Source organism: Paenibacillus chungangensis (assembly GCF_042675905.1).
In the GTDB taxonomy this organism is placed as follows: domain Bacteria; phylum Bacillota; class Bacilli; order Paenibacillales; family Paenibacillaceae; genus Pristimantibacillus; species Pristimantibacillus chungangensis.
In genome coordinates this window covers 1-98,225 of the sequence record NZ_JBHTJZ010000072.1, presented here as the reverse complement: position 1 = coordinate 98,225, position 98,225 = coordinate 1, and the positions used below count along the sequence as shown (strand labels likewise).

The window sequence follows — 98,225 nt, the reverse complement described above, 5'->3', positions numbered from 1 at the left end:
GGTGATGTTATTGTGCGAATCCCGTCACAAATGGAAGGTGATGCTGATGTGCGTATCGCTGTTGCTCAGAAGCGAATCGGTGTTGTCCTAACAGCGAAATAATCACCTCATTGCTTGTCTGATCAAACCAACGGACTTGGAACGAAGGAGCCCATGTTGCGGAAACGCAACGACTTCATGGGAGATTGTGCCTGAGAACGTCTCCAGCGCCCGCATCGTCGCTTCCAGGTTTTTCAGCCCAATGACAGGATCGACGTTGCAGTGCGTTCGAATATGCGTTGAACCGAAGCCGATCAGCAGGTCGAGCATCATTTCAGCTCTTTCTTGGGCGGTAGGCAGCAGCTTTGGCAGCAATTCTTGCTCTTCTGCGATACGTCCCAGCACGCCCGGTACTTCCCGCACAGCTTTCCAGGGACCGCCGTAATATGTTTTATCGATATGAATGTGCATTTCTTTGAACGATGGCAACATAAGAAGCCCGCGGACATCCTGGACTTGGACATCATCTGTCTGCGGTGGAGCGCCGGTCACCATTTTTGCGAATTTGCCATCCTCGATCAGGATATGGCATCGTTCCGTTTCCGTGCCTGTCACGATGTTGTTTTCGCGGCGAAATCCGCTTTCTGTGCATACATTAGTCAGCCAACAGGATAAGCTCATTTTGCACCTTCCTTTCTTCTTCTTGGGTTCCAAGTATAAAGCGGTGACTAATGTTCCATTTCTGAGGTCAAGCTTCCCGCGACTAGCTTGCCCTTATACATCACCGCTGGACGCTTCGCTCTTCTGGCGACCACTTCGGCCGAGCAGCTCGCTTCGGCGAAGACGATGCTGGCGTCGTCTCCCACTTTCGGCCACATACGCTGACCGTTCCGATCGAGTGGCGTCACGCCGCCTGTGATGAAACCAAGAGTCTGTGCCAATGAAGCTTCATCAAACCAGCGATACTTTCCCGCAAGCCGCCATGCTTTTTCCAAAACATCGCCGGACCCGAACGGAGCCCAGCAATCATAAAACCCATCGCAGCCAAGCGCAACCTGAACGCCCTTCTCTTGAAGCAGCGGAATGGGAGGGCTCCCGTTCGGAACGGTGGACATAATGGAAATTCCCAGCTCAACAAAGCGATCGGCTAATTCTTCGTTGCGCGTGTGCGGCAAATCGTACATGGCAAAAGCATGACTGACCGAAACCCTTCCTTGCCAGCCCGCCACCGATGTCATGTCGGCCAATTTCATCATCGTGTACCAACCAAGATGGCCGCCGTCATGCAGATGCATATCGACGTCCGCATCCGTTTCTACGGCAATGTTCATCATTTCCTGCAGCGAAGCTTCGATCCGCTTGTCGATGCCTCCGGGATCAAGCCCGCCGACCATCGTAGCCCCTTCGCGCATCGCCTGTCTCATTAACCCGGGTACTTGCTCGCGTAGCAAGCCGTGCTGGGGAAAAGCGACAATATCGTATGTAAGCTTATCTTGAAACGCTTCTAGCGCATGGCGCACGGCCTCCAGATTTTTAAGCCCGATATAGGGATCGACGTTGACATGCGTTCGGACATGATTTACTCCCGAATCGACGAACAGATCAAGCAGCAATTTAGCCCGTTTTTCCCTCTCCGGAAGCAGTGACGTCAGTTCTTGAGCTTCGATCTCCAGTCTTTCGGTCAATTTGTTGACGGGCACTGCCGATTTCCATGGGCCTCCCAGATAGGTCTTGTCCAAATGGTTGTGCATCTCACGGAATGGAGGAAGCGCCAGCAATCCATGTGCATCAAGCCTGGGTAGAGTATGGTCAACCGTTGTTGAGGCAGGTTCGATCCGGACGATACGGCCATCTTCTATAAGAAGGTGGCAGGTTTCACAATCGGTACCCACTACGAATCCGTTTTCATAACGATACGAGCTTTCCAGACGGACGTTCGTCAACCAACACGTACGGGATATCATATAGGGCAAACCTCCTTATTATCATACTGTCGTTGCCTATGAAGAAACATGCAGACAAGCTTGACTGCACCTTTATTCTATGACCGTATTATCGTTGTTGTCAAAGATCTTAAGCAGGGTTGACTTACGGGATGATTTTAGCTATATTATCAATATACTTTATACGGGTATGGGTATTGAAAGGGTGTGGGTGGTGAATGCGAACGATGAAGGAAGTATGCTATCCTTTTTTTTTGCCCTCCTAAATACCCCATAGGGTATTTAGTTTATGGTGAATAGGAGCAAAATAACGAGTGTTAAAAAATCCATTGAAAGGAGCCTGCTATGGATATTGCATGGATTTTAACTTTATTCGGAATTGGGTTTGTTGGTTCGTTGATCTCAGGAATGGTGGGGATAGGGGGCTCCATCATCAAGTATCCAATGCTCCTGTATATTCCTCCAGCGCTTGGATTCATCGCTTTTTCTGCCCAAGAAGTTTCAGCAATCAGCGCTGTGCAAGTTTTCTTCGCTACATTAGCCGGAATGTTCGCTTTTCGTAAAGGTGGGTACATTAATAAAGCTCTGGTTGTCTCGATGGGTATCGCGATTGTCATCGGTAGTTTTATTGGTGGCTACGGTTCAAAATATTTGCCGAACGATGCGATCAATTTGACTTATGCGATACTCGCTCTCATTGCAGAAGTGATGATGTTTCTACCCAAAAAAGGAGACGAGGCTGCTGATTTTACAAAGCTTCAATTTAATAAACCGCTCGCGGCAATCGTGGCTACGATTATCGGTGTTCTATCAGGGATTGTAGGTGCCGCTGGTGCGTTTATTACGGTTCCCGTGATGTTGGTTATTTTAAAAATTCCAACACGTGTTGCGATTGCATCATCATTAGCAATTACGTTCATCTCATCAATTGGCTCAACGGCAGGGAAACTCATGGGTGGACATATGTTGCTAATCCCATCGATTGTCATGGTTGTTGCCAGTACAATTGCTTCTCCAATCGGAGCCAAGATCAGTAAGAAATTAAACACAAAAGTTCTTCAATGGATTTTAGCTGCATTGATTATCGGTACTGTTATTAAAATATGGATGGATATCCTAATTTAAAGGAGGAATTATGAAATGACAACTATGCAAGTGGATCGAACTTTGGAATGCGAAGGCTTGGCTTGTCCTTTGCCGGTAGTTCGCACCAAAAAAGCAATCGAGGAGCTAAATACTGGTGAAGTATTAGAAGTGCGAGCGACGGATAAAGGTTCTGTTGCTGACCTGCAAAGTTGGGCGAAGCGCACAGGACATCAATATATTGGCATGAATGAACAGGAGGGAGTGTTCCGCCATTACATCCGGAAATCGAATCCATTAGAGACCAGGGAAGAAACCAAACATCCGCATACGATTACCAACGAAGATATTCAAAGAAAACTTTCCGCTGGGGAAAAGTTAAACATTATTGATGTACGGGAACCGGCTGAATATGCATTTGGACGAATTCCGGGGGCCAGGTCTATACCATTAAATGAGCTTGAAAACCATGTTCCTGATCTCGATCCGAACGAGATGTATACATTGGTTTGCCGTACAGGACACCGCAGCGATACAGCTTGCCAGACTTTAACAGAGAAGGGCTTTAAAAACGTGAAGAACGCTGTCCAAGGCATGAGCGAATGGACAGGTGAAGTGGAAAAAGACTAATTAATAAAAAATTGGAGGATTGAAAAATGGGATATAAACTCGCGATTATTGCAAGCAACGGTGGATTATTCGACGCATATAAAGTGTTTAACATTGCAACGGCAGCTGCCGCAACGGATGCAGAAGTATCGATCTTCTTCACGTTTGAGGGTCTGAATCTGATTCATAAGCAAATGTATCAGCAGCTTTCCATGCCTGCAGGTAAAGAACACTTCGCAGAAGGCTTTAAAGCGGCAAATGTTCCTTCGATTCCCGAACTTGTTGCTATGGCGCAAGAAATGGGTGTGAAAATCATTGCTTGTCAGATGACGATGGATGTCATGAGTTTAAAGAAGGAAGATTTCATCGATGGTATTGATGTTGGCGGTGCAGTAACTTTCCTTGACTTTGCGCAAGATGCAAATGTGACATTAACCTTTTAATATGATGAATGGAGAGGATTAAACAATGACGACTGCAACTATTCAAAAAATGACAGCAAAAGAAGTGACCAATAAGATTCTGAATAATGAGGATTTGTTCATACTTGATGTGCGCAACGAATCTGATTTTAACGATTGGAAAATCGAAGGTCAAAGTGTACATGTCATTAATATTCCCTACTTTGATTTATTGGATGACGTGAACCCGGCATTGGAGCAAATTCCGGAAGACACAGCAGTGTTGGTCGTCTGTGCAAAAGAAGGCTCATCAAAAATGGTCGCTGAACAACTCGCTGAATCAGGAAAAAGTAATGTATATTACCTTGAAAATGGCATGAAATCTTGGAGTGAGTATTTGGAGCCTGTGAAGGTGGCTAATCTGTCAAGCGGCGGCGAGTTGTACCAATTTGTACGTATTGGAAAAGGTTGCCTGTCCTATATGGTGCTATCCAATGGAGAAGCTGCCATTATAGATTCCAATCGGATGATCGATCAATATGAAGCTTTTATGAAGGAAAAAGGTGTAAAACTTACTCATACCATCGATACACATCTACATGCGGATCATATCTCCGGAGGGAGAGCGTTAGCTCAAAAATACGGAGCGAAGTACCATCTTCCGCCGAAAGATGCAACTGAAGTGACATTTGAATACGAAAAATTGGAAGAAGGCAAAGATATACTTGTAGGCAATGAAGCAATTGTTGTACATCCCATTTATTCACCGGGACATACGATTGGTTCGACATCGTTCCTCATTGATAATAAGTACCTGTTAACGGGAGATATTCTCTTTGTGGAATCGATTGGTCGACCGGATTTGGCCGGTCTTGCTGAAGATTGGGTTAGTGATCTTCGTGAAACGCTCTACAGCCGTTATAAAAACCTATCGGAGAATTTAATTGTACTTCCGGCCCACTTTGGCAAGATTACTGAACTAGGCAAGGGAGGACTTGTATCCGGTCGTCTAGGCGATCTGTACAGGGAAAATCCCGGACTCAACATTCATAGTGAAGATGAATTCCGTAAAACCGTTACAGAAAATTTGCCTCCGCAACCAAATGCGTACCAAGAAATTCGTCAAACCAATATGGGTAAAATGAATCCCAATGAAGAAGAGCAGCGAGAGATGGAAATTGGTCCGAACCGCTGTGCTGTTCATGATAAATAAGTTCCGGATTAAAAAAGCATAAGCAAACGAGAAGGAGTATGACAAAGATCATATGTCATTCTCCTTCTAAAATTAAGACATTTATGGAGACACCTCATTCAGTTTAAGGTATGTAGCTCAATCGACCACGTTGTGACCAGCTCTTCACCCGGATTCATGAACCGGATAGAATGATTGGCAACCGCGCCGGCAATTCCGTCATGGCCATTGGCCGTGCATGGAATCAGGGCGCTCACATATGGCGTTCCGGTCTCGTCGTGATCATGCCACACCCATACATAGTTCAGAAGCTCTTTGTCGAAACGTATACGAATACTTCTTGGAAGCCCGGAATTTCGCACTTCGATCATCCCCTCTTCCTCTACAGAATAGAATTCCAGTTTCTTCATCCTCTGTTGACGAGCGGGAAGCACCGCCACTGTTTTTCCCCCGATTATACAGCGCGTATTCTCATCCAGCAAAGGAGAAGAGTGATAGGGGTGGATGCCGTAAATATAAGGAATGGCGCCGGCAGCTTGATTCTGATGATCATAATAGAGCCGGTCGGTGAACGTAAGGCGAGTTCCTTCTTCCGCCAGATGAACCGTCCGTTCAATGCCGAGCGGCACATGCCTGGAGCTGGCCTTTAGCTCCAGCGTGCAGCCGTCAATTTCATAGTCCCAGGCAGCTTTGCGCAGGTCGCCATGATAGTCGTAATAGCGATTTTCATAGGTCTGATCGATGCCGGCGTTCGGGAACATCGTATAGCAGCCGCCGAAGAAATAATCGCCGAGCGGGGCAGCAACGCCTTGCTCTGCATCTTGGATGTATCGTTCGATCTCTTTCTGATACACATGCAGATAATCTAAAGCCCCTCGCTTGTCGCGGTACCGTATGATCTCGCTCCCTTTGCCCGGCAGCATGACAACCTCGATCTCTTCATTTTCCAGGACAACCGCTTTCAGCTTTCCCCAAATTTCTATTTCGCGAATCATATGGATGCCTCCTGCGCTTTTCACCGACTGTACCACTGCATTTCTTCCAGCGTCAATCCTCTATCATCGGCTTTAAGTCCGAATCTAAAAATATTAATACAAGATCATTAAATATTAAAAATATGGACTCAACATGGCGCTTATGATTAGCAGTATCTTCAGAAATTTGTCGGAAGGGAGCTGAGCTGCTTTCATGCTGCTGAAGGGAAGAAAAGCGGTCATTACTGGGGCAGCCGGACGGATAGGCTCGGCTATCGCCAGGCGATTCGCGGAAGAAGGCTGCTCGATGATGTTGCTGGATCTCAATCGGCAAGGGCTTGAAGCTTTAGCCCAACATCTCAAGGAGTATGGAGACTCGATTGCGTTCATGCCATTGGACGTATCGAATGAAGCGGAAGTAAAGCTTGCTTTTGCCGGAATGGATCGCATGGACATATTGGTGAACAACGCGGGCTATACGCGATTGGATTCCATCGAGCTGGGCTCGCTGGAACGATGGAATGAGGTGATGAGCCTGAACTTGACGTCGGTCTTCCTCTGCTGCAAATACGCAATGCCGCTGCTCAGACATTCCAAGACGCCCGCTATCGTGAATATGTCATCTGTCAACGCGTTCCGTGTGAATCCCGGATTGCCTGCCTATTCGGCAGCCAAGAGCGGCATCATCGCCTTAACGCAACAGCTGGCTATAGAGGGTGCGGCCAATCGCATTCGCGCGAACTGTATTTCTCCCGGAGGAACGATAAGCGCATCGGATCAGAACGAACGCGCGGAGGAGCCGGACTTCGCAATCGAAGTTGACTGCTATCCGCTAGGCCGTCTCGGGTATCCGGAGGATGTAGCCAATGCGGCCTTGTTTCTTTCCTCCGATTTATCCTCTTTCGTGAACGGCATCAACCTGATCGTCGACGGCGGAATGTCGTTGCAAGCGCCAAGCGCTTTGGTTCGTGCGGATTTGCGGCAACGCTGGAAGCAAGGGAAATATATGTTGGAGAGCAGGTGCGATCATGATCATTAACCGTGTCGAAGTGTACATTGTCAAGATCCCGCCAGAACAACCGGTTGACGCAAGCAGCAGGCGTTTTATCACCAAGGATTATTTCGTGAATGAAGGCGTGCGCTCCTGTGTCTATTCCACTCATTCGGAGACGGTATTCGTCAAGCTTACAACGGATGATGGCCTGATCGGATGGGGGGAGATATTGGCGCCTACTCATCCGGAAGTGGCCGCAACGATTATCAGATCCCTTCTTGCACCGCTGGTGCTTGGCGAGAATCCGCTGCAGAACCAATATTTGTGGGACAAAATGCTGGATACATGCCGCGAAAGGGGCTATAACGGAGGCTACCTGGTTGATGCGATGGCCGGGCTTGATATTGCGTTCTGGGATTTGAAAGGGAAGGCTCTCATGCAGCCGGTATATATGCTGTTAGGCGGTAAATATCGGGATAAGCTGCGCTGCTATTGCTCCAGTGTGCCGGGAAAAGATGTGCAAGAGCGAATGGAAAGCGTAGCCCGCATAAAAGAAGCGGGATTTGACGCTGTCAAAATTCATACGCTCGGCGGCAAAGGGAGCAGCAAGGAGCTGAAGCTGCTTGAAGCGATTCGGGCGGCTTATGACGCCGATCAATTGGATGTGATGTGCGACGCGCACGGGAAGCTGACTCATCAGGAAGCGTACATGCTGGGCAGAAGGTTAGGCGAGATGGACGCACTGTTCTTCGAAGCGCCTCTCATGTTCGAGGATATCGACGGTCACCGGAAGCTTGCCGAAGCGATTGATACGCCGATTGCTCTAGGCGAGCCGCTTCGTACGATGTATACCTTCAAAGAATGGATAGCTCGCGGCGCGGCAGAGGTAGTTCAACCTGATGTCGGGAGGAACGGCATTACGGAAATGATGAGAATCGCTCACTTGGCTGAAGCTTCGCATATTTCGCTGGCTCCGCATCTGAGCACGCATCAGGCTGTCGGGCATGCGGCTTCCATACATGTATCCGCGGCGCTTTCGAATTTTCTCATCTATGAATACCAGCCTGTAGCGCTAGGAGCAAGCGCTTCGTATTCGCACGCATCCTTTAAGCTGGAGAGAGGGCGTCTGCATGTGCCCAATGAGCCGGGGCTGGGCATAGAGATCGATGAGCAAGCGCTGCGCAAGCATGTGACGGAGTATTTCACAGTCAAGGGAGATGATTAAGGGATGACTAGTTCTGCACTGAAAGGGGTATATCCCATTCTCGCAACGCCGTTTACTTCGACTGGAGAGGTGGATGAACAAAGCTTGCGGGAACTGGTCCGCTTCCAATTGCAAGCAAAAGTGAACGGGATAGCGCTGTTCGGCAACGCCAGTGAAATGTATACGCTGCTGGATAAGGAACGGGAGCTGATTGCAGATATTGTGAAGGACGAGGTCAAGGGTGCGGTTCCTCTTGTATTTGGCAGCGGGCATACCGGCCTTGAAGGCGCGGTGCATCTAAGCCGGTGGGCTCAGAGCGCGGGAGCGGACGCATTGATGGTGCTTCCACCGTATATGGTGAAGCCGGACAGTGAGCGAATGGAAGAGTACTTTGGTGCCATCGCGAAGGCCGTGGACATTCCGATTATGCTGCAAGACGCTCCGATTGCAAGCGGGATAAGCATTCCTGTATCTATGATGATCAAGCTGTCCAAGAGCTATGACAATATTACGCATGTCAAAGTAGAGGCGCCTCCAACGACGGTCAAGATTACGCAGGTCATGGAGCAGTCGGAGGGGCGATTAAGCGTTTTTGGCGGGCTAAACGGCATTTATTATTACGAGGAACTGTGCAGAGGAGCGACGGGCACAATGCCGGCATGCGAATTCCCGGATATTTGTGTACGCATTTATGAATTATTTTGCGAGGGCAGACGAGACGAAGCAAGGGAACTATTCTACAGCTATCTGCCCTTTATCCGAATCGGGACGATTGCCGGTTATGCGACGGCCGTTCACAAAGAAGTGCTGCTTGCGGGCGGCGTCATCAAATCCGCTTATGTCAGAAATCCCAATGCCCCGGTTGATGCCATCTTGCGCAAGGAAATCTTCGATTCGTTGAGGGGGCTGAGTCCGTTAGTATTGAACAGGAAGGCGGGCAGCCATGAGAATTGACGCGCATATCCACCTGTATGATCCTTCAGCAGGGAATTTCGAGTGGCCGACTCCGGATACGCCGCTATACCGCAAAGTAACGCCCGCCGATTTTGTACAGACAGCAGCTTCAGCAGGCATTACGCAGGCGGTTGTCGTTGCCTGTACGACCCAGCCGGAGCAGACGAAGCTTATTCTGCAGACGATGCATGAAGATCCTGCCGTTGCGGCGGTTATCGGGTTCATCGATGCCGATTCACCGGATTTCAAGGCGTGTTACGATGAATTCTGCCGCTATGCCAAGTTCCGCGGATTTCGTTTTTTATGCGATAAGGAGCCGACTGCACAGACGAAGAGCAATGCGGCTTATGTTGCCGGGAAGCCTGCCAATGTGCTGGAATTTCTCGGAGAGTTCACCGGGATGGCCAAGTTTCGGGGACTCATTGAGGACAATCCGGATGTAACATTCATCATCGAGCATTTCGCCAGAATGCAGACGGATGCTCGAACTTTAACGCGCGAGTACAGGCAGTTTATCGATGATATGGCGGCTCACGGGAATGTATATATGAAGCTGTCGGCGTTGATCCCTCTAGCGGGAGCTGATCCGGCGCCAACGGATGCAGCATGCTACGAGACGCTGCTGGAGACGGTGTTCCATGCGTTCGGCGAGGATCGCTGCCTGTTCGGCTCGGATTGGCCACTGCTGGAGTTGAAGGGCGATTACGAGGATGCGGTTGAAATCACCGAGACATTCCTAAGGGCCCAATCCAATGCCGCATTGGAGAAAGTTATGTATCTCAATGCTCTGAATGTTTATCGTGTGCAGAGGAGGGGAGCAAATGAATAAAGGTTCGATGAATGCCTATGTGCTGCCGGGGACGGAGTTGACGGTATCCGGTATTGCCATTGGGGCTTCCTCTTTCGGAAGCGAAGTGGATATGGAGGGTTCATTCAGGCAACTGGACGAATATGTGGCGTATGGCGGCAATTTTCTGGACACGGCGCGCACCTATGGGCAACACTCGATCTCGGAGCGAACAATTGGCGACTGGATGTCTGTACGAGGCAACCGGAATGAGATTGTGTTGGCTACCAAGGGCGGTCAGGAGCTGGGACCGCCTTATGTCCGAACATTGCGTTATAAGCAATTGTCCCGGCAGATCGACGAAAGCTTGAACCACTTGCGAACCGATTATATCGATTTATATTACTTGCATGTGGATGATCGCAGCGTACCAGTCGAGGAGATCATAGACTTGCTGAATGACAAGGTGAAGGAAGGGAAGATTCGGTATGCGGGCTGCTCCAATTGGGGGGCTGACCGAACGGCTGAAGCGAATGCCTATGCTGCCCGCACAGGACAAGCGGGATTCGTCGTCAGCGAGATTGAATATAGTCTAGCCGCCGTCAATCATCCCAATGATCCCGGCACGAACAACATTTGGATGGACGGAGCCATGCGCGAGTTTCATCGTCGTACCGGGCTTTCCGTCTGCGCATATTCCTCCCAGGCGCGAGGTTTTTTCACTCAGCTTGCCGAGCTTGGTGAAGCGGGCATCATTAATTCTATGCATAAACAGTACTATTCGGCGCGCAATTTGATCATGCTGGAACGGCTGCAGAAGCTTTCTGCTGAATCGGGGTACTCTGTCCCCATGCTCGCCATTGCTTACATTTGTCATCAGAAGCGCGATTTCGTCACGATTCCAGTCATTAGCTGCCTGAATACAGAGCAACTGCAGGAGTGCTTGATGGCCGACTCCGTTGAACTGGATGCCGGTATGCTTGCTTACTTGGAGGAGGGGCGATATGAATAAGTCCATACGCGCCGATATACCGAAGATAAGCATGATGGAACCGGCAGCGACGATGCCGGAGTGGGCGATGCTGCAGCGGAGCCTGATGGCATTAATGAACGAATCTGTGCAACTGTTGCTGGACAATTACTTGACGCCGGAAGGCGAATACTTCTGGCCCGATATCGAGGACTTCCAGACGTATGCTTACAGCAATGTGGACAACGCATTCGAGAGCTTCCACAGCTGGCCGCTATTCTACTTGCTTGGCGGCAGCAGCCGGTTTCTGAGCCTGGCGCACAGACAGCATGATGTGCTCCTCAAGCAGTTCTCCAGATTGAAGAAGAAGGATTTGGGCATCGATGAGGCATACGCCGCCCGTACCGGGCGCGATACGCTGATCGTCAACGAATATTTGCCCGACATTGACTGGATGCATCAGGGCGAAGCGGCCCAGCTCTTCTATCTCCTCAACCTTGCCGATCCGGATCACGAATCGAACCGGGCCCGCTCTCTGAAGTTCGCGGCATTTTGCACGAATGAGGATGACAGCCTGCCGGAACCGAACTATGATCTCGTTAACCGCGTGTTTCGATCCAGTCTGATCGGGAGCAATGGCCCCGCTTTTTGTAAATTTGACAGGCCTTATGCTTACAGCAGCTGGATGGAGCCTTACGGGCTTGCGTTTCATGATGTGCCCGGTGTAGAGACGCCGCACGATTTGAAAGACCCGGATAAGGCGGCGCGATACGGAGAGGTGTACGGGCGACGCATGCGGAACGCGGATACGGTGACCAATCTGATGGCTACTTCCATGGTGTTGAATGCCTATCTGCACACGAGAGAGGAGAAATATCGGCGCTGGGTGCTGGACTATATTGAAGGCTGGCGCGAGCGATACGCCGTCTCAGGAGGTATCATGCCGGATAATGCGGGTCCCTCCGGCCTTGTAGGAGAGACGATGGACGGCAAATGGTATGGCGGGCATTACGGCTGGACCTTCCCGCACGGCTTTCCGTTTATCGGTGACGCTCTGAGCATTGCCGGAGAGAACGAGCGGATGCTGACAGGGAGCGAGGGGCGGCTCAATTGGGTGCGCGAACAGCTCAACATGCTGATCAGCCACGCTGTGAGGGATGCGGAGGGCCGCTTGTTGCTGCCGCAAAAGTACGGCGACTTCGGCTGGTTCGAGTTCAGAACGCAAAATCCGTCTCATGCCGCGCGCGTATACATGGATACGTTCTCTGACGCGGACAAGGAGCTGCTCTTCAAGCTGAGAGACGTCACAAACAACACATGGGAACGGATATCCGCGCAATTTGTCAACGGGAAGACGATGGGAGGGCAATATCATGCCTATATCCATTATTTGAATGGAGGTTATCCCGACTATCCGGCGTCTGCATTGCGCCACAGCATCAATCAGGTGTACAGCCAGCTGCGGAAGCTTCGCGAAGAGCTGCAAGGCGATGAACGTGAATGGGGGTACCCTCCGGACAATGAGGAGCAGTATGAGGAGCTTCGGGAAGTAACGGGGCAAATTAACCGGAAGTATAACAAGCAATTCAGCGAATCGACCGTTCACTCCTACTTCCAAACATTCCTGCTGTATCGCAGTACGGTCACGACCGAAGCGCTCGTCCATCTGACGATGGGAGGTCTGCCGCCGGTGTATAACGGCGGTCTGCTTCAAGTGTCAGTACGTTATTATGATGCGGATCGCGGACGCCCCGGGCTTCCCGACAGCGTCTCTGCGCTGGTCAGTTCCGTACAGCGGGAGGAGATAACGCTGACGTTGTGCAATCTCCATCCTTATGAATCACGCCGCCTGATCGCTCAGGCGGGCGCATTCGGCGAGCATCAATTCAAGAGCGTTCAATGGTTGCCAGAAGAGGAAGAACAACCAATGATGATAAACGGCCGCTGGTTCGAGGTGGAGCTTGGACCGGGCTGCACGGGCGAATTGCGTATCATGATGAACAGATGGACGAACCAGCCTTCCTACGCAACGCCTTTCCAATAAAACAACACATTTATAAAAATATTGAAAAATATTCGATAAAACAAAAAAATCAAAACGATGCCTTTCCGCTATGATGAAGGTAATCAACAAGAGAGGAGGGGAGCGGGTGGCACCGACTGCTGACAGGAAAGTAACATCAATAATCAAGCCGGGATTAGCGGCAAGGCTCATTCGAAACGTGCGCCGCTATAAGGTTTTGTATGTATTGCTGATGCCGGGGTTGCTATACTTTACTATTTTCAAGTATGTCCCCATGTTCGGATTGATTCTGGCTTTCAAAAAGTATAATGTCGTGCTTGGTTTTTGGGACAGCCCGTGGATTGGCTTCAACAACTTCAAGCATTTTGTGCAAGGTGTTTACTTCCGGGATATCATTGAAAATACGGTTCTTATTTCTTTATACAAGCTGTTGTTTGGCTTTTCTGCTCCGATTGTGCTGGCGTTGATGCTGAACGAGGTTGCCGCGCAATGGTTCAAGCGCACCATTCAGACAATTACGTATTTGCCTCACTTTCTGTCCTGGGTAATCGTGTACGGCTTGATGACGGCCTTGCTGGCGCCGGGAGAAGGTCTTGTCAATGTCATGATCAAGTCCTTCGGTTTCGAGAGCATTTCATTTCTAACCTCGCCAGAATGGGCGAGATTCCTGGTTGTGGCATCGGACATATGGAAGGGAGTCGGCTGGGGGGCCATCCTGTATTTAGCGGCATTGTCGGGGATTGACCCCAGTCTGTACGAAGCGGCCAGAATAGACGGCGCCTCGAAATGGAGGCAAATATGGCATGTGACGCTGCCGGGAATACGTGTTGTCATCATCGTCCTGCTGATCATTAATCTGAGTCACATTCTTGATGCGGGGTTTGACCAAATATTTATGATGGCCAATGTGTTCAACGCGGAGAAAATCGATATTATCGATACATGGGTATATCGGGAAGGCTTGCAGCGTTTGCAGATGGGAATCGCGACAGCCGTCGGATTTTTCAAGTCGGTTATCGGGCTTGTCCTTGTTCTGGGCGCCAATCGCTTGGCTAAGAGGTTCGACAGTCAAATCTGGTAAGTAGACGAAGCCGCATCAAGTATTCGCAGATTCCGACGATGGATCACAGGAGGTAAGGATGGAACATCTTACAGCAGGAGAAAGGGTCGCCAAGCACGTCAATATTTTGTTTCTGATCGTCATTGCTCTACTGTGTTTGTTTCCGTTTTATTATGTGGTTGTCATCTCTATATCTCCCGAATCGGAGGTCATTCGCAAAGGCATTATCTGGTTCCCAGAGAAGGTGGCATGGACGGCTTATGCGGAAATGATCAACGGCAAGCACGGGTTATTGCAGGCCTATCAAGTTACGCTTTTTCGAACCGTCATCGGCACGCTGCTCAACTTGCTGCTGACCTTTATGACGGCGTACCCGCTGTCCAAGCAAACATTGCCCGGCCGTTCGGGCTTCATTCTCTATATCGTATTCACCATGCTCTTTAACGGAGGCCTGATTCCGACTTATCTCGTCGTGCAAAGCATGGGGCTGCTGGATACGGTGTGGGCATTAATTATCCCTGGTCTGATCGGGACATTCTATGTCATTATTATGAAAAGCTTCTTCGAACAGCTTCCGACGGAAATTGGAGAATCCGCGATGATCGATGGCGCAGGAGAATGGCAGACGATGATCCGCATTGTTCTCCCGTTAACGATGCCGGTTATGGCGACTGTCGGCCTGTTCTATGCCGTGTATCACTGGAACAGCTATTTCGATGCTGTCATGTACTTGAATGACGTTAGCCTACATCCGCTTCAGGTGGTGTTGCGAAATATTTTGCTTAATGTACAAATGCAGAACACGGAAATATCGCAATTCAGCGATGGCAACAAAGTCAGCATGCATTCCGTGAAGATGGCGGCCGTCGTATTGACGACCGTACCTATACTGGTCGTGTATCCGTTTATCCAAAAGTATTTCACGAAGGGCGTCATGTTGGGATCGGTCAAAGGTTAAAGATGACATGGAAAAAGGAGCGGTCAAATATGAAAAAAACGAAGCTGAATAAAAATATGCTCATGATACTAATAAGCGTATTATTATTGCTTAGCGCATGCAGCAGCAACAACGTCAACCAATCGGACAGCAACAAAGAGACGCAATCGCCGGGAGCATCCGCTAACACAGGCTCCGACAAGCCGTCTGCGAGCGCAGACACGGACCCGTTCGCGGAGAAAATGACGCTTAACGTGTACCATGCCGGCAGCTGGGCGCCAGGAACGGCATTTCCTCCCAAGGAGGACGATGTCCAGAGGCAATTGCTTGAGAAGGCTGTCAACATCGATTTGCAGATGACGGTGCCGCAGCAAGGGGAAGACATGACGAAGCTGAATTCGTTGCTTGCGGCGGGCAATATACCCGATCTCATCTTCTTCAACGATCGTACGCAAGCTGTGAAGTATTATCAGGACGGCGTCATTGCAGAGCTGGATGGCTATATAGAGAAATTCGGGGCGTTGAAAAGCAGATTCACCGAGGACCAATGGAATGCGTTAACCTTTCAAGACAAGCTTATCGGCACACCGGGCTATGAAGCGGTGAGCGGCATTGTAGGCTGGTGGATACGGAAGGATTGGCTGGCAACGCTGGGCCTCGACATTCCGTCAACGACAGAAGAGCTATTCGACGTCATGAAAGCCTTTACATTCGACGATCCGGATCGCAACGGCAAGAATGATACTTACGGTATGGTTGTCGGTGTTCCCAAGGACGGCAACATATCGAGTCCGGCCGGCGCGGGTCTCGGTCTTAATGCGCTGATGTGGCTGTTCGGTGTAAATCCGCATAAAGTAGATATTTCGAAAGGTCAAATTATGAACCACAACACGGATCCAAAAATGAAGGAAGCCGTCACTTATATTAATCGAATGGTAACAGAGCAGGTGATTGATCCGGACTGGGTTACGATTTCCGAAGGCGCCAAAATCGTCGAAAAAATTCAAAAGGGCAGGCAGGGTATCGCTTTTGCGGATTGGAGAATGATGGACAACCCGACGCAGCTTTATGAGCTGAGCGGAGAAGAGGTGGAGTGGGTATCCATACCGCCGGTGAAGGGGCCGGACGGCAAGCAAATATTGGGCGAGAGCGCGTTCCAGGGCAATCTATGGGCCATATCGGCCCACGCGGCTGCCGACCCGGAGAAAGTGAAGCGAATTCTGGCATTGCTTGAATATTGGTACGCCGATGAAGAGGCTTACCCGTACTTCAGTTACGGTGACAAGGATGTATTCTGGAAGCTGGAGGGAGATACAGTCGTTCGGCTTATGCCTGAGCAGGCAACTGCCGATGACTATCGTTACAATAATCATTATAAGATGCCAAGACGCGCGGACGATCCGAAATATTATAATTTTAAAAATCCGGAAGTAACGGGCGCGGCGCATCAAACGAACATCTCCCACAGTATCTCGCCGAAGCCTAGCGTATATCTGGTTCCGGATGAATCGGATTCGCTCTATCAGGACCGCATGAAATATGTAAATGAAATGCTGCTTCGGTTCATCTACGGACGTGAACCGATTGCCAATTGGGATAGTTATATTCAAACATTGGAAGACACGTACAAGCTTGAAAGCTATGAGGAAAATATCGTGCAACAATTCAAAGAACAAGGTTTGATGCAATAAAGCAGACCGGCGGCAAGAATCCCTTCTTGCCGTCTTTTTCGCCGTTTGTTACCATAGCGTTAAAGTTGTCCATACCGCTGAACAGGGGAGTCGTCCTATGAAGAGACGTGCCGGCAGCATGACGTTCAAGTTGTTCCTAACCTGCCTTGTTTTCGTACTTTTATGCGTTGCTATTATCAGCCACTTGTCATCGCAATTCGTGCGGAACCACGTCGAGGAGCGGGATCAGGAATTTATCAATCAGATCTTGTTGAAGGTGAATGAATACTTGGCCTTGAATTTCGTGTCGATGCAATCCCTCTTATTTTCGGTAGATTCCTATTTGGATACAACGGATTTCGACGAAGATAAGCTGGGACAGTATCTCGATCAGCTTTACGGCGTGAATATTCAATATATTTCAAATATATATGTGATCAAAGAGGATTACAGCATCATTGGCGGACGCACGATTACACGGGTTATGAACGAGCCGCTTGCAGAGCTGGAGCCAGTCTATCGAATAGCAAGGCAGAGCGCCTTCAGAAGCACAATCAGCATGCCATACGATAATCGCTTCACAGGGAGAACCGTTACCTTGGCGCGGAAGTCCAAATATAATGACTCGCTAGTTGTCGCGGTAGACATTAATATTCGCGAATTGGAGACAAAGCTGTTGCAAATTCATGAAGAGGAGCAAATTCAACTGTATATTGCCGATTACGGCGGCAACATCGTGGCGAGCTCCAAGGATGACAGCGTTGCTGCCGGCATGGATCGCATTGGCGGCATGTCTATCGCGCAGCTCATAGAAGCCGACAAAACGGTCATGCGGTCTGAGAGCGGCAGTCGGACCGAGAGCCTGTTCGTAAAGCTTCATTCGCCTGTGTACAATTGGATGCTCGTTGCCGTAAGCGACGGTTCCAGGCTGTCTCGCATCTTGAACGACATTAATGGACATTTCATCAGGCTGATTCTGTTCGGGCTGTTATTGAGCTTGATAACGGCTATGACGATTACCCGGTATATCCGCAAGCCGGTATTCGAATTGGTTCATAAGATGAAGCAAGTGGAGCGGGGAAAACTAGAAGTTCGTTCAGGAAAAATCAGAAACGATGAATTCGGTTATTTGTCCCGTACATTCGATCGTATGCTGCGTCAAATCAATGATCTGTTTCAGAATGCGAAAGAACAAAAGGAGCTTCAGGCAAAGCTGGAAATGCAGGTGCTGCAAGCCCAGATCAATCCTCATTTCCTCTATAATACGTTAGGCGCGATCAGTCATGTGGTGCGATTAGGCAAATTGGACAAAGTGGATCCCGTCATTGCCTCCTTGATTTCCATACTGGAATACGGCATTAAGGATCCCTCTTACAAGATTTCATTGCAGGAAGAATTGAACAATGTAAGAGACTATATCACGATTCAGAATATCCGATATGATCGCGACTTTAAGTTGGTTGAAGCGATCGATCCCGAGCTTCAGGCGTTCAAGGTGTTTCGAATGTTTCTCCAGCCCATCGTGGAAAATAGCATTTTTCATGGCTACAGGGGCGGACGGGAAGAGGGGGCCATTCATATTGAGGTGTACAGAGGGGACAATAGGGTCGTCGTCGATGTGATCGATCATGGCATTGGCATTGACGAGGAGAAAATAGATCAATTGTTAATGCCCGGGCCGGAGGAGCGGGAGCGTGATTCGGAAGGAAGAGAGAGGATCGGTCTTGCCAATATACATGGCCGAATTAAGCTTCATTACGGCTTGAATTACGGACTTCGCATATTGCGTGCGCCAGGGAAGGGGACCTGCGTCAGAGCGGAGTTTCCCATTCCCGATGAGGAGGGCGATAAGGGTGACGAACATCAGATGTCTGATTGTGGACGATGAAGCGGTCATGATTCAGCGTTTGACGCTTTTTTTCGATGGTTTAAGCGGGCGTAATGAGTGCCGCTTCGAGCTGATAGGCAGCGCTTACTCCGGCGATGAAGGGCTCCAGGAGGCAGCGAGACTGCGACCGGATATTGTCATTACGGATATCAAAATGCCGGGCATGGACGGCATCACCATGATTGAGCGCATGAAGGAAAGCATGCCCGATACCGAGTTTATTATTTTAACGGCCTATCAGGATTTCAATTATGCCAAGCGGGCGATTCATATTCACGTTGCTGATTTTATTGTGAAGGTTCCATTGAATGAGGAAGTATTGCTGCAGGCGATGAATCATGCGACCGAGCGAATAATGACGTCCAAACGCGAGAAAGAGCGCTTGTTCAAGCTGAATATGTCAGTTATGAACAACAGGCATCGCGTGTTTAAACAGTTTTTTCTTGAACTGCTACGTGGAGAAATAAAGGTGGAACAAGCGGCGGACATCTCTCTCAGCTATGATTTGCGATTATTTCAGCACCATTATTGCTGTATGGTCATCGAACTGAACGGGTATTTCAGCTTTGTGAATCAATATCCGATATCGGATCAAAAAATATTGAAATACGGCATTTTGAATGTTATTGAAGAAACACTTCTGTCTTATGGCCCCGGCTTCGCTTGCGAGATGGAGCAAAACCGCTTTATCGCATTTGCCAGCTGGCCGCACTCGCCAAGCAAGAAGGAGAGTGAAGAGCAAAGCATGGAGCTTGCCCGGGCAATCATTCATCATATTCGAACGTATATGAAGCAATCGGCATCCCTTGGCATTAGCGGCCCGTTCAAGGGCTGGGATGGAATTATTGCTGCTTACAAGCAAGCGCTGGATGCCTGTGCCGAACATTACTACAACGGCGTGGAGACCATCGTTACGCCGATGAGAAGATTGCCGGCAGCGGGAGGCGATCCGCATGCTGTCCGTCAGCACATGCAGGAAAGCTTGCAGATGCTGTATCGGAATATGGAGAGCGCGGACGAAATCAAAGCGTCCTTGCTGCAGTTGAAGAAGATCACCGAAAGGGAAATGCTGCAGCGGGAAGCGATGACAAGTCTGCTGAAAGAGTTCATGCTGGCTGCAAGACACCGAATCTCTCAATGGAAGATTCAGCAGACGGAGGATGTCGCGGAGGGGGAGCTGCTTGGCTGCATGACATTATCCGAGCAGCTTGAATACGTCATCGGTTATATCGAGCAGCATCTCATATTGAGAGATAGCCCTGGAAGTCCGGCCATCTCGAAGGCATTGGAATATATCGACCGCAACTTAACGGAACGATTGACGCTTCAGATGATTGCCGCGCAGGCGAATCTGGCTCCGGCTTATTTCAGCAGCCTATTCAAGAAAGAGATGAAAGAAAGTCTGGTGGATTATATTAACCGCAAAAAAATAGAAAAAGCCGTCGAACTGCTGAAATGTGAAAACTATTCAAATTATGAGCTTTGCGAAGCGGTAGGGATTATGAACGAGTCTTATTTCTGCACGCTGTTCAAGCAAAAAACAGGCAGTACTCCCGGGAAGTTTCGCAAACAAACGACATAACCGATGCGACAATGTTGCAATATTAGAAACAATACGAAAAATTTTGAAAGAAATGATGAAATTTCCTCTTTATAATTAGCCATGAAAGCGAATTCATGGGAGGGGATTTCATGGACAAGAAAATGAGAACAAGCATCTCGATCGTACTCGCATTTCTGCTTATCGCACAGGCCATTTCGCTGAAAGCCCATGCGGAGCAAGGGATTGCGGAAGCGGCGACGATCATTATCGATTACGGAGCTTCGGCATACTCCGAAACAGGCGTATGGGCAGATTCGGGATTGCCTGGTCATGACGGGGCGCCGTCCCGTTATGCCTATACGGCAGGAGACACGGCGCGATGGACACCCGACTTGACAGAGGGGGTATACCGGGTGTCGGTCTATAAAATCGTAGACGCGGCAAGCGGCGATCCCGCCGCAGCAATCGAAGTGATTCATGCGGGAGGTACGGATTCGGTTACGATCGATCATACGATCGGCACTCCCGGCTGGCAGGAGCTAGGCACGTATTCATTCCTGGGAGGAACAGGCGGATATGTGGCGTATACACTCATAACGGACGGGCTGTATGGCCGGACGGATGCGGTGAAATTCGAAAGAATAAACATACCGATCATTGTCGATAACGGTGATCCCGGATACACGGAATTCGGCACATGGTCCGACAGCTCTCTGCCGGGCTATAACAACTCCGGCACGAGATATTCCGGAAGCCCGGACGCCTACGCGCAGTGGACACCGACTCTTGCGAATGCAGGAACGTACCGGGTAAGCATCTACAAGCCAGTTCACGCGAATAGCGACCCTGCGGCGCAAGTTGATGTCGTGGGCGCGTTCGGCACGACGACGTTCAACCTTGACTATACAAGCGAGCCTTCAGGTTGGGTTTCCCTTGGCGAACATTATTTTGCCGGCGGCAGTTCGGGATATGTGCGCAATACGTTGGCAAGCGCGGGAACAGCGGTGCGAGCGGACGCAGTCAAGTTCGAGCGGGTAGAAGCAGCGCCAACCGCGATGCTTGACGATTCGCTCAATCCGGACGAAGCGGCCGTGAATGCCCCCATTACAGTGAGCTTTTCTACCTATATGGACACCGGCACGTTAACCGCTCAGCATTTCGAGCTGAAGCGAGTTGACGACGAGAGCGCGGTCGAGCTTGCAGCCGAGGTGAAGGACGCCGGAAGGAAGGTTATGCTGCACCCTTACACTTCCTTGTCTTATGATACAGCCTACACGCTGACCATCGGTCCGGAAGTGAAGGATCTGGCGGGGACAAGCTTGACAGGCGTTACGGAATGGACGCTTCATACCGAGCAGCAGGATGTAACGCCGCCGTCAGTCTCGATCTCTGTTCCGTTAATGAATGTGCTGGAGACCGTCAGCTCGCCGTTGATTGTGTCGTTCAACGAACCGATGAATCTGGAGACATTGACTAGCGACAATATGATGCTGCAGGAGACAGCTACCGGCAATGCCGTCCCTTATGAAGGATCGGTCGGCAGCGACCATATGTCGTACAGGCTTCAACCTTCGGCTCATCTGAATTATGATACCGCATACAAGCTGACCATGAAGGCAGGCTTGACAGACAGAGCCGGCAATCCGCTGCCGGAGGCCATCTTCCATTTCACCACTGCTCCGGCAAGCAATGCCGTGAATGAGTTATATGTCTCGCCGAGTGGCGATGATGCGAATCCGGGAACATTGGCGGCTCCATTCGCCACGATCGACAGGGCCCGGCAAGAAGTGCGCCAATTGAACGGGAATATGCAGGACGATATAACCGTGCATATAGCGGACGGGACTTATCCCATCAGTGAGACATTGCAATTCGGAACGCCCGATTCGGGGTCGAATGGCTACGTTGTGACGTATAAGGCGGAAGAAGGAGCGGCGCCCGTCATTACCGGCGGCGTACCATTGACAGGATGGCAGCAGGCAGGCGCCGGACCGCTCTGGAAGGCGGATGCGGGCGACATGTCCTTCCGACAGCTCTATGTGAACGGCGAACGGGCGCAGCGCGCCGCATCTGCGGAGACCTATGACGCGATTCGCATGAATGACGAGGAGAACGGCTTCATCATCGACGATTCTGTTATCGGGCAGTGGGGGAACGCGGATTCCATTGAGTTCGTCTGGAATAAATCCTGGCGGCATCATCGCCTGATCGTTGACACCATTTCCGCTGGATCACAGCAAGGCGAATGGAATGTGATTTTCAAACAGCCTTACTTTGATTGGGCCAGAACGTCCGGCTTCCTTACATTCGGTCCTGACGCAACGGATTTCTACATCGAGAATGCACTCGAGCTTCTGGATACGCCGGGCGAATGGTATCTGGATGAGTCCAGCGGAGAAGTGTATTATTATCCCCTGCCGGATGAAGATATGTCAGCCGCGGAGGCGATAGCGCCGCAGCTTGAGACCTTGCTGGAATTTCGCGGGACGCTTGGTCAGCCTGTTCATCACCTTGCCTTTCACGGCTTGACATTCCGGCATGGCAGTTGGATGCGGCCGAGCGAACAAGGACTTTCTGCGATCCAGGGAGATATTATTGCCAGCGGAGTCAATCAGACCGGAGGCAGCCATCAGGGAGAAAAAGTGATCGGCAATGTCCTTGTTCACGCCGGGGAGAACATTACATTGGAACGCAATCGGTGGGAGCATATGGGGGCTGCAGGGCTTGTGCTCGAGAATGGCGCCACCGACAATCAGATTATCGGCAACATCTTCACGGATATCTCTGCTTCAGGGATCATTATCGGCGATATGAAAGATGCATATCCAGAAGATCCGAGACAAGTGAATAGCGGAAATAAAGTGGAAAATAACGTGATTTACGATATTGGTACGGAATACTGGAACAGTATCGGCATCTTCGCCCTGTACGTTGATCATACCGAAATTCTCCACAATGAGATGTACGACTTCCCTTACAGCGGAATCTCTCTCGGCTGGGGATGGGGGGCTCATCAGGAATCGGGAATTTTAAAAAACAACCGAGTAGAAGGGAATCATATTCATCATGGCATGTACGGGTTGAACGACGGAGGTGCGGTGTATTTACTCGGCAAACAGCCTGGAACGACCATCGCCCGCAATCTCGTTCACGATAATCACAACCTCTACGGCGGAATCTATTTGGATACCGGGTCTGAACAATTGACGGTGACCGAAAATATGACCTACAGCGTGCCGCTTGGCATCATCAGCCCGTATCTGCTTCATCACGACAGCGATCCGAATTTGGATCCTAACAATGCCTTTTCGAACAATTATTTTGGCGTGAGACCCGATGAAGCGGAATATCCTGCAGAGATTGCTGCCGAGGCGGGGCTTGAGCCGGCATATCACGACTTGCTGGTTGGATTGCCGGCACCTGAAGTGCCGTCTGTCACCATTCCAGACGATGATGAAATGTCGGTTATTGTTGCGATTGGCCAGTCCGGCTACACGGAGGAAGGCGAATGGGCAACGAGCGGTATTCTCGGCTATGACGAGCAAAGCTTGACGCGCTACTCGGTTTCACTGGACGCGAGTGTTACGTTCCGCCCGGAATTGCAGTCGGGAGTTTACCGTGTCTACTTGTATAAGCTGGTGCATCCAAGCAGCGATCCCAATGCGAAGGTTGAGGTGGTGAGCGCCGGCGGCACAACCGAATCGGCAGTCGATCAGACGACGGGAGAGGCAGGTTGGGTGGATCTCGGAGAGCATACCTTCAACGCAGGCACGGCCGGATATGTCAAGTTATCCCGAATGACTTCGCCTGAGGATAACAGCTTCGGATATTTGCGAGCAAGCGCGGTGAAATTTGAGAAAATATCGGATATCTCCCCTCCGACGGAGCCGGAACAGCCGACAAATCCGGAGCAGCCAACGGAGCCGGAACAACCGACATCGGAACAACCGACATCGGAACAGCCGGAGGCATCGGAGACAGAAGAGGACACCGATAACGGATCAGGGTTCGAAGCCGATTCCGAATCCGAGAGCTCTGGCGAGGATCATGCCATATGCGCCAGCCAAGCGGACGCTTGCGGCGGATGGGCGGAGCAGCATGTTGTCAAGCTGATGAAAGCCGGCTGGATGAAGGGGTTTCCCGACGGGACCGTCAAACCGGATAAGCGGATGACGCGAGCCGAAATGGCAACCTTACTGGTTAGAGCGCTTAACCTTTCACCGATGGAGGAGAGCCGATTCAGCGATGTGAATGATCATTGGGCGAAGGAGAGCATTGAAGCCGCAGCCGCTCATGACATCATGCATGGCGTTGCCGAGGACCAATTTCATCCGGATGAGATGCTGACCCGCGAGCAACTGGCTGTACTTGTCGTGCGCGCGTTCAAGTTGGTGAAGTACGCCGATGCACTCGACACGGCCACGGTCAGCTTCTTGGATAGCGATAACGTGTCCCCATGGGCAAGCGATGCCATTGCTTTGCTGTACAGGCTCGACATTGTGTCCGGTTATCCCGACGGCACCTTCAAGCCGAAGCGCGGAGCGTCGCGCGCAGAGGTTGCCTATCTATTGTCGAAGATCATAGAGCTGATACCTGGCGAGGAGAAGGGGACGTAGTGAATGGAGGATATTCGATTTGGCGTTCATACAAGAGAACGGCTGAAAGCTCTCGCGCAAGATGGTTTTGCGGTCGTTGTGCCATTGGCGGCTACGGAACAACACGGCCCGCATCTTCCCGTAAGAACGGATACGGTGATTTGCGAACATATATGTGAAGAAGCCATCCGAATCGTCGGCAACCGCGCGAAGCTGTTGATGGCGCCGGTCATCGGCATCGGATGCTCGGAGCATCATTTGGCGTTCGGAGGCACCATTTCCTTCTCGGCGGCAGTCTATTTGCAGATGCTCCTGGATATTGGACGAAGCTTGCACGAGAGCGGATTTCAACGGATTATATTCCTTAACGGCCATGGCGGCAATGAATGGCAGATGCAGCAAGCGACAGCCGATATCGCGTTGCAATATCCGGTGTGGACGGCCGCCGCCTCCTACTGGAACATCGCTCGGCAGGCTCTCCTGCGAGCTGGTGCGGAGGAGTGCGGTCCTGTGCCCGGCCATGCCGGCGTCTTCGAGACGTCGATGATTATGGCAATAGCGCCGGATGAAGTGAAGGAAGAGAAACGGATTGCGGGCCACAAAACGTTAACATCCCCATCGCAAGGCATGGCTAACGTCTCTATTGGACGAAGAGGGCTGCTGACAGGTTATGACGGCGTTACGGATGCATCCATAATGGCTGCGAGAGAGAGCGGTGAGCAGTATGTCCGCGTGATCTCCGAAGCTGTTGCGCAGTGGTTGATTGCGATGGCAACACATATGGATTCGAAGGAGGGATGATTCAATGACGAATAAAACAAGTCTGCCATTCTCCTTGTCCTCCCGGCTCGGCTCCGCCGTATACGTTTCCGGGCAAGTCGGATTGGATCCGGTGTCGGGAGCTGTCGTCGGACCCACGCTTGAAGAACAGACTGTCCAGACGATGCGCAATATCCAATCGATTTTAAAGGGAGAGGGTCTGGATTTCAGTGATGTGAAGAAAGTGAGTGTATATTTGATAAAACGGGAGTTTTTTGACGAATTTAATGAAATATATGTCCGCTATTTCGAGGAACCGTATCCGGCACGAACAACGATATATTGTGATCTCAACTATGATTTGCTCGTGGAGATTGATGTTGTGGCGGAATCCAATGAGCATGCTCAGCGCTGCTCCGCTTCCGGATAGTCGTAGGCCGGCGTTTTCATCGTCAGCTCGAACAGAATGAAATAGAAGAAGAGCCTTGACTCCATAGCTGGAGCAGGGCTCTTCTTCTGTGCGCAGATATCCGTTATTTGAACTCTGACATCCAGTTCGTCAGATTGATGATATCTTCTTCGCTGAGTTTGTCTTCGAACGCAGGCATTCCGCCTCCGCCGCCGGAAATTTTCTTGAAGATCTGCTCCTTGCTGGAGGTAGCTCCGACCTGATTCAACGCAGGACCCATTGCGCCCTGGTATTCGTCGCCATGACAGCCCAAACAATTGCTCTTGTAGATAGATTCCGCTGCAGCCGCATCGACCGCAGTGTCCGGCACCGTGAATCCGGTATCTTGGTTCTCCCCAGTTTCTTCTTTAGCTGGCATTTCGAATAACAACAGATAAGCTGCCATTACACCTGCCACACCAAGAAGGACCGCCATTATCCACTTATGCATACCAACCCTCCTTTTCTCTATGTCCTATTATAATGATAAATTGCCCGGTTTGTACACCATATACTCTCATTGCGTCAATAGGAATATGCGAAACGTCACAGCCATGTCATAAAAAAGACAAATTTAATTATTTCCATGTAACCATAAGAGATTCTCACCGTGCTAATAGACTATAACACAACCCCATTGCTGCAAAGCTAAACGGTTCCTCCTTTTCAGACGATGAATGGGCTCAGATTGTTGTTCAATAAGGTCGTCAACGCATGCTACAATATGAGGTAAATGATACATATTTCATGAAGGATGGAGAGGTTGAAGTTGAAGGGGAGCAATGGGTACAAATGGCTTATCATGATTTCGATTATCAGCTTATTGTCCGCATGTATGGCCAGTCCGGACGCCAGCGTCAGAGAACGGGGGGATGAACTGATCGTAGCCATCGGCTCCGAGCCGGATGCCGGATTCGATCCTACCCGAGGGTGGGGGCGTTACGGCTCTCCGCTATTCCAAAGCACACTGCTGAAGCGGGACGATCAGCTTCGTATTGTCCATGACCTTGCTACAGGATACAGCGTTAGCGAGGATGGGCTTCAGTGGGAGATAGAACTGCGGGAAGATGTACAATTCTCCGATGGACAGCCGTTGACGGCGATGGATGTGGTCTATACGTTCCAGACAGCGGCCGCAAGCGGCTCCAGCATTGATCTGACAAATATGGAAAATGTCGAGGAACGGGATGGTGCGGTAGTGTTTACGCTCAAGCAGCCGCAATCGACGTTCCTGTATCAGCTTGTGGCGACAGGAATCGTGCCGAAGCATGCGCATTCCGATAAGTATGCCAGCGAACCGATCGGTTCGGGCCCCTTCCTGCTTCGCCAATGGGATCGTGGACAGCAGCTGATCGTGGAAGCGAATCCGCTCTATTATGGGGAGCGGCCCATATTCAACAAGCTGACCTTCCTGTTCCTGAATGAGGATGCGGCATTCGCGGCAGCGAAAGCGGGTGAAGTGGACATGGCCTACATCCCATCCACATTCAGCAAGCAGCCGGTGGAAGGCATGCATCTGATAGCGCTGCAGACCGTGGACAATCGAGGCATCGCATTCCCGTATGTGCAATCGGGTGAGGTGACGGAAGAAGGCATCGCCGTCGGCAACGATGTGACAGCGGATTCATCCATTCGCAAGGCAATGAATGTCGTCATTGATCGCCATGCGCTCGTCGACGGCATATTGGAGGGGCACGGAACGCCCGCTTATTCCTCCGTCGATGGCTTGCCTTGGTGGAATCCCGATACTGTTATACAGGACGGAGATGCGGAGGAAGCCAAGCGCATACTGGTCGCAGGGGGATGGAGCGACAGCGACGGAGACGGCATCATGGAGAAGGATGGCCTAAAGGCGGAATTCTCGCTGCTCTATCCCGCCGGAGATGCTACAAGACAATCGCTTGCGCTTGCAGCGGCGGACATGGCGCTTCAGGCAGGCATCGAAATTCATGTCGACGGCAAAAGCTGGGACGAGCTGGAGTCAGCCATGCACGCCAATGCGGTGCTGTTCGGTTGGGGAAGTCACGACCCGTTGGAGCTGTACGCGCTTCATGCGAGCGAGAACAGCGGCGTGGCGTATTACAATACCGGTTATTACGGCAACCCCGCCGTTGACGACTGGATGACGAAAGCGCTGGAGGCAACGACGGAAGAGGAAGCGATGAGCTACTGGAAGAAGGCGCAATGGGATGGCGAGACCGGATTCAGCGCGCTTGGCGACGCGCCGTGGGCGTGGCTTGTGAACATCGAGCACCTCTATCTGGTGCGTGACGATCTAGATATCGGCAGCCCGCACATTCAGCCTCACGGTCACGGTTGGCCCGTCACCGACAACATTGTCCAGTGGAAGTGGACGGATTGACGTGATGGGAAGCATACTGTGGCTTTACCTTCGTTTTTTCGGCACCGGCGCATTGCGTTTTGTTCTGCTCCTTTTTGCGGTCAGCACCATCAGCTTCGCACTTGTGAGCATGTCCCCGATCGATCCCGTTCAGGCTTATATCGGTGCTGATGTCCTGTCGGTAGGTCCGGAGCAGCGAGCGCAGATTGAAGCGTACTGGGGGCTTGACCAGCCGTTCGTGCAGCGTTATCTGAACTGGGCGACGTCTCTTGTGAACGGTGAACTAGGCGTGTCTATGATCTATCGGGAGCCGGTAGCCGATGTCATAAGCGGGCGGTTCATGAACTCGTTCTGGCTGATGGCTGTCTCGTGGCTGCTCTCGGGAGTCGTTGGCTTCCTTGCGGGCGTAGCTGCAGCGCTGCGCAGAGAATCCTGGCTGGACAAGTTCATCCGCAATTATTGCTATACGCTTGCTTCGACGCCATCCTTCTGGCTCGCCTTGCTGTTAATGATCGTCTTCGCGGTGTGGCTTCGCTGGCTCCCCGTCGGCCTTGGCGTGCCCGCAGGCCAGCTTGCGGAGGAGGTCACGCTGCTTGACCATATACGCCACCTGCTGCTTCCCGCGCTGACGCTAAGCATGGCAGGCATCGCCCCGATCGCTCTCCATACGAGGGAGAAATTGATTGCTGTGCTGGATAGCGATTACGTATTGTTCGCCAGAGCTCGCGGAGTGAGGGGGCTGGAGCTGATACGCAGACACGGCTTGCGCAACATCGCATTGCCCGCTCTGACGCTGCAGTTCGCTTCCTTCGGAGAGCTGTTCGGAGGAGCGGTGCTGGCAGAAGCGGTATTCTCCTATCCGGGCCTGGGGCAAGCGACAGTGGAAGCCGGCTTAAGAGGAGATGTTCCGCTGTTGATGGGCATTGTACTGTTCACAACTATATTTGTATTCGCAGGCAACGCCATAGCGGATCTGCTCTATCGGCTGGTCGATCCCAGATTGCGAATGAGCAGGAAGGAGGCGCTATGAGACATACGGCAATAGGGTTGGAGAGACATCGGAATGAGCGGACGCGCGCGATATGCATAGCGGCAACTGCAGCTGCGCTGCTGATCGCCACCTTGCTTGTAGCCGGCTTGACCGGCAGATCGGGGATTGGCGTACAATTGGAGCTTCGCAATCTTCCACCATCCCTGCACCATCCCTTCGGCACGGATTGGCTGGGAAGAGATATGCTAGTCCGTACGTTCAAGGGCTTGGCGCTAAGTATCGGTATCGGAATGGCAGGAGCGCTGTTCAGCGTGATCATGGCTACGGCTGCGGGGCTTGCCGCGGCGACGCTGGGCAGAGTGGCTGACCGAATCATAACTTGGTTAATTGACATATTCATGAGCGTGCCGCATCTGGTGCTGCTCATTCTGATTGCATTTCTATGCGGCGGCGGCATGAAGGGCATCGCCATCGGCATTATGGCGACACACTGGCCCGCTCTGGCACGAGTCATCCGCGCCGAGGCGATGTCGCTTAACCATTCGCATTATGTGGCGGTCTCACGCAAGCTGGGAAGATCGCGGTACTGGATCATGTCCCGGCATCTGCTGCCCGGCGTGCTGCCTCAAGTGATGACGGGGCTGCTGCTATTGTTTCCGCATGCGGTGCTGCATGAATCGGCCATAACGTTTTTAGGACTCGGCTTGCCGCCCAGCCAGCCGGCTATCGGCATCATTTTGTCGGAATCGATGAGGTACCTGACTTCCGGCATGTGGTGGCTAGCTTTATTCCCCGGCTTGTGTCTGCTGGCGACTGTCCGCACTTTCGATGCGCTGGGCCAATCGTTGCGGCGTCTCATTGCTCCCGGTAGCGCGCAGCTGTAACGCATGGGGATAGATCAAGGGAGGGAGAAGCTGAATATGGTTGTGCTAGAGATTGAACATTTATCCATTTCGTTCCGTCGCTATACAGCCGGATTACGACAGGGATGGACGAAGGCGGTCGACGATATCTCTCTGCAAGTAAAGCAAGGTGAAGCGGTCGCGATCATCGGAGCGAGCGGGTCTGGCAAGAGCCTGCTGGCCCATGCCGTCATGGGACTGCTGCCGCGTAATGCCACCACGTCGGGGACGATTCGATACAACGGCAAGCCGCTGGACGAGGGGGCTCTGAGACAGCTGCGGGGACGTGACCTCCTGTTCGTGCCGCAGTCTGTCACCTTCCTGGATCCGCTCCTTACCGTCGGCTCCCAATTGTCCACCCGCAGCTCCGGTCAGGAAGCGCATGCGAAGCGGAGAGGCCTGCTAAGACGGCTAGGCCTCGGGGAGAAGGCGGAGTCATTATATCCATTCCAGCTGTCGGGCGGCATGGCGCGGAAGGTGCTTCTGGCGACGGCTTCCTCAGCCGAAGCGAAGCTTATCATCGCCGACGAGCCGACGCCGGGAATGGGCGCCGACGATGCCCGCGAGTCGCTGCAGCACTTAAGGGAATTAGCCGACGCAGGGGCGGCCGTCCTGTTCATTACGCATGACATTGAAGCGGCGCTCCAGGCTGCGGATCGTGTCGTGATGCTTTATGAAGGGATGGCTGTTGAGACGGCTCAGGCGAGCGATTTTCGAGGTGACGGAGAGTTGCTGCGCCATCCTTACAGCCGTGCGCTGTGGCGCGCGCTGCCGCAGAACGGCTTCCATCCGTTGCCCGAGAGACGAACAGCCGCTTCCGAGTACGGCTGCTTCTTCGCATCATGGTGTCATGAAGCAAGTGCCCGCTGTGTCAGCGGTATGCCGTCTCCTCGCATTGTGCGTGGAGGAATTGCGAGGTGTCATCATGCCACTTGAAGGCAAGGGGCTCGGTTGGCGGTACGGGAGCGGGGATTGGCTGTTCCAATCGCTTAACATCACCGTATTGCCCGGGGAAGTAGTAGGGTTATTCGGTCCCAGCGGCAGCGGCAAATCGACGCTCGGCCGTCTTCTCGCGGGATATATGCCGCCGATGCAAGGCGAGGTGCTTGTGGGCGGGAAGCGAAGGAGCGGACATGAGCATGATGCGGTCCAGCTTATCCATCAGCATCCGCAGCTGGCTGTGAATCCCGGCTGGCGCATGAAGCGGGTGCTGTGCGAAGGCTGGAGGCCGGACGATAGCACGCTCGCAGCGATGGGCGTTATTCCCGGCTGGTCCGATCGGTTCCCCGGCGAGCTGTCCGGGGGACAATTGCAGCGCTGCTGCATTGTACGTGCGCTTGGCCCGGATACGCGTTACTTGATCGCCGATGAGATAACCGCCATGCTCGACGCTGTATCGGCCGTCCAGATCTGGCACGGATTGCTTCGCATCGCGGAAGAGCGTCGCATAGGCTTGCTTGTCATCAGTCACGATCAGGCTTTGTTGGAGCGTATATGTGATAGAATAGTAGCAGAATTTCATTGACGGGATGGTAGACATGGCGAAGCGGAGCAAAGTAACGATACAACAAATTGCAGATGCGGCCGGGGTGTCGAAGTTCGCCGCATCCAGAGCACTGTCGGGCAAATCAGGCGTCAGTGACGAGACAAGGGAGATGATCGTCAAGACGGCGCTCCAGCTCGGATATTACAACAACACTCTTAGGCGAAAGATGCCGATTGCCGTGGAAGGGCGGGACGCTCCGGAGGAAGGCACAATCATTGTCCTCTTTCCCGATGTCCGTTATCAGAATGAGGAATCCGCTTATTGGGGGCCAATCTTCGAGGGGATAGCCGCCGGCATTGCCGAGCGCGGCCTCCACATGATTACGGTAACGGAGCCGACAGGCGAGGGGTTGTTCCATGTGCTGAATCCGGAAGCGATTATAGGCGTCATTACGATCGGGGAGGTGTCCGGCGGCGCCTTGCTGGAGATGAATCGCTTGGGCATGCCTGTCGTCATGGTCGACCATGTCGACCCTGTACACAGGACGGATCTCATCAGCGCGGATAATTACGGAAGCATGCACGATCTGATGACTCAATTGATTGGCAAAGGGTACAGGACGTTTCAATTTGTCGGTCATATAGCTTATGCGCACAGCTTCCGAGAGCGGTGGACAGCTTACGAGCAAGCGCTGCTTGGATTCGGGCTGCAGGCGCAGCAGGACAGCCGACTTATCGGGGAGGAAGCGGAGCGATTGGAGCAGTGGCTGCCTGCAGCGCTGGGGGAGATGCAGCTGCCGGACGTATTCGTCTGCGCCAACGATCACTTGGCCGTGCAGCTATTGGAGGCGTGCCAGGCGCTAGGCATTCGCGTGCCGGAGCAATGCGCCGTAACGGGCTTCGACGACACGTTCCCCCAAGCTTGTCCTGCGCTTACGACCGTGCGCGTGCATACGGAGTGGATGGGGCGCCGCGCGACGGACAAGCTAATGTGGCGGATTGCCAACCGATCGGCTCTGCCGGAGAAGGTTATGATCTACGGCGAGCCTCTGCTGCGGGCTTCGACCCGGTAATCGCAGCTCCCAAGCTGTTATATTCACAGTGGACTATAACGGATGACAAGTCATATCGTCTCTTTCCTCTTTGGGGAAATTAGCCTATGATAATAAGGAATGAAGCCTGAAGAAGGAGTTCCTGCAATGGAACGGACGATAGGAGTGTGTTGATCATGTTAAGAGGTCTTACCGGCGCAGGAATGGGCGCCCTCTCGGGAGGAGAGGAACTGATCCGGCTTGCGGGGAAATACGGTTTTCAGTCTGTCGATGTGGATGCGCTTCCGTTAATCGAGAAGCTGGGAGAGGAAGGAGCGGCCGGACTGCTGGACGAGCACGGCGTATCCATCGGCTCAATCGGTTTATCCGTGCAGTGGAGAGCCGGGGAAGCGGAATTTCTGGAGGGACTGCAGCGGCTGCCCGACCAAGCCGCCGCGGCCAGGTCGCTCGGCTGCACGCGCTGCTGCACCTACATATTGCCGTCGATCGATAGCGCGCCTGCGCACTTCATGGCCATCGCGACGAGACGCCTTCGCCAGTGCGCGACGGTGCTTGGCGCTTACGGCATATCGCTGGGGCTGGAATTTGTGGGTCCGCATCATCTGCGCACGCATTGGCGCCATCCGTTCATATGGACGATGGAAGAGACGCTGGACTGGGTCGCTGCAATCGGCGAGAGCAATGTCGGGCTGCTCCTTGACGCGTATCATTGGTATACGACCGGACTTGGGACTGACGCCATCCGGTCGCTCCGGGCGGAGCGGATTGTGCATGTCCATATTAACGATGCGCCGGATGTGCCGGTAGAGCAAGCGCTGGACAACGGAAGACTTTATCCGGGAGAAGGAATCATCGATCTGTCAGGCTTTCTGAATGCGTTACATGATATCGGCTACCGCGGTCCCGTCGCGCAAGAGATTTTGACGGCCGAGCAGCCGGCAGAATCGCCAGATCAGTTGGCGCAGCGTTCCAAGGCGGGTTTTGACAACGTATTTGCGCTTGCCGGACTGCCCTACTAGACTCGAACGACGGAGATGTGTGCGGATAAGAAAGGCGACAATGACAAATAATGAACGGGAAGGAAGGTCGATCATTTGCATGAAGGAGGAAGTCAACTTTGGCATCCAATGGATCAACCCCGAACCGTTACAAAAAAATGACGATGTCGCCGAAGGAGTATCAATCCTTTGCCAAATCAAAGGAGCCGCCGCGCTCCATATTGGGCAACTGCCTGAAGGCTTTCCTGATCGGCGGCAGCATCTGCTGTGTGGGACAAGCCATTAACGAGCTGTTCGTTCATCTGATGGATATGACGCCTGAGGAAGCGAGCAATCCCACAGTCGCCGTCCTTATCCTGCTGTCCGTTATTCTGACCAGCCTTGGGGTGTACGACAAGCTGGCCCAGTTCGCAGGCGCAGGCTCGGCCGTTCCGGTTACCGGCTTTGCCAATTCCATGTGCTCGGCGGCGCTGGAGCATCGCAGCGAGGGTCTGGTGCTCGGCGTAGGCGGCAATATGTTCAAGCTGGCGGGAGCCGTAATCGTCTTCGGTACGGTGGCCGCCTTCTTCGTAGGCATCGTCCATCTCATATTGGGCACCGGAGGACAATGATATGCTGCGCGGCAAACAAACGTGGTGGTTTCACAATCGTCCCGTCATCATCGGGGCGGCAACCGTTGTCGGTCCAGACGAAGGCGACGGGCCGCTAGCAGACGAATTTGATTTTGTTCATCCGGAGCTGGACATGCAGCAGAAGAGCTGGGAGAAAGCGGAGCGGCTGCTGCTGGAGCAAGCTTCGGAATTTGCCATTCAGAAGGCGGGTCTCGTACGCACCCAGGTGCAATTTTTTGTCGGCGGCGATCTGATGAATCAGATTATAAGCAACAGCTTCACCGCCAGGGCCCTCGGCATCCCGTATATCGGCGTGTTCGGCGCCTGCTCCACTTCCATGGAGACGCTGGCGCTTGCCTCCTTGCTGGTGGAGAGCGGAGCAGCGGAATACGCGCTGGCAGGCACCTGCAGCCATAATTGCACGGCGGAGAAGCAATTCCGCTATCCGACGGAGTACGGCTCGCAGAAGCCGCCGACGGCGCAATATACCGTTACCGGGGCAGGTGCGGCGGTCATTGCCAAGTCAGGGGCAGGTCCGGTCGTGGAATGCGCGACGGTGGGCAAGATTGTCGATCTGGGCGTGAAGGACCCCTTCAATATGGGAGCTGCGATGGCGCCTGCTGCCGTAGATACGATTCAGACGCATCTGGAGGATACAGGCCGCACGCCTGGCGATTACGATCTGATCGTCACGGGCGATCTGGCTGGCGTCGGCCATCCCATCGCACGCGAGCTCCTGTTGAAGGACGGCGTGCAGATCGACCATACCACATTCCAGGACTGCGGTCTGATGGTGTACGACGTCCAGAAGCAGAAGGTGCAGGCGGGCGGCAGCGGCTGTGCGTGCTCGGCCGTCGTCACATACGGTCATCTGCTTAAGAAGCTGCAGGAGGGCAAGTTGAAACGGATACTAGTCGTCGCGACGGGCGCACTGCTATCCCCGCTATCCTTTCAACAGGGGGAGAGCATCCCTTGTATTGCCCATGCGGTGGCGATTTCGTCGGAAGGGAGCGTGCAGCGATGATCTTCTTATGGGCGTTTGTTATAGGAGGAGCAATCTGCGTGCTAGGTCAGCTGATGTTCGATGTGCTCAAGCTGACGCCGGCGCATACGATGGCTACACTCGTTGTGCTCGGAGCGATTGCCGACGGTCTGAACTTGTACGAGCCGCTGATCAAGTTCGCGGGCGCCGGAGCGACTGTTCCCATTACCAGCTTCGGCAATGCGCTCGTTCACGGCGCGCTGACGGAGCTTCACAATTCAGGCTGGATCGGGGTAATCGCGGGTATATTCAAGGTGACGAGCGCCGGCATATCCGCAGCGATTATTTTCTCCTTTCTCGCCGCTCTCGTCATTCGGCCCAAGGGCTGATTGCCAGAGGAAGACAGCTGGATGATTGAAGAGATGGGGAGTCCTGTGGGATTCTCCAATTTTTTTTGTAGCGACCAGCATTTGTGTACCCCTGCGAAAATACTGTAAAATGATAATATTCACTTAATTTTATGGCATATTATCATTTTCATTTTTCCGGGAGGTAGTGAAATGGCAATTATCCAATCATCTGACATGGCGTTATGCTCCAGAATCGTTGAAAATTTGGAAGCTTGTATCCTGGGAAAACGAATGGAAATCGAGAGGCTGCTAATCGCTGTCATGGCCGGTGGACATGTGCTTCTTGAAGATGTGCCCGGCACGGGAAAGACGCAGCTTGTACGAGCATTGGCCAAAGCGATCGGCGGTCAGTTCAGACGCATTCAATGCAATCCCGACCTGCTGCCTACCGATATAACAGGCGTATCGATTTATCATCCGAAGCAAGAGAAGTTTTTGTTCCGACCAGGTCCTGTTATGACCAATATATTGCTGGCCGACGAGATTAACCGGGCGACGACGAAGACGCAATCGGCCTTGCTGGAAGCTATGGAGGAAGGGCATGTGACGGTGGACGGCGAATCCTACGAGCTGCCTGACCCCTTTATCTTGCTCGCCACTCAGAATCCGATCGAATTCGAGGGCACCTACACGTTGCCGGAAGCGCAGCTTGACCGATTCATGATGAAGCTGTCGCTGGGCTACCCCTCCGAAGAGCACGAGCATGAAATGGTGACGACGGGGATCAGGCATCCTTCGGAGTCGGTGCAGCCCGTCATCGAAGTGTCTGACATGGTCGGCATTCAGCAGCAGGTGCTGGCCGTCCATCTGGATGAAGCGGTAGGCGATTATCTGATCAAACTGGTGAGGTCCACGCGCGAGCATGCGCACGTGCTGCTGGGAGCGAGTCCGCGTGCAGCCATATCGCTTTCCCGGGCCGCTCGTGCAAGCGCATACCTGCAGCAGCGCGATTATGTGACGCCGGACGATGTGAAGGAGCTGGCGCCATACGTATTGTCGCACAGGCTGCTGTTGGCGACGGAAGCAAGAATGAACGGACAGCGGGCTGAGGATATCGTAGCGGAAGTTATCCAGGCTGCGAAAGTGCCGGTCCGGCTAGAGCGATAATATGCGTGCGCACAAGGAGAAGCAGCGCCGCACGTTACTGATCGCATCGCTCTATTTGTGCAGTCTGTTTTATTTTTTGTTCCAAGGCGGCAAGACTGCACTGATGTTGTTCGTCATATTGAATTTGTTGCTTATTTATCTATTCCTTGGTCGCTGGAGCGGCATTACGAGGGTATCGGGCAGCAGAACGTTCCTGAACCGCGGTTCCCACGTTCATGAAGGCTCAATTACGGCGGGCAGCTCACTTGAGATCGGATTGCAGGTGAAGGTGCCGGGCATCTACCCGCTGCCTTATATAATCGTAAAGGATACACTTGTCCGGCATGATGGAGGGAGCAGCGTATTCGAGACTTCCTTCATTCCAGGCTGGAAGCGCATCGGTTCCGTGCGTTATACGACACCGCCTCTGCGAAGAGGGGAGTACCGATTCCGCGAGACGGAATGCGAGGCGTCGGATATATTCGGCCTGCTGAAGCATACGGGCAGCTTTCAGTCGGAGTCCGTATTCAGCGTGCTGCCTCAGACGGTGCACCTGCGGAATTGGAGCGGTTTCCAGCGCGGCATCCGCGGACCTTATTCCCATGCGGCGGCGTCTCGCGCGGCGAAGGAGACGACGCAGCTGGACGGCATCCGCGAATATTTGCATGGCGATAAGCTGTCGCGTATCCACTGGAATGCGACAGCGAGGACGGGGCATTGGAAGTCCAAAGCATTCGAGAGGGAATCACTGCCTCGCACGATACTGATACTGGACCGTTGCCAGGCTTCATACGGGAAAGAGGCAAGCAATACATTCGAGCTGGCCGTATCGGTTGCAGCCTCGCTGCTGGAGCATGGCTTGAAGCGTGATACGGCGATGGGCTTGCTGTCGATAGGCGATCGCTTGACCAGCATGCCGCCCCGCTCCGGTCTGGAACAACGCAACGCTATGATGAAGCATTTGACCTTCGTCCATGCAGATGCGCAGCAGGCGTTGTCCCTTGCTTTGCCGCTTGCGGAGTCTTCCCTGTTGCCCGGCTGCTTCGCGCTTGTCGTGTCGGGGGAGACGGGGGGCGGGATGCTTCAGACGATGGAATGGATCTCGCGCAGAGGCATAACGCCTTGTCTGCTTCATGTCGGAGACGATGCAGAGCAAGATACGGCGTGGAAAGCGATGATCAGGAGCCGCGGTTGGCTGCTGTATGATATTCGTCACTTGCATGAACTTCCTGAAGTGTTGGAAGGGAGCGGGATCGCATGAGCGGAACTGTAAAGAAGCGCAAGTTGAAGTTCAATTATTGGTACGAAAGGCTGACGGGATTGTTTGTCGCCGCGATCATGGCAAGCTCGTTAGCGGTGTTCGAAGGCTACTGGTGGCCGGAGTCCTTCAATATCGCCTATTTCAGTCTAATTTGCGGAGCGATCATTCATCTGTTCATACCTGTCGGGCGCTCAACGATCAAGCTGGCGCTGGCCTTTATGTCGGCATTGCTGATAACAATTAGATTCGCCAGATTCGACAGTTCGATCGCATTGTCCGATAACAATCCCACGGAGGAATGGCTGCTCCGTCTGCTGGACTTCGCTGTGCAGCTCCATCCTTTCATATGGATTGGCATGGCTCTCCTGTTCGGTCAGCTTGTATTCAGCGCTTGGGCGGTTACACGCCCGAGAGTGTTCGGGCTTATCGGGATGGCGTTGATTATGTTGACGGTTACGGACTCATTCACGCCGATCTGGCTCTGGGACAACGTCGCTCTCGTCGTATGCTTCGCTCTGCTCTGGCTTGTGGCGGATCACTTATCGCAGCTGCAGCGGAGGCATCCCGACAGCTGGAGTCATCTGATGGAGTATCCGTTTCAATTAATCGCTCCCACTGTCATCGTGCTGTCCGCGCTAATGATTGCAGGCATGAATATGCCTTCGCTTGCGCCGATGCTGCAGGACCCGTACACTCTGTGGAAGAATGCCCGCGGCGAAAGTGTAGAAGTGTTCTTAGGCGAGAAGGCGGTGTTCAACGATCCCGCGCCGTCACCTAGCGGCAATGCAAGCTCGGGATACAGTCGCGACGATAGTGTGCTCGGCGGCGGATTCGACTTCGATCACTCGACGATGATGACAGTGACGACGACGCACAGAAGCTACTGGCGAGGCGAGACGAAAGGCCTGTATACCGGTCAGGGCTGGGACTACTATGAGGAGAAGTACATTAACAGCATCTCTGCCGAGGAAGTAGCGTACGGAGGAGAGCTTGAGGAGAATGTCGACCGCTCCCTAGCCGAGACGATTATGGTGGATCAGATGGTGACGATGGTGCGCGAGGACCGTTACCCGGTATTGTTCAGTGCAGCGCCTGTCTCTATCGTTCATCAGGTCGGAACGGAGGAACAGCAATTTCCGTCGAGATTGCTGGATTGGCTGCCCGACACATGGGAAGTGAGGCTGCCGCTGGGCGATGACCGGGCGTACCCTCAGACCTATTCCGTCACATCGGAGGTAACAGTTTTGGATGAGGAAGGGTTGCGGCAGACCAATGCGAAGGTGGCTGGGGGCTCGCTTCACGAGCAATATGTGCAGCTACCGGAGTCGCTGCCTCAGCGGGTTCGCGATCTGGCCGCCGAGATTACGGCGGAGGCCGCTACCGATTATGACAAGGCGAAGCTGCTGGAATCTCACCTGCGGTTGAACTATTCCTACAATAATAAGCCGGATTTGTCCAAGCTGCCTGAGGACAGCGGGGATTTCGTCGATGGCTTTCTGTTCGAGCTGCAAGAGGGGTATTGCGATTACTTCTCTACCGCTATGGCTGTCATGGCGCGAAGTGTAGGATTGCCCACGCGCTGGGTGAAGGGATTCACACCTGGTGTGCTGCCGATGGATGCTTATTTGCCTGAGCTGAGTCAAGGTCTTCCGGAAGATGAAGTGATGAACCCCGACGGCGCAGGCACGTACACGGTTCGTAACTCCGATGCGCATTCCTGGGTGGAAATCTACTTTGAAGGCTACGGCTGGATACCGTTCGAGGCGACTGCGGGCTTCTCCTTTCCTTACTCCACTCCGGAAGGAGCTGCTCCTCTGGAGCCGTCCGTACCTGATCAGACGGAGGAGAACGGACAGACAACGGCTGAAGAAGAGACACAGACGTCGTCTACAGGTTCCCTGATCGGGACGATCGCCGGCTTCGCCGTTCTTCTGTTGGCACTGGCTGTATGGGCATATATGAAGCGAGAGAAGCTGCGAATGTACTTGAAGCGGTTGGAACGCCGTACGCATTCGGCGAATGAACGCGTCGTACTGGACATGAACCGGCTGCTCCGCAAGTGCGTCAAGCACGGGATGGCTCGCGAGGAACATGAGACGTTGCGTGAAGCAATCTTCCGATGGTCCGGCAGCTACAAATGGCTCAAGGATGATCTATCCGCAGCGCTGCTTGACTTCGAACGCGCGAAGTATAGCGGTTCTCAGCTGACGCATGACGAGGCCGACCAATTCTCGACCCGCATCAGACAGATTATGCTGCAATTAAAGTAAGCGCAGAGTACCGTTCGCCACCAGTCGGCGGGCGGTATTATTTTGCAACAAATTGAATTTATATGGTATAGTTTCGTAAGATAGCAGAGAGGTAGAAGGAAGAGGGATTGCAGGTATGCTTGAGAAGTTACTGCCGAATATGCGCGTCAATTCGGTATACGATATCGATCTGGAGGAACTGGCGGCGCGCGGCGTGAAGGGCATTATTACCGATCTGGACAATACGCTGGTCGGTGCCAAGGAACCGCTCGCTACGCCGGAACTGGTGAAGTGGCTGGACAAGTTGAAGGCAGCCGGCTTCCGCGTCGTTATTCTCTCCAACAATAACAGTTTGCGGGTAAGCAGCTTCGCTGCACCGCTGCAGGTACCGTTCCTGCACAAGGCGAGGAAGCCGATCGCGAAGTCGTTCCGCAGAGCGCTGAACATGCTCGGACTGAAGCCGGAGGAGACGGTGATGATCGGCGACCAGATGCTGACAGATGTGCTGGGCGGCAACCGGATGGGACTCTACACGATACTTGTGACCCCCATCGCTCCGCTGGATGAAGGATTCACGACTTTAATTAATCGAAGAATTGAACGAATAGCGCTGTCGAGACTTCGCAAGCGCGGTTTATGGTATGAGGAGGAGACACACAGATGAAAGAAGAACAATCCAATTCCTCCCTATCCTGCGGAGGTTGCGGCGTAAGCTTGCAGACAGAAAGCCCGGAATTGCCGGGGTATGTGCCCCAAGCGGCGCTGGAGCGGGAGCCGATTATTTGCCAGCGCTGCTTCCGGATCAAGCATTATAATGAAGCGGCGTCTGTTGCCGTCGATCAGGATGATTTCCTTCGATTGCTGGGAGCGATCGGCGGAACAAGCAGTCTCGTCGTCCATATCGTCGATCTGTACGACTTCGAGGGCAGCTTAATCTCGGGCTTGAGCCGCTTCGTCGGCAATAATCCCGTCCTGCTCGTCGTGAACAAGATCGATCTGCTTCCGAAATCGTTGAATACGAACAGGGTTCGCAATTGGGTGCAGCAGCAAGCGAAGGCGCTGGGACTGCGGCCGGTCGATGTCGTCTTGTGCAGCGCGAAGCGCAATATAGGCTTCGAACGGGTCATCGAGGCGCTGGACTATCATCGCAAGGGACGTGACGTATACGTTGTAGGTGCGACCAACGTAGGCAAATCGACGCTGATTAACCGTCTTATCTCGGATTACAGCGATATGGAGCAGGAGCTCACGACTTCCCGCTATCCTGGAACGACGCTGGATGCAATCCGCATCCCGCTTGACGACGGAAAGGCGATTATCGATACGCCGGGCATTGTATACACGAGCAGGCTGACAGAGGTCGTTCCGCGCAGCTTTCTTGGCGCCTTGCTGCCGGACAAGCCGATCAAGCCGCTCGTCTATCAGCTGAATGACGGCCAGACGCTGTTCATCGGCAGCATCGTTCGCTTCGACTTCGTGAAGGGAAAACGTCAGTCGTTCACGCTCTATCTCTCCAACGCGCTCAATATCCATCGGACGAAGCTGGAACGCGCCGACGAGCTTTACCAGGAGCATAAGGGGGAGCTGCTCGGTGCGCCGAGCGAGGAAGAACTTGCTTCCGTTCCGGAATGGACGAGACACAGTCTGCAGGTAGCCAAGGGGAGCAAGCAAGATGTGTTCGTGTCCGGACTTGGCTGGATAAGCGTCAATAGCACGCAAGGGGCGCAACTGGACGTATATGCGCCGAAAGGCGTCAAGGTCATGCTGCGTCCTTCATTGGTATAACGCTGCAACGTCTATAAGGGCTTGACGACGGGGCAAGCTGGACACAATGGGAGTAAGGGGGAGAGATGCTGTGACGTTAGGAGCATCTGGTTTGTCGATTGACAGCCATACGATTTTATACGGGGTTATCGGAGACCCCGTACGCCATTCCCGATCGCCGCTTATGCTGAATCGGGCGTTTCAAGAGAAGGACATTAACGGCATCTATGCCGCATTCCATGTAACGGCGGAAGGTCTGGGCGATTTCGTCAGGGGTGTCAGGGCGATGGGCGTAGGCGGCGTCAATGTCACGATTCCGCACAAGCTGGGCGTTATGGAATGGCTGGACGAGATTGATCCGGCAGCACGAGCAATTGGTGCGGTGAATACGATTGTGAACAGGGGCGGCCGGCTTGTCGGTTACAATACGGACGGCATCGGCTATGTCCGCTCGCTGAAGGAGGAAGCCGAGCCGGAGCTGTCGGGCAAGCGAATCGTCGTCATCGGAGCCGGCGGAGCCGCAAGAGGAATTGTATATGCGCTGATCGGCGAGGGTCCGGCAAGCATCGCAATCGTCAATCGGACCGCTGATCGCGCGCACAGTCTCGCGGATGACTTCCGGGAGAAATTCCCTGCGCTGCAAGCCGACAGCTACGATGCGCTGCCCGGTCTGTGCAGCGAAGCGGATATTGTCATCAATACGACTTCCGTGGGCATGTATCCGAATACGGAGCAGTCGCCTGTCGATGCGGCATGGCTGAAGTCGGGAGCCGTAGCCAGCGATCTGATCTACAACCCGATGAAGACGTTGTTCCTAACAGAAGCGGAAGCGCGCGGCTGTCGAATCCATGGCGGACTGGGCATGTTTATTTATCAAGGGGCATATGCGTTCGAATATTGGACGGGCGAGGACGCTCCCGTAGCTGCCATGCGGGAGACGGTGCTGACATCGTTGCAGTCTTAAGTTGTGACAAAGAAGGAGCTTATACAATGCTAACAGGTAAACAAAAACGATTCCTGCGCTCAGAGGCGCATCATCTTCAGCCTATATTCCAAGTGGGCAAAGGAGGCACGAACGATCACCTCGTTCGTCACATTGAAGAAGCGCTGGAGGTACGGGAACTGATTAAAGTATCCGTCTTGAATAATTGTCTGGACGATCCCAAGGAGATCGGTGCAGAGGTGGCGGAGGCTGCTGGGGCCGAGCTGGTGCAGGTCATCGGCAAAACGATCGTTCTATACAAGGAGTCCAAGGATCACAAGACGATCGAATTGCCATAGCAAGGATAGCGAGGGGGCGACGCGAAATGCGGCATATCGGCATTATGGGAGGAGCTTTCGATCCCATTCATACCGGACATCTGCTGGCGGCGGAAGCGGCAAGGGATGCCGCCGGATTAGACGAGGTGTGGTTCATCCCCTCCGCAGTATCCCCGTTAAAGTCGAATGAGCCGGGTGTAAGCGGGGAGCAGCGCTACGAGATGGTCTGTAAGGCGATCGAAGGAAATGAAACGTTCCGTGCGCTCGATCTGGAGCTGCATCGGGGAGGCGTCAGCTATTCCATCGATACGATAATCGAGCTGCAGTCGCGCTATCCCGATTGCAGCTTCGCTTACATTATCGGCTCGGATCGGATACACGATCTTCATCAATGGCACAGAATCAACGAGCTTGCGGAGCGAATTGCGTTCATCGGTCTGGAACGACCTTCAGAAGCGCTTCGCATCGAAGCGCTTCCGAATTGGCTGAAGCAGCGGCTGACAATGGTGGACATGCCCGCAATCGGCATCTCTTCCACCGCGATTCGCCGACGGCTTGCAGAGGGGCGTTCCGTTCGCTATGCTGTGCCGGAGCCGGTGTATCAATATATAAGGAGACGCGGATTATATGAAGCGAGACCAATTGATTGAGCGCGTGAAAGCGGAGATGCCGGAGCGCCGGTGGCTTCATACTGAAGGCGTGATGGCTGCTGCGGTGGTGCTAGCCGAGCGGTTCGGCGAGGATGCGGAGCGGGCGGAATTGGCCGCTATCCTGCACGATGTCGCCAAGTATTGGCCGGTAGACCGAATGGAGCTCATCATATCCGAGCAGCATCTTCCGGGCGATCTTCTGGCTTATGACAAAGAGCTGTGGCATGCGCCTGTCGGGGCGTGGGTTGCGCAGCATGAATTCGGCGTGACGGACAACGAAGTGCTTGATGCGATACGTTATCATACGTCGGGACGAAGCGGAATGTCGAAGCTGGAGAAGATTGTATGGCTTGCGGACTATATAGAGCCCGGAAGGGATTTCCCGGGCGTGGATAGGATTCGGGAACTAAGCGCGAAGAATTTGGAAGAGAGCATGCTTGCAGCTTTCGACAATACCATTGCCTTTCTCATTGCGAAGGGCAAGCGAATCTATCCGCTAACGATTGATGCGCGCAATGATTTGATCCAACACATTAAGGGAGGATAAGGCATGGCCATACATTCAGACGAGCTGTTGAAGTTGGCGGTAGCCGCAGCGGAAGAGAAGAAAGCGGTAGATATCGTTGCTTTAAATTTAAAAGAAGTGTCTCTCGTTGCCGATTACTTCTTAATCTGCAGCGGGAACTCCGATACGCAAGTGCAAGCGATCACGACAGAGATCAAAAAACAGGCGGACAAACGCGGCGCTAGAGTTCGCGGCATTGAAGGAGCGGATTCCGCGCGATGGGTGCTGATCGATCTGGGCGACGTTATCGTGCACGTATTCCATCGCGAGGAACGGGAGTACTACAATATTGAACGCTTGTGGTCCGATGCGAAGGTTGTGGAGTTCGCATGAGCCTGAACGCAGGCACGACTAGCGTGTTCAACGTAGCCAGGGAAGTGTCGCCATACGGCTTCTTCTTGGCCAATGATGAAGGAGAAGTGCTGCTGCCCTATACTGAGCTGACGGGGTCCAAGCCCAAGGTCGGCCAGCAAATCGAGGCGTTCCTCTTCTATGATTCGGAGGACCGTATTGCTGCGACGATGAAGCGTCCGTTTCTGCAGCTGGATGAGCTAGCTCGGCTGAAGGTCGCCGACGTTCACCCGAGGCTCGGCTGCTTCCTGGAGATGGGACTCGGCCGCCAGCTGCTGCTGCCGCTGTCCGAGCTTCCGGAACATATCGCCTATCGTCCACTGCCGGACGATGAGGTGTTCGTGATTATGAAGCAAGACAAGATGGGACGACCGATCGCCAAGCTCGCTTTGGAAGAGGACTTGGCACCGCTCGTATTCGCCGCTCCGCAGAGCTGGAATAACACCTGGGTGGAGGGATGGGTGACCAAGTCGTTGCAGATGGGCTCCTTCGTACTTATCGACGGGGGCGTCGTCGGGTTCGGCGCATACGGTCTCATTCCTGCCGCTGAGAGAATCAAGCCGCTTCGGCTGGGCGAGCGCGTTCGCGTTCGCGTCACTTATGTACGCGAGGACGGGCGCGTTAATCTGTCCATGGCTCAGCGCAAGGAAGTCGGCAGGCTGGAGGATGCGGATCGTCTGCTGGCTTTCCTGAAGGAACGTCCGGGCGGTGGTATGCCTTATTCCGATGAGACGGAAGCGGAGCTGATTAAGCAGCGCTTCGGCATTAGCAAGGGGGCGTTCAAGCGGGCGCTCGGCAAGCTGATGCGCGACGGTCTGGTTGAACAGAAGGGAAGCTGGACGTACTTGAAGGAGCTTAAGGACGGGGGAGGGACGGATCGGTAATGGCTCAATCCTATGGACGATTCGCCCTCGTATACGATCAGCTCATGGAGGACATGCCTTATGCGGATTGGCTCGGCTTCGCCCGTGCGGCATGGGGGCGTTACGGCATGCCGGCCTCTGTGGCGGATCTGGGCTGCGGTACCGGCAGTCTTGCGATTCCGCTTGCCCGTTCCGGCTTTCAAGTATACGGTATCGATTACTCCTCGGACATGCTGGCGGTAGCTCGCAGCAAGTGGGAGGAAGCGCCCCAGCAGGCGCTCAGGACGCGTACAGGCTCTGTGAGATGGCTTCAGCAGGATATGCGTGCCTGGCAGCTCCATGAGCCTGTGGACGCCGTAATATCGTTCTGCGATTGTCTCAATTACTTGACGGAGGAAGAGGATGTGGAGGCGGCGTTCCGTTCTACATGCCAAGGTTTGGCTAACGATGGCGTTTTCTTGTTCGACGTGCATCCGCCGAAGCAGTTCCGGCGTTACGCCGAGGAGCAGCCGTTCGTGCTTGACGAACGGGATATTGCTTACATATGGCTGTGCGAGCTCGACGAAGAACGTTGTCAGATCGAGCATCAACTCACGATATTCAAGCAAGAAGCGGACAACCGCTTCTCCCGCTTTCAGGAGACGCATATGCAGCGGGCGTATGATCCCGATTGGCTACAGGCAGCTTTGCTGCGAGCCGGCTTCAGCGAGGTCCACCGCTATGCGGATTTCGAGCTCAAGCCGCCCCATGCAGGCTCGGAGCGGTTGTTTTTCGCCGCGATCAAGTAACGAACAACAGGCCTATGTGCAATGCGCATAGGCCTGTTGTTCGCTGCGCGGATGAGCACATAGGAGGCGGGAAGGGCAGGATCATGTGATCCATCGCCCCAAATGCTCACATCCGTCTCCGCTATTCACGCAGCGCATCCTTCAAGCGGCTGTTCATGGCATCCCCCGCAGCCCGACGTATCGATGTAGTGTGCTTGAGTTGACGTACTTCTTCACGAAGTCGATTGCGCTCGAATTCAAGCGAATCTACGTAGTCCAATAGATCTTGAGACTTTCGTCCCGATTCGGCGAACAGTCTATGAAGCTCCCGAACCGCTTCTTCCCGGGTTATGATTTCTTTCATGTCAACCTCCACGGCTAGCTATAAAATGTCACTATCCCATCATAGCTATATCTGATAGAATAGTCGAGTACGCTTTAAAACGGAGAAAAAAGAAAAACCATATTTTTGATTGACGGAACCTATATATTGATGTAGAATCAAAATCATCAACTACATATTGATGTATGTAGTGTTTTAAAAGGATAGCCATTAAGCGAATCGTTACCTAGCGCATCTGCCACATTCAGGGACAGAAGCGCATTTTTATTGCTATCATTCGGTAGAGGAGCGGGCGTTGATGCTAGTTGTCTATGACTCAAAAACAGGCAATGTGAAGCGTTTCGTCAACAAGCTAGACATGCGAACAATGTCGATTGACGAGTGTCGCGACATTGACGAGCCTTATGTATTAATTACATACACGACAGGCTTCGGACAAGTTCCGGAGAAGGTTGCAAGCTTTCTGGAGGCGAAGCATGGACTGCTGCGCGGCGTCGCCGCCAGCGGCAACCGGAATTGGGGAGCGGGCTTCGCCAAGAGTGCGGATACCATTTCCCAGAAGTATGACGTCCCCGTCATTGCGAAGTTTGAGTTGTCAGGTACGACACAGGATAGGTTACATTTTGTTGAGAGGGTGCAAACCATTGAAGCATATTGAATTGAACAACGAATTGATGCAGCGCGGCGAGGACGGTTTCTATCAGCTGGAGAAGGACAAGGAAGCCGTGCTGGCATTCATGGCGGAAGTAGACGAGAAGAGCATGAAGTTCGACTCGCTGCGGGAGAAATTGGATTACCTTATCGATAACGACTATTACGATAATGTATATGACAAATATACATACGAACAAATAGAGGCCGTGTACAATCTGACGGCAAGCAGCAACTTTCAGTTCCAGTCCTATATGGCGGCATCCAAGTTCTATAAAGACTATGCCCTGAAATCCAACGACAAAAAGATGTATCTGGAGCAATATGCAGATCGGGTAGCCATCGTAGCTCTGCATCTTGGGGAAGGAAATATCGATAAGGCGCTCAGCATTGCAGAGGCTATGATCCAGCAGCGCTTGCAGCCTGCGACTCCGACATTCCTGAATGCGGGCAAGAGCCGCCGCGGCGAGATGGTATCATGCTTCCTGCTGGAAATGGACGACTCCTTGAACTCCATCAACTATGTGCTGGGCACGTGCATGCAGCTGTCGAAGATCGGCGGCGGCGTTGCGGTCAACCTGTCCAAGCTGAGAGGAAGAGGCGAGCCGATCAAAGGCGTGGCGGGAGCGGCCAAAGGCATTATGCCGGTGCTGAAGCTGATGGAGGATGCGTTCTCCTATGCGGATCAGATGGGTCAGCGCAAGGGATCGGGAGCGGGTTATTATAATATTTTCGGCTGGGACGTTCTGGAGTTCCTGGATTGCAAAAAAATTAATGCGGACGAGAAATCGCGCATCAAGACGCTGTCTATCGGCTTGATTATTCCGAATAAATTCTATGAGCTGGCCGCGGAGAACAAGCCGCTGGTCGTCTTCGGTCCTCATTCCGTTCACAAGGCATATGGCGTGCATCTGGACGACATGGATATGGACACAATGTACGAGGAGCTGTTGGCTAACGAGGCCGTCACGAAGAAGACGGTAATGAATGCGCGCGAGATGCTGACGAAGATTGCCTCTATCCAGCTGGAATCCGGTTATCCTTACATCATGAACAAGTCCAATGCGAACGAAGTGCATGCGCTCAAAGACATCGGCAATGTGAAAATGTCCAATCTGTGCACGGAGATCTTCCAGCTGCAAGAGACGACGGAAATTAATGATTACGGCTATGATGACATCATTCGCCGCGACATCAGCTGCAACCTGGCATCGCTCAACATCGTGAACGTCATGGAACTTGGCAAGGTGAAGGATTCCGTCCATGTCGGCATTGACGCTCTTACAACGGTAACTGATCTGTCGAAGATCGACAACGCTCCTGGCGTTCGCAAGGCGAACGAGGAGCTGCACTCCGTCGGTCTCGGCGCGATGAATCTGAACGGCTATCTGGCGAAGAATCGAATCGCCTATGAGAGCGAGGAGGCCAGAGATTTCGCCAGCGTCTTCTTCATGATGATGAACTTCTACTCATTGGAGAAGAGCATGGAGATTGCTAAGGAACGCGGCGTCACATTCAAGGACTTCGAGCGTTCGGAGTATGCCAAGGGTACTTACTTTACGCGTTATATGGAGACGGATTTCCGTCCGAAGACGGATCGCGTCAAGGAATTGTTCCAGGGGATGGACGTTCCTTCACCGGAGGATTGGACTCAATTAAAGGCGAAGGTGCAGAAGCATGGTCTGTACCATGCGTATCGGCTGGCGATCGCACCGACGCAGAGCATTTCTTATATCCAGAATGCGACGTCCAGCGTTATGCCGATCGTAGAGCATATCGAGACGCGCACTTACGCGAATTCGACCACTTATTATCCGATGCCTTACTTGTCGCAGGAGAACTTCTTCTATTACAAGTCGGCTTACAATATCGATCAGTTCAAGCTGATTGATCTCGTCGCCGAGATTAGTCAGCATGTAGACCAAGGTATTTCGACCGTTCTTCATGTGAACAGCAACGTCACGACGAGAGAGTTGGCCAGATTCTACATTTATGCCGCGAAGAAGGGACTCAAGTCACTATATTATACGAGAACGAAGCGCCTGTCCGTAGAGGAATGCACGAGCTGCGCTGTCTAACGGATCAGTCAATTCACGAATGAACAAGTAGCGATGAAGGAGTATGCCTATTATGAAAGCAGTTAACTGGAACCGCCCGGACGACGATTTCACGCACACGTTCTGGCAGCAGAATGTGATGCAGTTTTGGACGGATGAAGAGATTCCTCTCTCGGACGACAAGATGGATTGGATGAACATGACGGAAGAAGAGAAGACGCTGTATAAAAATGTGCTCGGCGGTCTGACCTTGCTGGATACGATACAAGGTGGCATCGGCATGCCGAAAATTCTGGAGCATGTAGACGGATTGCAACGGAAAGCTGTTCTTGGCTTTATGGCAATGATGGAGCAGATTCATGCCAAATCCTACAGCAGTATCTTCACGACGCTAGCATCCAATGAAGAGATCGATGCGATCTTCAAATGGGTGGAGGAGAACGAGCAACTGCAGCGTAAAGCGGAGCTAATCTCTGCTTGGTACAAAAATATTACAGGTGAGAAGGAACTGTATAAAGCAATGGCCGCCTCCGTCTTCCTGGAGAGCTACCTGTTCTATAGTGGCTTCTTCTATCCGCTCTACTTGGCAGGTCAAGGCAAAATGACGAGTAGCGGCGAGATCATCGACCTGATATTGCGAGACGAGAGCATTCATGGCTTGTACGTAGGCGTGCTGGCGCAAGAACTGTTCGAGACGTTCAGCGCAGAAGAGCAAGAAGCGCTGCGCGGTGAAGTATTCGATTTGCTGCTGACCTTGTATGACAATGAAGTGAAATATACGGACGATCTGTATACGTCGGTTGGCTTGCAGGAGGAAGTGAAAACTTACGTCCGCTACAATGCCAATAAAGCGCTGATGAACCTTGGATTGGAGCCGCACTTCCCGGAGGAGCCGGTCAACCCGATCGTATTTAATGGGATCAGCACCCATACGAAGCAGCATGACTTCTTCTCCAAGAAAGGCAACGGTTATGTACGTACGTTGAATGTCGAGCCTTTGAAGGACGAAGACTTCGTTTTCAATTTTTAACCGCAACCACTTACTAATCCAATAGACGCACCAGCTATTAATCGTCCTCCATTTACCGCTCCGGCTGTACTGGAGGGCGATTTTTTTAACATGCTAGAATTGAGAAGTTCCGGGGTCACTGCAAAGTACCCCCGTAAGCTTCAAAGTGGAGCCTCACTTTGTGGGGGATGATAGCAGGACGGAGAGGAAGGAGTTCCATGAAATCGATACAGGTAAAAGAACTGCAGGCGAGATTCGCATTGGAAGTGCTTGCAGGAGCGGACAGGCTGGACCGGAGAATTGAGAAGGCGAGAGCATATCGGCCGGGACTGGAATTCACAGGTTACTTCGACTTCTTTCCGCAAGAGCATGTGCAGGTGCTGGGCAAAAAAGAAATTACCTACTTGCATAGGCTAACGGATGAGGAGCGCAATCATCATATCGGCAATATAGTGAAATATCATCCGCCGTGCTTCGTCGTCACCTCAGGCCAGAGCGGTCTGAAGTATTTGACGAAGTATTGTGAGCAGGAAGGCATTCCACTGCTTCGAACGAAGGAGCCGACGTCTGCATTCCTCAGCATGCTGGATGCATTTTTGCTGAAAGCGCTAGCTCAGGAAATCGCCATTCATGGTGTCTGCATGAACGTGTCAGGGATCGGCGTGCTGCTTCGCGGCAAGTCGGGCGTCGGGAAGAGCGAGACGGCACATACGCTCATCCGCAAAGGGCACAGGCTGGTAGCCGATGATATCGTCGTTCTGAAGAAGCTGAGCGCACAGACGCTGCTGGGCAGCCACAATGAGAAGACGAAGGAATTTTTGGCGCTTCGCAGCGTTGGTCTCGTTAATGTCGTCAGACTATACGGTAGAGGGGCGTTCCAGGATGAGACGAGAATTACGCTGGATATCGAGCTGACGAAGTGGCGGGATAATGAGCTGAACAACGAACTGGAGCTGGAGGAGAAGACGGTCGAATATATGGGCGTTCGTATTCCGCATATTGAGATTCAGCTGCAGCCGGGGCGGGACGTTGCAGGATTAATTGAAGCGGCAGCCAACAGCTGGTATTTGAAGCAGCAGGGCTATAGCGCAGCGGAAGAATTTATGAAGCGCCTGGAGCAATAAAAACTACCATTTTAATGGCAATTTGTGTTACACTAGCAAGGGAGAAAGCTCATCCTACAGGTTCTGTCCATCAAAAGGAGGAAGCTAGCGTGGAAAACTGCTCGATCGTATCAAGACCGTCTCTGCATCTAGTCGGCATCAGTTATTGCGGTCCTTACGCATCCTTCCCGGATGAAGCCATTCGATTGCAAACAGAGTTTATGGCGAGGAAGCATGAATTGAACGAAGCGGCGAAGTCAACTGTGCTTTACTGCCCCTATCATGGGAACGAATCTTTCGCCACGTTCTGGTCCTGCTTCAAGGTGGACTATAAGATGGAGGAAACACCGCCGGGAATGGTTCAGATCAGTATTCCCCCGCATCGATACGCGATGGCCGCATGTTCCAATAAGCGAATCGGAGAAGGCTACGAACAGCTTCATGCTTGGATGAACGAGCAAGGTCTTGTGAAGCGGGAGAATGCGGTATCGCTTGAGCTATTCTATATGGATGAACAGCATTTCGAAGAAGAGCCGGTAGAGCTTCTTATTCCCATCATAGATTAATGTAACCATTATACAAGAAGGGACTTCAGCGCGATGCGCGAAGTCCCTTGCTGCTGTAAGGAGAGATTGGTATCATGTCGTAGCCGCTTTGGCGGATGCCGGCATGGAGCGATAGGCGGTTACCCGATTTTTTCCATTGGTCTTGGAGTAATACATTGCCGCATCAGATTGCTTGATCAGCTCGTGTAACTCCTTGCTGTCCTTGGATGTACTATAACCGACGCTCACTGTGACAATCGTCTCTTCTTCGATCCGGCGGCGTATCGATTCCGCTACGATGTCGGGCTTGACGCGATCGGTGCTTATGCAGGCCAGTAGCTCCTCGCCCCCGTAGCGGCCTGCATGTCCGATGCCGCTCGATTCCTCCCGTATAATCTCAGCCACTTGCTTCAATACACCGTCGGCCTTGTGATGTCCTTGTGTATCATTCAGTCGCTTGAAGTTGTCGATATCGCAGAAGATGACTGCCACGGGCTTCCTCGCCTTCAATTGCTCCGACTTGGCACTGAAGTGGCGCCGGTTGTATAAGCCGGTCAGCCCGTCCATGATAGAGGTCTGATAGGTGGAGATGAGCCGCTCAATGACCCACTCGAACAGCAGCATGAACAGAATACCCGTATACACGATTGGCAGCAGCAATACTAACAGCAGCAGCCACGCCTGGGAGCTGTGGAACACATAATGATCTGCGGCTCTGGCAAGCTCCAGACAGAAGTAGACGAGCAGGCTCGCATAATACTTCGGGCTCATGTAGGCGCTTCGCGTACTGAGCATTATCATCACCGTAATGACAATGCTGTAGAAGTCCAGTAGGGGGAAGACGTAATGTCCGGCATCGGTCGGCTTCATATCGGACAGCGGCGTGATGGCTTGCTGTACGACTGTCAGCACCAGCGCGGCTGTTACCATCAGGATGAACGGTGTCGTCTTCAACTGCAGGGAACGAATCGTATATAGCTTCATGAACACGAAGTTGATGACGATGAATATAAGGATAGCCATTAATGTAGACGCGATATGCACCCATGGAAGCAGCGACCAACCGGGGAACGCAAGCAGCAGCAGAAGCGCTTGTCTTGCCATCATAAGCAGAATGCCGGCAATCAGCAAGCGGTATGTACCTTTGCTGCGGTAGCTTACATATAATTTAATAGACATGAAGAGCATGAGCGCGAGCACGACGATTACCGATGAAGAAGAAAACAGCTGGGCGTGAGGCCCGGTCAACCATTGCATGAAAGTCATTATTCAACCACCATCAAGTCAGATTTGGAGATGTGTCTTTACAGAAACATACGTTCTATTATATTATAACGGAGTAGAAGAGAAAGGGAAAGCACTTTACTATTCTTTCATCGGCTTAATGCGTGCATATTTTTAAGAGCAACAGTATGTAATTATGTACAGTTGCCTGGATTAAGGTTTTTCATGAACAGGAGTTGGAATAGATGAACGTATTGCAAGCCATGTTTTTTCCTCCGGAGCAGCCGGGCGGCGTCTCGTCTATGGTGCCCTATATACAGGAACGATTCATGAAGCTGGGCTGGGAGATGGAGCTGTTCTCGTTGCCGAAGCGTGTGCGCGGCAAGGGCCAAGGCGAGGTTATGTTCCACACTTTCGATCATACAAAGTTTGCGGGCAACCGCATCGTGGACAAATATATGCAGACTTATCGGGATTATGCCTGGTGGACGGCGCTTCGGATAAAGAAGAAGTACGATATTATTCATGCGCACCACCCCATTGCAGCGCTGGTGATGAAGCAGCTGTTCCCGGAGACGCCGCTTATTGTCACCATTCATTCCAGCTACGAGCGGGAGCTTGTGCTGAATGGGAAAATAATGGAGGGCGGACCGGAACACCGGTTCTTGGCGGCGATTTACCGCGAGCTGGAACAGAGGGCCGACCGATTGCTGACCGTGTCGGAATCCTTTCGTTCCTACCTGGGTCAATATGTGGAGCGACCGCAGGATATCGGCGTCATTCCCAACGGATTCGACGAGAAGCGCTTTAAGCCAATCGCTCATGACAACGCTGTGCCACAGCTGATTACCGTATGCCGGCTTGTTCCGGCTAAGGGACTGGACATTTTGCTGCACGCCTGCGCGGATCTGAAGAGGCGGGGCCATGCCTTCGTACTTCATATTATCGGAGACGGTCCTATACGGGAAGAACTGGAGACACTCGCCAAGGAGCTAGGCTTGTACGATGACATCATATTTTACGGCTATATGCTTCATCCGGAGGAATTCATGCCGTTTTTCGATATTTTTGTGCTGCCATCTCGCGCGGAGGCGTTCGGCTCAGTATTTGCGGAAGCGGCTTTATGCTGGCTTGCGCTTGTCGGCAGCAATGTAGGCGGCATAGCAGAGCAGATTGATGACGGCGTCAATGGACTGCTCGTGCCGCCGGAGGATCCTGTCGAGCTGGCGACGGCGCTGGAGAAGGTCGTGAGCGATCCGCAATATCGCTATAATCTGGCACGTGACGCCTGGAACAAGGCGAAGAAGGATTATTCGCTTCGTCGCGTCATTACGCAGCTGAAGAAGGAATATTGCGCGTACAAGCCTGTAGAATCGGAGGAGCCGACAACGTGAACGTTCCGTTCCGATTTCTACACGCCGCAGATATTCACCTGGACAGTCCCTTCCGAGGATTGTCCAAGGCTCCTGCTGCCGTTCGCGAGGCGCTTCAGGAATCCACCTTCGCAGCGCTTCGGGCATTGACGGAGCTAGCTATTCGGGAAGAGGTCGATTTCGTGGTCGTGGCGGGCGACCTGTACGACGAGGCCGACAGCTCACTTAGGGCGCAGCTTGCGCTGGCGAGGGAATGGAGTAAGCTGCATGAACATGGCATTGCCGTATATGCCATCCATGGCAATCATGATCATATGAGCGGTCAGCGAGCGAAGCTGAAGTTGCCGGAATCGGTACACATATTTGGCCCTGAAGCTATGAGCAGCAAGCCGGCTTACCGCCGAAGCGGTGAGCTGGCTGCTTACATATATGGACAATCTTACGGAAAGCGGACGGTTACGGACAATATCGCTTCTTCCTATCGACCTTCTGCGGAGGCGCCGTTCCACATTGCGTTGCTCCATGCGAATGTGGGCGGCGATCCGTCTCATGACGCCTACGCGCCATGCACGCTGCGGGAATTGACAGCGGCCGGCTTCCATTATTGGGCACTGGGCCATATTCATACGCGGGCCATTCTGCATCAATATCCGCATGTCGTATACCCCGGCAATGTGCAAGGACGTCATCCCCGTGAGACAGGTGCGAGAGGCTGTTATATTGTAGATGTATGCCGAACGGACGACGTACAGTTAAGTTTCCGCCCACTGGATGCAGTCCGTTGGATCCAGGGGACGGTATCGATTGCAGGTATTCCCAGTGAGAGCGAGCTGCTGGAGAAGCTGCTCGAAGTATCGTACGAGCTGGCTTCACGGGAAGAAGGTCGACCCGTGATGATGAGATTGAAGCTGACGGGAGAAGGACCGCTCCACAGCAAGCTTGCTGATGTCGCCGTCGTCGCCGACATGCTTGAAGCACTGCAAGCGGAGCTTGCGACGGAAGATATGACTTCTTGGATCTTCGTGTATGAGCTGGAGCAGCATACCTGCGAGTCCCTGGATTGGCCGGCGTTAGAAGAAGAAGAGAGCTTCGTGGGGGAGTTGCTTCGCTTAGCCGGAAGACTACAGAGTGACGAAGCCGCATGGCAGTCGTTCACAAGCCAAGCACTGGGCGGAATCGCCGCACATCCCAAGCTTGGTCATCTGCAGCGCGGCAAGTGGAACAATCCTTCCAGGGAATGGCTGGAGCAGGCAATCAGACTTGCGGTGGGACATATCGTGCGCAATACGGGAGCCGGGCGTGAATGAAGCGGAATCCGAAGAAGAGAGGTTGCAGCTGCGGATGAGACGGGAGGATACGGATGAGGATAGTGTCAGTTGATGTAGACGGGTTCGGATCGATTAACGGACAATCGTTGGCTATGGATGGCGCTGTCGTCGTTGTGTACGGGCCTAATGAAGCCGGGAAGAGCACGTTATACCACTTTATTCAGACGATGCTGTACGGATTCCCGCGTCGCTCGCGCCCGGACTGGCATGAGCCGCTGCTTGGCGGACGACACGGCGGCAGGCTGCGGTTCCGTGATGCGGACGGAGCCGAATTCGTCGTGGAGCGGTATAGTGACAAGAGAAGCGGATTGCCATACGTCCGATGCGTCAGCAGTCCGAAGGAGGGAGTAGCAGCTACTCAAAGAAACTGGACAGGCAACCAGCAGGAATGGGAACGAATGTATCTTGGCGGTGTGAATGAGCGGCTCTACCGACACTTATTCGCAATTACGCTGACTGAGCTGCAAAATGTGCATGCATTGTCCGGTAAGGAGCTTGGCCAATACCTGTATCAAGCCGGTTGGGGCGGCGGCAACGAGATCGAAGCGGGGCTAAAACGACTGCAAGGGGAACGTGAGCAGCTGTTCAAGCCCCGCGGTACGACGCAGCGAATGACTGCCGAGGTGCGTCAGCTGGAGCAGCTTCGCGCAGAGATACGTACCGGCGGCAACGCCATAGACCGTTATAACGAGCTGACAAGCGAGAGGCTGCGTGTGCTTACGAGACTGGAGGAGCTCAAAACCGCAATACCATCTGCCGAACGCGAGCATAAGCTGACTGTCAGCGCATGCGGCGGCCATTCGTTATGGCTGGCATGTCGGCGGCTGGAGGAGGAGCGGGAACGGTTGGCAGAGGCTGAACGATTGCCCGAGGGCGCGGCAGGCAGCTGGAAGGAGCTGCAGAATGCGTGGAATGATCTCAGTGAAGCGGCATTCCGTCTGGAGCGCGAAGCGGAGTGGCTGCAGCATAAGCGCAGCGGCTTAACCATTGACGAGAGGCTGATTGCGGTTGAAGAAGAAGCTGCTGCTCTGCTGTTGGGCGCGGAACGAATGTCGATGCTGCGCATCCACAGGGCGGAATGGCAGGCGGAGTTGCAGGGGCTGGACGAGACGATTGGATCGCTCATGCTGGGCATCTCGCCAGAGTGGACGGAACGCCAGCTTCGCGAGCTGCACGTATCCATCGGCGATCGGGATAACGTGCGTACGCATAGAGAGTGGCAGCACAGCATGCAGTTGGAGGAAGAACGACTTGGCGCTGAAGCAAGGTCGCTTAGCGGACAAGCTATTGAAGCAGAACAAGGGCTGGAGCAGGCAACCCGTCTATTGAACCGAGCGAAGGAGCGATGCGAAGCGACGATTGAAGGCGAGGCACATCTGCTGCCGTTGAACGAAGAGCAGCTTCGCCGCGCTTGGCAGAGGTTGGAAGAGGCACTGCGGGAATACGAACTGGATGAAGTAAGGAGCGGGAGTCTGAAGAGCGATGCTGGGGAGCATGGACAAGGTGTTCCCGGGAAGCTGTCGCTGCCGATGTGGACAGCGACTACAGCGTCTGCAGCGGCGGTCGGGGCGGCGGTGTCATCCGCAGCCGGCTTGGGAGGGCAATGGATGACGCTCGCCGCAATCATTGCCGGCGTGATTGCCCTGGTCTTGTTGGTGCGACAAGTTCGACCGTCGGGACGCGGAAGAAGACGTTCTTCTGCCCCTTCCGTCTCCTCCGGCCGGGAGGGGAGTCGCAGCGGAAGACGATCCGCTGCGCGAGACAGACTTGATCTCGCGCTAGAGGCTATCGTTCGTGACTCCGAGACTTTATCCGCCGGGCTGGAGTGGTCGTCTGGTCGTCTCGACGCGATCTCTCGCATGCGGACTGTGCTGCAGAACGCGGTTCAGGTGCGCCTGGAGGCGCTTCAGGAGCATCAATTGCAGCAAGGGCGCTGTGAAGAACTGGAAGCGCGCCTGACACGCATCCGAAGAGCGCTGTCCGGACGTCAGGAGGAGCTCCAGGCGCTGCAGACGAAGAGAGAGAGGGTCGGCACGGAGTGGCAGCGCTGGCTCGCCGATCACAGCCTGCCGACGTCACTTACCCCGTCAGCTGCGCTGGAAGCTTTCGAACTGGCAGAACGTGCCATGCAGCAGCTGCGTCAATATGACCGATTGGAAGCGAAGCTGGCCCAGGCTGACGAGGAAATGAGCGTATTCAGGGAAGAGGCGGAACGGTTATGCTCGATGTCGAGGGAAGCTATGAAGCTGCTCGATACGGATTGGATTGTGGCGCTTCGCATGTTGGAGAGCGAGATTGGAGCGCATAGAGAGGCCTGGAAGCAAGCGGAAGTCTGGCAAGGGGAGGAGCAACGGTTGCGTATGGAGTTGTTGGCTCTGGATGCGCGCAAAGACGAACTTCGTGCCGCGAAGGAAGTGATATTGACTCGTTCGGCTGTAGACAGCGAAGAGGCTTATGCCGTTCTTCTGGAGCAGCAGCAGCGCTTGCGGCAGCTTGATGAGGAGTATCGCGCTCTTAAGCTGGAGCTGACTGCCGGCATGTCCGAGCAGCGCTACGAGGAGCTTCACCAGCTATGGCTTCAGCATGATGAGGAATCGTTAGCGGAGCTGCGAGAGGCTGCGCGCCTAAGATTGGTAGCACTCCAGATGGAGGAGAAGGCGCAGCATGAAGCAAGCGGGCGGTTGCAGCAAGAGATTCATGGGCTCGGATTGGCAGATCGCAGAGAACTGCAGGCTCGCCTTAGCATGTCGCAAGCGAGGTTGGACGCGGATGCGGAACGATACGCCGTATTGTCGCTCGGCATTGCTCTCATTGAAGGAACCAAGTCTATCTACGAGCAAGAGCGGCAGCCGTCCGTTCTCAGGCGCGCCTCCCGCTATATAGCAGAGCTGACGGAAGGAAGATATGACACGGTTGCGCTTCCTCCGGATGGCAGCGGGTTAATACTCGTCGGCGAAGACCTGAGAGAGACGCCGAGCGATGCACTCAGCAGAGGAACGGCTGAGCAGCTCTATCTGGCGATGAGGCTGGCGCTGCTTCAGGAGAGTGCGAAGCATGGTCCCTTGCCGCTGCTGCTGGACGATCCCTTCGTCAACTTCGATCGTGACAGGTTAAGGGCGGCGGCGAAGCTTCTGGGCGGCATGTCGGCGGACAGGCAGATTATATTGTTCACATGCCATGAGCATGTGCGGGAGGAGTGGCTGAGCGTGTGTAAGGGAGCGCGGTTAGTGGAGCGGCAGGCGATCAGGAGCGGAGATGCGTTATTCGCTTGCGAATGATAAGGATAAGCCATCCCATACTGATAAGACCGAACAAGGGATACAAGGTGGACAGCAGCGGCCCGAATCCGATCTGGCTGGCGCAGTAGCAGATAACGAGAATGCTGAATGTAATCCATTGCCGTGACAGCTTCAATCTCTCCTGCAGCTGCAGCGTTAAGCCGTATATATCGGCAAGCAGCGTCGTGAAGATTTCCGAGAAGATCAGGAAGACATAGATGAACTGAATAGAGTAGCCCAATTGCTTTGCAATGCCGCCCATCGGAATAGAATATTGCTGAATGCCGGGCATATGGAGAGATAACGCAATATGACCGGCCAGCAGCATGAATCCGATCCCTATTCCTCCGACCCAGGAACCTAGCGCAATCGTTTTACGATCTTTTATTTTCGCCCCTAGCGGTACCAATACCGCCTGTGCCAGCGATAAGTTGAAGGCAGTATAAAGGAATGGCGACGCCCATGCGGCCCACGGGGAATGGTCTGTGGCCAATGTAAGAAATCTGCCCGAGCCTGGTCGCTGGTAGGTGTCAATCATGACGATGACGGTGAACAGGAGCATCACGGGAACGACAATTGCATTGACGGCAAGAATTGCCTTCATTCCTTTTCGCAGCAGCAGGAAGCTGGCCGCAATGGTAAGCAATAACCCGATCTGGTAAGGGATATCCCAATGCTCATAAAATATTGTGCCGGCTCCGGCCAGCATGACCGCCGTGACGCCAAGCAGGATGACAAGCATGAAATAGCTGATGATCGTACCGTAACGGACGCCGAACAGGGCAATGTTCAAATCTTCATAGGATTTTGCCCTTATTTCGCTGGCAATGATCATCATTTTGCTGCCTAGCCATATGAATAGGAAGGTGGACAGCGTGATTGTCAAGGAGGCCCAATAACCGAATCGCGTGAAAAACTGTAAAATTTCTTGTCCCGTTGCAAAGCCTGCGCCAACGATCGTCCCCATATACGTCGAGGCTATCTGCAATACTTTCCATGTCCGCTTCTCCATAGCTTGCTTCCTCCGTTCGAACTGGGCTTCTATATAGAAGGTATGTACAAGCATATGGAGGCATGACTAAAAAACACAAATCGAAGCTAACAATTCCGACATAAGAGTACTTTCAAAACAAGAAAAAGACAGTCTGCAGAGAAAAAATTCTCGACAGACTGCCTGGCAGCCAGTAAAATATGGCATGGATTAATTAGCTTATCCTGAACAGTTTCATGGATACGACTTCATTGTTTTTGGGGTCAATGTCCAGCTTAAGCATGGCACCCCTACCCTCATAAGCAAGCTGATAGTCGGTATGCTTGTCTGGTTGGCCTAGCTGTTCCAGCACCTTCTCCGATTTATCCCCCACCTTCACGTCCATAAGTCCCGGTTGGATGCTGCTGTCGTATACTTCTACGAATTGCACGAACTGTTTATCGTCGAAGCCGACAGAGAAGCCATCGTATTCCAGTATATGAAGGCTCCCTGATTTCTCCTCCAGCTTATAGCTGTCCTTCTCCTGTCCGTACTGATCGACGATCGTTTCACTACTGTCTCCGATGGAGATGCCATGCAGCCTGGGCAGCTCCGAGCTCCAACTGTCTTGCTTTTCATCCTCTCTGGATTCCTCCAGACTGGCACTGCCGTTCTTGGCGGAAGAGGCTTCCAGGGCACTCTTCGGTTCAATGGCTTGCTCCTTATTATTTCCCGCATTCGCGACGAAGGTGGAATCATTCAAATATGTATTTTGGGGGCCATTTTTTGTTGTGTCCCGCTGCTCGTCCTTGACATTGGCATTATTATTATGATTGTTAATGTTCGCTTGTTCCGTCATTTGACAGCCCGACAACAGTATGGCCAGAGTGGACGCGGCAACCCATTGCGTCATGCGGGTGCTTCTGTTTCCCTTTATTCTCTTCATCCTATTGCCTCCATTATGATGTTCTATACAATTAAACGCAACAAGAGCGGATAAGGTTGCTTTTTTTCAGAAAGAGATGTTGAAATATATGATGGTTTTCATTAATATGTAACGAAAAGGCATTTTGGCGGAGGTCATGTAGGATGGAAAAATTAAAGCAGCGTATAATGGAACAATCGTCCGTGCTTTCAAATGATGTATTGCGTATGGATGCGATTATTAACCAACAGGTTGATCCAGCGCTTACGATGGAAATGGGTCATGAGTTCGCCAATAGATATGCGGAAGACGGAATTACCAAAGTTGTCACCGTAGAATCGTCGGGCATACCGGCAGCGTTCACGACTGCATACGTGCTGGGAGTGCCACTCGTATTCGCCAGACGCAAAAAAACACTCATCGCGGATCCTGATGTTTATTGTGAAAGGGTTCCTTCTTTCACGAAGGGTATAGTAACCGATATTATGATATCCAAGCCGTTTTTATCAAAAGAAGATCGTATTCTGTTCATAGACGATATTATCGCCAATGGCGACGCTGCGCGCGGATTAATTCGAATTATCGAGCGTTCAGGCGCAACGCTGGCGGGAATAGGTATCGTCGTGGAGAAGGCGTTCCAGGCAGGGGGCAAGCTATTGCGCGAACAGGGCATAAGAGTGGAGTCTCTTGTGCAAATCGCTTCTCTGGATAATGGGGAAATTACGTTCAAGTAAGAAGTACCAGAGTAACTTCCCTTTCCCGAAGGAGCAATATCGCATATAATGGTAATGAAGTGATTGAGGGGAGGCAGGAACAATGGGAACGATGTCTGCGGATTTTTTGATTGGAAAACTTGCCGATGCCAAAACTCATTTCGAGCGAGCGCTGGACTGCAAGCATACGGAATTTGATGATTTGTATCCCTATATGGTGGAGCATCCTCAGTTTTTTTGGTACAAAAGATACGTAGCTTGGTCTGAGCTGCTTACCATTGTGAAGCTTTGCGATGAGCTATCCGTTGAATGGAAGAAGCAGTTCACCGACAAGCAAAGCCATTATATTGCAAAGCGTGTCATGTCTTCGCGTGTATTGGACGAGTGGTTCGAGAAGAATGATTCCAGAGAACATGTCGGCTAACATGCGCCAATGAGCAATACAAGGGGTCTCAATGAACAGCATATTCTTCATTGAGACCCCTCTTCATAAAGGTTGTACATATTGGAGGTAGGGAAGATGGCAGTATCCGAGCAGCAACTGGATGCTTACCGACAGAGCGGCGAGAAAATTAGAGTCGTACGAGACGATATAGAGGCTAACGATGTCTTCGGTATTGTCGTAGCATGGGACAATGCCACAGTTATACTACGCAAACCGAGCCGCAGAGTCGTCAAGCTGAGCCGTTCTTATTATTATATGTCTGCAGCACAGGATAGAGTGCTTCCTGACGGATTGTTCCCGTCGTCATGATGCATCAATATGAAGGAGTGAGTAGGAATGAAGTGTCCGGTATGTAACGATGTGCGGATGAGAGAAGTGGAGAAGGATAACGTGCTGATTGATGTATGTCCCGATTGCAAGGGCGTGTGGCTGGATCGCGGCGAGCTGGAGAAGCTGCTGCAAGGTGTTCATGAAGTGCGGCAGGAATATGAACGTATGGAGCAGCAAATGCATGAAGGCCCAACTGGCGGTATGGGCGACCAGTCTTCTCGACCGGCACCGCCTGCCGGTGCGCCGCAACCGCCGGCAGCTGGCCATTATCCGTCTTCCGGCGGATATGGCGGACAGTACAATCAGCAGCCGCAGGGCGGCTTCGGAGGAGCTGCGGGAGCGCCTGGTTATCAGAATTCTCCTCCGTCTCAAAGCGGTTACCCGAGCTCGGGACAATATGGCCAACAACAAGGCTACGGATATGGACATGGACATAGCAAGTATGGTTACGATAAATATGGCCGTCCGTATAAGAAGAAGAAAACGGTGCTCGACGTTTTTGGCGATTTGTTCGACTAGAAGAAAAAAACGTTCTCATGAGATGACATTTCTCCTGAGAACGTTTTTTCTGTTTTCTGTTGAAATCATATAATATCGCTCGTCTCGTTCCGTTCTTGCCGAGATCGACAAATAAAAAAACCTTCATTCTGAAGGGTTAATTGAAAAGTATGGTGCGGTCGAGAGGACTCGAACCTCCACGTCATTGCTGACACTAGAACCTGAATCTAGCGCGTCTGCCAATTCCGCCACGACCGCATGTTAATTTATCGTACGAGAAATAATATACCACATTATTATTAAGGGAGTCAAGCTTATTGTTATGATTACCAAGCAATTGGTCGATTGCCGTATTGGAACCATTATTGATATACTAGACACTGGAAGCAAATAATGGGAGAGAAGGTGACCGTATTGTTTAAAAAAATCGCATCCGATGCGCTTGGCTTGAGCGACATTGGCAAAGTAATCGACCGAAAGGATTTCGACAAAGTCGATTCAGACGATTATGTGCTGCACGAGGAAGGCGAACGCATTTACTTCATTATTAAATCCAAAAAAGACGAATATTGCTTCACGAATCTGGCTCTCATTCATCTTGACGGCGAGAGCGCAGTCAGCAGCAAGCGTGTGCTGAAGCGTTATAGCTACGGTAGGAACGATATCTCCAACGTCTACTTGGAGACGGCAGGACGCGTCGATCTGGATGTGGAAATCAAATTCGTTATTGGCAGTACAAGCTTCTCAATCGACGTAGACAAAAATCAGATAGAGCAAGTGAAGGATCTGTACAAGGCGCTTCTGAAAATATCGGATATCAAATCACATAACGCAGAGATGCATCACTTCTCCAAAGTAAGTCTGGAGATGGCAAAAGGGATTGTAGAAAATCAATCATCCGTCGGCGGAAGCGTAAATCTCGCCGAGCAGTTCAATATAATCAATGCCTCCAGCTATGAATGGATGAAATCGAAGTATGCGGAATATCATGTGAAGGATTTCGGCGACGTGTTCGAGAAGTTTATTAATCAATAGGTATTCTGCCCTTTATAGAAATGAACGAAGCCACTTCCGAGGGAAGTGGCTTCTCTATGCATGAAAAAAGCTCCAGAGCTGCCTTAAGGCAAATCTGGAGCCGATCGTTCTGTAAGTTGGTGCGGTCGAGAGGACTCGAACCTCCACGTCATTGCTGACACTAGAACCTGAATCTAGCGCGTCTGCCAATTCCGCCACGACCGCATATTGAAGTGACGAATTTTATATTAGCACGGCCCATAGGATAGCGTCAATCACTTCTTTAAAGTTTAAATTTTCCGCCAATTTGACGAAGATAGAGCCAAAATGAAATCAACTTCATAAATAGGTAAGCGGCGGGAATGATAAACGATGTGGCACGATTCTGGATGTGTTGCTAGAAATAATGAATGGCGGGATGTGATGATCATATTATGAATATGTGGATAGGAAAGAAGAAGAGGTACATCATAGTCGTATTGGCGCTACAGATGGTAATCGCATGTCTGTTCGCAGGAACAACGAATGCTGGCCCTATGCTGGCGGAGAAGGATGAGCGTCCTCGAACAGTCGCCGTTGTCATTGACGACTTCGGGAATGGCATGAACGGAACAGAGGAGATGCTGAAGCTGCCTGTCCATATCACCGTAGCAGTTATGCCTTTCATGCCTACGACGAAGCAGGATGCCGAAGAGGCGCACAGGCTGGGACACGATGTCATCGTACATATGCCTATGGAGCCCAATAAGGGGAAGAAGAGCTGGCTCGGTCCCGGAGCATTGACGACAGATCTGAGCGACGAAGAAGTCCGCAAGCGGGTGGAGGAGGCAATAGCGAATGTGCCTCATGCCACCGGGATGAATAATCATATGGGTTCCAAAGTAACGGCGGACGAGCGGATGATGCGGATCATATTGACGGTATGCAAAGAGCGAGGCTTATTCTTCCTGGATAGCAGAACGACTTCCAAGACAGTCGTGCCGAAAATAGCGGAGGAGCTCGGTGTGCCTCTGCTGTCCAATGACCTCTTCCTGGACGATGTCTACACGGAGCAGCATATCGCGAAGCAAGTATCGCAATTGAGTAAGCTTCTGCATACGAAGCCCAATTGCATATCCATCGGACATGTAGGGCCACCCGGGAAAAAAACGGCAGTCGTGCTGAAACAGTCGATTCCCCGCTTCGATGCGCAATTCGTCAAGCTTTCCGATATGGTGCAGACGTTATTGGGCAACCCATTGATACTGTCTGATTCCTGAGACGATCGCCTTGGCTATCTGGAGTTGACCGGCGGAACTTGTGAGCATATTGACGTCGACAGGATTGCTTATGAAGCCCATCTCAACAATGACGGCGGGTTGCTCGACCTTATTCAACAAGTAGAATGTACCTCCTGTTATAGGAAGCTTGTTCGCATTCTGCTGCCTGTTGAGCGCATTCTGCAGACAGAAGGCTAGCAGCGCGCTCTCTCCCGTAGGCTGATGAAGTACGACGGGACCGCGAACAGAGCGGTTCCGTCCCCAGTTGACATGCAAGCTGATGAACAGTCGGCTGTCCATCTCCTCCGACAGCTGCCGCCGTTGCGTTAAGTCTTTAAAATGTCTTGAACGGCTATGATGCCAACGATTGTCATCGCTTAGAGCATAGTCTCCGGTTCGATTCATGGCGGCCGGAATGCCTTCGCTGCGCAGGAGGACATACAGCTTTCGTGCGATTGCAAGATTAATGTCCTTCTCCCGTATATCGCCTTGCGAAGTGCCGCCATCTATTCCGCCGTGACCGACGTCGATCAGGATGACCGGATGAGGCAGCGTCCATTGCTGCTCTGCGGCTACCTTCGGTTCCTCTTTCACCGCGACCGTACCGGAATATGTGCTAGCCGATGCCGTGTACATGTTCATGATGAGTAAACCGGCTGTCGTGAAACCGATCAACAGTCTGTTTATGAATTGAATTGACATTATAGATGCCTCCGAACGTTGAATTAAATTGGAGAAGCTGTAATCTTTAGCGTGGCTTATTTGACAGCTGCTCATACATGATTAATTGACGTCCGAAGAGGGAATGATAGTGGTAAAGCGTCGAAGGCGAAGGAGGAGGAGCGCGATGGGAGACCTGGTGAAATATTTGACGGAACAATTCGTGCAATTCATAGAGACTCCCCATGAACAGCGCAAGCAAGCCAAAGCGTCAGCCAAGGCGACGAAAGAGCCTTGGCTGACGAGATGGTTCGGCTGGGGACCGGTCGGTATGCTGTTATGGTGGAAGAGCAAAAATCATGATGAAGAATAAAATTGCCCGATTTTAGAAAGGGAATAGAAGGGTATAATTCTGACCAATTCCACTTCCTGATCGGAGTAAAGCTTGATATAGAGCACTTGATCTTCCCATAAATCATATCCGATAACAGACCAAACGTATTGAACCGATTCACTATACAGTTCGGCTGTGTATCTGACTTCCAGTTTTTTGTTTTGCAAGGCTTGAAGGAGAGAGCTGCCATCGGATTCCAATGGAATAGGCGCTTCGGTCAGCCATGGCATCCGATCATAAGGCTGGAAAGAAGGCAAATCCAACTGAGATGCCAATGAGGCATGAGGGTTTGTTACCCCATGTCTTATTGGCATGTCTAATTCCAGCTCGGTTGCCTTCTTTACATCTTTCTTCGTTATGGGCAGAAGACCGCCATGCACAGGATCGGCATACAATGGTTCCTTGTCTAGCTTCCATTGCCATAAGGCAAGGAACGGATGAATGTATAAGGGTTGGACTATGTCGTTGGGCAGAGACTGCCCTGTATATTGCTCTATAAGCAGCAAGGAAGCGGCATGGAAGGGATGATAGGGGCCATACCCGTACTCGCCCAGTTCATATCCTCCTTCCGGAACGGCATGAATGATCATGTAGCCGACAGTTTCTTCATCCTTCGTAAGCACGACAAGCCAGCTATGCGTTCCAGGGCCAAGCGGCGTTATTTGCATTGAAGACTCACGCCAATTCTCATATGCTGTGCCGCTATCCGCAAGCCTATCCACCCATGTCCTCGCGCGCTCTTCCAGAGAAGTAACATCTTGTCCGCTTCTCGAGCCGAATGTGGATGCAGGCTGCTGGAAGGCCAATAACAGCATAGCAGCCAGCATCCCTGCCGCTGTCAATCTTATCCATGGCTTGGCCATTTCAATCACCTCCCCATTAGTGTAATGCAGCACGCGGAAGAAGGTTGTTGCAACGTGTCGCGGAAATGCCGACAAAGAGCGGCCTTTTTTTGGCGCAATCCGTCTAATGGGCTTAATGAATGCCCGGCAGATGAAATATGCCGCAGTTAATGGCAGATGCCGTCACCCGGGGCTCGAATTGCCATCTGATCTCTGCCTCTCTTTGTCGGTATTGATTGCGAATAGCTTCTTTATTCTCCTCTGTCGCATGCTCTACTAACGGTTCATAATAATCGCTGATGCGCTGCAGCTCGTCTTTCAGTCGGGTAGTGGCATCTTCCGCCCAGCTGTAATCATAGGAGCGAAGCTTCCGTTCCAGCGTCTGCTCTACAATCGCCAATGCCCGATTATACGAAATACCGTTTTTGGCAATATGAATGTTGGATGGCAGCTTCATCGTTAGCTTACACGCTTGCAGGCGGTCATGGAAGCCTTCGACGCAATGTCCCGTCACAAGAGATACGCCGAAGCTGTGTATCTCCTCGCGCTTCCGGTCGCAAGCGAACTCTACCCGTATATTGACCCCTAGCCATGCTGTGTAGGGTGTGGACTGGAGGGGATGTCCGCTTCGCTTGTCGGGTTCCTGGAATAAGTAAACGTAGCTGCCTCCGGAGCGTGCTGCCTGGAACAACTGCTCCAGCCTCCTCGATCCGAAGTAGAGATCCTCCCTCGGCATTCTTGCCTGCCCTGCAATACTGGTATTGAGAAAGCCAAAGGAACGTCCCAATGCGGCATCCGCGGCCGCCGTCCGTGCATCGGGCGGAGGTTCCCCGCCCGCTTCGGCTCCCTTCTCCTGTGCGTCGAACTTGCTTCTGTCAGTGACGAACAGATAGGACATTGTCTCCGGCTCTGCTCCTACTCGATCGACGAAGCTCCAGTAATAAGGCCTGTTCGTCAGTTCCCGATCGGCATCAGGAGACAGCTTGACCGCAATGTGATGAGGCGACTTCTCCAGAATAGAGCAGCCGGTCGCCTCCAGATAACGTTGAACGTATTTATGCACCTGCTTCTCATTCATGTTTTCACCTCCACCGATACACCAAGCTTGTCCATCTTGATCATTGGATCAGGGCTTGGTGCATAGGGATTGCGCCGCGTGCTCACATCGTTGCGGATTTGACTGAGGGAGCTGCCGATCTGATTCAGTTCCCGGTTCAGCTCCTTATCAGTCTGTGCTTGAAGCAAGGCTTTCGCCAGCCGTTGTTCCACAGTTGCTTCTCCGCTCTCGAATCTCTCCAATATATGGTCCAACTCGCCGATCACCAGCTCGAACAGATTGATTTTCTCATGGAGCAGGTTGACGATATGCTCTTCGATCGTGCCCAGCGTGCACAAATTATAGATGCGCACGTCTTCGGTCTGTCCCAGCCGGTGCACTCGCCCGATACGCTGCTCTACCCGCATCGGATTCCACGGCAGATCGAAATTGATCATATGGTGACAGAATTGCAGATTGATGCCCTCGCCGCCGGCTTCCGTCGCAATGAGTACTTGAGCCCGCCCGCGGAACAGATCCATCATCCAATCCTTCTTTCCCCGGTTCATGCCGCCCCGGTAAGGCACGGCGATCATATCATGTGAACGGAAAAATTGTAGTAAATATTCCTGCGTAGCACGATACTCTGTGAAAACAATGACCTTTTCATTCATTTCCTTTACAAGCTGGAGCGCTTTCTCGGCTTTCGTATTGGCAGTTATACTTCGAATTTTCTCCACCAGTTCCCATATTTTGGGGCGAATCGGAGAATCTTCAGCAGATTTCTTGAACAGATTAACAAGCGTCAGGAAGACCGCATCCCGGCTGCTGCATACTTCTCTCTGCAGCGTTACGAGCGACAGCATGCTGCTGAGATCTCCACTGCTCTCGTCATAGCGTTCCTTGACGAAGCCGGTGACGGCATCGTACAGCGCTTTCTCTTCATGGGACAATACTAGCGGGATGTTCTTCACATACCGTTTTGTGAAGTGAATGCCTCCATCGCCTCGCCGATTGCGGATCATGACGCCTGAGAGTGCCTCCTGCAGCTGATCCTCGTTTTTGGGCAGCCGCTTGTCCACGACGAAGTTGGCAGCGAAGTCGCTCTGTCCGCCAAGCTGTCCCGGCTTCAGCAGCGTAATGAGATTGAATAACTCGTCGAGATCGTTCTGTATCGGCGTTGCTGTCAGCAGCAAGCAGTATTTCTTTCTGAGCAGATTGGCGAATTGGTAGTTGGTCGTCTTCTTGTTCTTCAGCTTATGCGCTTCATCGATAATGATCAAATCGTAGTCCGTGCCGAGCACCAGCTCCCGATGAGGCTCCCGCTTCGCGGTGTCTATCGAAGCGACGACGATGTCGTAACCCCAGGTATGCGACTTTTTTTGAGCGACAGCCGAAATGCCGAACTTGCTGTTCAGCTCGCGCACCCACTGTAGCACCAGCGAAGCCGGAACGAGAATGAGGGCGCGCTTGACGAGACCGCGCACCATATATTCCTTGAGCACGAGGCCCGCTTCTATCGTTTTGCCTAGCCCCACCTCATCTGCGAGAATGGCTCTACCTCCCATTTCATGCAGCACCTTGCTCGCGGTGCTGATCTGATGGGGCATCGGTTCGAATTCAGGCAGGGTGCGTAAGCATTGCAGCTCTTCGAAGTTTTCAACCCGCTTCGCTTCCTCGGCCTCCATCGCAAGTTGATAGAGCGTCCAATCATCCCATGGCCCGTTGCGGGATATCCGGTTCTGCAGCTCCTGGAACCATGTCTGGTCGCATTGAAGCTCGACTAACGGGTGGAGCTTGCGCACGGCTTTGGAAGAGGCGCTTCCCGTTGACTCCTGCCCCGTCGATTGATTGATCGTCATATGTGAACGCTCCTTTGTGGACAATAGAGAATTAATTAGTCATTAGTATGGCCTTCGTTGTAAATAATAATAAGAGAGCAATGAAAAAAGAGGGTAACAGAACAAAAATGATAACGTCGAAATACAGCCACGAAGGTTTCTGAATTTTGCCGCAATTCATTGATCTAATCAATATATAGTGTGGTATACTCTTAAGTATCTCTACATATTGTTGTTAATTTGTCGATCTTGTTGTATCCACTCCAGTACAATCATTAATTGAGGAGCGTGTGGTCATGGGAGCGCTTGAGGGATTAAGTGAAAAAATATTTTTGGATCGCTATGCAAGAAAAGCCATTGATGCCGCAAACGTAAAGCCTGGCGATACAGTGCTAGCATTAGTGAAGGACGATCCCAAATTTCCTGTTAAGGAAGTGGGAGAGGTGTTAGCACGAGAAGGCGAAAGCTTGACTCTGCGGCTGAGAAGCGGAGAAGAAGTGAAATCGTCATTGGACCGCGTGACATTGCCTCTCGAGAATACACCCGCCGAGATGTGGGACCGACTCGCCGCGTCGCTGGCATCCTGCGAAGGAGAGCGTAAGGAACAAGAGCTATGGAGAGAACGATTCCGTTACTTGCTGGATGACTGGAAGCTGGTGCCCGGCGGTCGAATTGCAGCAGGAGCCGGCGCGAACGGCGAATTGACGCTCTTCAACTGCTATGTGCTTCCTTCGCCGGTCGACAGCCGTGGCGGCATTATGAAGACGTTGACCGATATGACCGAGATTATGGCGCGAGGCGGCGGAGTTGGCATCAATCTGTCTTCGTTGAGGCCGGCCAGAGCGCCTGTCGCGGGTGTGAATGGTTCCTCCAGCGGCTCGGTGTCCTGGGGTGGCTTGTTCAGTTATACGACAGGACTGATCGAGCAGGGGGGAAGCCGTCGAGGAGCACTTATGCTTATGATGCACGATTGGCATCCCGATGTACTAAGCTTTATCGCAGTGAAAGAGACGATGGGGTTGATTACGAATGCGAATTTGTCCGTATGTCTGAGCAATGCTTTTATGAATGCGGTGAAGCATGACTTGGAATGGGAGCTTATCTTTCCCGACACGAAGGAAGAGGGATACGATGAGCTGTGGAGCGGCGATATCAGTGCGTGGCGCAAGCTGGGGAAGCGTGTCGTCACTTATCGGAAACTGCGTGCCCGTGAGATTTGGGACCGGATCATTGCCTCCGCCTGGAAGTCGGCAGAGCCCGGCGTCGTGTTCATGGATCGCTACAATGATATGTCCAACAGCTGGTATTTCAATCCCATTGTAAGTACAAATCCTTGCGGCGAACAGGGCTTGCCGGGCTGGGGCGTCTGCAATTTGTCCGCAATCAATTTGTCAAAGTTCTACGACGCCGAGCGGCACGATGTCGATTGGGAGGAGCTGGCGAAGGTTACCCGCTGGTCGGTGCGCTTTCTGGATAATGTCATTGACTGTACGCCGTATCACTTTCCGGAGAATGAGGCGAACCAGAAGCGGGAGAGGAGGATCGGACTGGGTACGATGGGGCTGGCTGAGCTCATGATCAAGCTTCGGATTCGCTACGGCAGTCCGGAATCGCTCGCGTTCCTAGATCGGCTGTACGGCTTCATGACGAAGGAAGCGTATTTGGGGTCCGCTGAGCTTGCTGAGGAGAAGGGGGCGTTCCCGGCCTTCCAAGTGGAGGAATACTTGCAGAGCGGCTTCATGAAGGAGCTGGTCGCCGCCTATCCGGAAGTCGGCGAGGCGATCAGGAGGAGAGGGATGCGCAACGTAACGGTCATTACGCAAGCCCCCACAGGCAGCACCGGCACGATGGTTGGCACGTCAACCGGTATCGAGCCGTACTTCGCCTTCCAATATTACAGACAGAGCCGACTGGGATACGACAGACAATACGTTCCGATCGCAGCAGAGTGGAAGGAGGCGCACCCCGGAGAGAAGCTTCCGGATTACTTCGTGACGGCGATGGGGCTGTCGGCGGAGGATCATATTCGGACGCAAGCGGCCATTCAGCGATGGGTAGACAGCTCCATCTCCAAGACCGCCAATTGTCCGTCTGACTTCACAATTGAAGAGACGAAGCGGCTGTATGAGCTCGCTTTCGAGCTGGGCTGCAAGGGAGTGACCATCTATCGCGACGGGAGCAGGGATGTGCAAGTGCTGTCGACTGGCGAAGAGAAGGGCGGAGCTGCGGAGTCTGCTGCGCAGCCACGAGCGCCTGAGGCTGAACTTCCACAATTGGACAGGATGGAAGAAGAGCGGATTGCGATTCTGCCTTCGCTCGTCCGGGGAGAAGAAGAGACGGTCGTTGACGATAAGCCATACAAGAAGAGGCCACAGGTGATGCGAGGGGCCACATACAAGCTCAATACGCCGTTCGGCAAGGCATATATTACGATCAACGATTTAGATGGTACGCCTGCCGAAATATTTCTTAATGTAGGTAAAGCGGGCTCCGATGTGTTCGCCATGGCGGAAGCGCTGGGTCGCGTATGCTCGTTGTTCCTCCGCTATGGCGATCATGGTCATAAAGTGGAGTTGCTTATCAAGCATTTGAAGGGAATCGGCGGTACGGGCGCCATCGGCTTCGGAGCCAATCGGGTAGAGTCGATCGCGGACGCCGTCGCCAAGGCGTTGGAGCAGCATATGGAGCAGCTGTCAGAAGCGCCGGCATTCGAGGGAATGGCTGCTCCTCAGGTCGAAGGTGCGTCATGGCGGTACGGCTCCTCCGAACTTGCGACAGCCAGCGAAGCGGAAGGACGCGATCTCTGTCCTTCATGCGGATCGGCGGCGCTTCTTAATACTGAGGGCTGCAAGCATTGCGCCAGCTGCGGGTACAGCAGGTGCTAGACTTGCCAGAAGCATAATTAGCACATCGCATAGGTATGACGGAATAGTGTCTTCAGCTCGAGATGCTGCAGCTGCTCCAGCATCTCTCTCGTCTCCGGAAGCCCGCCGCCGGATTCCTGCAGCTTCACGATATCGGTGAAGGCTTCGCTCGTCCAGCCCGATTCATCCCGGAAGCGAATCAGTTCCTTGGTCACTTTGTTCGCGGGCAGCGCATCAAGGCCAACTATACCAGTCAAGTAGTCCGCCGCCGCCTGCTGTACCAGCGCTTTGACAGGATGGTTGCCGGCGCGCATGAACCAGTAGTTCCCATTGCCGTAATCCCGCTCCATCCGGTGCATTAATCCGTGCCAATAGCCGCCGGTGGGATCAACTTCGATCTGTTGGGCATACGAGTGCGACACGTCCAGGCTGTCATTCCATAGATGCAGAGCGGCCTTCAAGGCGATGGCCGCTTTCGAGCCGCCAAGGGCGGACGTATCCAGTGCGGCGATCTCTTCATCCAGCTTGGCGTCCCACACGCTTTTTGGCGTCAGAGCGGGCAGGGGAGATCGGTTTTTCAGCTGCTCCACAATGCTTTCAATACGTTGTTTCATTTCGAGAGCCTCCTTCAATCCAGTTGTATCCATATGGTTCATTGTAGCATAGAAGAAGCAAGAGGTGCGATGTGTTGCCGTTCGCAGGCGTGGCGAGAAGCGCAATGATAACATGCGGCTGGAGCAGCTGTTGGATATTGTGAAAGAGGATATAGACGCGAAGCGGTAAGACAAATCATGGCAAAAGCGACGGCAGAGCGGAAGGAAGGAAGAACCGCCCACCGCCCTGTCATCGCAGTCATGCGTTTAGAATATGCGTCGTTCCCAGCCGTTCAGCTTGGCGAACGCTTCTGCGAAGTAGTAGTCGCCATATATGAGCGACACGTTAATGTGGGAGTTCGCGGGCTTATGTGCCGTCGCTTCCAGCAGAATGCCTTGATGGTCAGGCTTATCCCACGTGGCATAGTTCTCGCTCAGCGAGTAGAGAATTCGTTCCGCGGCTGCCATATACATGCGCTGCTCATCCGCAGGCACGCCTTGCGCCAGTTCGATCAGACCGGAGGCGGCGCATGCCGCCGCGGAGCTGTCGCGCGGCTCGCCATCCAGTGACGGCAAGCGGAAGTCCCAATACGGCACATGGTCATCCGGCAATGCGGCTATGAAATAATGGGCGATGCGCTTGGCGGCATCCAGATAACGCTGCTCGCCTGTATAGCGGTAAGCAACGGCCAGTCCGTGCAGCGCCCAGGAATTGCCGCGGCTCCAAGCGGAGGTGCCGGAATAACCTTGCCCGCCGATCTGCTCCACGAACTCGCCTGTATCCGGATTGAAGGCCAGAATGTGGCAGACAGAGCCATCGTCGCGAATGGCATATTCAAGTACGGAATCTGTATGCTTCATAGCGATATGCTTGTAGCGGGGATCGCCTGTGACGTCGCTGGCCCAGTAGAGGAGAGGCGTGTTCATGAGACAATCGATAATCGCCCAGCCAGAGTTGTCTTTCTCGCCCCACTGATTCCAGGCGCGAATGAAGTTGCCGACAGGGTTGAAGCGTCCGGCCAGGAAGTTCGCCGCTTCAAGTCCGATACGCAGCCCATCCTCATCGCCAGTAATGGCATGCTTGATAACTGACGTTGGAAGGAATTGGAATCCGACATCGTGATGCATCGGATTCGGATATTGGCTAAAGCCGACAGCCAGCTTCTTGTCCCAGTCCCACGCGGCATCCTTGAAGCTGTCCTTGCCCGTCACATCATGCATAAGCCATAACAGTCCCGGCCAGAAGCCGGACGTCCACCAGCTGTGCGGCATATTATCATATTTGCCGTCCTTGCCTGCGGCATGTGGCGAGTTATCTCCGATTTGCGCCATCATGCGCTCTACTTTCTCGTCAAGGCGATTCATGATTTCTTGTTTATAGGCTTTATTCATCATTACTGCAATCCTCCTTGGAATGAATTAATTTCATTATAAAGCCCCTAAGGAGATAAAAGTTGCTGTACAATGATTAAAAATGTTGTTCTGTTGACTTATGTAGGAGGACAGTCGATGAATTTGTACTATGAGCAGTTGAACTATCATAACTCTCCTTTTCAATGGGTATATCGCAATCGGACGACCGAACCGTTTCAAGGCTACTATCATTTGCACCAGGGTTACGAACTGTTGGTCATTCATCAAGGACGGGGCAATGTGGTCGTTAACCAGCAAACCTATCCGATAAGCGGCGGCAAAGTGTTTTTCTTCAAGCCCCTTCAGTTGCATCGTGTTCATGTCGATATCGATGACGATCATCCTTATGAGCGAAGCGTATTCCATTTTAACGCTGTCCATATGGAGAGTTATCTAGCTGTCTTTCCAAGTGTAAGAGATTTTTTTATGCGGCTTAGCAAAGGGCTTGTTAAGGAGCAAACGTTCGATATGAGTGATCGGATCGTAGCGTTGGAACAAGCGTGCCAGGAATTTTCAGCGCAAATTGCGGGAGCATCCGCAGTCGCGAAGGGGGATCAATCGGCGATATATTTACTACGGCTGTTGTCGCTTATTCAAGGCAAAATCGGACCTAAAGTCGACGACGAAGAGAGAGGCGGGGAGAAACTGCGTTATTCAGAGCGGGTGATGGAGTGGTTGGAGGAAAACTACAGTACAGCTTTCAAGCTCGAAGTGCTGGCGGACGAGCTGCATATGTCGAAAAGCTACCTGTCGCGCATGTTCCGCAAAGAGACGGGTAGCAGTATGACGGAATATTTGAGCGCTCGGCGTATCCAGGAAGCTTGTAGCCTGTTGCAGTCCAGCGACTACTCCATCGAGCGTATAGGTGAGATGGTTGGGTTGTCCAATGCGTCCTATTTCATTCAGCTGTTCAAGAAAATGATGGGCATATCGCCACATCAATACAGATTAAAGCTGTAGAGCAAGCAAATGCGTGAAATCAGATTGGAATTAACGTTTTAGTTTAAAATGTACGGCAGCGCTGAAATGCATTTTTTCCGTTCGGTGATGGAACGCGGTTTGATACTGAACTGCATGAACATCCAGCATAAGGGCTTTGTTGTTGTCGATCGCATATCGGATTTTGTCTTCCAGCGTTTTCAGTGTTTCCGCTTCATAGAATTCAATTTTGGTGTCCAGTAAGTCCAGATGGAGTTCCATAATCGTGTCACCTCTTCAATGTAGTGGTCAATTGTCTCAATTTGTTTATAAATACACAGCATGCATACCTGCTTATTCATGTAGAATAATACGTAAAGGAAAGGAGGGGCGACTATGGGCAATGTTCCTGTATCTGTATGGATTTTCTCAGTATTGATTATTGTGATCGTTACGTGGATGACACTGTGGGTTACGAAGAAGGCATATTCTAAAAAATGGGATCAACATGAGGATTAGTTCCTATCGTTCCTTCAAACGAAGTCCTGACATGCGATTTGAACGCAATTATGTTCGTTGTTCATGCATGGAAGGACTTATTTTTCTATCGATATGTAAAGTGCCATGCCTCCGCGCAAAAAAACTCCCGCTGAAAGTCAACATCAGCAGAGAGCAGTCTGTTCCTCAAATATGAAGGTGGTGCCGGCGAGAGGACTTGAACCCCCAACCTACTGATTACAAGTCAGTTGCTCTACCAATTGAGCTACACCGGCGCGTTTTCATGTATTCCTGAAGACAAGAGTTATTATGCCACAGCTTATTCACCTTGGCAAGCATTTTAGTGAAGTTTAAATTTTCTAAAAACAATAGGTGAAAAAGAAGCCTTCAGCGCTGCGGACAAGCAGTCTGAAAGCTTCTTATGTCGTTATGCTGCCGGTTGATTAAGCGGTCTCGCCTTCAAGCTCAGGCTGCAAAATTTGCATTTCAATTTTTCGGATGCGGTTTTTGCTCGTTTCCCGAATAATGAACTTCAAGTGCTGGAATTGAAACTCCCTGCCTTTCTTCGGTTCAAGCAGCTTGCTATACAGCCAACCGCCAACTGTGTCCACATCCTCCTCTTGAATGGAGATGCTGGTCAACTCGCTCAACTCGTCGAGTGACACCTTTCCGTCAAGCAGGTAGCAATTGTGATCCAATTGTTCGATTTCCTTGCGTTCGTCGGTATCGAATTCGTCCCGAATCTCGCCGACGATCTCCTCCAGAATGTCCTCGATCGTAATCAGGCCGGAGGTGCCGCCGTATTCATCCACAAGTATCGCGATGTGAACGCGTTCTTGCTGCATACGCTTGAGTAATGTCTTGACAGGAGTAACCTCCGAGACGCTAAGAACAGGGTGAATCAGGTTCTTGAAATCGAAGGGCTTGCCAGCTTCATATTCCAGGAACAATTGCTTCGTATTGATCATACCGACAATATTATCCTTGCCATCAGAAGCAACTGGAAATCGGGTATACTGCTCCTCGCGAATAATCGCCAGATTTTCTTGCACTGAATTATTTGTATATAAACAAATCATGTCTGTTCGTGGAACCATGATTTCTTTGGCCAACATTTCGTCGAATGCGAAGATACGACTCACATAACCGTATTCTGTATTGTTGATTTTGCCGCTTTGGTAGCTTTCGTTCAAGATGATTTGAATTTCTTCCTCAGAATGCGCATCCTCATGCTCTTGGACCGGTTTCAGGCCGAACATCCGTACCAGACCGTTCGCGGAACCGTTAAGCAGCCAGATGAACGGGTACAACAGGGCGTGGAAGAAAATAATCGGCTTGGCCGTCAAGAAGGAAATGTATTCCGCTTTCTGTATGGCCCATGTTTTGGGAGCCAGCTCTCCGATGACGACGTGCAAAAATGTAATGACGATGAATGCAATACCGATGGAAAGAGCATGACTAACCGTGCTGCTCAGTCCAAATTCATCAAAAACGGGAGACAGCAGCACTTCTACTGTCGGTTCTCCGAGAAAACCAAGGCCGAGCGCCGTGATGGTTATTCCCAACTGACAAGCCGACAAGTATGCATCCAGATTGCTAGTAACCTTCTGAACGGCGAGCGCGTTCTTGCGACCTTCCAACACCAATTGGTCAATACGACTCGCACGAAGCCGAACGATCGCAAATTCCGTTGCGACGAAGAAAGCTGTTAACAGAATAAGCAGAGCAATCATGAATAGCTTTAAAAATATGGGACCAATGTCCATTTCTGTTTCTCACTACCCCTTGTAATAAAGATTTAGTTTTATTTTAATCTACTATATCTGACGTTGACAGCATATGACAACCGCGATTAGGGACGGTTAATGTTTATGCGGCACCTTCAGCAGCCTTTACAAAGGCAAAAGAAGATATTCTCGCTCGATTCCTTCCCTTTACACCTTATTCAGATCCATTAGCACCCTAGCTGCTATCATGATGCCGATAAAGAAGAGACTGGTCTGCAAGGAAAAAAAGATGTACAATGAATAGCGGAAAAAGCTGATGAAGGATCACGGCTCGCTCGAAGAAGTGATGCGAGGGCGCACCGTTGATCTTTTTCTATTCATAATAAAAATATTAGGAAAGGAGGCGTCGTGGGGAAAATGTATTATTTCGATCACTGCGCATCATCTCCGCCTCGCGAGGAAGTTATCGAGACAATGGCGGATGTGATGCGAAAGGCTTATGCCAATCCCTCCTCGCTGCATGCTGCCGGGGTAGAGGCATCTAAGCTTATTGAACGATCGCGAGCGCTCGTCGCCGCTCAGACGGGCACAAAAAATGGCAATTGGCTATTCACATCCGGGGGAACGGAATCCAATAATTTGGCACTAAAAGGCGCCGCAAGAAGTTACCGCAGCAGAGGGAATCATATTATTACAACGAGTATTGAGCATCCATCCGTCATTGAGCCGCTCAAGCAGCTTGAAAGCGAAGGCTTCCAAATTACTTACTTACCGGTGAACCAGACCGGTCATGTATGCTCGGATGCCGTGAAGCAAGCCATCACAGATCAGACGATTCTAGTCAGTGTCATGCATGTGAACAATGAAATTGGCACAGTACAGCCTGTTCATGAGATCGCAAAGCTGTTGAAGCCATATCCCAAAATACTGCTTCATGTCGATGCCGTACAGAGTCTAGGCAAGATGGCTCTTCCGCTGGAGGAGTGGGGAGTGGATCTTCTGAGCGGATCTGCACACAAGCTGCGTGGCCCTCGCGGTGTCGGCTACTTGTATGTGCGCAAAGGCGTGGCGCTTCAGCCGCAAATATCGGGCGGTACTCACGAGCTTGGAATGAGGGCAGGTACGGAGAATGTGCCTGGTATCGTTGCCTCTGCCAAGGCGCTAAGGCTGGCCTGCGAAGGCATGCCAAAACGATCAGCCGAATTCAGCCGATTGTCTGCAAAGCTCAGAGAGGAGATCGCTTCTATTCCGGAGCTGAAGCTTACCGGCGGTGCGCCATATGCTCCGCATATCGTTCATTTCACTTATCCTGGCATGAAGCCGGAGGTCGTCGTCCATATGCTGGAGCAGAGGAGCATCATCGCCTCAACGCGATCTGCATGTTCCTCCAAGTCGGACAAGCCGAGTCGGGTGCTTGAGGCGATCGGCGCTTCGCACGCGGAAGCGTCGGGCGGCATTCGCATCAGCTTCGGAGAAGAGCATGGAGAAGAGGACATCGATATGTTGGCGAGAGCGCTGCGCAGCATTGTGACCCAATTGAAACCGCTGGAGAGGAGCAGACAACATTGATATATGATCAGGTCGTATTGCGGTATGGCGATTTGACGATGAAAGGCCGGAATCGCAATCAATTCGAAAATAAGATGGTGAAAGCGGTCAAGCAAGCGCTTATTCCATTTCCAAATACTAGTTATTGGAAAACATACGGACGGATGTACGTGAAACTAAACGGCCATCCGCACGGGCCGGTCATCGAACGACTCAAGGAATTGTTCGGTATCGTGTCCGTCAGTCCGGTGGTCAGCACGGAGCCTGAGCTGGAAGCTATTCGCAACACGGCGATGAAGCTGATGCAAAGTCTGGACCATGTGCCGAAGACGTTCAAAATGAATGTGCGCAGAGCCTGGAAAAAGTTCGCCTATAATTCCCAGGAGATGAATCATCTGGTCGCACAGCATGTGCTGCCCGCCTTCCCCGAAATGTCCGTTGACGTAAGACATCCTGAACTGGAGCTGCGCGTCGACATTCAAGAAGAAGCGGCTTATATTTATTGGGAAGTCGTACCGGCTGCTGGAGGATTCCCTTTCGGTTCCAACGGCAAAGGGCTGTTGCTTCTGTCTGGCGGAATCGATTCTCCTGTTGCAGGGTGGATGGCCATGCGGAAAGGATTGGAGCTGGAAGCCATTCACTTCCATAGCTATCCCTTCACGAGTGAGCAAGCAAAGGACAAAGTAGTCTCGCTGGCCAAACGACTTACCTTCTTCAGCGCTACGCGCATGAGGCTGCATATTATATCGTTCACGGACATTCAGACGACGATAGCAGGATGCAATCAAGAGCATCTGACCATTACGCTTATGCGCCGTGCCATGCTTCGCATTGCGCAAGGCGTTGCCGAAGACATCAATGCGGGAGGATTGGTTACGGGCGAAAGCTTGGGGCAGGTGGCCAGCCAGACGTTAGCCAGCATGAACGTCATTGGACGAGCGACGGAGCTTCCGCTGCTCAAGCCTCTTATTATGATGGATAAGAACGAGATTATCCGCTTAGCAGAACGGATCGGCACTTACGAGACGTCGATTCTTCCTTATGAGGATTGCTGCACGTTGTTCCTGCCGAAGTCGCCCAGCACTAATCCAAACTTGAAAGTGGTGGAGAGGGTTGAAGGGAACCTGGCCAGCATGGAGGAAATGATCATGATCGCCATCAGGGATAGAGAAGTGATTCATGTATATCCAACTGAATCGCCGAATGAGGTGCAGGCGGGAGAAGAAGATTGGTTCTGATCATGTAGAAAGCAAAAAGCGCCGGTCCCTTACTGGGAGCCGACGCTTTGTTGGGTTGCCCGTTGCTTCGAACGGTTGACCAAGTAGCCCGCCAATACCGTTAATACCGTGATCACGATGACGAAGCTCCAATAGTACAGCTTGTTGGTTATAAAGAAGCTTTCGTATGCCTTCTCATGCGTGAGCATCTTGGCAGCCGTAAAAGCAAGCACGGCTGAACCGATATAGATGATCCACTTGTATCTATTGATCAGCTTAATGAACAAAGTGCTTCCCCATACGACTACAGGAACGCTGATGATAAGACCCAGTACAACGAGCAGCATATCACCGTGTGCAGCCCCGGCAACGGCGATGACATTATCTATGCCCATTGCGGCGTCAGCGATAATAATCGTCCGGATGGATTGTCCGAGCGTATTGCCTGCCTTGATATCGCCATGATCCTTGTCTTCAACAAGCAGCTTAAATGCGATCCATAGAAGCAACAAACCTCCTGCGAGATGCAGCCATGGTACATTCAGCAGTTGTACCACGAGCAGCGTCGCAACGACGCGAATCGCGACGGCTCCCACGGTGCCCCAGATGACGGCTTGTTTCTGCTGTTGCTTCGGCAGGTTGCGGGCGGCCAGTGCAATTACAATTGCGTTATCCCCGGCCAATACCAAATCGATCACGACAATTGTAGCGAGTGCTGTAAAAAACTCGACCGAGAAAAAATCCATCTGCTGTTTCCTCCTTTCCAAAGTCTGCTTATTGATGTCTGCATGAAATAGTGGCTTTCGTGGAGATAGGGCTATATTTTTGGACATATATCCCTTGGAATAGACATACCTCTGATACAGGGGGGATTGTCCATGGACAGTACACTTATTTTCTTCGAAATCGTCTTAATTAATGTATTGCTAAGCGGCGATAATGCGATCGTGATCGCCATGGCCAGTAGCCGGCTGCCTTCCCGCCAGCGACAGAAGGCTATATGGTGGGGAGCGTTCGTCGCGATCGCTTTAAGATGCGCATTGACGGTCGTAGCCTTACAGCTGCTCCAAATTCCATATTTGCAGGCGGCGGGTTCGATCCTGTTGCTCATCATCGCCTATAAGCTGCTTTCAGAAGCAGGCGGAAGGGGAGAGGAGCATTCCATTAAAAGCGGCTCCACGATCAGAAGCGCCATCTGGACGATTGTTACGGCGGATTTCATTATGAGCCTGGACAATGTGCTCGCCATAGCGGCCGTTGCAGAAGGAGATCTTGTGCTGATCCTGATGGGTATTGCGCTAAGCATACCTATGATCGTATGGGGGAGTCAGCTGCTAGGTGCGCTGCTGCTCCGCTTCCCCGCATTGTCCTATGCGGGATCTGCTCTGCTTGCCTACGCTGCCGGCGAAATGCTGGTTGCTGACCCCGGAATGAATCAGCTTTTTTTTCAGCAATCGCAGGATTTGTCAGAGCTGATTCCACTTCTATGCATTCCGTTCATTATTGCGCTTGCCATCGCATCGCAAAAACGAAAATGAAAATTAAACGACGTACTGGTATTTTTGCCGCAGTTCCTATAAACTAAAAAGGATAAAAATTGTCGTCTTTCGTCATTCAGCGCGGAGGATGGGTAAGGAGCGGAATTATGCCAAATAATAAATATTCCGCCGGGATTATTTTGCTACTGGCCGGGATTATTATCCTGCTCGGCAAGTTAGGACTGTTCAGCTTTCTAGGCAGCATCTTCTGGCCGCTGCTCGTGCTGATACCCGGCGTGCTATTGCATGTGCTGTATTTCGGCAGGGTTGTGCCGGCTGTTGCACTGGTTCCAGGCGGTATGTTGGTTGTATATGCTTTGTTGTTTATTTCTTTCAACATTTTCGGCTGGGATGTCTTGCAGGTACTATGGCCATTATTCCTGTTCGGCATAGCCGTAGGACTTTACGAGTATTATATTTTCGGCTCTTCCAAGCAGAAAGCTATTCTGCTGATAGCTATTGCGCTTAGCGTATTCACGCTGTTATTCCTTATCCTGGCACTGATGTGGGGCTGGGGTATCTATGTGATTGCGTTGCTCCTTATCGCTGCAGGGGCATGGCTAATGTACGGCCCAAGGAATCGCTGGTTCTTCAGGTTCCGCAAATAAGCGAGTGATATAAAAATTTAATAGTGGAGTGGATTATTTCAAATGCAAGCAAGAGAAAACTTACGCAACATCGCTATCATCGCGCACGTCGATCACGGCAAGACGACCCTGGTGGACAAACTGCTTCAACAATCAGGCACATATCGCGACAATGAAGCGATTCAGGAGCGTGTGATGGACTCCAATGACCTGGAGAGAGAACGCGGCATCACAATACTGGCCAAAAATACGGCCATTAACTACAAAGATTATCTGATCAACATTGTAGATACGCCTGGACATGCCGACTTCGGCGGCGAAGTGGAACGGATCATGAAAATGGTGGATGGCGTCCTGCTAGTGGTGGACGCCTTCGAAGGGTGTATGCCGCAGACAAAATTCGTCCTTCGAAAAGCGCTTGACTATCAACTGACCCCGATCGTCGTCGTGAATAAAATCGACCGGCCGAACGCTAGGCCCGTTGAAGTAATCGATGAAGTGCTTGACTTGTTCATCGAGCTTGGCGCGAATGACGATCAATTGGACTTCCCGGTTATCTATGCCTCCGCTCTAATGGGCACCTCAAGCCAAGACCCCGATAAGCAGGATGAGAATATGCAGGCGCTCTATGACACAATCGTTGAGCATATACCTTCCCCGACCGAGAAGATCGACGAGCCGCTGCAATTCCTGGTTACATTGCTTGACTACAACGAATACCTGGGACGGATCGCAATCGGTCGCGTGAACAGAGGAGTGATCAAGCAAGGTCAGCCTGTCGCCGTCATTAATCGTGAAGGAGTCAAGAAGTCGGCGAGAATCGAGAAGCTGTTCGGCTTCCAAGGATTGAAACGGATCGAGGTGGCCGAGGCCGGAGCGGGCGACATTGTTGCCATTGCTGGTATCAGGGAGATCAATATTGGCGAGACGCTAGCTGACCCTGCGCACCCAGAAGCTCTGCCAGTGCTCAAAATCGACGAGCCAACGCTGCAAATGACGTTTCTTGTCAACAACAGTCCGTTCGCGGGACGCGAAGGAAAGTGGGTGACGTCGCGCAAGCTGCGTGAGCGTCTGTTCAAGGAGCTGGAGACAGACGTCGCTCTGCGGGTTGAAGACACAGACAGCCCCGATGCATTCATCGTATCCGGACGAGGCGAGCTCCACTTGGGCATTCTTATCGAGAATATGCGGCGTGAAGGCTACGAGCTACAAGTGTCCAAGCCGGAAGTAATCGTGAAGGAAGTCGACGGTATGAAGCAGGAGCCGTATGAGCGCTTGCTAATCGATGTCCCAGAGGAAAGCATGGGTGCGGTAATGGAAAGCCTTGGCACACGTAAAGCCGAGATGGTCAACATGATCAACAACGGCAATGGGCAAGTTCGTCTGGAATTCATTATTCCAGCTCGCGGCTTGATCGGTTACAGCACCTCGTTCCTGACGTTAACCCGCGGTTACGGCATTATGAACCACGCCTTCGACAAGTACGGACCGCTCGCGGGATCCTCTGTCGGCGGCCGCCATCAGGGCGTGCTGGTAAGCAGCGAGAACGGGACATCCACATTCTACGGCATGCTTGGCGTTGAAGATCGCGGTATTCTGTTCATGGAGCCGGGGACAGAAGTGTATGAAGGCATGATTGTCGGTGAACACAACCGAGACAACGACATTATCGTGAATATTTGCAAGGAGAAGCAGTTGACTAACGTACGTTCCGCCGGCAAGGACGACACGGTCAAGCTGAAGACTCCACGATTGTTCTCCCTTGAGCAGGCGCTGGAATATTTGAACGATGATGAATACTGCGAGATTACGCCGAAGACGATACGTCTGCGCAAGAAGCTATTGAACAAGGGCGATCGCGAGCGTGCGGAGAAGCAACGTAAAATGGCGCAAGCAGGCGTGTAGCTTAGCGACATGACAGGAGGAATCAATCATGCAGGAATGGCTGAGCGAGCATAAGCTTGTATCTTACTTGCTTATATTGGCGTTCACCATCTATATTTTCAACAGTGTATTCCGTCCACAGGCCAAGCTGCCTCTGCTGAAGGAAATACTTGTCTACATGATCATGGCAATCGGAAGCTTCGTGCTTATGATCCTTCAAATAGACAAGCTGCCTATCATTCAATGCATGGGTATTGCTGTATTGATGATGCTGATGCTGCGTGGACGTCAACTTTATGACAAGTATCGGAAGAAGAGCGGTTAGCGGCATTTACAATCGCAGATTCGGAGGTGCGGCTCGTGAGAGAGGAAGACGCATTGTTCAACTGGTTGCAAATGAGGGTAGTTGCAGATGCGCGCCCGCAGGACGAAGCAGCCCGCAAGACGCTAGAGTTTTTCCTGGACGTACTAGGCGAAGATCATGCCATCACTTCCCCTCAGATCTCGCATACCGATGATACGATGATTCATGTGAAGTACGAGAAGAACGGCAAGTCCAAGACGCAGCTTATTCCCCGCGAAGCGGGGGAGCAGCTGCTCGCGGACATAATCGCCAATCCGAAATTCAACTAAAGGGGCTTCCAGGTTTATGAGTCAAGGTCAATCTTCGGTTATGCCATCTCGTTCGACGCTAAGGGGTTCGAAGCCGCCCAAGCGTCCAAAGTCAAAAAAACGAAAAAGCAAGCTAAAGGTGTTTTTTATAACGCTTTTTTTTCTATTGCTGGGACTATTGCTGGCGATCGCAGGCTGGCTCAGTTATTTGCTGTTACAGACGGATGAAGCCTTCGATACCATCTCTATCGTAGATGAAACGGTTGCCACACCGGTGCCGGTGAAGGAATCCGTCAAGAAGAAGCCCGTATCTATGGTTATCATGGGCATCGACTCCCGCTCCGGAGGCGGGGGGTTGAATACTGACGTGTTGATGGTGGCGTCCTTCGATCCGGAATCCAAATCGGCTTCCATCGTCTCCATTCCGCGGGATACGCTGATCCAAGTGGAGGGCTATCGCGGCAGGAAAGCGAACCGGTTCTATGCGGACTTCTTCATGGCGGCCCGCAATGAAGGAAGGAGCAAGGAAGAAGCGGCAATTGAGGCGAAGGAAGAATTCCGCAGTGTGCTGGGCAAGCTGTTCGGCATCGATATCAAATACGCGACAGTGGTCAACTTCAAGGGCTTCGAGGATACGGTAGATCTGCTTGGGGGCATTGACGTGTATGTCGATATGCGTATGAAATATACGGATTCCCATGACGGCACCAATATCGACTTGCAAAAAGGTCAACAGCAGTTGAACGGCAAGCAGACGCTTGATTTCGTACGATACCGTCAATCCAACGACGGGACCAACATGTCAAGCGATTTCGATCGGAACCGCCGGCAGAGCGAGGTTGTCGGAGCACTTGTCGATAAGCTAATGACCATAGGCGGAGTCTCCAAGATCGGCAGTATCATCGAGAAGATGAGCGAGAATGTGCAGACTGATATGCCCGAGAAAGAGATTAGCCGGATGATTAATACATACCTGGGAATCAAGAGCAGCAATCTGACATTCATGCCGCTGGAAGGCAGCTGGAAGAGTCCATATGTCTATATTAATGAAGAAAGTCTTCAGAAGACGAGGAATGAGCTGCAGGCAAAAATGGGAATGCCCGTAGACGCTGCAGAATAAAATAGCTATAATAAAGCTAGAACAGCTCTACCTAATCCATTCTGGGGAGGTCCTCGTATATGATGGATATGAACATGACTGGCTGGCGCAGCGACAAGGATCGTGAAATGAAGCTGTTTCAACTCTTCCCGTGCAAATCGAATCGAGCATGCCAAGAGGACAAGTTACGTCCTTTGCGTGTCATATGGAAAGCCTAGTGATTATTCACTAGGCTTTCTTGTGTCTCTAGGTGAGGTTCATCGTATCGTATAATAATCGGAATGATTATTGCAACTATCATCGATGCCGGGAGGTTTCTTATATGAAAAAAACATTCGTGCTCGATACTAATGTGCTGCTTCATGATCCACAGGCCATATTCGCCTTCGAAGACAATGAAGTGATCATTCCCGCTATCGTACTGGAGGAAATCGACTCCAAGAAAAGATTAGCTGACGAGCTTGGGCGAAACGCCCGAACCGTATCCCGCTTGCTCGACGGAATGCGCCGTCAGGGGCATCTTCATGAAGGCATTCCCCTTCAGAACGGCGGGCTGCTTAAAGTAGAATTAAATCATCGCAGCTTTATGCGCGTCCAAGAAATGTTCGGCGACATGTCGAATGATAATCGAATTCTGGCCGTCGCCTTGAACTATCAGTTGGAACAAGCAGACGCTGCCGCGAATGCTGATAAACCGGAAATTGTGCTTGTCAGCAAGGATGTGCTCGTGCGAATTAAGGCGGACGTGCTGAGTTTGAAAGCCCAGGACTATCTGTCGGATCAAATTGCGCCGGCATCGGATGCCTATACGGGCTATGTAACCTTGTTCGTCCATCCTGCCGTTATTGATGAATTTTATACGTTCCGATTTCTAAATGTCGATCAGTTGCAAATAAAGGCAAAGCCAAGGCCGAATGAATTCGTTATTCTGCGAGACGAGATGGGAACGAACAAGTCGGCGCTCCTGAAGATTAGTGCCGACGGAGCGAGGCTGGAGCCGTTATACTTGAGCAATGATCCCGTATGGGGGATTACGGCCCGCAATGCTCAGCAGCGCATGGCGCTTGAACTGCTCCTTAGCGACGATATACCGCTCGTCACCCTGTCGGGAAAGGCCGGTACGGGCAAAACCCTCCTTGCGCTCGCGGCAGGCCTGATGAAGGTGGAGGATGAACATAAATATAAAAAGCTATTGATTGCAAGACCGGTTGTGCCGATGGGCAAGGATATAGGCTATCTGCCAGGGGAGAAGGAAGAGAAGCTGAGGCCATGGATGCAGCCGATCTACGATAATTTGGAGTTTCTGTTCGATACAAAGAAGTCTGGCGACATTGAAAAAATATTGATGGGCATGGGCAGCATTCAGGTTGAAGCGCTGACGTATATTCGCGGCCGCTCTATACCCGGGCAGTTCATCATAATTGACGAAGCCCAAAACCTGACGAGACATGAAGTGAAGACGATCGTCTCCCGTGTCGGGGAAGGCAGTAAAATTGTGCTGATGGGCGACCCGGAGCAGATCGATCATCCCTACCTGGATTCCGTCAGCAACGGATTGTCCCATATTATCGAGAGATTCAAGCTTGAGGGGATTAGTGGTCATGTCACGCTGGAGAAAGGGGAACGCTCCAAGCTGGCGCAGTTGGCGGCGGATCTGTTGTAAATAGGAACAGCAAGACGGCTGCGTACCGGCAGCCGTCTTTTCTGCCGATAATGCCTTGCCATATGTTGATAAATATTGGTATTCTATAGCCAGATTATTGAGCAGGTAAAGGAAAGGAGGAGCCGTGTGTCTCCTCGAAAGTATGTGCCTCTTATCGTCGTGGTCCTGTTATTGTCTTCATTGTTGCTCATTCCCTATTCACGATCCATACAGAGCAGTCTGCCCAATCCACCGGAAGGATATGCCACGTTGTCGGGAATCGACGGTCCTTCGCCGGACATGCCGATAGTAGAACTTCATGCAAGCGTTTCCGTGACTGCTGAGCAATTCCGTGAGCTCCAGGGGTGGAATCAGGTCTTCATGACTGATCACCCTCATATTGTTGTTCATCTTACGAATGAGTCCGATACCTCTCTCGCACACGACAATTGGGAGCGTAGCAGCAGCGTAGGCGACGGAACTGATATTATGCTGCTGCACAACGATTGGGTGATGCCATTCGCGGTACGGGGATACTTGAAGCCCGTAGACAGCAAGCTTGCGATGGAAGGGCTGCCTCAGCAAGTGAACGGGTGGATGGAGCCGCTGAAGTGGAACGGATATTTGTGGGGCGTGCCTTATGAAATCAATCCTTACACCTTATTGTGGAACAAGTCTATGCTGGCTAAGGCGGGAATGTCGGAGGAGCCGCAAGATTGGGAGTCGTTCCTTGTGTTGGTTCAGAAGCTTTCCCAAGGTGCCGAGGAAGCGACGCTCCTGAATCTCAGTCCTGACAGTATAGAACAGCTGTTGGTATGGCTAGAGAAGTTCAGAAAGGAAGAAGACGCTTTTAACATGATGCCGGAGATCACCGCAGAGCAGCGGGAGCTGTTAGTGTGGCTGAACGCTCAGCAGGAACGTATCGGAACATTCAGATTGCAACAACTGGATGGGATGATGCAAGCGATCAAGAGTGATAAATTGCTGTCGTTCGTCCTCCCGTGGCGGATGTATGAAGGACTGGATAATACTGTGAAGAGATCATTGATTGTGGATGAGGCAAGCTTGGCGCATCCTTGGGTTAGCGGCAGCAGCTACGTAATCGGAGCTGGCTGCCAGGTGGAGCAAGAAGCGATGCAATGGATTGAGGCAATGGTACAGCAGGGAGGACGAAGCATCCCAGCGATAGCTCATTCTGAAGTGGAACGGCAGCAGTATAGGGCTGATCCTGACTGGCCGGATCGAAAACGTCGCTGGGAAGTGCTGTGGAGTCGTTACTCTCGGGACGAAATTGCAATGAACGATTTCATATCGGAGCTTGCACATTCCAGGGACGAAGGGGCTGCACGCCCGGAGTGATGCAGCCCTTAGCCGCCTTTACAAGCTAATGGACAGCTTAATCGTCAGTTTGCCGTCCGTGGCTTCGACGTCCTTCGCTTTCAGGAAGGAGAGAATGAGCTGCGGGTAGAAGCCCAGATCAAATTCCTCTTCCAGCGATCTCCGGGTTGTATCCGGTAGCGAGAACCCGTTGTAAATCAGCTTGTCAACATGGAACATTATCCCGTTAACAGGTTCATCTTCCACAGTGTAGTGACCCGTTACAGTGATCTCCATGCCGTCCTTGTTGCCATAGGCGGTAACGGAGCCGTCCAGGAATTGGAATGAAAAGTGCTTGAATCGCTCATCTTGCTCCTGAAGGAAATCGTTCAGCTCGGCTTCAGAGACAGTAATCGTATATTGGAAGCCTTGGTTATCCAGCATATCCTTATTGTCGCTGATCCAACCGGGAAGCTTCTGCATGGCGCTCGCCAGCGCCTGGAAGTACTCTTGCACCTTGGCTAGTCCTTCCTCCTCCCAGGAGCGAGTCAGCTCCTCCATCAGCAGTCTGATGCGGTCGGCGTCAGTGCGTCCTTGCAATTCATCCTCCAGTTGCGCTTCCAAGGCGAGAACGCGTTCACGCTGCTGAAGCAGCCGCTGCTCTACACCAGCCAGCTCAGTCTCTCTGTCCTCCAGCTCCCGATAGCTTTCTTGCATGCGGCGATACTGATCTATGTAAGAATGAAGCGTATGCTTGTCCTTGCTTATGATGATATCGATATAGTCGATGATGGAGAAGAAGGTCGTCCATGATTTCGAAGAGAGCAGCGCGGCATACAGCATATCGCGTTCGCCCATATAATAAGCGCGAAGCACTTTACCAGCGTCGTTCCGTTTAGCTTCAATGTCGTTTTCTTGCTTTTTCAGTTCGTCCTGCGCCAGCTTCATAGATTGTTCCAAAACTTTTTGTTGTTGCTTGATCGTCTCAATCTCACGGTCGATTTCAACGACTGACAGACTTTTTTCGAGCAGGACACGTACATCGTCAGAAGTGGCGGCAGGGTCAATCGGCATTGCCATGACAGGCATTCGCAGCGAGAGCAGCACGCTGATCAGGAACAGGATGAAGGCGGTTTTTGCGTTTGCATAGGGCATTATTTTTCTCAAATGGTATCCTCCTCCCTCAGCTATAAATGTATGCGTCTGCCTTCTTCATTATATCTTAGATAAGGAAAAGGAGAAATCCGGCGATGGCAAAGGTGCAAGGGGAAAGCAATCTTGGACAAAAGATCGAGAGCATTATTGTCCGTTCTGAGCTTCAGGGCACGTATAGCGATGAACAGGGAGCGGCTCGCTACGTTCCGTGCATTACCTTTCATGACTATATGGCATTGTGCCTGTATGATGAGGAATACGGCTATTATCGGCAAGGCAAGATCAGAATCGGCAAAGAAGGCGACTTCTATACGAGCTCGGCTGTTGGAAGCGGTCTGGCAGCAGTCATTGCTTCCTATGTGATGGACTATGCCAAGGAGGACAATAAGCCCTTAACATTCGTAGAGTGGGGAGCCGGCACGGGAAGGCTGTCTGCACAGATTGCGTCGGAATGGCAGAAGCTTCTGCCGCTATGGAGGAAACGATTCCGCATGAAGGTAGTGGAAGATTATGTATCGCATGCGAATGCCGCGAGGCAACAGCTGCCGTTCGCTTCTTGCTTGACGTCCCGGGAGGCGTTAGAGGAGGGAGCGCTACAAGCGCCTGCCGTAATTGTTGCGAACGAATTGCTGGACGCTTTCCCCGTTCACCGCATTCAGCGAGCGGGCGGCCAGCTTTATGAGCTGGGTGTAGCGTATGTGAATGGACGCTTCCGATATGTACGGATGACCATGACGAGTCCGGACTTTCACAATTGGCTGCAGCGCGACGGCATATATTTGCAAGAAGGCCAGATTACGGAACTGTGCCCCAGCTCCGGCAAGTGGTTAAGAAAGATAAGTGCCATGATGAAGCGGGGCAAAGTTATTGTTATCGACTATGGTTACGATGCAGAAGAGTACAGTTCAGCTTGCCGGATGGACGGCACGTTGATGTGCTATTACCGCCATACAGCTTCCGATCAGCCGTTCCAGCGGCCGGGACAGCAGGATATGACAGCACATGTCTCCTTCTCATACTTGAAGGCGGAGGCGCGTGAAGCCGGATTCAGCATCGCATTCGATGGGAGTCAGAAGCAATTCATGGTAGATAACGGCGTTCTGGAACTGCTGATTGATCACCGGGATAGCAATCCTTTCAGCGATCAGGCACGGCGCAACCGGTCACTGCGCCAGCTTCTGCTAAGCGATGGCATCGGTGAAGCTTTTCGTGTGCTTGTCCTGGAGAAGGAATAGAAGAGGCCTGAGTCAGGGATTATCCCTGACTCAGGCCTCTTCAGTTTCCAATGGCGCTTGATTAGAAAGGCAAATCCAACTTGAATACGGACCAATATGTGAATCCAACGAATGAAATCACCATATATCCCCAGAACATCATAATGTACGTTCTTTCGGAGAAGTTCAAGTAGCCAAGGAAAGTGAAAGCGACGGCTTGCGCGAAGAACAGCAGAGCAAATTCCGTCATATGGCCGGCGAAAGCCATTAGTCCAATGACTAAGCACCAAAAACCGAGTACCCGATACATGCGTGCCACGATAGCATCCCCCTTTCCATACGACCCAATTTCCTACTCAACATTATAACGTTTGCTTGATGGAGTGTAAACATGCAGTAGTGACGAATTGGCGAATTTTTAGGCTTGAAGCGAGTTCATTCCATAGTTTACTCATCGTTTGCAGCAATCATGTATGAGCGCAATTCATTTTGGTTATACAAAATAGTATCCAATAGATTCTATGAACTCTACCAAGGGCATAGAGATGAAGTAAGCGCCTTTTACGTTAGGAGGTTATTGTTGCATGACAGCAGTTAGACAAGATGCGTGGAGTCCGGACGATGATCTTATTCTCGCCGAAGTAACTCTGCGCCATATTAGAGAAGGCAGCACCCAGCTTGCGGCATTCGAGGAAGTGGGCGAGCGGATCGGTCGCACAGCAGCCGCATGCGGTTTTCGTTGGAACAGCTGCGTTCGCAAGAAATATGAGGAAGCGATAAGCATAGCAAAGCAGCAGCGGCAGAAACGCAATTATTTCAAGAAACAATCGTCTGCTCCTCAAGTATCTTCTATCGCGATGCTCGATGCTGAAGAGGGCACCGCGTATAAGCAGGAAGCGGGGATGGTGGATGAAGGGATATCCATCGATGCTGTTATTCGCTTCTTGCGCAGCTGGAAGACGACCTATCAGGAGTTGTCCAGGCAGATTAAAATGTTCGAGAAGGAAATGAAAGAAAAGGATGACGAGTTACTCAAGCTTCGCAATGAAAATAAGAGGCTTGCAAGCGAGGTCAACAATGCCGAATCGGACTATCGGGCCGTCAACGACGACTACAAGACTTTGATCCAGATAATGGATCGGGCACGTAGACTTACCGTATTGTCAAATGAGGAAGAAGCAAAGCCAAGGTTCAAAATGGATGCGAACGGCAATCTGGAACGAATTGAATAAGCGTGCACGGTTAAGCCCGTCATCCTTCATAGAAGGATGACGGGTTTTCACTTGAACGGAGTAAAGTGTATAATAGCGTTAATGGTAAACGGACTGGCAGGAAGAACAACGAAGGAGTGCGTGTATGCATATCGATGTGATCGGAGCAGGTGCGATCGGGATGATGCTTGCGGCAGCTTTAGCGGAATCCGGAGCGCATGTAACGCTATGGACAAGGACGAGACGACAAGCCCGTCTTATTCAGCAATATGGCGTGCTTCGGCATAACCTGCAAGGAGGCGGCAAGGTAGTTCACCTTCCATGCCGAGCGATGGGGGAAGCGGTAGTTACTTCTTCCGAGAGATGTGTGGTGCTGACAGTCAAATCAACAGCGATCAACCCTGAACTGACGGAACAGCTTCGCGGTATCCTTAACAGTGGCAGATCGGAAGCGGTGACAGTTATCTGCTTGCAGAACGGAATCGGCCATGTGGAGATTCTGACTGAAGCGCTTGGACCTATACCGATTCATATAGCAGTGACGACGGAGTCGGCCAAGCGGGAGGATGAACGGACTGTGCGTCATACAGGCGCCGGCGGGATCTGGTTGAGCAACCGGGATCAATTCGGGAATGAGACAGGGGATGCGCCAGTTCAAAAAAAAATGCTGCAATCGCTGGAAAAGGCAGGATTCACCACTTTTCTGTCGAATGACATCAGTACTCGTATTTATCGCAAGCTGATTGTAAACGCAGTCATTAATCCCTTGACAGCTCTCTACCATGTAACGAATGGTGAGCTGCCGAAGGAGAGCTGCCGGCTGACGCTCATGCGTCGGCTGTATGAAGAGTCTGCAGCCGTCTTCATAAAGGGAGGACTGCTTCCACCGGGAGATTACTGGCAGTCGATATTGGATATATGCGAAGCTACATCAAGGAATAGATCTTCCATGCTGTCCGATGTTCAGGCCGGGCGCGAGACGGAGATTGCTTTCATCAATGGGGCAATCGCAGCGAAAGGCAGAGAGCTCGGGATGCTTACTCCGCTAAATGATGCGCTAATTGTAATTATTCAGGGGTACAGGAGGCCATGGGATGAGGATAAGGGGTGAAGTTCGATGATGGATGGCTTAATGAAGCTATATGCGATTCTGGCCTTTATACCGGTTATTCCATTCGCCGCAGTTCTCATCGGATACGGCACTTACATAAAGGATTGGAAGCGGGCGTTCCGCATGGCGATGGATGTATCTACTGTTTTTTTTATCGGTTGTGTTGCAGGGCAATTCAATCTTATATTTGATAGTCAATTCGGTATTTACGGCATTATGCTGGTTATGATACTCGCAGGAGGTCTACTTGGCAACGCGCAGTTCCGCAAGCGGGGAAAGGTTAATGCGAAGCGTATATTTCAGGCGGTATGGCGGCTCAGCTTCTTCGCTACGAGTTTTCTGTATATTGTATTTATGGCCGTCCTGATCGGAAGGATGCTCTTCACGATGTCGGCATAATCTTGTCCTAATACGACGAGGCCGGTTCAATGGCGCTGCGGCGTCCTGAATCGGCCTTTAATTATTGTCGCATATCCTGTACAATAATGCTGATGTTGTATCGGATAATTAAGTAGGGAGGTACTTACCATAATGCAATCTGAACCCTATTCACTACCGTCCTCCCAACCATTGACGGAGGCGTATATCACTCGCAATGATTCCGCGGCCCTGTCCTTGTATGGCTATCATGCCGGTATCGTTGAAGATTGGAGTAATCGGCTTGCCGCTCTTCAACGCAATGCGGGTCCCAGAGCCGACGCCGCGCTGTTGGGGGACGTTCTCCGAACTTATCAGCAGCGTATAGGAGTGTCATCGGATAAAGTAGATTCCGCCATTGCGGCGATTGCGGGAGGGGCACCGGTCATTATAGGCGGTCAGCAAGCCGGATTATGGACAGGGCCGTTGCTCGTCGTACATAAGGCCGTATCCGTTATTCGTGCGGCCGGCTATGCCAGCGAACAGCTGGGTATTCCCGTTATTCCAGTATTCTGGATCGCAGGGGAAGACCATGATTGGGACGAAGCGAATCACGCGTATGTCGTGACAGCGGAACAAGAGCTGGGCAAGCTGACGGCGGCTCTGCCTGATCGTGTGCGCACTTCGGTGAGCCGCACCTTCATCGGGAGCGATCAATGGGAGAGCTGGCTGGCGGAGCTGGAAGCAGCGCTGCCGGGGTCGGAATTCAAGCCTGGCATGATGGACGAGCTTCGGCAACTGGCCGGTCGCGCGACGTCGCTGTCCGACATGTTCGCTTGCTTGCTTCACCGTTTGTTCGGCCGATACGGTCTTGTGCTGATCGATTCCGACGATGCCGACTTGCGCAAGCTGGAAGCGCCCATGTTCCGGAAGTTGCTGGAGCGCAACGACGAGCTGGAAGAAGCGTTCCGCTCCACATCTGCACGGGTGACAGAGCTCGGTTATCCGCTTCAGGCGGATGTGGCGGAAGGAAGCTCGGGACTGTTCTTGTTCCATCCTGACCGTGACGGGGAGCGGACAATGCTCTACAAGCGAGATGGTCTGTTCATGGATCGGAAGGAAAGCTGCTCCTGGAGCAAGGAGGAATTGATCGCCCTGACGCATTCCCGGCCGGAGCTGTTCAGCAACAATGTGCTGACTCGGCCGCTTATGCAGGAGTATCTGTTCCCTGTGCTCGGCACTGTGCTGGGGCCGGGCGAGATTGCATATTGGGGCGTCACGGGTGCTGCATTCCGCTCCATGAACATGGAGATGCCCCTCATCGTCCCCCGCATGTCCTATACGCTCGTGGAAGGAACCGTTACGAAGCATATGGCGAAGTTCGAGCTGGACTTCGCAGATGTGATGGAACGGTTCCAAGAGCGGAAGGAGCAATGGCTTAAGGAGCAAGATGAGCTGTCGCTGCAGGAACGCTTCGCGGCAGTGAGCGAATCCTTCCAGGATATGTATCGTCCGCTGCTGCAGCTCGCCGCATCTATTCAACCAGGACTGGCCAAGCTGGGCGAGACGAACATGGCCAAGATCGTGGAGCAGATTGCTTTCATGGAAAGCAGGACGCTGGATGCCCATAATAAACGATTCGACGCAGCAATTCGCCAATTGGAACGGATTCGTCTGTCGATCAAGCCTGCCGACAAGCCGCAAGAGCGCGTATTGTCCATGATTGGCTATTGGAGCCGGTATGGCGATTCCTGGATCGAGAGGCTGATGGAGGCGGATTACCGTCCGACAGGCGGTCATGAGATTGTTTATTTGTAAGTAGTATGTCATGTAACAGCTATTAACCAGTGGAGGGATTACAGCATGAACGCATTGAACAACAGCATTATTGCGAATCCGGAGCTTGCTCCGGAAGGCCATCTGAAGATAGAGTGGGTACGCGCGCACATGCCCGTATTGAACAGAATCAGAGAGCAGTTCGAGAAGGAGCAGCCGTTCAAAGGATTGAAGGTGACGATCTCCCTTCATCTGGAGGCCAAAACCGCTTACCTGGCAAAGGTCGTTCAGGCAGGCGGAGCAGAAGTAACAATTACCGGCAGCAATCCGCTGTCCACGCAAGACGATGTGTGCGCGGCGCTGGTGGAGGACGGCATTACCGTCTTCGCAAAATACAATCCAAGCGACGAGGAATTCAAGGCGCTTAACATGAAAGCGCTGGAATGCAAGCCGGATCTGCTTATTGACGACGGCGGCGATCTCGTCACGCTGCTGCATTCGGAGTGCAAGGACATGGCGGTCAATCTTCGCGGCGGAGCGGAGGAGACAACGACGGGCATTCTTCGCTTGAAGGCGCTGGAGAAGGAAGGCTCGCTGGCGTTCCCGATGGTGGCGGTGAATGACGCATTCTGCAAATACTTGTTCGACAACCGATACGGGACGGGGCAGTCAGTATTCGACGGCATCAATCGCACGACGAATCTGGTGGCAGCCGGCAAGACGGTCGTCGTCGTCGGCTATGGCTGGTGCGGCAAGGGCGTCGCTATGCGGGCCAAAGGTCTGGGCGCCAATGTCATCGTCACAGAGATCGATGCGATCAAAGCGGTAGAAGCTTACATGGACGGCTTCGCGGTCATGCCGATGCTGGAAGCGGCAAAGCTTGGCGACATGTTCATTACAGTAACGGGCAACCGCGATGTCATCCGCGGCGAGCATTACGAAGTAATGAAGAATGGCGCCATTCTGTCCAACGCCGGACACTTCGATGTGGAAGTGAACAAGTTGGAGCTGGCGGCGATGTCGACAGGCAAGCGCACCGTGAGACGCAATATTGAAGAATACCAATTGAAGGACGGACGCAGCATCTATTTGCTCGCAGAGGGCAGATTGGTCAATCTTGCAGCCGGTGACGGCCACCCGGCTGAAATTATGGACATGACGTTCGCGCTGCAGGCGATGTCGCTGAAGTATGTGAACGATCAGTATGAATCGCTGGGCAAGGAAGTGATCAACGTTCCTTACGAGCTTGACGAGCAAGTTGCCCGCATTAAGCTTGAAGCGCTCGGCATGGGCATTGACGAGCTGACGCCGGAGCAAGCGGCCTATCTGGACAGCTGGGCGGAATAAGCAGCTAGCATAGAGGAAGCCTGCATAAGCCGAATGGCATATGCAGGCTTCTGTGCGGTGCGCCACGCATGGCGCGTAGCTAGGCGGTGAAAGTCCGCTATGGGGGCTTGCAGTTGCCAACCATTAGCCAAGAGCAAGGGTGTCCATCGCGAGGTGGA

Annotated in this window: 93 protein-coding genes, 3 tRNA genes and 1 pseudogene; 74 read left to right on the top strand and 23 right to left on the bottom strand. The window is 52.1% G+C overall.

The window, feature by feature from the left end; genetic code table 11:
- Positions 1 to 102: 102 nt before the first annotated feature.
- Together ACFQ2I_RS23170 and ACFQ2I_RS23165 are read right to left on the bottom strand one after the other, a co-directional pair.
- On the bottom strand, positions 103 to 660 hold the full coding sequence (locus ACFQ2I_RS23170; protein ID WP_377568670.1) for an amidohydrolase family protein: 558 nt from the start codon (positions 658 to 660) through the stop codon (positions 103 to 105).
- A gap of 47 nt (positions 661 to 707) precedes the next feature.
- Positions 708 to 1,940, bottom strand: a complete 1,233-nt coding sequence (locus ACFQ2I_RS23165) for an amidohydrolase (protein ID WP_377568687.1) — start codon at positions 1,938 to 1,940, stop codon at positions 708 to 710.
- 327 nt (positions 1,941 to 2,267) lie between these two features.
- Between ACFQ2I_RS23165 and ACFQ2I_RS23160 the strand changes: the two genes are divergently transcribed.
- The 4 genes from ACFQ2I_RS23160 to ACFQ2I_RS23145 are packed head-to-tail and all read left to right on the top strand — an operon-like array spanning position 2,268 to position 5,228.
- A complete protein-coding gene (locus ACFQ2I_RS23160; protein ID WP_377568667.1) occupies positions 2,268 to 3,047 on the top strand; it encodes a sulfite exporter TauE/SafE family protein in 780 nt (259 codons plus the stop codon).
- A 15-nt stretch (positions 3,048 to 3,062) separates the two neighbouring features.
- Positions 3,063 to 3,635 carry a sulfurtransferase TusA family protein gene (locus ACFQ2I_RS23155; protein WP_377568664.1) on the top strand — a complete coding sequence of 191 codons (573 nt, stop codon included), beginning with the start codon at positions 3,063 to 3,065 and terminating at the stop codon, positions 3,633 to 3,635.
- 26 nt (positions 3,636 to 3,661) lie between these two features.
- A complete protein-coding gene (locus ACFQ2I_RS23150; RefSeq protein WP_377568661.1) occupies positions 3,662 to 4,057 on the top strand; it encodes a DsrE/DsrF/DrsH-like family protein in 396 nt (131 codons plus the stop codon).
- A 25-nt stretch (positions 4,058 to 4,082) separates the two neighbouring features.
- Entirely contained in the window at positions 4,083 to 5,228 is a 1,146-nt protein-coding gene (locus tag ACFQ2I_RS23145; protein ID WP_377568658.1) for an MBL fold metallo-hydrolase, read from the top strand.
- Between the two features lie 98 nt (positions 5,229 to 5,326).
- Here ACFQ2I_RS23145 and ACFQ2I_RS23140 read toward each other — a convergent pair whose 3' ends face one another.
- The gene (locus ACFQ2I_RS23140) at positions 5,327 to 6,202 is read right to left on the bottom strand and encodes a hypothetical protein (RefSeq protein ID WP_377568655.1); all 876 of its coding nucleotides are present in this window, start codon (positions 6,200 to 6,202) and stop codon (positions 5,327 to 5,329) included.
- A gap of 193 nt (positions 6,203 to 6,395) precedes the next feature.
- Here ACFQ2I_RS23140 and ACFQ2I_RS23135 point away from each other — a divergent pair, with 193 nt between their 5' ends.
- The 14 genes from ACFQ2I_RS23135 to ACFQ2I_RS23070 all read left to right on the top strand — a co-directional run bounded on the left by ACFQ2I_RS23135 (position 6,396) and on the right by ACFQ2I_RS23070 (position 25,995).
- A complete protein-coding gene (locus ACFQ2I_RS23135) occupies positions 6,396 to 7,220 on the top strand; it encodes an SDR family NAD(P)-dependent oxidoreductase (RefSeq protein WP_377568653.1) in 825 nt (274 codons plus the stop codon).
- The gene (locus tag ACFQ2I_RS23130; protein WP_377568650.1) at positions 7,210 to 8,400 is read left to right on the top strand and encodes a mandelate racemase/muconate lactonizing enzyme family protein; all 1,191 of its coding nucleotides are present in this window, start codon (positions 7,210 to 7,212) and stop codon (positions 8,398 to 8,400) included. Before ACFQ2I_RS23135 ends, ACFQ2I_RS23130 begins: the two co-directional genes overlap by 11 nt.
- A 3-nt stretch (positions 8,401 to 8,403) precedes the next feature.
- Positions 8,404 to 9,333 carry a dihydrodipicolinate synthase family protein gene (locus tag ACFQ2I_RS23125; protein WP_377568648.1) on the top strand — a complete coding sequence of 310 codons (930 nt, stop codon included), beginning with the start codon at positions 8,404 to 8,406 and terminating at the stop codon, positions 9,331 to 9,333.
- Positions 9,323 to 10,162 (top strand): amidohydrolase family protein, encoded by an 840-nt coding sequence (locus ACFQ2I_RS23120; protein WP_377568646.1) that lies wholly within the window; start codon positions 9,323 to 9,325, stop codon positions 10,160 to 10,162. The genes ACFQ2I_RS23125 and ACFQ2I_RS23120 overlap by 11 nt, the downstream gene beginning before the upstream one ends.
- Complete coding sequence (locus ACFQ2I_RS23115) at positions 10,155 to 11,132, top strand: aldo/keto reductase (RefSeq protein WP_377568643.1); 978 nt, start codon at positions 10,155 to 10,157, stop codon at positions 11,130 to 11,132. Before ACFQ2I_RS23120 ends, ACFQ2I_RS23115 begins: the two co-directional genes overlap by 8 nt.
- The gene (locus tag ACFQ2I_RS23110) at positions 11,125 to 13,134 is read left to right on the top strand and encodes a hypothetical protein (RefSeq protein ID WP_377568641.1); all 2,010 of its coding nucleotides are present in this window, start codon (positions 11,125 to 11,127) and stop codon (positions 13,132 to 13,134) included. Before ACFQ2I_RS23115 ends, ACFQ2I_RS23110 begins: the two co-directional genes overlap by 8 nt.
- A 106-nt stretch (positions 13,135 to 13,240) precedes the next feature.
- Complete coding sequence (locus ACFQ2I_RS23105; protein WP_377568638.1) at positions 13,241 to 14,194, top strand: ABC transporter permease; 954 nt, start codon at positions 13,241 to 13,243, stop codon at positions 14,192 to 14,194.
- A gap of 58 nt (positions 14,195 to 14,252) precedes the next feature.
- Positions 14,253 to 15,131: a carbohydrate ABC transporter permease gene (locus ACFQ2I_RS23100; RefSeq protein WP_377568635.1), complete on the top strand. Its 879-nt coding sequence runs from the start codon at positions 14,253 to 14,255 to the stop codon at positions 15,129 to 15,131.
- Between the two features lie 29 nt (positions 15,132 to 15,160).
- Positions 15,161 to 16,801 carry an extracellular solute-binding protein gene (locus tag ACFQ2I_RS23095; protein ID WP_377568632.1) on the top strand — a complete coding sequence of 547 codons (1,641 nt, stop codon included), beginning with the start codon at positions 15,161 to 15,163 and terminating at the stop codon, positions 16,799 to 16,801.
- A 97-nt stretch (positions 16,802 to 16,898) separates the two neighbouring features.
- Positions 16,899 to 18,668: a cache domain-containing sensor histidine kinase gene (locus tag ACFQ2I_RS23090; RefSeq protein ID WP_377568629.1), complete on the top strand. Its 1,770-nt coding sequence runs from the start codon at positions 16,899 to 16,901 to the stop codon at positions 18,666 to 18,668.
- Positions 18,634 to 20,250, top strand: a complete 1,617-nt coding sequence (locus ACFQ2I_RS23085) for a response regulator (RefSeq protein WP_377568626.1) — start codon at positions 18,634 to 18,636, stop codon at positions 20,248 to 20,250. The genes ACFQ2I_RS23090 and ACFQ2I_RS23085 overlap by 35 nt, the downstream gene beginning before the upstream one ends.
- A 110-nt stretch (positions 20,251 to 20,360) precedes the next feature.
- A complete protein-coding gene (locus ACFQ2I_RS23080; RefSeq protein ID WP_377568623.1) occupies positions 20,361 to 24,827 on the top strand; it encodes a golvesin C-terminal-like domain-containing protein in 4,467 nt (1,488 codons plus the stop codon).
- 3 nt (positions 24,828 to 24,830) lie between these two features.
- On the top strand, positions 24,831 to 25,607 hold the full coding sequence (locus ACFQ2I_RS23075) for a creatininase family protein (RefSeq protein ID WP_377568620.1): 777 nt from the start codon (positions 24,831 to 24,833) through the stop codon (positions 25,605 to 25,607).
- A gap of 4 nt (positions 25,608 to 25,611) precedes the next feature.
- The gene (locus tag ACFQ2I_RS23070; protein WP_377568618.1) at positions 25,612 to 25,995 is read left to right on the top strand and encodes a RidA family protein; all 384 of its coding nucleotides are present in this window, start codon (positions 25,612 to 25,614) and stop codon (positions 25,993 to 25,995) included.
- 103 nt (positions 25,996 to 26,098) lie between these two features.
- Here the strand turns inward: ACFQ2I_RS23070 and ACFQ2I_RS23065 are convergent, their stop codons facing one another.
- A complete protein-coding gene (locus ACFQ2I_RS23065; protein WP_377568615.1) occupies positions 26,099 to 26,464 on the bottom strand; it encodes a c-type cytochrome in 366 nt (121 codons plus the stop codon).
- Positions 26,465 to 26,815: 351 nt separating this feature from the next.
- Here ACFQ2I_RS23065 and ACFQ2I_RS23060 point away from each other — a divergent pair, with 351 nt between their 5' ends.
- The 22 genes from ACFQ2I_RS23060 to ACFQ2I_RS22955 all read left to right on the top strand — a co-directional run bounded on the left by ACFQ2I_RS23060 (position 26,816) and on the right by ACFQ2I_RS22955 (position 46,622).
- Positions 26,816 to 28,375: an ABC transporter substrate-binding protein gene (locus ACFQ2I_RS23060; protein WP_377568684.1), complete on the top strand. Its 1,560-nt coding sequence runs from the start codon at positions 26,816 to 26,818 to the stop codon at positions 28,373 to 28,375.
- A gap of 4 nt (positions 28,376 to 28,379) precedes the next feature.
- Entirely contained in the window at positions 28,380 to 29,384 is a 1,005-nt protein-coding gene (locus ACFQ2I_RS23055; protein WP_377568681.1) for an ABC transporter permease, read from the top strand.
- A complete protein-coding gene (locus tag ACFQ2I_RS23050; RefSeq protein WP_377568612.1) occupies positions 29,381 to 30,229 on the top strand; it encodes an ABC transporter permease in 849 nt (282 codons plus the stop codon). The genes ACFQ2I_RS23055 and ACFQ2I_RS23050 overlap by 4 nt, the downstream gene beginning before the upstream one ends.
- A gap of 36 nt (positions 30,230 to 30,265) precedes the next feature.
- A complete protein-coding gene (locus ACFQ2I_RS23045; protein WP_377568610.1) occupies positions 30,266 to 31,183 on the top strand; it encodes an ATP-binding cassette domain-containing protein in 918 nt (305 codons plus the stop codon).
- Positions 31,173 to 31,772 (top strand): ABC transporter ATP-binding protein, encoded by a 600-nt coding sequence (locus ACFQ2I_RS23040; protein ID WP_377568607.1) that lies wholly within the window; start codon positions 31,173 to 31,175, stop codon positions 31,770 to 31,772. The genes ACFQ2I_RS23045 and ACFQ2I_RS23040 overlap by 11 nt, the downstream gene beginning before the upstream one ends.
- Before the next feature lie 13 nt (positions 31,773 to 31,785).
- Positions 31,786 to 32,805: a LacI family DNA-binding transcriptional regulator gene (locus ACFQ2I_RS23035; protein ID WP_377568604.1), complete on the top strand. Its 1,020-nt coding sequence runs from the start codon at positions 31,786 to 31,788 to the stop codon at positions 32,803 to 32,805.
- Positions 32,806 to 32,960: 155 nt separating this feature from the next.
- A complete protein-coding gene (locus ACFQ2I_RS23030; RefSeq protein ID WP_377568602.1) occupies positions 32,961 to 33,803 on the top strand; it encodes a sugar phosphate isomerase/epimerase family protein in 843 nt (280 codons plus the stop codon).
- 137 nt (positions 33,804 to 33,940) lie between these two features.
- Entirely contained in the window at positions 33,941 to 34,393 is a 453-nt protein-coding gene (spoVAC, locus tag ACFQ2I_RS23025) for a stage V sporulation protein AC (RefSeq protein WP_377568678.1), read from the top strand.
- Position 34,394: 1 nt separating this feature from the next.
- Entirely contained in the window at positions 34,395 to 35,417 is a 1,023-nt protein-coding gene (gene spoVAD / locus ACFQ2I_RS23020; RefSeq protein WP_377568599.1) for a stage V sporulation protein AD, read from the top strand.
- A complete protein-coding gene (gene spoVAE / locus ACFQ2I_RS23015; protein WP_377568596.1) occupies positions 35,414 to 35,764 on the top strand; it encodes a stage V sporulation protein AE in 351 nt (116 codons plus the stop codon). The genes spoVAD and spoVAE overlap by 4 nt, the downstream gene beginning before the upstream one ends.
- A 171-nt stretch (positions 35,765 to 35,935) precedes the next feature.
- Positions 35,936 to 36,892 (top strand): AAA family ATPase, encoded by a 957-nt coding sequence (locus ACFQ2I_RS23010; protein WP_377568593.1) that lies wholly within the window; start codon positions 35,936 to 35,938, stop codon positions 36,890 to 36,892.
- A 1-nt stretch (position 36,893) separates the two neighbouring features.
- Positions 36,894 to 38,132 carry a DUF58 domain-containing protein gene (locus ACFQ2I_RS23005; protein WP_377568590.1) on the top strand — a complete coding sequence of 413 codons (1,239 nt, stop codon included), beginning with the start codon at positions 36,894 to 36,896 and terminating at the stop codon, positions 38,130 to 38,132.
- Complete coding sequence (locus tag ACFQ2I_RS23000; protein ID WP_377568588.1) at positions 38,129 to 40,402, top strand: transglutaminase TgpA family protein; 2,274 nt, start codon at positions 38,129 to 38,131, stop codon at positions 40,400 to 40,402. Before ACFQ2I_RS23005 ends, ACFQ2I_RS23000 begins: the two co-directional genes overlap by 4 nt.
- A gap of 115 nt (positions 40,403 to 40,517) precedes the next feature.
- Complete coding sequence (locus ACFQ2I_RS22995; protein WP_377568586.1) at positions 40,518 to 41,045, top strand: YqeG family HAD IIIA-type phosphatase; 528 nt, start codon at positions 40,518 to 40,520, stop codon at positions 41,043 to 41,045.
- Positions 41,042 to 42,166 (top strand): ribosome biogenesis GTPase YqeH, encoded by a 1,125-nt coding sequence (gene yqeH / locus ACFQ2I_RS22990; RefSeq protein ID WP_377568583.1) that lies wholly within the window; start codon positions 41,042 to 41,044, stop codon positions 42,164 to 42,166. Before ACFQ2I_RS22995 ends, yqeH begins: the two co-directional genes overlap by 4 nt.
- Positions 42,167 to 42,212: 46 nt before the next feature.
- A complete protein-coding gene (gene aroE / locus ACFQ2I_RS22985; protein ID WP_377568580.1) occupies positions 42,213 to 43,109 on the top strand; it encodes a shikimate dehydrogenase in 897 nt (298 codons plus the stop codon).
- A gap of 26 nt (positions 43,110 to 43,135) precedes the next feature.
- Positions 43,136 to 43,426, top strand: coding sequence for a ribosome assembly RNA-binding protein YhbY (gene yhbY / locus ACFQ2I_RS22980; protein WP_377568577.1), 291 nt, complete (start codon positions 43,136 to 43,138; stop codon positions 43,424 to 43,426).
- 26 nt (positions 43,427 to 43,452) lie between these two features.
- A complete protein-coding gene (gene nadD, locus ACFQ2I_RS22975) occupies positions 43,453 to 44,055 on the top strand; it encodes a nicotinate-nucleotide adenylyltransferase (RefSeq protein WP_377568574.1) in 603 nt (200 codons plus the stop codon).
- The gene (gene yqeK, locus ACFQ2I_RS22970) at positions 44,033 to 44,602 is read left to right on the top strand and encodes a bis(5'-nucleosyl)-tetraphosphatase (symmetrical) YqeK (protein WP_377568572.1); all 570 of its coding nucleotides are present in this window, start codon (positions 44,033 to 44,035) and stop codon (positions 44,600 to 44,602) included. Before nadD ends, yqeK begins: the two co-directional genes overlap by 23 nt.
- Before the next feature lie 3 nt (positions 44,603 to 44,605).
- The gene (rsfS, locus tag ACFQ2I_RS22965) at positions 44,606 to 44,953 is read left to right on the top strand and encodes a ribosome silencing factor (protein ID WP_377568568.1); all 348 of its coding nucleotides are present in this window, start codon (positions 44,606 to 44,608) and stop codon (positions 44,951 to 44,953) included.
- Complete coding sequence (locus ACFQ2I_RS22960; protein ID WP_377568565.1) at positions 44,950 to 45,855, top strand: CvfB family protein; 906 nt, start codon at positions 44,950 to 44,952, stop codon at positions 45,853 to 45,855. The genes rsfS and ACFQ2I_RS22960 overlap by 4 nt, the downstream gene beginning before the upstream one ends.
- Positions 45,855 to 46,622 (top strand): class I SAM-dependent DNA methyltransferase, encoded by a 768-nt coding sequence (locus ACFQ2I_RS22955; RefSeq protein WP_377568562.1) that lies wholly within the window; start codon positions 45,855 to 45,857, stop codon positions 46,620 to 46,622. Before ACFQ2I_RS22960 ends, ACFQ2I_RS22955 begins: the two co-directional genes overlap by 1 nt.
- A 121-nt stretch (positions 46,623 to 46,743) precedes the next feature.
- Here the strand turns inward: ACFQ2I_RS22955 and ACFQ2I_RS22950 are convergent, their stop codons facing one another.
- Positions 46,744 to 46,965 (bottom strand): hypothetical protein, encoded by a 222-nt coding sequence (locus ACFQ2I_RS22950; protein ID WP_377568560.1) that lies wholly within the window; start codon positions 46,963 to 46,965, stop codon positions 46,744 to 46,746.
- Positions 46,966 to 47,242: 277 nt separating this feature from the next.
- Between ACFQ2I_RS22950 and nrdI the strand changes: the two genes are divergently transcribed.
- The 5 genes from nrdI (at position 47,243) to ACFQ2I_RS22925 (ending at position 52,330) form a co-directional block, all read left to right on the top strand.
- Positions 47,243 to 47,602 carry a class Ib ribonucleoside-diphosphate reductase assembly flavoprotein NrdI gene (gene nrdI / locus ACFQ2I_RS22945; protein ID WP_377568557.1) on the top strand — a complete coding sequence of 120 codons (360 nt, stop codon included), beginning with the start codon at positions 47,243 to 47,245 and terminating at the stop codon, positions 47,600 to 47,602.
- Complete coding sequence (gene nrdE, locus ACFQ2I_RS22940) at positions 47,589 to 49,673, top strand: class 1b ribonucleoside-diphosphate reductase subunit alpha (protein WP_377568554.1); 2,085 nt, start codon at positions 47,589 to 47,591, stop codon at positions 49,671 to 49,673. Before nrdI ends, nrdE begins: the two co-directional genes overlap by 14 nt.
- Positions 49,674 to 49,725: 52 nt before the next feature.
- Entirely contained in the window at positions 49,726 to 50,682 is a 957-nt protein-coding gene (gene nrdF / locus ACFQ2I_RS22935; protein WP_377568551.1) for a class 1b ribonucleoside-diphosphate reductase subunit beta, read from the top strand.
- Between the two features lie 197 nt (positions 50,683 to 50,879).
- Positions 50,880 to 51,785, top strand: coding sequence for an HPr(Ser) kinase/phosphatase (gene hprK / locus ACFQ2I_RS22930; protein WP_377568548.1), 906 nt, complete (start codon positions 50,880 to 50,882; stop codon positions 51,783 to 51,785).
- An 89-nt stretch (positions 51,786 to 51,874) separates the two neighbouring features.
- Positions 51,875 to 52,330 carry a GyrI-like domain-containing protein gene (locus ACFQ2I_RS22925; protein ID WP_377568545.1) on the top strand — a complete coding sequence of 152 codons (456 nt, stop codon included), beginning with the start codon at positions 51,875 to 51,877 and terminating at the stop codon, positions 52,328 to 52,330.
- Between the two features lie 72 nt (positions 52,331 to 52,402).
- Here the strand turns inward: ACFQ2I_RS22925 and ACFQ2I_RS22920 are convergent, their stop codons facing one another.
- A complete protein-coding gene (locus tag ACFQ2I_RS22920; protein ID WP_377568542.1) occupies positions 52,403 to 53,575 on the bottom strand; it encodes a GGDEF domain-containing protein in 1,173 nt (390 codons plus the stop codon).
- A 203-nt stretch (positions 53,576 to 53,778) separates the two neighbouring features.
- On the opposite strand from ACFQ2I_RS22920, the gene ACFQ2I_RS22915 reads away from it, so the two are divergent.
- Genes ACFQ2I_RS22915 through ACFQ2I_RS22905 form a run of 3 tightly spaced genes read left to right on the top strand, consistent with a single transcriptional unit; the run spans position 53,779 to position 59,512 of the window.
- The gene (locus ACFQ2I_RS22915; RefSeq protein WP_377568539.1) at positions 53,779 to 54,927 is read left to right on the top strand and encodes a glycosyltransferase family 4 protein; all 1,149 of its coding nucleotides are present in this window, start codon (positions 53,779 to 53,781) and stop codon (positions 54,925 to 54,927) included.
- Positions 54,924 to 56,213 carry a metallophosphoesterase family protein gene (locus ACFQ2I_RS22910; protein WP_377568536.1) on the top strand — a complete coding sequence of 430 codons (1,290 nt, stop codon included), beginning with the start codon at positions 54,924 to 54,926 and terminating at the stop codon, positions 56,211 to 56,213. The genes ACFQ2I_RS22915 and ACFQ2I_RS22910 overlap by 4 nt, the downstream gene beginning before the upstream one ends.
- 53 nt (positions 56,214 to 56,266) lie before the next feature.
- Complete coding sequence (locus ACFQ2I_RS22905) at positions 56,267 to 59,512, top strand: AAA family ATPase (protein ID WP_377568533.1); 3,246 nt, start codon at positions 56,267 to 56,269, stop codon at positions 59,510 to 59,512.
- Here the strand turns inward: ACFQ2I_RS22905 and ACFQ2I_RS22900 are convergent.
- Entirely contained in the window at positions 59,478 to 60,524 is a 1,047-nt protein-coding gene (locus tag ACFQ2I_RS22900; protein WP_377568530.1) for a YkvI family membrane protein, read from the bottom strand. The genes ACFQ2I_RS22905 and ACFQ2I_RS22900 overlap by 35 nt on opposite strands.
- Positions 60,525 to 60,717: 193 nt before the next feature.
- Positions 60,718 to 61,428: a hypothetical protein gene (locus tag ACFQ2I_RS22895; protein ID WP_377568527.1), complete on the bottom strand. Its 711-nt coding sequence runs from the start codon at positions 61,426 to 61,428 to the stop codon at positions 60,718 to 60,720.
- 143 nt (positions 61,429 to 61,571) lie between these two features.
- Here ACFQ2I_RS22895 and ACFQ2I_RS22890 point away from each other — a divergent pair, with 143 nt between their 5' ends.
- The 4 genes and pseudogenes from ACFQ2I_RS22890 to ACFQ2I_RS22875 all read left to right on the top strand — a co-directional run.
- A complete protein-coding gene (locus ACFQ2I_RS22890; protein ID WP_377568524.1) occupies positions 61,572 to 62,141 on the top strand; it encodes a xanthine phosphoribosyltransferase in 570 nt (189 codons plus the stop codon).
- A gap of 82 nt (positions 62,142 to 62,223) precedes the next feature.
- Positions 62,224 to 62,544, top strand: coding sequence for a hypothetical protein (locus ACFQ2I_RS22885; protein ID WP_377568522.1), 321 nt, complete (start codon positions 62,224 to 62,226; stop codon positions 62,542 to 62,544).
- Between the two features lie 96 nt (positions 62,545 to 62,640).
- Complete coding sequence (locus tag ACFQ2I_RS22880) at positions 62,641 to 62,874, top strand: hypothetical protein (RefSeq protein ID WP_377568519.1); 234 nt, start codon at positions 62,641 to 62,643, stop codon at positions 62,872 to 62,874.
- A gap of 27 nt (positions 62,875 to 62,901) precedes the next feature.
- A pseudogene (locus ACFQ2I_RS22875) lies at positions 62,902 to 63,045 on the top strand (TFIIB-type zinc ribbon-containing protein); the annotation flags it as partial.
- Positions 63,046 to 63,564: 519 nt separating this feature from the next.
- Here the strand turns inward: ACFQ2I_RS22875 and ACFQ2I_RS22870 are convergent.
- A tRNA-Leu gene (locus tag ACFQ2I_RS22870) sits at positions 63,565 to 63,651 on the bottom strand.
- Positions 63,652 to 63,807: 156 nt separating this feature from the next.
- Between ACFQ2I_RS22870 and ACFQ2I_RS22865 the strand changes: the two genes are divergently transcribed.
- Complete coding sequence (locus tag ACFQ2I_RS22865; RefSeq protein WP_377568675.1) at positions 63,808 to 64,428, top strand: PH domain-containing protein; 621 nt, start codon at positions 63,808 to 63,810, stop codon at positions 64,426 to 64,428.
- 117 nt (positions 64,429 to 64,545) lie between these two features.
- Here the strand turns inward: ACFQ2I_RS22865 and ACFQ2I_RS22860 are convergent.
- Positions 64,546 to 64,632, bottom strand: a tRNA-Leu gene (locus tag ACFQ2I_RS22860).
- Positions 64,633 to 64,841: 209 nt separating this feature from the next.
- On the opposite strand from ACFQ2I_RS22860, the gene ACFQ2I_RS22855 reads away from it, so the two are divergent.
- Positions 64,842 to 65,666 (top strand): divergent polysaccharide deacetylase family protein, encoded by an 825-nt coding sequence (locus ACFQ2I_RS22855; RefSeq protein ID WP_377568516.1) that lies wholly within the window; start codon positions 64,842 to 64,844, stop codon positions 65,664 to 65,666.
- On the opposite strand, the gene ACFQ2I_RS22850 is transcribed toward ACFQ2I_RS22855, so the two are convergent.
- Positions 65,631 to 66,368 (bottom strand): N-acetylmuramoyl-L-alanine amidase family protein, encoded by a 738-nt coding sequence (locus ACFQ2I_RS22850; protein ID WP_377568513.1) that lies wholly within the window; start codon positions 66,366 to 66,368, stop codon positions 65,631 to 65,633. The genes ACFQ2I_RS22855 and ACFQ2I_RS22850 overlap by 36 nt on opposite strands.
- A 145-nt stretch (positions 66,369 to 66,513) precedes the next feature.
- Between ACFQ2I_RS22850 and ACFQ2I_RS22845 the strand changes: the two genes are divergently transcribed.
- Entirely contained in the window at positions 66,514 to 66,699 is a 186-nt protein-coding gene (locus tag ACFQ2I_RS22845) for a YqzE family protein (protein ID WP_377568510.1), read from the top strand.
- Here ACFQ2I_RS22845 and ACFQ2I_RS22840 read toward each other — a convergent pair.
- From ACFQ2I_RS22840 to ACFQ2I_RS22830, 3 genes are all read right to left on the bottom strand, one after another.
- Entirely contained in the window at positions 66,684 to 67,583 is a 900-nt protein-coding gene (locus tag ACFQ2I_RS22840; RefSeq protein ID WP_377568508.1) for a hypothetical protein, read from the bottom strand. The genes ACFQ2I_RS22845 and ACFQ2I_RS22840 overlap by 16 nt on opposite strands.
- A gap of 112 nt (positions 67,584 to 67,695) precedes the next feature.
- Positions 67,696 to 68,640: a YqhG family protein gene (locus ACFQ2I_RS22835; protein ID WP_377568506.1), complete on the bottom strand. Its 945-nt coding sequence runs from the start codon at positions 68,638 to 68,640 to the stop codon at positions 67,696 to 67,698.
- Positions 68,637 to 70,460, bottom strand: a complete 1,824-nt coding sequence (locus tag ACFQ2I_RS22830) for a DEAD/DEAH box helicase (RefSeq protein WP_377568503.1) — start codon at positions 70,458 to 70,460, stop codon at positions 68,637 to 68,639. The genes ACFQ2I_RS22835 and ACFQ2I_RS22830 overlap by 4 nt, the downstream gene beginning before the upstream one ends.
- A gap of 275 nt (positions 70,461 to 70,735) precedes the next feature.
- On the opposite strand from ACFQ2I_RS22830, the gene ACFQ2I_RS22825 reads away from it, so the two are divergent.
- Positions 70,736 to 73,324 (top strand): adenosylcobalamin-dependent ribonucleoside-diphosphate reductase, encoded by a 2,589-nt coding sequence (locus tag ACFQ2I_RS22825; RefSeq protein ID WP_377568500.1) that lies wholly within the window; start codon positions 70,736 to 70,738, stop codon positions 73,322 to 73,324.
- Between the two features lie 17 nt (positions 73,325 to 73,341).
- On the opposite strand, the gene ACFQ2I_RS22820 is transcribed toward ACFQ2I_RS22825, so the two are convergent.
- Together ACFQ2I_RS22820 and ACFQ2I_RS22815 are read right to left on the bottom strand one after the other, a co-directional pair.
- Positions 73,342 to 73,917, bottom strand: coding sequence for a hypothetical protein (locus ACFQ2I_RS22820; RefSeq protein ID WP_377568498.1), 576 nt, complete (start codon positions 73,915 to 73,917; stop codon positions 73,342 to 73,344).
- Positions 73,918 to 74,163: 246 nt separating this feature from the next.
- Complete coding sequence (locus ACFQ2I_RS22815) at positions 74,164 to 75,291, bottom strand: glycoside hydrolase family 88 protein (RefSeq protein ID WP_377568495.1); 1,128 nt, start codon at positions 75,289 to 75,291, stop codon at positions 74,164 to 74,166.
- Between the two features lie 114 nt (positions 75,292 to 75,405).
- On the opposite strand from ACFQ2I_RS22815, the gene ACFQ2I_RS22810 reads away from it, so the two are divergent.
- On the top strand, positions 75,406 to 76,269 hold the full coding sequence (locus tag ACFQ2I_RS22810) for an AraC family transcriptional regulator (protein WP_377568492.1): 864 nt from the start codon (positions 75,406 to 75,408) through the stop codon (positions 76,267 to 76,269).
- A gap of 30 nt (positions 76,270 to 76,299) precedes the next feature.
- Here ACFQ2I_RS22810 and ACFQ2I_RS22805 read toward each other — a convergent pair whose 3' ends face one another.
- The 3 genes from ACFQ2I_RS22805 to ACFQ2I_RS22795 all read right to left on the bottom strand — a co-directional run bounded on the left by ACFQ2I_RS22805 (position 76,300) and on the right by ACFQ2I_RS22795 (position 78,491).
- The gene (locus tag ACFQ2I_RS22805; RefSeq protein ID WP_377568489.1) at positions 76,300 to 76,509 is read right to left on the bottom strand and encodes a DUF2536 family protein; all 210 of its coding nucleotides are present in this window, start codon (positions 76,507 to 76,509) and stop codon (positions 76,300 to 76,302) included.
- Between the two features lie 415 nt (positions 76,510 to 76,924).
- Positions 76,925 to 77,000 (bottom strand) — tRNA-Thr (locus tag ACFQ2I_RS22800).
- Between the two features lie 168 nt (positions 77,001 to 77,168).
- A complete protein-coding gene (locus tag ACFQ2I_RS22795) occupies positions 77,169 to 78,491 on the bottom strand; it encodes a hemolysin family protein (protein WP_377568486.1) in 1,323 nt (440 codons plus the stop codon).
- 378 nt (positions 78,492 to 78,869) lie between these two features.
- Here ACFQ2I_RS22795 and ACFQ2I_RS22790 point away from each other — a divergent pair, with 378 nt between their 5' ends.
- Together ACFQ2I_RS22790 and thiI are read left to right on the top strand one after the other, a co-directional pair.
- Positions 78,870 to 80,021 (top strand): cysteine desulfurase family protein, encoded by a 1,152-nt coding sequence (locus ACFQ2I_RS22790; protein ID WP_377568672.1) that lies wholly within the window; start codon positions 78,870 to 78,872, stop codon positions 80,019 to 80,021.
- Complete coding sequence (thiI, locus tag ACFQ2I_RS22785) at positions 80,018 to 81,238, top strand: tRNA uracil 4-sulfurtransferase ThiI (protein ID WP_377568484.1); 1,221 nt, start codon at positions 80,018 to 80,020, stop codon at positions 81,236 to 81,238. The genes ACFQ2I_RS22790 and thiI overlap by 4 nt, the downstream gene beginning before the upstream one ends.
- A gap of 29 nt (positions 81,239 to 81,267) precedes the next feature.
- Here the strand turns inward: thiI and ACFQ2I_RS22780 are convergent, their stop codons facing one another.
- Positions 81,268 to 81,963 (bottom strand): TerC family protein, encoded by a 696-nt coding sequence (locus tag ACFQ2I_RS22780; RefSeq protein ID WP_377568481.1) that lies wholly within the window; start codon positions 81,961 to 81,963, stop codon positions 81,268 to 81,270.
- A gap of 132 nt (positions 81,964 to 82,095) precedes the next feature.
- On the opposite strand from ACFQ2I_RS22780, the gene ACFQ2I_RS22775 reads away from it, so the two are divergent.
- From ACFQ2I_RS22775 to ACFQ2I_RS22735, 9 genes are all read left to right on the top strand, one after another.
- Complete coding sequence (locus tag ACFQ2I_RS22775; RefSeq protein WP_377568479.1) at positions 82,096 to 82,755, top strand: TerC family protein; 660 nt, start codon at positions 82,096 to 82,098, stop codon at positions 82,753 to 82,755.
- Between the two features lie 107 nt (positions 82,756 to 82,862).
- Positions 82,863 to 83,363 (top strand): hypothetical protein, encoded by a 501-nt coding sequence (locus tag ACFQ2I_RS22770; RefSeq protein WP_377568476.1) that lies wholly within the window; start codon positions 82,863 to 82,865, stop codon positions 83,361 to 83,363.
- 42 nt (positions 83,364 to 83,405) lie between these two features.
- Positions 83,406 to 85,247, top strand: a complete 1,842-nt coding sequence (gene typA, locus ACFQ2I_RS22765; RefSeq protein WP_377568473.1) for a translational GTPase TypA — start codon at positions 83,406 to 83,408, stop codon at positions 85,245 to 85,247.
- A 28-nt stretch (positions 85,248 to 85,275) separates the two neighbouring features.
- Complete coding sequence (locus tag ACFQ2I_RS22760) at positions 85,276 to 85,551, top strand: YlaH-like family protein (RefSeq protein WP_377568471.1); 276 nt, start codon at positions 85,276 to 85,278, stop codon at positions 85,549 to 85,551.
- A gap of 35 nt (positions 85,552 to 85,586) precedes the next feature.
- Positions 85,587 to 85,859 carry a hypothetical protein gene (locus ACFQ2I_RS22755; RefSeq protein ID WP_377568469.1) on the top strand — a complete coding sequence of 91 codons (273 nt, stop codon included), beginning with the start codon at positions 85,587 to 85,589 and terminating at the stop codon, positions 85,857 to 85,859.
- Positions 85,860 to 85,875: 16 nt separating this feature from the next.
- Complete coding sequence (locus ACFQ2I_RS22750; RefSeq protein ID WP_377568467.1) at positions 85,876 to 86,958, top strand: LCP family protein; 1,083 nt, start codon at positions 85,876 to 85,878, stop codon at positions 86,956 to 86,958.
- A gap of 59 nt (positions 86,959 to 87,017) precedes the next feature.
- Positions 87,018 to 87,155 (top strand): hypothetical protein, encoded by a 138-nt coding sequence (locus tag ACFQ2I_RS22745; protein WP_377568464.1) that lies wholly within the window; start codon positions 87,018 to 87,020, stop codon positions 87,153 to 87,155.
- 104 nt (positions 87,156 to 87,259) lie between these two features.
- Positions 87,260 to 88,600, top strand: coding sequence for a PhoH family protein (locus ACFQ2I_RS22740; protein ID WP_377568461.1), 1,341 nt, complete (start codon positions 87,260 to 87,262; stop codon positions 88,598 to 88,600).
- 126 nt (positions 88,601 to 88,726) lie between these two features.
- Positions 88,727 to 89,938, top strand: coding sequence for an ABC transporter substrate-binding protein (locus ACFQ2I_RS22735; RefSeq protein ID WP_377568458.1), 1,212 nt, complete (start codon positions 88,727 to 88,729; stop codon positions 89,936 to 89,938).
- Positions 89,939 to 89,956: 18 nt separating this feature from the next.
- Here the strand turns inward: ACFQ2I_RS22735 and ACFQ2I_RS22730 are convergent, their stop codons facing one another.
- Positions 89,957 to 91,063 carry a coiled-coil domain-containing protein gene (locus ACFQ2I_RS22730; RefSeq protein WP_377568455.1) on the bottom strand — a complete coding sequence of 369 codons (1,107 nt, stop codon included), beginning with the start codon at positions 91,061 to 91,063 and terminating at the stop codon, positions 89,957 to 89,959.
- An 83-nt stretch (positions 91,064 to 91,146) separates the two neighbouring features.
- Between ACFQ2I_RS22730 and ACFQ2I_RS22725 the strand changes: the two genes are divergently transcribed.
- Positions 91,147 to 92,286, top strand: a complete 1,140-nt coding sequence (locus ACFQ2I_RS22725; protein ID WP_377568452.1) for a class I SAM-dependent methyltransferase — start codon at positions 91,147 to 91,149, stop codon at positions 92,284 to 92,286.
- Between the two features lie 61 nt (positions 92,287 to 92,347).
- On the opposite strand, the gene ACFQ2I_RS22720 is transcribed toward ACFQ2I_RS22725, so the two are convergent.
- Positions 92,348 to 92,584 (bottom strand): DUF2626 domain-containing protein, encoded by a 237-nt coding sequence (locus ACFQ2I_RS22720; RefSeq protein WP_262677188.1) that lies wholly within the window; start codon positions 92,582 to 92,584, stop codon positions 92,348 to 92,350.
- A 265-nt stretch (positions 92,585 to 92,849) separates the two neighbouring features.
- On the opposite strand from ACFQ2I_RS22720, the gene ACFQ2I_RS22715 reads away from it, so the two are divergent.
- The 5 genes from ACFQ2I_RS22715 to ACFQ2I_RS22695 all read left to right on the top strand — a co-directional run bounded on the left by ACFQ2I_RS22715 (position 92,850) and on the right by ACFQ2I_RS22695 (position 98,067).
- Positions 92,850 to 93,497, top strand: coding sequence for an RsfA family transcriptional regulator (locus ACFQ2I_RS22715; RefSeq protein WP_377568448.1), 648 nt, complete (start codon positions 92,850 to 92,852; stop codon positions 93,495 to 93,497).
- Positions 93,498 to 93,621: 124 nt separating this feature from the next.
- Entirely contained in the window at positions 93,622 to 94,587 is a 966-nt protein-coding gene (locus ACFQ2I_RS22710) for a ketopantoate reductase family protein (protein WP_377568446.1), read from the top strand.
- A gap of 6 nt (positions 94,588 to 94,593) precedes the next feature.
- The gene (locus ACFQ2I_RS22705) at positions 94,594 to 94,986 is read left to right on the top strand and encodes a DUF3397 domain-containing protein (RefSeq protein ID WP_377568443.1); all 393 of its coding nucleotides are present in this window, start codon (positions 94,594 to 94,596) and stop codon (positions 94,984 to 94,986) included.
- Between the two features lie 132 nt (positions 94,987 to 95,118).
- The gene (gene bshC, locus ACFQ2I_RS22700; protein WP_377568441.1) at positions 95,119 to 96,762 is read left to right on the top strand and encodes a bacillithiol biosynthesis cysteine-adding enzyme BshC; all 1,644 of its coding nucleotides are present in this window, start codon (positions 95,119 to 95,121) and stop codon (positions 96,760 to 96,762) included.
- Between the two features lie 45 nt (positions 96,763 to 96,807).
- Entirely contained in the window at positions 96,808 to 98,067 is a 1,260-nt protein-coding gene (locus ACFQ2I_RS22695) for an adenosylhomocysteinase (protein ID WP_377568438.1), read from the top strand.
- Here ACFQ2I_RS22695 and ACFQ2I_RS22690 read toward each other — a convergent pair.
- The coding region (locus ACFQ2I_RS22690) for a hypothetical protein (RefSeq protein WP_377568435.1) at positions 98,043 to 98,225 on the bottom strand (183 nt) is incomplete at its 5' end. The genes ACFQ2I_RS22695 and ACFQ2I_RS22690 overlap by 25 nt on opposite strands.

Excerpts from the sequence above, each read along its gene's own strand:
- ACFQ2I_RS23055 (WP_377568681.1), top strand. The coding sequence starts at position 28,380 with ATGGGAAGCATACTGTGGCTTTACCTTCGTTTTTTCGGCACCGGCGCA.
- ACFQ2I_RS22740 (WP_377568461.1), top strand. The coding sequence starts at position 87,260 with ATGAAAAAAACATTCGTGCTCGATACTAATGTGCTGCTTCATGATCCA.
- ACFQ2I_RS23005 (WP_377568590.1), top strand. The coding sequence starts at position 36,894 with ATGCGTGCGCACAAGGAGAAGCAGCGCCGCACGTTACTGATCGCATCG.
- ACFQ2I_RS23070 (WP_377568618.1), top strand. The coding sequence starts at position 25,612 with ATGACGAATAAAACAAGTCTGCCATTCTCCTTGTCCTCCCGGCTCGGC.
- ACFQ2I_RS23035 (WP_377568604.1), top strand. The coding sequence starts at position 31,786 with ATGGCGAAGCGGAGCAAAGTAACGATACAACAAATTGCAGATGCGGCC.
- ACFQ2I_RS22825 (WP_377568500.1), top strand. The coding sequence starts at position 70,736 with ATGGGAGCGCTTGAGGGATTAAGTGAAAAAATATTTTTGGATCGCTAT.
- ACFQ2I_RS23065 (WP_377568615.1), bottom strand. The coding sequence starts at position 26,464 with ATGCATAAGTGGATAATGGCGGTCCTTCTTGGTGTGGCAGGTGTAATG.
- ACFQ2I_RS22745 (WP_377568464.1), top strand. The coding sequence starts at position 87,018 with ATGATGGATATGAACATGACTGGCTGGCGCAGCGACAAGGATCGTGAA.
- ACFQ2I_RS22780 (WP_377568481.1), bottom strand. The coding sequence starts at position 81,963 with ATGGATTTTTTCTCGGTCGAGTTTTTTACAGCACTCGCTACAATTGTC.
- ACFQ2I_RS22725 (WP_377568452.1), top strand. The coding sequence starts at position 91,147 with ATGGCAAAGGTGCAAGGGGAAAGCAATCTTGGACAAAAGATCGAGAGC.
- ACFQ2I_RS23110 (WP_377568641.1), top strand. The coding sequence starts at position 11,125 with ATGAATAAGTCCATACGCGCCGATATACCGAAGATAAGCATGATGGAA.
- spoVAD (WP_377568599.1), top strand. The coding sequence starts at position 34,395 with ATGCTGCGCGGCAAACAAACGTGGTGGTTTCACAATCGTCCCGTCATC.
- ACFQ2I_RS23120 (WP_377568646.1), top strand. The coding sequence starts at position 9,323 with ATGAGAATTGACGCGCATATCCACCTGTATGATCCTTCAGCAGGGAAT.
- ACFQ2I_RS22695 (WP_377568438.1), top strand. The coding sequence starts at position 96,808 with ATGAACGCATTGAACAACAGCATTATTGCGAATCCGGAGCTTGCTCCG.
- ACFQ2I_RS23145 (WP_377568658.1), top strand. The coding sequence starts at position 4,083 with ATGACGACTGCAACTATTCAAAAAATGACAGCAAAAGAAGTGACCAAT.
- ACFQ2I_RS22830 (WP_377568503.1), bottom strand. The coding sequence starts at position 70,460 with ATGACGATCAATCAATCGACGGGGCAGGAGTCAACGGGAAGCGCCTCT.
- nrdF (WP_377568551.1), top strand. The coding sequence starts at position 49,726 with ATGAAAGCAGTTAACTGGAACCGCCCGGACGACGATTTCACGCACACG.
- ACFQ2I_RS22790 (WP_377568672.1), top strand. The coding sequence starts at position 78,870 with ATGTATTATTTCGATCACTGCGCATCATCTCCGCCTCGCGAGGAAGTT.
- spoVAE (WP_377568596.1), top strand. The coding sequence starts at position 35,414 with ATGATCTTCTTATGGGCGTTTGTTATAGGAGGAGCAATCTGCGTGCTA.
- ACFQ2I_RS22905 (WP_377568533.1), top strand. The coding sequence starts at position 56,267 with ATGAGGATAGTGTCAGTTGATGTAGACGGGTTCGGATCGATTAACGGA.
- ACFQ2I_RS23155 (WP_377568664.1), top strand. The coding sequence starts at position 3,063 with ATGACAACTATGCAAGTGGATCGAACTTTGGAATGCGAAGGCTTGGCT.
- ACFQ2I_RS22895 (WP_377568527.1), bottom strand. The coding sequence starts at position 61,428 with ATGAAGAGAATAAAGGGAAACAGAAGCACCCGCATGACGCAATGGGTT.
- ACFQ2I_RS23170 (WP_377568670.1), bottom strand. The coding sequence starts at position 660 with ATGAGCTTATCCTGTTGGCTGACTAATGTATGCACAGAAAGCGGATTT.
- ACFQ2I_RS23000 (WP_377568588.1), top strand. The coding sequence starts at position 38,129 with ATGAGCGGAACTGTAAAGAAGCGCAAGTTGAAGTTCAATTATTGGTAC.
- ACFQ2I_RS22810 (WP_377568492.1), top strand. The coding sequence starts at position 75,406 with ATGAATTTGTACTATGAGCAGTTGAACTATCATAACTCTCCTTTTCAA.
- ACFQ2I_RS22890 (WP_377568524.1), top strand. The coding sequence starts at position 61,572 with ATGGAAAAATTAAAGCAGCGTATAATGGAACAATCGTCCGTGCTTTCA.
- yqeK (WP_377568572.1), top strand. The coding sequence starts at position 44,033 with ATGAAGCGAGACCAATTGATTGAGCGCGTGAAAGCGGAGATGCCGGAG.
- nrdI (WP_377568557.1), top strand. The coding sequence starts at position 47,243 with ATGCTAGTTGTCTATGACTCAAAAACAGGCAATGTGAAGCGTTTCGTC.
- typA (WP_377568473.1), top strand. The coding sequence starts at position 83,406 with ATGCAAGCAAGAGAAAACTTACGCAACATCGCTATCATCGCGCACGTC.
- ACFQ2I_RS22705 (WP_377568443.1), top strand. The coding sequence starts at position 94,594 with ATGATGGATGGCTTAATGAAGCTATATGCGATTCTGGCCTTTATACCG.
- ACFQ2I_RS22710 (WP_377568446.1), top strand. The coding sequence starts at position 93,622 with ATGCATATCGATGTGATCGGAGCAGGTGCGATCGGGATGATGCTTGCG.
- ACFQ2I_RS22885 (WP_377568522.1), top strand. The coding sequence starts at position 62,224 with ATGGGAACGATGTCTGCGGATTTTTTGATTGGAAAACTTGCCGATGCC.
- ACFQ2I_RS23130 (WP_377568650.1), top strand. The coding sequence starts at position 7,210 with ATGATCATTAACCGTGTCGAAGTGTACATTGTCAAGATCCCGCCAGAA.
- ACFQ2I_RS23075 (WP_377568620.1), top strand. The coding sequence starts at position 24,831 with ATGGAGGATATTCGATTTGGCGTTCATACAAGAGAACGGCTGAAAGCT.
- ACFQ2I_RS23090 (WP_377568629.1), top strand. The coding sequence starts at position 16,899 with ATGAAGAGACGTGCCGGCAGCATGACGTTCAAGTTGTTCCTAACCTGC.
- ACFQ2I_RS23150 (WP_377568661.1), top strand. The coding sequence starts at position 3,662 with ATGGGATATAAACTCGCGATTATTGCAAGCAACGGTGGATTATTCGAC.
- ACFQ2I_RS22775 (WP_377568479.1), top strand. The coding sequence starts at position 82,096 with ATGGACAGTACACTTATTTTCTTCGAAATCGTCTTAATTAATGTATTG.
- ACFQ2I_RS22805 (WP_377568489.1), bottom strand. The coding sequence starts at position 76,509 with ATGGAACTCCATCTGGACTTACTGGACACCAAAATTGAATTCTATGAA.
- ACFQ2I_RS22760 (WP_377568471.1), top strand. The coding sequence starts at position 85,276 with ATGCAGGAATGGCTGAGCGAGCATAAGCTTGTATCTTACTTGCTTATA.
- ACFQ2I_RS22850 (WP_377568513.1), bottom strand. The coding sequence starts at position 66,368 with ATGTCAATTCAATTCATAAACAGACTGTTGATCGGTTTCACGACAGCC.
- ACFQ2I_RS22920 (WP_377568542.1), bottom strand. The coding sequence starts at position 53,575 with ATGACTTTCATGCAATGGTTGACCGGGCCTCACGCCCAGCTGTTTTCT.
- ACFQ2I_RS22820 (WP_377568498.1), bottom strand. The coding sequence starts at position 73,917 with ATGAAACAACGTATTGAAAGCATTGTGGAGCAGCTGAAAAACCGATCT.
- ACFQ2I_RS22835 (WP_377568506.1), bottom strand. The coding sequence starts at position 68,640 with ATGAATGAGAAGCAGGTGCATAAATACGTTCAACGTTATCTGGAGGCG.
- ACFQ2I_RS22840 (WP_377568508.1), bottom strand. The coding sequence starts at position 67,583 with ATGGCCAAGCCATGGATAAGATTGACAGCGGCAGGGATGCTGGCTGCT.
- ACFQ2I_RS23050 (WP_377568612.1), top strand. The coding sequence starts at position 29,381 with ATGAGACATACGGCAATAGGGTTGGAGAGACATCGGAATGAGCGGACG.
- spoVAC (WP_377568678.1), top strand. The coding sequence starts at position 33,941 with ATGACGATGTCGCCGAAGGAGTATCAATCCTTTGCCAAATCAAAGGAG.
- ACFQ2I_RS22880 (WP_377568519.1), top strand. The coding sequence starts at position 62,641 with ATGGCAGTATCCGAGCAGCAACTGGATGCTTACCGACAGAGCGGCGAG.
- ACFQ2I_RS22815 (WP_377568495.1), bottom strand. The coding sequence starts at position 75,291 with ATGATGAATAAAGCCTATAAACAAGAAATCATGAATCGCCTTGACGAG.
- ACFQ2I_RS23100 (WP_377568635.1), top strand. The coding sequence starts at position 14,253 with ATGGAACATCTTACAGCAGGAGAAAGGGTCGCCAAGCACGTCAATATT.
- ACFQ2I_RS22795 (WP_377568486.1), bottom strand. The coding sequence starts at position 78,491 with ATGGACATTGGTCCCATATTTTTAAAGCTATTCATGATTGCTCTGCTT.
- ACFQ2I_RS22915 (WP_377568539.1), top strand. The coding sequence starts at position 53,779 with ATGAACGTATTGCAAGCCATGTTTTTTCCTCCGGAGCAGCCGGGCGGC.
- rsfS (WP_377568568.1), top strand. The coding sequence starts at position 44,606 with ATGGCCATACATTCAGACGAGCTGTTGAAGTTGGCGGTAGCCGCAGCG.
- ACFQ2I_RS23115 (WP_377568643.1), top strand. The coding sequence starts at position 10,155 with ATGAATAAAGGTTCGATGAATGCCTATGTGCTGCCGGGGACGGAGTTG.
- ACFQ2I_RS23045 (WP_377568610.1), top strand. The coding sequence starts at position 30,266 with ATGGTTGTGCTAGAGATTGAACATTTATCCATTTCGTTCCGTCGCTAT.
- ACFQ2I_RS23060 (WP_377568684.1), top strand. The coding sequence starts at position 26,816 with ATGATTTCGATTATCAGCTTATTGTCCGCATGTATGGCCAGTCCGGAC.
- ACFQ2I_RS23030 (WP_377568602.1), top strand. The coding sequence starts at position 32,961 with ATGTTAAGAGGTCTTACCGGCGCAGGAATGGGCGCCCTCTCGGGAGGA.
- ACFQ2I_RS22845 (WP_377568510.1), top strand. The coding sequence starts at position 66,514 with ATGGGAGACCTGGTGAAATATTTGACGGAACAATTCGTGCAATTCATA.
- ACFQ2I_RS22900 (WP_377568530.1), bottom strand. The coding sequence starts at position 60,524 with ATGGAGAAGCGGACATGGAAAGTATTGCAGATAGCCTCGACGTATATG.
- ACFQ2I_RS23080 (WP_377568623.1), top strand. The coding sequence starts at position 20,361 with ATGGACAAGAAAATGAGAACAAGCATCTCGATCGTACTCGCATTTCTG.
- ACFQ2I_RS23160 (WP_377568667.1), top strand. The coding sequence starts at position 2,268 with ATGGATATTGCATGGATTTTAACTTTATTCGGAATTGGGTTTGTTGGT.
- ACFQ2I_RS22950 (WP_377568560.1), bottom strand. The coding sequence starts at position 46,965 with ATGAAAGAAATCATAACCCGGGAAGAAGCGGTTCGGGAGCTTCATAGA.
- ACFQ2I_RS22960 (WP_377568565.1), top strand. The coding sequence starts at position 44,950 with ATGAGCCTGAACGCAGGCACGACTAGCGTGTTCAACGTAGCCAGGGAA.
- ACFQ2I_RS22770 (WP_377568476.1), top strand. The coding sequence starts at position 82,863 with ATGCCAAATAATAAATATTCCGCCGGGATTATTTTGCTACTGGCCGGG.
- hprK (WP_377568548.1), top strand. The coding sequence starts at position 50,880 with ATGAAATCGATACAGGTAAAAGAACTGCAGGCGAGATTCGCATTGGAA.
- ACFQ2I_RS22995 (WP_377568586.1), top strand. The coding sequence starts at position 40,518 with ATGCTTGAGAAGTTACTGCCGAATATGCGCGTCAATTCGGTATACGAT.
- yqeH (WP_377568583.1), top strand. The coding sequence starts at position 41,042 with ATGAAAGAAGAACAATCCAATTCCTCCCTATCCTGCGGAGGTTGCGGC.
- ACFQ2I_RS23125 (WP_377568648.1), top strand. The coding sequence starts at position 8,404 with ATGACTAGTTCTGCACTGAAAGGGGTATATCCCATTCTCGCAACGCCG.
- ACFQ2I_RS22955 (WP_377568562.1), top strand. The coding sequence starts at position 45,855 with ATGGCTCAATCCTATGGACGATTCGCCCTCGTATACGATCAGCTCATG.
- aroE (WP_377568580.1), top strand. The coding sequence starts at position 42,213 with ATGGGAGTAAGGGGGAGAGATGCTGTGACGTTAGGAGCATCTGGTTTG.
- ACFQ2I_RS22855 (WP_377568516.1), top strand. The coding sequence starts at position 64,842 with ATGAATATGTGGATAGGAAAGAAGAAGAGGTACATCATAGTCGTATTG.
- nadD (WP_377568574.1), top strand. The coding sequence starts at position 43,453 with ATGCGGCATATCGGCATTATGGGAGGAGCTTTCGATCCCATTCATACC.
- ACFQ2I_RS22750 (WP_377568467.1), top strand. The coding sequence starts at position 85,876 with ATGAGTCAAGGTCAATCTTCGGTTATGCCATCTCGTTCGACGCTAAGG.
- ACFQ2I_RS23140 (WP_377568655.1), bottom strand. The coding sequence starts at position 6,202 with ATGATTCGCGAAATAGAAATTTGGGGAAAGCTGAAAGCGGTTGTCCTG.
- ACFQ2I_RS22715 (WP_377568448.1), top strand. The coding sequence starts at position 92,850 with ATGACAGCAGTTAGACAAGATGCGTGGAGTCCGGACGATGATCTTATT.
- ACFQ2I_RS23010 (WP_377568593.1), top strand. The coding sequence starts at position 35,936 with ATGGCAATTATCCAATCATCTGACATGGCGTTATGCTCCAGAATCGTT.
- ACFQ2I_RS23095 (WP_377568632.1), top strand. The coding sequence starts at position 15,161 with ATGAAAAAAACGAAGCTGAATAAAAATATGCTCATGATACTAATAAGC.
- ACFQ2I_RS23135 (WP_377568653.1), top strand. The coding sequence starts at position 6,396 with ATGCTGCTGAAGGGAAGAAAAGCGGTCATTACTGGGGCAGCCGGACGG.
- bshC (WP_377568441.1), top strand. The coding sequence starts at position 95,119 with ATGCAATCTGAACCCTATTCACTACCGTCCTCCCAACCATTGACGGAG.
- ACFQ2I_RS23040 (WP_377568607.1), top strand. The coding sequence starts at position 31,173 with ATGCCACTTGAAGGCAAGGGGCTCGGTTGGCGGTACGGGAGCGGGGAT.
- yhbY (WP_377568577.1), top strand. The coding sequence starts at position 43,136 with ATGCTAACAGGTAAACAAAAACGATTCCTGCGCTCAGAGGCGCATCAT.